At 43.1% G+C, this 115,343-nt stretch carries 121 protein-coding genes and 4 pseudogenes (1 of these 125 running past the window's edge); 17 read left to right on the top strand and 108 right to left on the bottom strand.

Features of this window, described 5'->3' with window-relative positions:
• The 24 genes from ABXS75_13065 to ABXS75_13180 all read right to left on the bottom strand — a co-directional run.
• A protein-coding gene (locus ABXS75_13065) for an ATP-binding protein (GenBank protein ID XCP83998.1) crosses the window boundary here: on the bottom strand, positions 1 to 534 show its start. It extends 870 nt beyond the left edge of the window; the window shows 534 of its 1,404 coding nt (coding positions 1–534); it begins with the start codon at positions 532 to 534; the stop codon falls past the left edge of the window.
• 70 nt (positions 535 to 604) lie between these two features.
• On the bottom strand, positions 605 to 1,075 hold the full coding sequence (locus tag ABXS75_13070; protein XCP83999.1) for a hypothetical protein: 471 nt from the start codon (positions 1,073 to 1,075) through the stop codon (positions 605 to 607).
• A 12-nt stretch (positions 1,076 to 1,087) separates the two neighbouring features.
• The gene (locus ABXS75_13075) at positions 1,088 to 4,210 is read right to left on the bottom strand and encodes a LamG domain-containing protein (GenBank protein XCP84000.1); all 3,123 of its coding nucleotides are present in this window, start codon (positions 4,208 to 4,210) and stop codon (positions 1,088 to 1,090) included.
• 13 nt (positions 4,211 to 4,223) lie between these two features.
• On the bottom strand, positions 4,224 to 5,222 hold the full coding sequence (locus tag ABXS75_13080) for a hypothetical protein (protein ID XCP84001.1): 999 nt from the start codon (positions 5,220 to 5,222) through the stop codon (positions 4,224 to 4,226).
• Positions 5,223 to 5,319: 97 nt separating this feature from the next.
• Positions 5,320 to 5,772, bottom strand: a complete 453-nt coding sequence (locus tag ABXS75_13085) for a hypothetical protein (protein ID XCP84002.1) — start codon at positions 5,770 to 5,772, stop codon at positions 5,320 to 5,322.
• A 245-nt stretch (positions 5,773 to 6,017) separates the two neighbouring features.
• Positions 6,018 to 7,658 carry a phospho-sugar mutase gene (locus ABXS75_13090; protein ID XCP84003.1) on the bottom strand — a complete coding sequence of 547 codons (1,641 nt, stop codon included), beginning with the start codon at positions 7,656 to 7,658 and terminating at the stop codon, positions 6,018 to 6,020.
• Between the two features lie 515 nt (positions 7,659 to 8,173).
• Positions 8,174 to 9,151, bottom strand: a complete 978-nt coding sequence (locus ABXS75_13095) for a type I phosphomannose isomerase catalytic subunit (GenBank protein ID XCP84004.1) — start codon at positions 9,149 to 9,151, stop codon at positions 8,174 to 8,176.
• Positions 9,148 to 10,473 carry a sugar phosphate nucleotidyltransferase gene (locus tag ABXS75_13100; GenBank protein XCP84005.1) on the bottom strand — a complete coding sequence of 442 codons (1,326 nt, stop codon included), beginning with the start codon at positions 10,471 to 10,473 and terminating at the stop codon, positions 9,148 to 9,150. Before ABXS75_13100 ends, ABXS75_13095 begins: the two co-directional genes overlap by 4 nt.
• 30 nt (positions 10,474 to 10,503) lie before the next feature.
• Positions 10,504 to 11,667 carry a DegT/DnrJ/EryC1/StrS family aminotransferase gene (locus ABXS75_13105; protein ID XCP84006.1) on the bottom strand — a complete coding sequence of 388 codons (1,164 nt, stop codon included), beginning with the start codon at positions 11,665 to 11,667 and terminating at the stop codon, positions 10,504 to 10,506.
• Positions 11,668 to 11,704: 37 nt separating this feature from the next.
• Positions 11,705 to 12,646: a GDP-L-fucose synthase gene (locus tag ABXS75_13110; GenBank protein ID XCP84007.1), complete on the bottom strand. Its 942-nt coding sequence runs from the start codon at positions 12,644 to 12,646 to the stop codon at positions 11,705 to 11,707.
• Positions 12,647 to 12,657: 11 nt separating this feature from the next.
• Positions 12,658 to 13,704 (bottom strand): GDP-mannose 4,6-dehydratase, encoded by a 1,047-nt coding sequence (gmd, locus tag ABXS75_13115; protein ID XCP84008.1) that lies wholly within the window; start codon positions 13,702 to 13,704, stop codon positions 12,658 to 12,660.
• Positions 13,705 to 13,897: 193 nt separating this feature from the next.
• Positions 13,898 to 14,860 carry an AraC family transcriptional regulator gene (locus tag ABXS75_13120; GenBank protein XCP84009.1) on the bottom strand — a complete coding sequence of 321 codons (963 nt, stop codon included), beginning with the start codon at positions 14,858 to 14,860 and terminating at the stop codon, positions 13,898 to 13,900.
• A 44-nt stretch (positions 14,861 to 14,904) separates the two neighbouring features.
• On the bottom strand, positions 14,905 to 16,461 hold the full coding sequence (locus tag ABXS75_13125) for a lipid II flippase MurJ (GenBank protein XCP84010.1): 1,557 nt from the start codon (positions 16,459 to 16,461) through the stop codon (positions 14,905 to 14,907).
• 22 nt (positions 16,462 to 16,483) lie between these two features.
• Positions 16,484 to 17,359, bottom strand: a complete 876-nt coding sequence (locus ABXS75_13130) for an alpha-1,2-fucosyltransferase (protein ID XCP84011.1) — start codon at positions 17,357 to 17,359, stop codon at positions 16,484 to 16,486.
• Position 17,360: 1 nt separating this feature from the next.
• The gene (locus ABXS75_13135) at positions 17,361 to 18,629 is read right to left on the bottom strand and encodes an O-antigen ligase family protein (GenBank protein XCP84012.1); all 1,269 of its coding nucleotides are present in this window, start codon (positions 18,627 to 18,629) and stop codon (positions 17,361 to 17,363) included.
• Positions 18,630 to 18,654: 25 nt separating this feature from the next.
• A complete protein-coding gene (locus ABXS75_13140; GenBank protein XCP84013.1) occupies positions 18,655 to 19,815 on the bottom strand; it encodes a glycosyltransferase family 2 protein in 1,161 nt (386 codons plus the stop codon).
• Between the two features lie 80 nt (positions 19,816 to 19,895).
• On the bottom strand, positions 19,896 to 20,051 hold the full coding sequence (locus tag ABXS75_13145) for a glycosyltransferase (GenBank protein XCP84014.1): 156 nt from the start codon (positions 20,049 to 20,051) through the stop codon (positions 19,896 to 19,898).
• A 205-nt stretch (positions 20,052 to 20,256) separates the two neighbouring features.
• A complete protein-coding gene (locus tag ABXS75_13150; protein XCP84015.1) occupies positions 20,257 to 20,922 on the bottom strand; it encodes an acetyltransferase in 666 nt (221 codons plus the stop codon).
• Positions 20,919 to 21,422, bottom strand: a complete 504-nt coding sequence (locus tag ABXS75_13155) for a hypothetical protein (protein XCP84016.1) — start codon at positions 21,420 to 21,422, stop codon at positions 20,919 to 20,921. Before ABXS75_13155 ends, ABXS75_13150 begins: the two co-directional genes overlap by 4 nt.
• Entirely contained in the window at positions 21,419 to 22,066 is a 648-nt protein-coding gene (locus ABXS75_13160) for a sugar transferase (protein XCP84017.1), read from the bottom strand. Before ABXS75_13160 ends, ABXS75_13155 begins: the two co-directional genes overlap by 4 nt.
• A gap of 28 nt (positions 22,067 to 22,094) precedes the next feature.
• Complete coding sequence (locus ABXS75_13165) at positions 22,095 to 23,378, bottom strand: DegT/DnrJ/EryC1/StrS family aminotransferase (protein ID XCP84018.1); 1,284 nt, start codon at positions 23,376 to 23,378, stop codon at positions 22,095 to 22,097.
• Positions 23,338 to 23,718: a transcription termination/antitermination NusG family protein gene (locus tag ABXS75_13170; protein XCP84019.1), complete on the bottom strand. Its 381-nt coding sequence runs from the start codon at positions 23,716 to 23,718 to the stop codon at positions 23,338 to 23,340. The genes ABXS75_13165 and ABXS75_13170 overlap by 41 nt, the downstream gene beginning before the upstream one ends.
• Positions 23,719 to 24,249 carry a transcription termination/antitermination NusG family protein gene (locus ABXS75_13175; GenBank protein ID XCP84020.1) on the bottom strand — a complete coding sequence of 177 codons (531 nt, stop codon included), beginning with the start codon at positions 24,247 to 24,249 and terminating at the stop codon, positions 23,719 to 23,721. It lies immediately after the preceding gene.
• Entirely contained in the window at positions 24,246 to 24,758 is a 513-nt protein-coding gene (locus tag ABXS75_13180) for a transcription termination/antitermination NusG family protein (protein XCP84021.1), read from the bottom strand. Before ABXS75_13180 ends, ABXS75_13175 begins: the two co-directional genes overlap by 4 nt.
• Before the next feature lie 491 nt (positions 24,759 to 25,249).
• On the opposite strand from ABXS75_13180, the gene ABXS75_13185 reads away from it, so the two are divergent.
• Positions 25,250 to 26,050 (top strand): HAD-IIA family hydrolase, encoded by an 801-nt coding sequence (locus ABXS75_13185; GenBank protein XCP84022.1) that lies wholly within the window; start codon positions 25,250 to 25,252, stop codon positions 26,048 to 26,050.
• 53 nt (positions 26,051 to 26,103) lie between these two features.
• Here ABXS75_13185 and ABXS75_13190 read toward each other — a convergent pair whose 3' ends face one another.
• The 3 genes from ABXS75_13190 to ABXS75_13200 form a co-directional block, all read right to left on the bottom strand.
• A complete protein-coding gene (locus tag ABXS75_13190; GenBank protein XCP84023.1) occupies positions 26,104 to 27,081 on the bottom strand; it encodes a LacI family DNA-binding transcriptional regulator in 978 nt (325 codons plus the stop codon).
• Between the two features lie 159 nt (positions 27,082 to 27,240).
• Positions 27,241 to 29,244 (bottom strand): amylosucrase, encoded by a 2,004-nt coding sequence (locus ABXS75_13195; protein ID XCP84024.1) that lies wholly within the window; start codon positions 29,242 to 29,244, stop codon positions 27,241 to 27,243.
• Between the two features lie 150 nt (positions 29,245 to 29,394).
• On the bottom strand, positions 29,395 to 30,627 hold the full coding sequence (locus ABXS75_13200) for a DNA polymerase IV (protein ID XCP84025.1): 1,233 nt from the start codon (positions 30,625 to 30,627) through the stop codon (positions 29,395 to 29,397).
• Positions 30,628 to 30,843: 216 nt separating this feature from the next.
• Between ABXS75_13200 and ABXS75_13205 the strand changes: the two genes are divergently transcribed.
• Together ABXS75_13205 and ABXS75_13210 are read left to right on the top strand one after the other, a co-directional pair.
• Complete coding sequence (locus tag ABXS75_13205; GenBank protein ID XCP84026.1) at positions 30,844 to 31,848, top strand: macro domain-containing protein; 1,005 nt, start codon at positions 30,844 to 30,846, stop codon at positions 31,846 to 31,848.
• A gap of 84 nt (positions 31,849 to 31,932) precedes the next feature.
• Positions 31,933 to 32,586, top strand: a complete 654-nt coding sequence (locus ABXS75_13210) for a vWA domain-containing protein (protein ID XCP84027.1) — start codon at positions 31,933 to 31,935, stop codon at positions 32,584 to 32,586.
• A 95-nt stretch (positions 32,587 to 32,681) separates the two neighbouring features.
• Here the strand turns inward: ABXS75_13210 and ABXS75_13215 are convergent, their stop codons facing one another.
• The 7 genes from ABXS75_13215 to ABXS75_13245 form a co-directional block, all read right to left on the bottom strand.
• Entirely contained in the window at positions 32,682 to 34,022 is a 1,341-nt protein-coding gene (locus tag ABXS75_13215; protein XCP84028.1) for an MATE family efflux transporter, read from the bottom strand.
• A 238-nt stretch (positions 34,023 to 34,260) separates the two neighbouring features.
• Positions 34,261 to 35,166 (bottom strand): HAMP domain-containing sensor histidine kinase, encoded by a 906-nt coding sequence (locus ABXS75_13220; GenBank protein ID XCP84029.1) that lies wholly within the window; start codon positions 35,164 to 35,166, stop codon positions 34,261 to 34,263.
• Positions 35,167 to 35,169: 3 nt separating this feature from the next.
• Positions 35,170 to 36,027: an ABC transporter permease gene (locus tag ABXS75_13225; GenBank protein ID XCP84030.1), complete on the bottom strand. Its 858-nt coding sequence runs from the start codon at positions 36,025 to 36,027 to the stop codon at positions 35,170 to 35,172.
• Entirely contained in the window at positions 36,020 to 36,976 is a 957-nt protein-coding gene (locus ABXS75_13230; GenBank protein XCP84031.1) for an ABC transporter ATP-binding protein, read from the bottom strand. The genes ABXS75_13225 and ABXS75_13230 overlap by 8 nt, the downstream gene beginning before the upstream one ends.
• A gap of 51 nt (positions 36,977 to 37,027) precedes the next feature.
• Complete coding sequence (locus ABXS75_13235) at positions 37,028 to 37,702, bottom strand: response regulator transcription factor (protein ID XCP84032.1); 675 nt, start codon at positions 37,700 to 37,702, stop codon at positions 37,028 to 37,030.
• Positions 37,703 to 37,706: 4 nt separating this feature from the next.
• Positions 37,707 to 39,104 carry a HAMP domain-containing sensor histidine kinase gene (locus tag ABXS75_13240; GenBank protein XCP84033.1) on the bottom strand — a complete coding sequence of 466 codons (1,398 nt, stop codon included), beginning with the start codon at positions 39,102 to 39,104 and terminating at the stop codon, positions 37,707 to 37,709.
• Positions 39,101 to 39,808 carry a response regulator transcription factor gene (locus ABXS75_13245; protein ID XCP84034.1) on the bottom strand — a complete coding sequence of 236 codons (708 nt, stop codon included), beginning with the start codon at positions 39,806 to 39,808 and terminating at the stop codon, positions 39,101 to 39,103. Before ABXS75_13245 ends, ABXS75_13240 begins: the two co-directional genes overlap by 4 nt.
• 197 nt (positions 39,809 to 40,005) lie before the next feature.
• Between ABXS75_13245 and ABXS75_13250 the strand changes: the two genes are divergently transcribed.
• Genes ABXS75_13250 through ABXS75_13265 form a run of 4 tightly spaced genes read left to right on the top strand, consistent with a single transcriptional unit; the run spans position 40,006 to position 42,538 of the window.
• Complete coding sequence (locus tag ABXS75_13250) at positions 40,006 to 40,761, top strand: ABC transporter ATP-binding protein (GenBank protein ID XCP84035.1); 756 nt, start codon at positions 40,006 to 40,008, stop codon at positions 40,759 to 40,761.
• Complete coding sequence (locus ABXS75_13255; GenBank protein ID XCP84036.1) at positions 40,758 to 41,483, top strand: ABC transporter permease; 726 nt, start codon at positions 40,758 to 40,760, stop codon at positions 41,481 to 41,483. The genes ABXS75_13250 and ABXS75_13255 overlap by 4 nt, the downstream gene beginning before the upstream one ends.
• Positions 41,480 to 42,250, top strand: a complete 771-nt coding sequence (locus ABXS75_13260; GenBank protein XCP84037.1) for an ABC transporter permease — start codon at positions 41,480 to 41,482, stop codon at positions 42,248 to 42,250. Before ABXS75_13255 ends, ABXS75_13260 begins: the two co-directional genes overlap by 4 nt.
• Positions 42,251 to 42,256: 6 nt before the next feature.
• Positions 42,257 to 42,538 (top strand): hypothetical protein, encoded by a 282-nt coding sequence (locus ABXS75_13265; GenBank protein ID XCP84038.1) that lies wholly within the window; start codon positions 42,257 to 42,259, stop codon positions 42,536 to 42,538.
• A 12-nt stretch (positions 42,539 to 42,550) separates the two neighbouring features.
• Here ABXS75_13265 and ABXS75_13270 read toward each other — a convergent pair whose 3' ends face one another.
• The 13 genes and pseudogenes from ABXS75_13270 to ABXS75_13330 all read right to left on the bottom strand — a co-directional run bounded on the left by ABXS75_13270 (position 42,551) and on the right by ABXS75_13330 (position 58,124).
• On the bottom strand, positions 42,551 to 45,178 hold the full coding sequence (locus tag ABXS75_13270) for an ABC transporter permease (GenBank protein XCP84039.1): 2,628 nt from the start codon (positions 45,176 to 45,178) through the stop codon (positions 42,551 to 42,553).
• A gap of 17 nt (positions 45,179 to 45,195) precedes the next feature.
• A pseudogene (locus ABXS75_13275) lies at positions 45,196 to 45,414 on the bottom strand (ABC transporter ATP-binding protein).
• A gap of 152 nt (positions 45,415 to 45,566) precedes the next feature.
• Entirely contained in the window at positions 45,567 to 46,583 is a 1,017-nt protein-coding gene (locus ABXS75_13280) for a hypothetical protein (protein XCP84040.1), read from the bottom strand.
• A gap of 26 nt (positions 46,584 to 46,609) precedes the next feature.
• Complete coding sequence (locus ABXS75_13285; protein XCP84041.1) at positions 46,610 to 48,592, bottom strand: hypothetical protein; 1,983 nt, start codon at positions 48,590 to 48,592, stop codon at positions 46,610 to 46,612.
• Entirely contained in the window at positions 48,585 to 49,418 is an 834-nt protein-coding gene (locus tag ABXS75_13290) for a hypothetical protein (protein XCP84042.1), read from the bottom strand. Before ABXS75_13290 ends, ABXS75_13285 begins: the two co-directional genes overlap by 8 nt.
• An 86-nt stretch (positions 49,419 to 49,504) precedes the next feature.
• Positions 49,505 to 49,639 carry a hypothetical protein gene (locus ABXS75_13295; protein XCP84043.1) on the bottom strand — a complete coding sequence of 45 codons (135 nt, stop codon included), beginning with the start codon at positions 49,637 to 49,639 and terminating at the stop codon, positions 49,505 to 49,507.
• Positions 49,632 to 49,772, bottom strand: a complete 141-nt coding sequence (locus tag ABXS75_13300) for a hypothetical protein (GenBank protein ID XCP84044.1) — start codon at positions 49,770 to 49,772, stop codon at positions 49,632 to 49,634. The genes ABXS75_13295 and ABXS75_13300 overlap by 8 nt, the downstream gene beginning before the upstream one ends.
• A 314-nt stretch (positions 49,773 to 50,086) precedes the next feature.
• Positions 50,087 to 52,012 carry a metallophosphoesterase gene (locus ABXS75_13305; protein XCP84045.1) on the bottom strand — a complete coding sequence of 642 codons (1,926 nt, stop codon included), beginning with the start codon at positions 52,010 to 52,012 and terminating at the stop codon, positions 50,087 to 50,089.
• Between the two features lie 111 nt (positions 52,013 to 52,123).
• Positions 52,124 to 53,746: a recombinase family protein gene (locus ABXS75_13310; GenBank protein ID XCP84046.1), complete on the bottom strand. Its 1,623-nt coding sequence runs from the start codon at positions 53,744 to 53,746 to the stop codon at positions 52,124 to 52,126.
• Positions 53,736 to 55,427: a recombinase family protein gene (locus ABXS75_13315; protein XCP84047.1), complete on the bottom strand. Its 1,692-nt coding sequence runs from the start codon at positions 55,425 to 55,427 to the stop codon at positions 53,736 to 53,738. The genes ABXS75_13310 and ABXS75_13315 overlap by 11 nt, the downstream gene beginning before the upstream one ends.
• Positions 55,428 to 55,439: 12 nt before the next feature.
• A complete protein-coding gene (locus ABXS75_13320; protein XCP84048.1) occupies positions 55,440 to 57,095 on the bottom strand; it encodes a recombinase family protein in 1,656 nt (551 codons plus the stop codon).
• A 144-nt stretch (positions 57,096 to 57,239) separates the two neighbouring features.
• Positions 57,240 to 57,515: a DUF6870 family protein gene (locus ABXS75_13325; protein ID XCP84049.1), complete on the bottom strand. Its 276-nt coding sequence runs from the start codon at positions 57,513 to 57,515 to the stop codon at positions 57,240 to 57,242.
• 18 nt (positions 57,516 to 57,533) lie between these two features.
• On the bottom strand, positions 57,534 to 58,124 hold the full coding sequence (locus ABXS75_13330) for a DNA-directed RNA polymerase subunit alpha C-terminal domain-containing protein (protein ID XCP84050.1): 591 nt from the start codon (positions 58,122 to 58,124) through the stop codon (positions 57,534 to 57,536).
• 489 nt (positions 58,125 to 58,613) lie between these two features.
• Here ABXS75_13330 and mobC point away from each other — a divergent pair, with 489 nt between their 5' ends.
• Both mobC and ABXS75_13340 read left to right on the top strand, forming a co-directional pair.
• On the top strand, positions 58,614 to 59,015 hold the full coding sequence (gene mobC, locus ABXS75_13335) for a plasmid mobilization relaxosome protein MobC (GenBank protein XCP84051.1): 402 nt from the start codon (positions 58,614 to 58,616) through the stop codon (positions 59,013 to 59,015).
• A 113-nt stretch (positions 59,016 to 59,128) separates the two neighbouring features.
• Positions 59,129 to 59,311, top strand: coding sequence for a hypothetical protein (locus ABXS75_13340; protein XCP84052.1), 183 nt, complete (start codon positions 59,129 to 59,131; stop codon positions 59,309 to 59,311).
• 42 nt (positions 59,312 to 59,353) lie between these two features.
• Here the strand turns inward: ABXS75_13340 and ABXS75_13345 are convergent, their stop codons facing one another.
• From ABXS75_13345 to ABXS75_13445, 21 genes and pseudogenes are all read right to left on the bottom strand, one after another.
• Complete coding sequence (locus ABXS75_13345) at positions 59,354 to 59,938, bottom strand: GNAT family acetyltransferase (GenBank protein ID XCP84053.1); 585 nt, start codon at positions 59,936 to 59,938, stop codon at positions 59,354 to 59,356.
• Positions 59,935 to 60,120, bottom strand: a complete 186-nt coding sequence (locus ABXS75_13350) for a hypothetical protein (protein ID XCP84054.1) — start codon at positions 60,118 to 60,120, stop codon at positions 59,935 to 59,937. Before ABXS75_13350 ends, ABXS75_13345 begins: the two co-directional genes overlap by 4 nt.
• A 199-nt stretch (positions 60,121 to 60,319) precedes the next feature.
• Positions 60,320 to 61,747: an ISLre2 family transposase gene (locus ABXS75_13355; GenBank protein ID XCP87153.1), complete on the bottom strand. Its 1,428-nt coding sequence runs from the start codon at positions 61,745 to 61,747 to the stop codon at positions 60,320 to 60,322.
• Between the two features lie 148 nt (positions 61,748 to 61,895).
• Positions 61,896 to 62,293: pseudogene (locus tag ABXS75_13360) on the bottom strand (hypothetical protein).
• Positions 62,294 to 62,650: 357 nt separating this feature from the next.
• Positions 62,651 to 62,890, bottom strand: coding sequence for a hypothetical protein (locus ABXS75_13365; GenBank protein XCP84055.1), 240 nt, complete (start codon positions 62,888 to 62,890; stop codon positions 62,651 to 62,653).
• A 190-nt stretch (positions 62,891 to 63,080) separates the two neighbouring features.
• Positions 63,081 to 63,500, bottom strand: coding sequence for a winged helix-turn-helix domain-containing protein (locus tag ABXS75_13370; protein XCP84056.1), 420 nt, complete (start codon positions 63,498 to 63,500; stop codon positions 63,081 to 63,083).
• A 275-nt stretch (positions 63,501 to 63,775) separates the two neighbouring features.
• Positions 63,776 to 64,174, bottom strand: coding sequence for a metal-dependent transcriptional regulator (locus tag ABXS75_13375; protein XCP87154.1), 399 nt, complete (start codon positions 64,172 to 64,174; stop codon positions 63,776 to 63,778).
• A 1-nt stretch (position 64,175) separates the two neighbouring features.
• The gene (locus ABXS75_13380) at positions 64,176 to 65,546 is read right to left on the bottom strand and encodes an MATE family efflux transporter (protein ID XCP84057.1); all 1,371 of its coding nucleotides are present in this window, start codon (positions 65,544 to 65,546) and stop codon (positions 64,176 to 64,178) included.
• A 34-nt stretch (positions 65,547 to 65,580) separates the two neighbouring features.
• A complete protein-coding gene (locus ABXS75_13385) occupies positions 65,581 to 66,762 on the bottom strand; it encodes a cation diffusion facilitator family transporter (protein XCP84058.1) in 1,182 nt (393 codons plus the stop codon).
• Positions 66,763 to 66,828: 66 nt separating this feature from the next.
• Entirely contained in the window at positions 66,829 to 67,398 is a 570-nt protein-coding gene (locus tag ABXS75_13390; protein ID XCP84059.1) for a TetR/AcrR family transcriptional regulator, read from the bottom strand.
• A 168-nt stretch (positions 67,399 to 67,566) separates the two neighbouring features.
• The gene (locus ABXS75_13395; protein XCP84060.1) at positions 67,567 to 67,896 is read right to left on the bottom strand and encodes a winged helix-turn-helix domain-containing protein; all 330 of its coding nucleotides are present in this window, start codon (positions 67,894 to 67,896) and stop codon (positions 67,567 to 67,569) included.
• 234 nt (positions 67,897 to 68,130) lie between these two features.
• On the bottom strand, positions 68,131 to 69,660 hold the full coding sequence (locus tag ABXS75_13400; GenBank protein ID XCP84061.1) for an ABC transporter ATP-binding protein: 1,530 nt from the start codon (positions 69,658 to 69,660) through the stop codon (positions 68,131 to 68,133).
• Positions 69,632 to 71,233: an ABC transporter ATP-binding protein gene (locus ABXS75_13405; protein XCP84062.1), complete on the bottom strand. Its 1,602-nt coding sequence runs from the start codon at positions 71,231 to 71,233 to the stop codon at positions 69,632 to 69,634. Before ABXS75_13405 ends, ABXS75_13400 begins: the two co-directional genes overlap by 29 nt.
• Positions 71,217 to 72,173, bottom strand: coding sequence for a helix-turn-helix domain-containing protein (locus ABXS75_13410; protein XCP84063.1), 957 nt, complete (start codon positions 72,171 to 72,173; stop codon positions 71,217 to 71,219). Before ABXS75_13410 ends, ABXS75_13405 begins: the two co-directional genes overlap by 17 nt.
• A gap of 146 nt (positions 72,174 to 72,319) precedes the next feature.
• Positions 72,320 to 72,433: a helix-turn-helix domain-containing protein gene (locus tag ABXS75_13415; GenBank protein XCP84064.1), complete on the bottom strand. Its 114-nt coding sequence runs from the start codon at positions 72,431 to 72,433 to the stop codon at positions 72,320 to 72,322.
• 13 nt (positions 72,434 to 72,446) lie between these two features.
• Positions 72,447 to 73,175, bottom strand: coding sequence for a biosynthetic peptidoglycan transglycosylase (locus ABXS75_13420; protein XCP84065.1), 729 nt, complete (start codon positions 73,173 to 73,175; stop codon positions 72,447 to 72,449).
• A gap of 206 nt (positions 73,176 to 73,381) precedes the next feature.
• Entirely contained in the window at positions 73,382 to 73,732 is a 351-nt protein-coding gene (locus ABXS75_13425) for a response regulator (GenBank protein XCP84066.1), read from the bottom strand.
• A gap of 34 nt (positions 73,733 to 73,766) precedes the next feature.
• Positions 73,767 to 74,111, bottom strand: a complete 345-nt coding sequence (locus tag ABXS75_13430; GenBank protein XCP84067.1) for a YxeA family protein — start codon at positions 74,109 to 74,111, stop codon at positions 73,767 to 73,769.
• Positions 74,112 to 74,260: 149 nt separating this feature from the next.
• Complete coding sequence (locus ABXS75_13435) at positions 74,261 to 75,043, bottom strand: ABC transporter permease (GenBank protein XCP84068.1); 783 nt, start codon at positions 75,041 to 75,043, stop codon at positions 74,261 to 74,263.
• 4 nt (positions 75,044 to 75,047) lie between these two features.
• Positions 75,048 to 75,851, bottom strand: coding sequence for an ABC transporter permease (locus ABXS75_13440; GenBank protein XCP84069.1), 804 nt, complete (start codon positions 75,849 to 75,851; stop codon positions 75,048 to 75,050).
• Positions 75,844 to 76,767 (bottom strand): ABC transporter ATP-binding protein, encoded by a 924-nt coding sequence (locus tag ABXS75_13445; protein XCP84070.1) that lies wholly within the window; start codon positions 76,765 to 76,767, stop codon positions 75,844 to 75,846. Before ABXS75_13445 ends, ABXS75_13440 begins: the two co-directional genes overlap by 8 nt.
• Before the next feature lie 156 nt (positions 76,768 to 76,923).
• On the opposite strand from ABXS75_13445, the gene ABXS75_13450 reads away from it, so the two are divergent.
• Entirely contained in the window at positions 76,924 to 77,619 is a 696-nt protein-coding gene (locus ABXS75_13450; protein ID XCP84071.1) for a response regulator transcription factor, read from the top strand.
• Positions 77,616 to 78,989, top strand: a complete 1,374-nt coding sequence (locus tag ABXS75_13455; GenBank protein ID XCP84072.1) for a HAMP domain-containing sensor histidine kinase — start codon at positions 77,616 to 77,618, stop codon at positions 78,987 to 78,989. Before ABXS75_13450 ends, ABXS75_13455 begins: the two co-directional genes overlap by 4 nt.
• A gap of 101 nt (positions 78,990 to 79,090) precedes the next feature.
• Here the strand turns inward: ABXS75_13455 and ABXS75_13460 are convergent, their stop codons facing one another.
• The 5 genes from ABXS75_13460 to ABXS75_13480 form a co-directional block, all read right to left on the bottom strand.
• Complete coding sequence (locus tag ABXS75_13460; protein ID XCP84073.1) at positions 79,091 to 79,543, bottom strand: GNAT family N-acetyltransferase; 453 nt, start codon at positions 79,541 to 79,543, stop codon at positions 79,091 to 79,093.
• A 53-nt stretch (positions 79,544 to 79,596) separates the two neighbouring features.
• Entirely contained in the window at positions 79,597 to 79,893 is a 297-nt protein-coding gene (locus tag ABXS75_13465; GenBank protein XCP84074.1) for a DUF1062 domain-containing protein, read from the bottom strand.
• Positions 79,884 to 80,171, bottom strand: coding sequence for a CD3324 family protein (locus ABXS75_13470; GenBank protein ID XCP84075.1), 288 nt, complete (start codon positions 80,169 to 80,171; stop codon positions 79,884 to 79,886). Before ABXS75_13470 ends, ABXS75_13465 begins: the two co-directional genes overlap by 10 nt.
• Before the next feature lie 242 nt (positions 80,172 to 80,413).
• Positions 80,414 to 80,854, bottom strand: coding sequence for a GNAT family N-acetyltransferase (locus tag ABXS75_13475; protein ID XCP84076.1), 441 nt, complete (start codon positions 80,852 to 80,854; stop codon positions 80,414 to 80,416).
• Positions 80,855 to 80,924: 70 nt separating this feature from the next.
• On the bottom strand, positions 80,925 to 81,248 hold the full coding sequence (locus tag ABXS75_13480; GenBank protein XCP84077.1) for an inorganic pyrophosphatase: 324 nt from the start codon (positions 81,246 to 81,248) through the stop codon (positions 80,925 to 80,927).
• 420 nt (positions 81,249 to 81,668) lie between these two features.
• Between ABXS75_13480 and ABXS75_13485 the strand changes: the two genes are divergently transcribed.
• From ABXS75_13485 to ABXS75_13500, 4 genes are all read left to right on the top strand, one after another.
• Positions 81,669 to 82,187, top strand: a complete 519-nt coding sequence (locus ABXS75_13485) for a DUF6431 domain-containing protein (protein ID XCP84078.1) — start codon at positions 81,669 to 81,671, stop codon at positions 82,185 to 82,187.
• Between the two features lie 89 nt (positions 82,188 to 82,276).
• A complete protein-coding gene (locus ABXS75_13490) occupies positions 82,277 to 83,545 on the top strand; it encodes a DDE-type integrase/transposase/recombinase (protein XCP84079.1) in 1,269 nt (422 codons plus the stop codon).
• Entirely contained in the window at positions 83,545 to 84,351 is an 807-nt protein-coding gene (locus ABXS75_13495) for an AAA family ATPase (GenBank protein XCP84080.1), read from the top strand. Before ABXS75_13490 ends, ABXS75_13495 begins: the two co-directional genes overlap by 1 nt.
• A gap of 19 nt (positions 84,352 to 84,370) precedes the next feature.
• Positions 84,371 to 84,685: a DUF6618 family protein gene (locus ABXS75_13500; GenBank protein XCP84081.1), complete on the top strand. Its 315-nt coding sequence runs from the start codon at positions 84,371 to 84,373 to the stop codon at positions 84,683 to 84,685.
• Positions 84,686 to 84,836: 151 nt separating this feature from the next.
• On the opposite strand, the gene ABXS75_13505 is transcribed toward ABXS75_13500, so the two are convergent.
• The 4 genes from ABXS75_13505 to ABXS75_13520 all read right to left on the bottom strand — a co-directional run bounded on the left by ABXS75_13505 (position 84,837) and on the right by ABXS75_13520 (position 88,174).
• Positions 84,837 to 85,979, bottom strand: a complete 1,143-nt coding sequence (locus ABXS75_13505) for a crosslink repair DNA glycosylase YcaQ family protein (protein ID XCP84082.1) — start codon at positions 85,977 to 85,979, stop codon at positions 84,837 to 84,839.
• Positions 85,980 to 86,057: 78 nt separating this feature from the next.
• Entirely contained in the window at positions 86,058 to 86,669 is a 612-nt protein-coding gene (locus tag ABXS75_13510) for a GNAT family N-acetyltransferase (protein ID XCP84083.1), read from the bottom strand.
• A gap of 444 nt (positions 86,670 to 87,113) precedes the next feature.
• Positions 87,114 to 87,719, bottom strand: coding sequence for a transglutaminase family protein (locus tag ABXS75_13515; GenBank protein XCP84084.1), 606 nt, complete (start codon positions 87,717 to 87,719; stop codon positions 87,114 to 87,116).
• A 23-nt stretch (positions 87,720 to 87,742) separates the two neighbouring features.
• Positions 87,743 to 88,174 carry a VOC family protein gene (locus ABXS75_13520; protein XCP84085.1) on the bottom strand — a complete coding sequence of 144 codons (432 nt, stop codon included), beginning with the start codon at positions 88,172 to 88,174 and terminating at the stop codon, positions 87,743 to 87,745.
• Between the two features lie 294 nt (positions 88,175 to 88,468).
• Here ABXS75_13520 and ABXS75_13525 point away from each other — a divergent pair.
• A pseudogene (locus ABXS75_13525) lies at positions 88,469 to 89,632 on the top strand (IS110 family transposase).
• A 51-nt stretch (positions 89,633 to 89,683) separates the two neighbouring features.
• Here ABXS75_13525 and ABXS75_13530 read toward each other — a convergent pair.
• From ABXS75_13530 to ABXS75_13680, 31 genes and pseudogenes are all read right to left on the bottom strand, one after another.
• Positions 89,684 to 90,094, bottom strand: coding sequence for a GNAT family N-acetyltransferase (locus ABXS75_13530; GenBank protein XCP84086.1), 411 nt, complete (start codon positions 90,092 to 90,094; stop codon positions 89,684 to 89,686).
• Between the two features lie 65 nt (positions 90,095 to 90,159).
• Positions 90,160 to 90,642, bottom strand: coding sequence for a GNAT family N-acetyltransferase (locus ABXS75_13535; GenBank protein ID XCP84087.1), 483 nt, complete (start codon positions 90,640 to 90,642; stop codon positions 90,160 to 90,162).
• Between the two features lie 46 nt (positions 90,643 to 90,688).
• Complete coding sequence (locus tag ABXS75_13540) at positions 90,689 to 91,297, bottom strand: GNAT family N-acetyltransferase (GenBank protein ID XCP84088.1); 609 nt, start codon at positions 91,295 to 91,297, stop codon at positions 90,689 to 90,691.
• A gap of 91 nt (positions 91,298 to 91,388) precedes the next feature.
• Positions 91,389 to 92,309, bottom strand: coding sequence for a YafY family protein (locus ABXS75_13545; protein XCP84089.1), 921 nt, complete (start codon positions 92,307 to 92,309; stop codon positions 91,389 to 91,391).
• 62 nt (positions 92,310 to 92,371) lie between these two features.
• Positions 92,372 to 92,986 carry a Type 1 glutamine amidotransferase-like domain-containing protein gene (locus ABXS75_13550; protein XCP84090.1) on the bottom strand — a complete coding sequence of 205 codons (615 nt, stop codon included), beginning with the start codon at positions 92,984 to 92,986 and terminating at the stop codon, positions 92,372 to 92,374.
• Positions 92,949 to 93,236, bottom strand: coding sequence for a hypothetical protein (locus ABXS75_13555; GenBank protein ID XCP84091.1), 288 nt, complete (start codon positions 93,234 to 93,236; stop codon positions 92,949 to 92,951). Before ABXS75_13555 ends, ABXS75_13550 begins: the two co-directional genes overlap by 38 nt.
• A gap of 24 nt (positions 93,237 to 93,260) precedes the next feature.
• Complete coding sequence (locus ABXS75_13560; protein ID XCP84092.1) at positions 93,261 to 93,848, bottom strand: hypothetical protein; 588 nt, start codon at positions 93,846 to 93,848, stop codon at positions 93,261 to 93,263.
• Between the two features lie 123 nt (positions 93,849 to 93,971).
• Positions 93,972 to 94,439 (bottom strand): GNAT family N-acetyltransferase, encoded by a 468-nt coding sequence (locus tag ABXS75_13565; protein XCP84093.1) that lies wholly within the window; start codon positions 94,437 to 94,439, stop codon positions 93,972 to 93,974.
• A gap of 46 nt (positions 94,440 to 94,485) precedes the next feature.
• Positions 94,486 to 95,271: a PHP domain-containing protein gene (locus tag ABXS75_13570; protein XCP84094.1), complete on the bottom strand. Its 786-nt coding sequence runs from the start codon at positions 95,269 to 95,271 to the stop codon at positions 94,486 to 94,488.
• A 135-nt stretch (positions 95,272 to 95,406) separates the two neighbouring features.
• Positions 95,407 to 95,868, bottom strand: coding sequence for an AAA family ATPase (locus ABXS75_13575; GenBank protein ID XCP84095.1), 462 nt, complete (start codon positions 95,866 to 95,868; stop codon positions 95,407 to 95,409).
• Positions 95,869 to 95,885: 17 nt separating this feature from the next.
• The gene (locus ABXS75_13580) at positions 95,886 to 96,659 is read right to left on the bottom strand and encodes a DeoR/GlpR family DNA-binding transcription regulator (protein XCP84096.1); all 774 of its coding nucleotides are present in this window, start codon (positions 96,657 to 96,659) and stop codon (positions 95,886 to 95,888) included.
• A 249-nt stretch (positions 96,660 to 96,908) separates the two neighbouring features.
• Positions 96,909 to 97,328: a hypothetical protein gene (locus tag ABXS75_13585; GenBank protein ID XCP84097.1), complete on the bottom strand. Its 420-nt coding sequence runs from the start codon at positions 97,326 to 97,328 to the stop codon at positions 96,909 to 96,911.
• Between the two features lie 125 nt (positions 97,329 to 97,453).
• Positions 97,454 to 97,933, bottom strand: a complete 480-nt coding sequence (locus tag ABXS75_13590; protein XCP84098.1) for a flavodoxin — start codon at positions 97,931 to 97,933, stop codon at positions 97,454 to 97,456.
• A gap of 212 nt (positions 97,934 to 98,145) precedes the next feature.
• Complete coding sequence (locus ABXS75_13595; protein ID XCP87155.1) at positions 98,146 to 98,343, bottom strand: DUF6050 family protein; 198 nt, start codon at positions 98,341 to 98,343, stop codon at positions 98,146 to 98,148.
• Positions 98,274 to 98,462 carry a hypothetical protein gene (locus ABXS75_13600; GenBank protein ID XCP87214.1) on the bottom strand — a complete coding sequence of 63 codons (189 nt, stop codon included), beginning with the start codon at positions 98,460 to 98,462 and terminating at the stop codon, positions 98,274 to 98,276. Before ABXS75_13600 ends, ABXS75_13595 begins: the two co-directional genes overlap by 70 nt.
• A 294-nt stretch (positions 98,463 to 98,756) precedes the next feature.
• Positions 98,757 to 98,894, bottom strand: a pseudogene (locus ABXS75_13605) (ABC transporter ATP-binding protein).
• 73 nt (positions 98,895 to 98,967) lie between these two features.
• Entirely contained in the window at positions 98,968 to 99,873 is a 906-nt protein-coding gene (locus tag ABXS75_13610) for a HAMP domain-containing sensor histidine kinase (GenBank protein XCP84099.1), read from the bottom strand.
• 1 nt (position 99,874) lies between these two features.
• The gene (locus ABXS75_13615) at positions 99,875 to 100,576 is read right to left on the bottom strand and encodes a response regulator transcription factor (protein ID XCP84100.1); all 702 of its coding nucleotides are present in this window, start codon (positions 100,574 to 100,576) and stop codon (positions 99,875 to 99,877) included.
• A gap of 72 nt (positions 100,577 to 100,648) precedes the next feature.
• On the bottom strand, positions 100,649 to 101,269 hold the full coding sequence (locus tag ABXS75_13620) for a metallophosphoesterase (GenBank protein XCP84101.1): 621 nt from the start codon (positions 101,267 to 101,269) through the stop codon (positions 100,649 to 100,651).
• A 5-nt stretch (positions 101,270 to 101,274) separates the two neighbouring features.
• Positions 101,275 to 103,185, bottom strand: coding sequence for a BMP family ABC transporter substrate-binding protein (locus ABXS75_13625; GenBank protein XCP84102.1), 1,911 nt, complete (start codon positions 103,183 to 103,185; stop codon positions 101,275 to 101,277).
• 372 nt (positions 103,186 to 103,557) lie between these two features.
• A complete protein-coding gene (gene rplT, locus ABXS75_13630; protein ID XCP84103.1) occupies positions 103,558 to 103,914 on the bottom strand; it encodes a 50S ribosomal protein L20 in 357 nt (118 codons plus the stop codon).
• A gap of 32 nt (positions 103,915 to 103,946) precedes the next feature.
• Positions 103,947 to 104,144: a 50S ribosomal protein L35 gene (rpmI, locus tag ABXS75_13635; GenBank protein ID XCP84104.1), complete on the bottom strand. Its 198-nt coding sequence runs from the start codon at positions 104,142 to 104,144 to the stop codon at positions 103,947 to 103,949.
• Positions 104,145 to 104,179: 35 nt separating this feature from the next.
• Positions 104,180 to 104,674 (bottom strand): translation initiation factor IF-3, encoded by a 495-nt coding sequence (gene infC / locus ABXS75_13640; GenBank protein XCP84105.1) that lies wholly within the window; start codon positions 104,672 to 104,674, stop codon positions 104,180 to 104,182.
• Positions 104,675 to 105,039: 365 nt separating this feature from the next.
• Positions 105,040 to 105,906 (bottom strand): DegV family protein, encoded by an 867-nt coding sequence (locus ABXS75_13645; GenBank protein ID XCP84106.1) that lies wholly within the window; start codon positions 105,904 to 105,906, stop codon positions 105,040 to 105,042.
• 83 nt (positions 105,907 to 105,989) lie between these two features.
• The gene (locus ABXS75_13650) at positions 105,990 to 107,348 is read right to left on the bottom strand and encodes an MATE family efflux transporter (GenBank protein ID XCP84107.1); all 1,359 of its coding nucleotides are present in this window, start codon (positions 107,346 to 107,348) and stop codon (positions 105,990 to 105,992) included.
• A gap of 170 nt (positions 107,349 to 107,518) precedes the next feature.
• Positions 107,519 to 108,904, bottom strand: a complete 1,386-nt coding sequence (locus ABXS75_13655) for a spore germination protein (GenBank protein XCP84108.1) — start codon at positions 108,902 to 108,904, stop codon at positions 107,519 to 107,521.
• A 199-nt stretch (positions 108,905 to 109,103) separates the two neighbouring features.
• Complete coding sequence (locus ABXS75_13660) at positions 109,104 to 109,619, bottom strand: deoxyuridine 5'-triphosphate nucleotidohydrolase (GenBank protein XCP84109.1); 516 nt, start codon at positions 109,617 to 109,619, stop codon at positions 109,104 to 109,106.
• Positions 109,594 to 110,100, bottom strand: coding sequence for an anaerobic ribonucleoside-triphosphate reductase activating protein (gene nrdG, locus ABXS75_13665; GenBank protein XCP84110.1), 507 nt, complete (start codon positions 110,098 to 110,100; stop codon positions 109,594 to 109,596). The genes ABXS75_13660 and nrdG overlap by 26 nt, the downstream gene beginning before the upstream one ends.
• Positions 110,100 to 112,232, bottom strand: a complete 2,133-nt coding sequence (gene nrdD, locus ABXS75_13670) for an anaerobic ribonucleoside-triphosphate reductase (GenBank protein ID XCP84111.1) — start codon at positions 112,230 to 112,232, stop codon at positions 110,100 to 110,102. Before nrdD ends, nrdG begins: the two co-directional genes overlap by 1 nt.
• A 262-nt stretch (positions 112,233 to 112,494) precedes the next feature.
• Positions 112,495 to 113,889, bottom strand: a complete 1,395-nt coding sequence (locus ABXS75_13675) for a sodium:alanine symporter family protein (protein XCP84112.1) — start codon at positions 113,887 to 113,889, stop codon at positions 112,495 to 112,497.
• Positions 113,890 to 114,045: 156 nt separating this feature from the next.
• Positions 114,046 to 114,597: a hypothetical protein gene (locus tag ABXS75_13680; GenBank protein XCP84113.1), complete on the bottom strand. Its 552-nt coding sequence runs from the start codon at positions 114,595 to 114,597 to the stop codon at positions 114,046 to 114,048.
• Positions 114,598 to 114,791: 194 nt separating this feature from the next.
• Between ABXS75_13680 and ABXS75_13685 the strand changes: the two genes are divergently transcribed.
• On the top strand, positions 114,792 to 115,139 hold the full coding sequence (locus tag ABXS75_13685; GenBank protein ID XCP84114.1) for a helix-turn-helix transcriptional regulator: 348 nt from the start codon (positions 114,792 to 114,794) through the stop codon (positions 115,137 to 115,139).
• Positions 115,140 to 115,343 lie beyond the last annotated feature (204 nt).

Here is a 115,343-nt window from a genome sequence, read left to right on the forward strand (position 1 = left end):
TAAAAATTTCATACTGGTGCGATAATCAAACGATTTCATATGAAGCTGTCCCGTTCTCCGACCGAAAAGAGGACTCTTTGAGCCAAGTACTTCCTTTTCCATGAAGCCCATATAGCTGCCGCATAAAATGACGAACATCTTACCGTTTTGCAGTCTGTGATCAATCAAATGCTGAAATTCCGACAACAGCGCACGATTCTTTTTTACAAGGTACGGGAACTCATCAATGACTAAAATCAACCTTTCATCCTGTTGGCGATTATCTATATATGTCAAAGCATTTTCCCATGAAGAAAACGGCTCCAATGTGGTTTCCCCATAATGTCCGAAAACCAACGCTGAAAACTTTTCCAGGTTCAATTTGTTAGTACTTTGCTCAGCAGAATAGAAAATCGATGACTTATCTTTACAAAATTCGTTTAACAGTGTGGTTTTTCCAACGCGTCTTCGCCCATACAGTACAAGCATCTGAAAATGGTCGTCAAGATACATTGCATTTAAATTTTCAAGCTCTTTTTCTCTTCCTACAAACATGTTTCTCCTCTAAATCAGAAATAAAAGTTATTTACTTTCAAGTTAATTATTCCACATGTTTTTGCGTATGTCAAGATGTCCTTGAGAGGATCTCCTCCTCAAAAGCCTGGTACACAGGAGAAAGATCCATATCCCTAATACCAATGTTATGTATGTGGATCACCGCATTGCCTCGAACCGCTGATATCGCTCTTGCAGAATTGTCTGCGGCACAATAGGCCACATCGTAGGTTCCTTCCGCAATCTGGTCTGTGACACGGGGCAGAGAATAAGCCGAACAGGCTAACAGATCCTGCATGAGCTGTTTCTTAGCCTCCGTATAAGAAGCACAGTTGATAACCTTTACGGAAATACGGATATCTTTGTCTCCTTCCGCCTGATACACATCTTCATACGACTTTGGATAGGGCATGGCATAACGCACCATATGCAGCAGCCCCTGCCGTGCATCCAGCCGGCAATTGACAGGAATATCCCCCTTGACAACTGCGCTTTTGGCAGGCCATGAAGAAAAACCGTAAGTTTGTTCCCTATTACCCATATATGCCTCCTCCTATTCAACTTGTTTATAAATAAAAAGTCGTTCATTATTAAAATCTGTGTCATACAAGCATCGCCCGACCCCGTCATCGGAGTTTTTTGCAAGATGCTCACGGTAGGATTCCCCACTGGGGATGGCAGAGGGCAGAGTCCCGTCCGGAAACAGGGAAAACTGCATACCCAACGGCAGCTGGGATATCCTGCCATTATCCGAATCCGGATTCGTGCTCCCGTCCACCATCAGGCAAGCATCATAGACTTTGTAAGCATTATTATCTATAACCGAACCCTTTCCCTGCAGCGGTTCCATCATGCAGACCTCATGATAATTAAAACCAGTGTTAAAAGGTATCTTCCATGTTGTAGATCCGATTGCAAGAATCTTATTACATTCAAATCCAAAATCGTCTTTCGTGTCCATCATCCGTTTCTCGCTGAGACTGCATCCAACCGCATTGGCGAAGGTTGCACAAATTGTGGCGCAATCTGTGCAATTTACCACATCGGAATAAGGCATTCCCTGCAGATGTGATAAGAAACGGGTCAGCAGAAAATACCATCCTTTATTTATATAAACTTTCGTATAAAAAGATTTGCCATCCTTGTCATCGTATTTGAGTTTCAGGGACTTATTTATCGTTGTCACAATCTTAGAAGCGACGCCTTCCTTTGTCGTCTCCCCCTTCGCCCATGTGCAGGCATACTCCAGAACCTTTACCCAAGGTTCTTTCTTCTCCAATGGCGCATACGAATCCCATGGCGCGTACGGATCATGCAGAATCCTATAAATCGTATGGGTCGTTTCTGTAATATCTTTCCAATTCCCGCTTCTGTCCTTCTCCTGCCAACAGAGTTCCACCTCTGAAACGCCAACTCCCAAGGAAGCAAGCTTATGGTTAGGGAATGTAAAGCTGACATAATACGGGACAGAGCTTCCGCCGGACATATTCACGTTCACTGTATTGGAATTCCCAAAAAGCTTTTCCTTACTCTTGTCAATACAGCGGATGTCCCTGGAGAATGCATCGTTTACCGTACTTTGGAAAGATGCCTGGACGATTACATTGCCATGGCCGCCACTGAATGCATCAATTCGATAAGCGGCATGGGAACAGTTCCTATTGCTGCTGGTCCATTCCGGCACGGGAACAATATTACGCTTGTTAATTCGCAAAGAAACAGTCGCATCCCCTTGAAGCATATGATGAAACCGAACACTGGACAGCCCGATGTCACAGACTATATCCGCGTATTTTTTCCAATGCATCAACAGCTCCGCTGCCAGGACGCCAATGGCAGTGGCATAATAGACCCAGCTCCCTGCCCAGGACGCCGCGGCCAGAATGCACATCTTGGCAACCATCCAGGCTACCTTCCACCAGCCGAAGCCTGTCAGAATTGCCCGAAGCACATCCACAAGGGCACCGGTGCTCATAAGAAGCTTAAAAACCTGAAAAATCGTTGCCGGGGTGATGGCTTCCGCAAATAAGGTCCGCAACTGAGGATTTTGGCAGAAGCGCAGCAGGATTTCCATGAGCCTGCTGCTTGAACCCCTGACGCTTACACCAAACAGGATGCTTATGACGCCGCCCACGACAAGCAGCACAAGCTCTATATACCACTGTGTCAACGGATCAATATCATTTGCATCCGCCTGGCACATCGTATAGGAAGAAGCTCTGTCATGCGCCACAAAATAGACTGTATCACCAATCCTGTGGGAAGTGACCGTAAAAGCGGCTGGCTCTCCATTCTTTCCGCCAAACGCCTCCTGCCGAAACTGCTCCAGTTGTTCCTGCGTCAAAGGCTCTTCCCAGGCTTCCACCGCCTCACTTATATCACTGATTTGCTGATTCGAAACTGCGGCAAAAACCTCGCCATACCGCAGCTCGTTACGTTCCCCGATAATATTGCAGGTACATGCATTCCCTCCATCCAACAGATGGAAGGAATAGCTGGCAAGAAGCCCCTCCACCTCTGTCTCCGGGGTCTTTTCCGCATATTGCTTTATTTCCTCTGCCGACACCCCTCTCTCCCAGATATCAAGCCGGGAGATGCAGCCGGAAAACCAATTCTGACCGCTAGGATTGTTCTCAACCACCTCCGCCCCGATCCTGAGATGCGGGATTGGCAGCAAAATATGGATCGGATACAGTCCTGTCAGTGTTGCATCCAGCTCTCCGTTCACATACAGCTTCATCGTGTCGACCGAGTACGTGACGGCAATATTTACCCATTGTCTTTCTGCTATCTCAGAAACGGAAGACAAAATCGTATCCTCCCCCGTACCGCTGGCTCTCGCCGCTTTGGCATAATATTTTCCGTCTTCCTCTTCTATATACAGGGACATACCCGCCCAGTCATTGACATCACCGTTGGCGAAAACCGTATAACGCCCCTCTTCTCTGTCCGGCTCCAGGAACACCCATCCCTGTACCGTATAGGAATCATTGCCGCCTCCCGCCGGATTAATATTGTTTTCCCGGTCGATCGTCAGATAAGAGTTGCCATGAAAAAGTGCCCCCTGAGAAACGGCCTGCTGCATGGATGCCTCCGGGATTATGACCGGAAGACCGCCTATGCGCTCCGCTGCGGGAACTTGAGAAAAATCAAAATATGCCGCCAGCTTGTCTTTAAAGTCCTGATTGGAAAGGTCTGTCACCATCATGTATCGGTTTACCTGATCGCTGTCCAAGGCGCAGTTAAAGATTCTCACCTGTCTGACCAGACCGCAGAGGCCCTCCCCGAAAAGGAAGGGTTCACTGTTATCCTGACCGGAACCGTCGATGCTTGCGTAAATATTGGAAACACCATTGATATAAAGGAAAACGGCTGAATTGCTGTAAACAGCGCAAACATGAGTCCACTCACCTGCGACAACAGTACCCTTGCTGGCAGACGCCATCACAGAGGGATAGCCTTCTATATGCAGGAACAGCTTTTCGCCGTCCACACCCATGCTGAAAACGCCCTTTTTGGAAATGATCTGCTTTTTGACAAAGGACTCGCTCGTCCTGATCCAGCCATCTATCGTGAATGGCACTGACCCATCCATTTTTATCCCGATTTCGCTACCGCCTTCCACCGTTTTTTCCCCATCCATCGAAAGCACGACATATTGGTATGTATAATTCAAATCATTCCCTCCTCTATATGTACATCGTTACACAAGAGCCAACCCTCACCAGTCTGCCAGAATTACTGTTACTTTCACAGCACTTCATCAGGGAAGATGTGTTCATGAGGATGTTCTCAGCGGGCTGCGCAAATTGCAGCATATCTTCCCCATCCTCTGCACTGATCCAGAATGAAGTTTCTAAAACCGCATCTGCCGGCCAGACAGTGCCATCAGGGACTTTCGCATATATTTTCACATAACCATCGAAGGAAGCGCGCAGATATGCAGAATCCGTAACCTGCTTTGTATTCTCGTCATTTGGGTCATATACGGCGGACTTGTTCATACCCATCGCGTCATTCACCAAACCATAGATAGTTCCTTTCGGGAGATTCGAAGCCTCTATCAAAATAGACCCTAACCGTGGCTTACTCTCCGGGTTACTGAAATTATATAGGATTTCATAATCATTACTGGTTCCGGAGAATTCCAATGTAAAATTGCGGACCGCCACGCACCGCTCACTGTGTACCCAAGAAATAAAGGCATTGTAGCTGTGAAACACATCCGGCAGCGTCTCATCTGCTGAGTCATTTACAATCCCCACCATGCAAAAATACGGCTGCCTCCCGTCTACCACCAGAACATCGTCCCCCACCGAAATATCGCCATTTTTCTGCGTTGTTACCTTGACATAGCTTTTACCCTTTGGAGTGAATAGCTTATTGTTCTTCCATTTATTTGTATTCATGAAAAGAGAGCAATCTGCGCGGTAAAGCCTGACATAGCCCTCGACACTTTCATCTGTTTCCTGCATGCTCTTAACACGGATATATATCGTGTTTGTTCTGCTTAATTTGTCAATTTTCTGGTTTGGATCTTTATCATAATTGCCGCCAAACTCTTCCTGTGGGTTATCCACAAGTGCGTGGGCAATCATATCTGGCGACGAGCAGTAAGAACCGTGATCCTTTTTGTCGCCTATATCGCTGAGCGATGTCCTTAGCAATAGTTTGTCCTGATAAGCCATACATTTTTCCTCTCTAAAATTTAGTTCCAGATTTTGCTGTTAATCGCATATGTTGCGTTCTTGTTAAGCTCGCTTGAAATTATATGAAATGATTTCCTTATTCCATGTTCTTCAAGCAGAAATTCAAGGATTTGATACGGATAATCTTAATATCAGGCAGAATACCGTCAAGAATAATCTCCAGTGTGATTGCGTAAGACACTGACTTCTTGCCGTCTTTGCCGATAAAGATTTTCAGCTCCAGCCCCTTCAGCCGGAACTTGATTTTGGAAAAATCGATGAGCCCATTGGCAGCGTCGTCTGCTGAGCTGCAAACATCGTTTTTGATAGCCTGCACGACCTGTTCCTCATCGAGCTGTTCCTCTTCGACAAGCTCATTAAAGTCAGCAGTCATTGCGGAAAGCGTGATGCTCTTGGCCGCTTCGATGGCATCCGACGAGAAAAGGATGGTCATGCCCTCGTCTGAAACCCGATATTCGGCAGTCAGAGCAGTACCCATAAACTCAAAATCCAAACTGACTGACATTTGCGGTGCGTTGATTGTATTCATGTTGTTATCCTCCTGCTGGGTTAATGTGGTAAAGTGGTGTGAATTTATACTGAGGTGAGTAGCGTGTTATTGTGGAGTGTTATCTGTTTAGAATCTTGCTTATGATTTATTGTACCTTAAAATGGATACAAAATCAAGAATGTTGGAGAATATTCCAGGGTTCCTTTTAATGCCTTTTTTTATAGACGTAGAATTAAGTCTTTCATACTGAATTTACTTTTTCAATTCACGGCCGCTATCTTCTTTTACATGTACCTCTCTATATCTGCGACAATGAGTCTTTCTGTCTTTCTTGCCTCTATTCTATTCATAGCAGTAACGCTTATATAAACCTTCAATTTAGGCTCAGTACCACTTGGCCGTATTACAACCGAACCATTCTCAAGAATAAACTTTAATACATCTGCCTTCGGCAGATTATCAATACCAACGCTATAATCCAGAGCATTCTCTACTTTCATCCCACCGATTATACCAACTCTCCTACGAAAACCAGACATAATTTCAGCCATCTTCTGCATTCCTGTGGAACCTTCAAATACAAAAGAATGGAGTGTATTAAAGCAGTAACCATAGGTAACATAAATATCATTAAGTTTCTGAAGAAGCGAAATACTATGGGTGCGATAAAATGCAAACATTTCACAAATCATAAAAGCTGCATTTACTGCATCTTTATCTCTGACATATGTTCCAGTAAGATAACCATAAGACTCTTCAAATCCGCAGATATAGTTTTTCTCATCTTTCAATCGGCCAATAACTTCCCCGATAAATTTGAAACCTGTAAGGACGTTGACCGTCTGTACCCCATAATGCTTAGCAATCTTCTCAGCCAAATCCATTGTAACAATAGTTTTTACAAACACAGGATGGTCAGGCATTTTGCCATGTTTCCGTCTCTGAGAACAGATAAAATCCAAGAGAAGTAAACCGACTTCATTACCGGTCAGGAGTCTATAATCTTCTCCGTCTCGAATAGCAATACCGCACCGGTCTGCATCCGGATCAGTTGCAATAAGTAGATCAGCTCCAGTCTTTTTGCAATACTCCAATCCCAACTCCATTGCTTCTCGGATTTCAGGGTTTGGATATGGGCAGGTCGAAAAATTACCATCAGGATTCCTCTGCTCTTCAACAATTGTAATATTGGTAAAACCACTTTCTTTAAGTACTCTTGAAACCGGCTTGAGTCCGGTTCCGTTCAGCGGACTGTAAACAATAGTAACATTCCTATCAATCTCTTCTCCAAAGAGAACCGATTGACCTTTTACCTCTGATATAAAGCCTGTGAGGACTGTATCATCAATATATTTAATCTTTTCATTCTCCAAAGCTCTATCATAACAAATAACATTTACATCAGCGAAGATATCCAGTCTCTTAATCTCTGTCAATATTTCTGCCGCTGCTTCCGTGGTAATCTGGCAACCATCGCATCCATAAACCTTATAGCCATTGTAATTGCTGGGATTGTGGCTAGCCGTTATCATCACACCAGCGGACGCTCCCAAATTCCTAACCGCATAACTCACTGTAGGAACTGGCAACAATTCCGGCCAGATATAAACCTGGATACCTTTTGCAGCAAACACGCCTGCTGCCGTCTTGGCGAATACTTCGCTCTTAATCCGGCTGTCATAACCAATAACCACGCTACCACCCTCAAGATAATTCGCCAAACCCTGACTCGCCTTCGCTACTGTATAAATATTCATACGATTTGTGCCAGCACCGATGATACCACGCAAACCACCTGTGCCAAATGCCAAATCCTGATAAAAAGCATCCTCGATCTGAGCATCATTCATACTTTTCAACTCTTCTATTATCTCATGGTCGACCACATTGTCAAGCCAACGATTGTACTCTTTCTTATAATCCATAATAGTCCCCTGTAATTATATTCGTAACTTCATGCTATCCATTCTGATACTCCTTGTAAGGACACCTGTGACTTTCCACTCACTTGATAACGCTCTGCATATTCTTTAAATCAGGCACTGTAATTGTCACGACTGCTCCTCTTTCTGTCAAAGTAACAATAGTCATAGTGTCTTTTGGAGTATCGTCACGTTCTAGAGCAGCCATATCAATATATTCTACATTGTTACCTTTAAGTCTTAACGCCCGTACAGAAATGAAAATATAAGGAAGCCATTGACCTTTATTTAAAAATACCCCCCTACGTTACTTGCGCTTAGAAAAAGAAATACAATCCTATTCTTGCGACTATCTCTTATCCTTTAAACAGCATCTTCATTAAGTGGGCAAATCATGAATCCACTGTAACCTCATTGTCCAGTAGTTTCATTGACGGCTTGTTAATAAAATCGTAGAACAGAATCTTGTCGGTAAATGCATACATGGTTTGATACAAAAAGTACAAAGTCCATTCCAATTAACAACTCACATTTAGAATTTGCGCCTTACCATGCAACTTAAGTGAGATACTTTCGGCTGGAACAAACATGCAGTCTCCTTTAAAGAAGTTCATCATAAACCCTTCCCCGAAAAGAACACCGCAACCATCCACACAAAGCAAAGCATGAAAAGAGTTTCTTTCTGTCTGAAAAGCTACTAATTTTCTCTCGACCTCTGTATTCAACAATAGTCTTTCCACCTGGAAATACTTACAGCGCGTCAGCAGTTCGGACGCACAACCATTCTTGTATTTAAACACACGCATCGGTTGACGCGGAGAGTTGCTTGCCTCCAACTTCATAACTTCAAGTGCCTTGTCTAAATGCAACGGCCTCTTCTGTCCATCTTTCCCAACTCTGTTATAATCAAAGAGTCGGTAAGTGATATTGCTACTCTCCTGAATTTCTGCAACCAAACATCCCGCGCCAATAGCATGAACGGTTCCTGATTCGATATAAAACAAATCGTCCTTATGGACTGGAACATGATTTAAATAACGTCCGATGCTTCCATTCTCTATCGCACAGCGAACACTGTCCGCATCCATATCCTGATTGAATCCATACACAAGCTCAGATCCCGGTTTTGCAGCAAGAACATACCACATCTCCGTCTTGCCTAAACTATTCTCTATCCTCTCTGCATACTCATCATCAGGATGAACTTGAACGGACAGTTCAGCTTTGGCATCAATTAATTTTATAAGGATTGGCAATTCAGGTTTACCGCCAGTAATCTGTAGTGGATGCGTTCCAAGCCATTCTGGATGCCTCTTCAACACATCGCCTAGTGGTACACCATTGACAAGAGATTGGCCCTCTGGATGTGTACTGCATTCCCAAGTTTCTGCCACTGGTAATCGCGGTATTGCTTTTCCAAAATCATCATTTAACCGACTCCCTCCCCAAAGGTAATCCTTCGAGGCTGGAGTCAGCATTAAAGGTAATCGTCTCATAGTTCATACTTGTGTTTATCAGCTACGGATATGTCGTTACCGAGCTGAACTTCAATAAGTTGTAGCCCTAGTTCACCAGATATAACTGTGTGCTTGCAACCAGCAGCCATTGTAATGACATCTCCGGGTTTTACAATCTGCTCCATTCCATCTACAATCGTACACCCGTCTCCATTAATAACCGTCCACACCTCATCGCGTCTGTCATGACTATGGTAGTTCATCTGATGTCCAGGATTCAGCGTGACCTTAATAGTCATACTGTTTTCTTCCACATCTAACACGCGAAAACTGCCCCAGCTTTTTTCGGCGAACATAATCTGCTGGTCGATTGCATCTACGAAAGGTTTTATAAAACTGCTTTGCTCTTTGTCGGAGACCAGTATGCCTTCAGGACTTGCACTGATTACAACATCATGGAGGCCCATTGCCAAGATTGGTACCGCAAGTTCGTTAATAGCATTAACGTTGGAGCAGGTCTCATTAAACCTTACGTTACCAACAGCTTGTTCTTCCATCGCTTCAGTCAGCGTATTCCATGTGCCGAGATCCTTCCACTCACCACTAAAGCGCAGAACTGCGACATTTTTCTCGTGCTCTACGATAGCGTAGTCGAAACTAATCTTGGTCAGTGTATCATATTTTGCAAAGAGATCTGTATAATCAGTAAAGTCAATGAGCTCATGGGCACGATCAAGAACATACTTCAGTTTATAAGCAAATACCCCTCCATTCCAGAGGCCACCGGCATCGATGTATTTCTGAGCTGTTGCTATATCTGGCTTTTCCTTAAATTCGGACACTTTACTTATCTGGTCGAGCGTAATCGGCATAATATAGCCATATTTTTCGCTTGGATAAGTCGGGTCGATACCCATAAGCATCAGATTTGCTGTTCCAACCTGGGCCAGTTCCCAAAGTTTATGAATCGCCTCAAAGTAGTCCTCATTCACATATGGGTCAACCGGGCAAACCACTACAGCTTCATCTTCTCCAATGCCCTGCACATCGTGGAGAAATGCCGTTGCCAAGGCAATTGCTGGGAATGTGTCTCTTCTGCAAGGTTCCACTGAAATACCTACATTTTGGCCCAACTGGTTGTGAATAGCACTGACCTGCGTCCGGCTTGTAGCAATGATAACAGTGGCATCGGCATCAATACTCTTAATCTGCCGGTAGACTCTTTGTACCATTGACTCATACTGTCCATCAGCTTTCTTGAATATCTTGATAAACTGTTTGCTCCTTATATCATTACTCAGTGGCCACAAGCGCTTCCCAGACCCGCCAGATAGCAGGATGATATTTAATTTGCTTCTCATTCCATTCCTTCCTCCAGTGAATACGGAAAATTACACGTTTACTGATTTCAGCACATCAATCAGAAAGTTGATATTCTCGTTCATCTCGATAGAATGATTGCCCACAAAGAATCCATTTTCATGGATATAGTCCGCATTCTTCAACTCACCACTAATGCTATAATCTATGAATTGCAACGCCCTCTGACGTGCAAAGTTACCTGCAACAATAGGACGAACCTCAATCTCATTTGCCCTTAACGCGTCAGTAAAGGCATCCCTCTTTCCCTTGATTTCCTCCGGTAGAATGATAGCAAATCCAAACCAAGACGCAACACCGACTTCCTGCTGGGTAAAGAACGATGTTTCAGCCACAATTCTCTCCTTGAACAGTTTTGCATTTTCTCTGCGTTGCTCGATAAAGAGATCAAGTTTCTTCAGCTGCTCAATGCCCGTAGTGGCCTCAATCTCCAGCGGCCTTACATTAAAACCCGGCATTATAAAGTTAAAGCTTTCGTAGAAAGGATCCCCAAGTTTCTTATAAATTGACGAAGCATCCGGCAAATGGCGCGTCCAACCATGAGATCGAATAGAGAGCATATAATGATAAAGTTCTTCATCATCCGTGACATTCACGCCACCTTCCATTGTGCAGAGATGGTGAGAAAAATATGTAGAGAAAGAACCGATAAGGCCATATGTGCCAGCGTACTTACCGTTAAAGATTGCTCCCATGGACTCGCAGTTATCCTCTAACATGATAAGATTGTACTTATCACAAATCTTCTGAATCCTGTCAAACTCATTCGGATTCCCCAGCAAATTAACCAACATCACAGCCTTGGTTGCTGGGGTGATTGCTGCTTCAAGAACATCTACATCCACATTAAGCGTACCAAGATTGATATCTACAAAACGAAGTTTGAAACCCATCTGGGAAATTGGAAAGTATGTAGTGCTCCACGACACCGCCGTTACCAGTACCTCATCACCACGATTCAAACGGCCAGAATAAAGGAGGGAGGCCATTGTCAGTAAGTTTGCAGATGAGCCAGAATTGGACATCACCGCATATTTGGCACCAAACTTCTCTGCAAAGTCCTTCTCATATTGTTTTACATAAGTTCCCATTGTAAAGCAACGAGAATCAATAACCTTATGAGCAGCATCAATTTCCTTAGCGTCCCAAGTATCATTAGAAAGACTATATTTCATGTATTTCTCCTTCTCTGCCTTCTACAGCAGTTCATATTTACTGCTCAGACGGCAGTATCACATCCAAAAAGTATTTGTAGGTCTTCTCAAGCCCTTCCTGAAGGCTCGTTTTCGCAGTCCATCCGGCTTTCGCCAGCTTTGAAACATTCATCAACTTCTGTGGCATCCCATCAGGTTTGCTGGTATCAAATTCAAGATCAGCATGATATTCTTCTACATCCATAATCATCTCAACCAATTCTTTAATGCTTACATCAAATCCAGTTCCTACATTAAAGAACTCGTTCCCAGAATAGTTGTTAAGCATATAGAAACAGGCATCCGCCAAATCATCCACGAACATCAACTCTCGCCTTGCTACACCTGTTCCCCACATCGGGATTGACTTTGCCCCGCTCATCTTAGCCTCATGAACCTTCCGAATCAGAGCAGCCACGACATGGGATCTTGTCGGACTGAAGTTATCACCGTATCCATAAATGTTACAGGGCATGACGGAAATGAAGTCTGTGCCATACTGTATGTTATAATACTGACACATCTTCAGACCAGCAATCTTCGCAATCGCGTAGCCTTCATTAGTCGGCTCCAGCTTGCCATCCATAAGGTACTCCTCTTTCATCGGCTGAGGTGAAAGACGTGGATAAATACAAGATGATGCCAGAAAAAGGAGTTTCTTTACCCCATAAACACGAGAACATTCGATGATATTATTCTGGATACAAAGGTTATCATAGAGAAACTCTGCAGGATTCTGAATATTGGCCATGATACCACCGACCTTTGCAGCGGCAAGCACTACATACTCTGGCTTCTCCTGTTCAAAATAATCTCTCACCAATCCCTGCTCACGCATGTCTAATTCACGGGAGCGCAGGCCTATGATATTCTCATAACCCTCTACCCGGAACTTGCGTTCAATTGCTGATCCGACCTGTCCGCCACGACCGGCGATAAATATTTTGCTATCCTTATTCATTTCACCAATCCTCACACATTCGCATCAACTAATGCTCTTTCTCTCTTGGCCAACTTACGGTCGTGCTCTGCCATAAGCGCGACGAGCTGTTCGTAAGATGTCTTCTGCGGCTCCCATCCAAGAACTGTCTTTGCCTTGGTAGGATTTCCCCAAAGGTTAACCACATCAGTCGGGCGGAACCAGGCAGGATTTACGCATACCAGCATCTTACCAGTAACTTTGTCATAGCCCTTTTCTTCCAGACCTTCACCACGCCATTCGATTTCCATGCCATTAGTTCTAAAAGCTTTCTCCGTAAAATCACGAACAGTGTGCTGTTCTCCAGTGGCAATCACGAAATCATCCGGTTCACCCTGCTGAAGAATCAGCCACATGCATTCCACGTAATCCTTGGCATAGCCCCAGTCACGTAGAGAATCCATGTTTCCAAGTTCCAAATGATCTTGTAAACCTTCAGCAATACGTCCAGCTGCCAGGGTAATCTTTCTTGTCACAAAATTCTCACCACGCCGTTCAGATTCGTGGTTGAAAAGAATGCCATTACACGCAAACATTCCATAAGCCTCTCGATACTCTTTCGTAATCCAGAAGCCGTACTGTTTTGCCACAGCATAAGGACTGTATGGGTGGAACGGAGTGTTTTCGTTCTGCGGCACTTCCTCAACTTTGCCATACAGTTCGCTGGTGCTCGCTTGGTATATTTTTGTAGATTTAACAAGACCAAGAATGCGGACAGCTTCAAGAATACGCAGTACGCCAATTGCATCTACGTCCCCAGAGTACTCCGGCACATCAAAGCTCATCTGCACATGGCTCTGTGCTGCGAGGTTGTAAATCTCATCTGGCTTTACCTCGTTAATAATCCGAATTAAAGAAGAACTATCACTCAAATCACCATCATGAAGAATTATCTTATTGAGTATATGTTCGATACGCCCCATATTCGTGATTGACACCCTTCTGTAAATGCCATGTACCTCGTATCCTTTTTGAAGCAGGAATTCGGCAAGATATGATCCATCCTGACCAGTGATTCCTGTAATCAATGCTTTTTTCATCGGTTTACCTCCAGTGGGTTATATTAACTTACAGTAACCGTCTTGCCGCGCAGATTGCATTGGCAAGACACACTTAATAGTTTATCGTTAGCTCTGAAAAACTTGAATTCACTTATCCGCCTTCCACTTGCACAAATGAATCTTTGATGAATCAACGGAAACAAAAATAGGGCAAGATTCAAAAAGGCAAAACTCACCACTTCTCCCTATAAAAGGTAGGAGAAACTCCTTCAATATCCTTAAAAACACGCGAGAAATAATAAAGCGCACCAAATCCACACTCAATACCTATTTCTTCTGCCGTCTTGTTTGTTGTTCTGAGAAGCTGCTTCGCATGCGTGATTCGAACAACCTGAAGATATTCTTTTATGGACATCCCAAATTGCTCCTTGAACACTCGAGTCAAATAATTCTTACTAATATAAAACTCTCTGCTGAGGTCATCCAAAGTAATTTTCTCAGAATAGTGATTATCCAGATATTCCTTCACCGGCATAACAGATTGTTTCGACTGTGCTTTTCGATCCTGTTCTTTTTTGTGCCATGACTCCGCCATAAGCAGTGTCAGGAGCGCAGAAAGTCTCTCATTTATTCTCATATCCCGGATGTAATCATTGCTAGAAGCTATTTGGAAGATAGAGTCTAAAACTTTGGAAAATTGAGAAATGTCGTTCGGTTTGAAGACTGCCCGCCCCCCTCGTTCCAAATACTTATCGTATATCAGCGAAAGAGACGGTCCGAAGAAGTGGCACCACTGAAGCGTCCAAAAATTTGCTATTGATGTCTCGTGCGAGAACGGCTTATGACAATCAATAAATACACATTCCCCAGCACTGATGTGATAAGTTTTATGCTTATAGGTAACTTTACCTTCTCCATCTAGAACAGCGAAAAATAGGAACGATGCTAGGTCATCATGACTCGATATATGTGGCTTAAGAGCTGTAAGAGTCCCAATCTCCTGAAGATGAAAAAGCGATGCTCTGGCAAACGGGGAAGGCGTATAAAGAATACGGTTAGAACTGACGATGGCGCTGTCGTCATTGGTGAAAATATTGTCCATGACAGCCTCTCCTTTCTCTTTCTTGGCTATGCATTCTTCACTACCTTCTTGGAATTTGCCAACAACATCTTCTTGGAAAGCATTCCTTGTCAAACTCCCCCATAATAGCAAAAACCACTAACCAACAATAAGCTGTTCTACTTTCTAATCCTATTTTTTATCCAGGGAATAATAACCTTTTTCACCACAAGCTCTTTTGTAGCAACAGAAACTCCCAAGTACACTATAACCATTGTCATTCCTACAATTAGCAATCGTAGAAACGAATTATAATTTTCAAGTATTGACAACAAAATCTTTCCCGTAATAATAGTTACAAATATAGCAACCAATATTTTCGCCAAATCTGTTGCCCCCTTTTTCTTGATTGGGAACTCCTCAAGATGTTTCTTTATCGTAAACAAAGATAGTAGAGCAACCAAAGCCATTGATACGCTTGTGGCAACCGCTACACCAGCGATGCCAATAATTCTTGATAAAACTATACTTCCTATCAGATTTATAATAACTCCGATAATACTATTAATCATTGGAGTAAGAGTATCCTGATAAGCATAATGCGCTTTTATCAGTACTTCTCGATTAGCCATAAAAACAAAGCCAAATGAATAACATGTTGCAATTGAGGCAACTAATGCTGTACTATTGGAATCGAAGTTCCCTCTTTCAAAGAATAGTTTAATAAGATCATAACCCTCAACAAAATACAGAGCAGCAATCAATCCCGTCAGCAGTGTCATCGCACAAATTATAAATTGCAATCTATCTTTTATCACATTACGTTCAAAATTGCTTGCTACACTTTTTGTAAGCGTTGTTAATAATACTGTACCGATTGAAGTAACAATAACGGCATTTACAAGATCACTACTAATTACTTGTCCATAATATAAAGCCGAAACACTACCAGCAGGCAATGCCGAAGCAACTATTTTGTCTACCAGATGTCCTAAATCAACAATAGAGTTTCCAACAACTAAAGGCCCAAATCTCTTCATCATATGACAAAACTCAGGATTTTTGAATGGATTCCCAATAAAAACTCCCGTTTTAGAAACAACCAAAGAAAGCATATAAATAGTGTGCGCAACATAGCCAAAAAGGAAGCCATATAATAAAGAGCGCAAGCCTAAAAAATGTCGAAAAAACACTATACTGATTATGATGAATACACTGAAAAATAAGCTACATAATTTAGCCGGAAGAAACCGTTTATGCGCATCTAAGTAACCTTGGGCAACTCCTGATAAAGATGTAAAAAGCATCACTGGACATAAGGCAATCACAAAAAATCTAAGTTCTCGCTTCTGTGATGCAGTATATGAAATTCCAATTAAATTACAAATATTCGATGAGATTAGGACATTAATACCCACAAGAATTAACCCAACCATCCCGAAGAAAAAAAAACTTTCTTTTATCAGTTGTTTTGCTCGTCCTTTATTCCCTTCCTCATCAAGCTTTATATATCTTGTTAGAACTGTTGGTGCCACTGATGTACCCATAATTTGACCAAACATTGAAGTATATCCATCAGCAGCAAAATATATATCTGTCGTCGCATTGGCCCCAAAAGCCCACGCAATGACTGCTTGTTTTACAAATCCAAGTGCTTTTCCAATTAACACAACAAAGCTAATTGCTATGCTATTTTTAATAACACCTGTTTCTCCTTGTTTATTTTCACTTCGCATAATTCTATTAGCCCCTTTTGGGTTAAATCCTAATCCACCTGTTTGGTACAATATCAATAGGTTTCTTATCAAAAAACCATTTTTGAGGCGCAATCACAATCTTCCCATCATATTCATGAAGTCTTGCGCCCCACCAATGATATGTGCTATTAATAATGATTGAATGTTTGCAATAAGACATAAGAATCAAATCTTCAAAATCATCAACCACGTCTTCTTTCTCCCTGAAAGTAATACTTCGTTTTCCAAAATCGATATGGTTCTTTACCCATTCGATATCGTTTGAAAAAATATAATAAACTGGGTATTCTACTCGCTCATCAATGTATTTCATGGCAGTTTCAAAATAATCTTGCCCAAATGATCCAAAATGACCGGACCTTTGAGAGTAGTCTCCTCTTCTAATTCCGATAAAAACGGACTGCTCTGTTGATATTTTGTTTAAAGTTGTTTGTGTTTTATTGCTTAACTGATTAAGTGGCTGAAACTCATTTTTCAGTTTTTCAATAATCGGATCTACATTCCTCCAGGATTGCCAATATCCATCAAAATATGAGTAACTTTTCACATCATCAACAGGTACATATGCCCTATTTTTTTCAAAGTAGTAATTACGATTGAACACCCCCTCTAGTGCAATAGAATAACGGTATTTTGTACCCATCGGATTGCCTGTATGTCTAAAAAGGCAAAGTCGCTCAATTTCCTCTTTTGCAGCCTCTTGTAAGGTTAGTTTGTATTGTAATAATCTACACTGTCTTATTGAATCTGCGATAGTTGATTGGAAGTAGGATGTATCTATTTTCACTTCATCGTTTGTGTGTTCATGCAATAAACACGCGAATGCATATTGAAACATCTGATTTCCTAAACCGCCTTTTAGTTTTACAATTTTCATTTCAAAATACTCCTATCGTAGATGTCGTATTATCTTCTAATACTGTCATTTTTGAAAGATTCTTTCTACTCCCTAAAACAATTATCATTTCAGCAAAAAAAATTGCCATTTTTGTATCAAGAATATTTCCGCTAAATTGTGCACCAATAAAATAAACTATAAACCCAAGCGAAAAACTCATAGAATATATATTTCGTATTCCAATCTTTTTTAGGTTCATAACCATTATAAAGAGTATAAATAAAAATAATGAGAACCCAATCAGACCTTGCTCTCCAAGCATCTCAAAAAAAACATTATGCGCATATGGCTGAGGACTATAAGAATTCAGTGTATCATAATACATATAACGTGCCCCTTTGCCAAAAACCGGGCTTTGAATAAAATAATCTACAGACATATTAAGTAGTCTATAACGAGCAGCAACTGACGTTAATTCATTTTGATTAGAATGGAGTATTGCAACCCCTCTGTTAAATGCCGTCGAAAAGCCCGGAATACTATCCGCGAAATTATAGTACAACAATAAACCTGCAACCGTGACAAGTCCTAGCTGCACTATTTTTTTAGGAATCTCATTTAATTTCTTGTTCTGTAATATGTATAACAAATACTCCAATGGAACAATAATAATGATTGATATAATCGCTCCTTTAGATCCCGTCATAATTGCTAATATCAAACCAGAAATAATACCCACTACATGAATACGCTTTTTTTCAAAAACATATTTTGAAAAAGACAAGGTTTGGAAGAGCATTGCAAATTTATAAAAGCCATTAGGTCCTCCAAAAACTGCCAAACGTCCTCCAACTAAAATAACCTTTCCCACTCCTATAATCATGAGTACAGAAACAAACACATAAGTTATTTTCAGGAACAGCCCATATTGATCATCACATAGATAACACTTACATAGCAATACAAGCATGAGCCATGTTATCAAGTTAGGCATTAAATAAGCTTCCATCGTCTCAAGATTAGCCGTAATATTCCGTACAACTATGTACAGATAAAATAAAGATACTATATCAAAAGCCTGCACCTTAATTATGATTCTTTTACGAAAAGTTAGAAGCAATGCTACAAACACCAACAAATACATTGCGGAAGCGGTTACATGGATGGAGATTCCAATCATTGAAAGTGTAGCCTCACCAACATAACAGGCAAGCGTTAAGTAGAATATTGGATTTGTGACCGTTGACACTTTTATGTTCATCCTAGCCCCCTTATTTTTCTTATGGTATAAACTCACTTCTTCGTTCATTTTCTCGTTTCATTGAATTCCATCTTCACCTTGTACTTTCAGCTTTCTCCCACACAGGCTTTGACTTACCTATTACAATATTTATAACACCCTTCCATTGTGCCATAATTGTCATGCAGTAATAGGAAATAATCTTCACTAAACGATTACCGCTCTTTGTAAACCACCCGATTATAGCAATTAGATAGAACAGAATCTGAAGTCCCAATACTATCTTCCAAAATGTACTGCCAACTGCCAGTGGAATGTTGATTACCAACACCAACATATGCATCAACCATAAAAGATAACGACAAGTCCGGTGTCCAAAATAGAAGTACGAGAACCAACGATGCGAAAAGATGTTCAGCACTCTGATGTCTGGCATTATCCCTCGAAGAATTATTCGATTCATCCGAACTTTTCTCTTATACTCATCTTCGTTGATTTCCCCAGCTTTCTCATAAGCCACTGCGTCAGGATTATAAATCGCTCTCTTTTTTTCAAGCGCAAAAATGATGGGAAAACTGGAATCATGACACTCGATAGGTGGAATCTTTTCGTAGTCTTTGTTTCTCACAGCATATATCGCTCCATTACCAGCTGTAATGGTCTGAAACTTACTCTCAATATTCCTACACATTAGATCAAGCTTCCAATAGAAACCTTCCGAGTTCGCGGTCTTGTTACCTTCTGTGTTCATATACTTTAACTGGCCAGACACATAAGCGATGTCATTAGAGGTAAATGATGCTACAAGTTCTCTCACAGCATCGGGCTCAAGCATTGCATTTGCATCGGTCATCACAAGAATATCCGTATTACAGAATTCCTGTGTTTCATTCTGAGCATTTGTCTTCCCTAAATGATTAACTGATTTATGTATTCGAATTCTTCTCTCCGGATGTTCAACAATGAAAGCCTCAACAATTTCATTAGTTCTATCCGTAGAGAAATCAGAGGCAATCAAGAATTCCAACTTATCTGCCGGATAATCCGTTTCAATTAAGTTCTGTAATTTCTCCGCAATAACCTTTTCTTCATTATGCGCAACAGCCATAATGCTCACTGTCGGCTCATAAGTATAATCTTTCTTGTTTTCTTTTTTGAATATTTTATCAAGCACAATAAGAGAGGTCGGATAACCAATCATAGCCCAAAATATTACAAATACTGCTACCCACCAAATAATCTTTAGAACTAACATAACATATACCCTTCCTAATTTCATATATTGTTATCTGATACGCTTTTTAACTCTTTTAAGACTGAACTTGTACATCACAATTACCAGTTTTTCAAAAGATTATCATTCTGAAAGGTTGTACCTAAACCAGTAATATTCGTAGCACAAGAAATACCAGACATTCTACAGGCAAAGAATCCATAGATATTGGGCTTGATAGTATATGCAATAACAAAATCAGGTTTTTCAGACTTCAATAGTTTTTATTATTGAAATACAGTTTTATATCTGTTTTTGGATTAATATGACGCCTATCTATCCGAGTATCAACAAATTTACATCTTATTCTTTCAATTACTCCGAAATCAACTCATAGCGGAATTGATATAGTCCTACATCATTATCCGCCCATATTAAATTTTTCATTTTCAACGCCACCATTAATAATCGCTAAAATCTAAATTACTCAATGTACTTTATTGGTTTTGCCGGGCTTCCCACGGCAACACACCTATCCGGAATATCCTTAACAACTACTGCCCCTGCCCCCACAATGCTACCTGTACCAATTTTCTTACCCTGTATAACCTGCATACCTGTACCAATTTCACTACACTCACCGATTTCAACATTTCCAGAAACATTGACACTCGGATAGATGGTAACAAAATCGTGTATAATATCATCATGACCAAGCGTGCAATCCAGATTGATAATGACGTGATTCCCGATTTTAATATCCACAGTAATGATTGTTCCTGCACAAATAATGCAGCCCGCACCAATTTCCACTCTTTTTGAGATAATCACGCTTGGGTCAATTACTGTGGCAAACTGAACTTTTCCTGCCAGTTTCTCAATAATGACTTTTCTAACCCTGGCAGATCCAACTGCACAAACAGCAAATATATCTTTACTTTCCGCTTCGCTCAGTAGCTGCTCACAACCACCTATAATCGGATATTCCCCTTCATATGCCCCCCACAAAGAGCTGTTATCATCAATAAATCCTTTGAGTTTCCAGGTAGGTCTGATCTCGTTAATTCTCTCAACCAACCAGGCCACCTCTCTACCGAATCCACCTGCACCAATGATATATAAATCTTTTCGCACTACTTCTTCCATCATGCTGCCCTCCTATGCACTCTTAATGCAGGGAACATAATGGAATGTTCCATTTTTACTTGTCTGGAGGAATGCCCCCCGAACTGTTCCTTTCTCATTCTCTTACCCTTAGCGGGGATGCCTACATATGTCCCCGGCTCACTTATATCTACAATAACCACAGCACCTGCGCCCACCATACAATCCCCACAAACACTCACATTATTACTTACCGTTGCACCTGCTCCAATCCATGTGTTATCTCCAATTCTTACCGTACCAGCAACATATGCACCTACCGAGACATGAACATAATCACCAATCATACAATCGTGATCTACGGATGCACAGGTATTAATAATACAGCCTTTTCCAATTTGGGTTCCTGGATTAATGACAGCACCCGCCATTACCACCGTACCAACTCCCATATCCACAGATTTCGCGACCACAGCATCCGCAATATCTGCTACCACTTTTCCGTGGCCGCTTGCTCCGATAATCACCAATTTTCTCATCATCATATCCTTACATTATCGCCCAATTCAGCTTGTGTCCCCATGAATTCTTCCATGGTGACCGAAGTCCCTGAACTAATACCATCTCGTTTCAGCACGGTCCTTATTGTCTGGAATATAATTTCCCAATCACCAAAGAATGTGACATTATCCACATATTTAACATCCCAATCAAACTTTTCTTCCCAGCTGATGGCATTTCGGCCATGCACTTGTGCCAATCCAGTAAAGCCGGGACGCACCTCATGTCTTCTCGACTGATGTTCATTGTAGCGTTCCAGATATCTACATAGAAGTGGTCTTGGACCCACCACGCTCATATCGCCTTTCAGTATATTAATCAGTTCCGGAAGTTCATCCAGGGACGTAGCACGCAGTGTTTTTCCAAACTTGTTCAAACGCACTTCATCCGGCAAAAGATCACCATTTTCATCTTTTTCATCTGTCATAGTTCTGAACTTATACAGCTTAAATTTTTTCCCATCTTTCCCCGGACGCTCCTGCATAAATAGAACAGGTGATCCCAATTTGAATCGGACCAAACCTGCTGTTATCAGCATTACAGGACTAAGTATGATTGTAGCCGCTAACGCACACAGGAAATCCTGCGGCCGCTTTATGTACTTTTCATAAATACTTTTTCTATGCATACCGCATTTTCTCCTCTATCACAATTTCTCACTCAAAACATCTTCCGATTATTTCAATAATCTGCTCCTGCTGTTCTTTAGTCATCTTATTATCGCTTGGCAAACACAAACCTCTATCAAAGATATCAGCACCAACATCCTCGACACCACCAGCAATATAAGCGTTCGTTCCAGCTCTGCCATTACCAGTTTCAGTAACAAAAGCATTCATTCTATACATCGGCTGCATATGCATCGGCTTCCAGATTGGTCTTCCCTCTGCATTAATACTGCTGATTGCCTCCAGGATCTCTGTTGGACAACTCTTCCCCCTCTCCGGGATATACATTGCTTCATTGTCACTGCGTACCTGCTTACACATAGCATCTCTATCAATAATCATTGCACTCAGCCAGTAATTGGGGTCTGCCTTATCCTCCTCAAACGGATTCATCTTTACCGGCAGATCCTTAAACCCATCCTTATATCTTTCCCAGATTGCTTTCTTCTGAGCGATGTGCTCCTCCAGATACGAATACTGTCCACGCACCACACCGGCAATCACATTACTCATGCGGTAGTTATAACCGACTTCCTCATGTTGATACCATGCAGCATTCTCACGGGCCTGTGTAGACCACTTACGCGATTTATTTGCATCCTCTATGTTATTAGTTAAAAGGCATCCTCCTGAGCTGCCGGTGATAATTTTGTTCCCATTATAAGAAACCGCTGCATAATCCCCGAAACTTCCCGTTTGCCTTCCCTTATATGTCGCACCCATAGACTCCGCTGCATCCTCAATCATCAAAGCCCCATGTTTATGACAAACCTCCAATAATTCATCTACCTTGCCCGGAAAACCATACAGGTGCGCCACTATAACAAGTTTTACTTCCGGATAAATCTCAAAAGCCTTTTCCAAAGCAACCGGATCCATATTCCAGGTATCACGTTCTGTATCGATAAACACCGGAATACCACCTTCATACACGACGGGATTCAGCGTCGCAGCAAAAGTCATGTCAGAGCAGAATACTCGTTTCCCTTCTACTGCACCATGTCCGATGTCCGGCTTACCATACATTTTCTCACCTGCCAGCTTCACACAAAGATGGAGGGCCGCGGTACAACAAGACAGAGCAACCGCATACTTCACTTCTGCTTTTTCAGCCGCAATACGCTCTACTTCATTGATGTTAGACCCTACCGTGGACATCCAGTTTGTCTCATATGCCTCAGTTATGTATCTTAATTCTTCCCCATGCATCGTCGGGCTGGCTAACCACACCTTAGACTTGAATGGTTTCAAATCTTCTTTTCTGGTAAACATGATTTTTATGTTCCTCTTTTCTTCCCCTATAACTTCTTAAGTAAGAAGCCTCTTTAAAAAGGTTCCCGTCTTCCTTAAGCTGTTTAATGACTCCCCACAAGCACCCTTTCCGGAATTTCAGGAAATCATCAAACTCTTTCTGCTCCAGCTCAGATCTCACGAACACATACCCGGGAAACATCAGTTTTACCGCAATTCCTTTAGAGTCCCGTCGATAGTACTCCATCATCGGCAGAAATGCGTGGACTCCTTCATTTTGAAGCATCGTACATATCTGGCTCTGCTTCTCAATCTGGACAAACAAAATGTACCAATTCTTTCCTGTCACTTTTGCTCCCACTTACTCCGGATCTCCTTCAACACGAATTCCAAACAGCACATCTTCCCTGCGGTTGAAAAGTTCCACCTCCGCCGTCACATACCGGTGTCGGAGCCTCTGTCTGCGAATCTGCCCCACATACTCCTTCAATACACCCTCTGCATTTCTCACCTGGCCGTCCGCATCAACCTCAACCGTCGAAAGTCCCATATCGCGCTCCAGCTCTCTACCGCAGATACTCTGCAGGAACCGCAGATCCTCCGGCTCCACTGCCGCGATCTCCGCCTTGCCGCTTTCGACAAGCTGTGGAAATTCTCTGGATCTCTGCAACATTTCTCTCAGTTCCTTGGAACATTCAGTCTTGATAAACACATAGCCCGGAAACATTTCCTTACGGCTGACCAGATATTCACCCTTCACACGAAACAACTGCTGCTTCCTCAAAATCCGGCATTTTGCCCAAAAGTGATGGTCTATCTTCCTATTTAAAAGAGAAACGGCCTCTTCTTCTCTTCCCGGAATCGTGCGCATTACATACCATTTCGCAGTCATTCTATCTTCTCCGTAATTTCAAGTCCGACCTGCACAGGACCTTTCCCCGCCAGCATCGGTGTTTTCAGAAATGCAGTCCTCTTATGACGATCAATTCTGGTGATCAGATTCTCCCGCCCCGTAAGCGGCCCCTCGGTTACCAGCGTCTCTCCGCTGCGGATCACGCCTTTGGACATAGCCACATGATGCTGCCTGCCGCAGAACGTTTTCAGGAACTTCTGCTCCTCTGGAAGTACCACTCGCAAAGAACCTGCTGCGTCCCACTCTTCCTCTGTCATCCGCAGATAACATTCCCTTGCTTCCTGAATACTCTGAATCTCATCGCTCTCCAGAAAAATGTAGCCGGGAAACAGGTTATTCTTTTCATGATGCCAGTCTCCCAGATAGCGCCTCATGCGATCATACGTAAAGATAAAAGCGTTCGACAAAACTTTCCCGTCCACACTTTCCTTATATTTCTGCAAGACCATCTCTTCACTTTTTGGGGGACAATGAAGCAAATACCACATAAAAAATCCTCCAATTTTTCTTAGAGTAACTAGCTCTATGAAAAAGGAGGTGCTTTCGTATATAATTTCACAAGTTTTCGAGGGAATTTTAATGAAAAAATATATTTTCAGTCGTTTCTTGTAGAAAAAATAGAATTCACATTACGAAAAAGACAAGAATAGTAATTGATTTTTGCAGAATGCTTTTTCGAAATCTGCCAAACATACAAGATATAGATAAAAACAGGACAGAAATACAGAAAATGGAGAAAAAAGGCTATTTACATTTCGGGATATTAATAGTATAATACATGTGTTTGTAAATGATTGATGTCATAGAGCTAGTTACTCTTAGAAAATTTTTGTTAATTTTCTAATCTATTTTTTCTTTAAATACCCCTAAATTTAACACAAATTTGATAGAAGTACATATTTTCCACTGTTATACTATAAAATAACAGCATTCCTATAACATTTACACACATTAATAAAATGAAACAGGAGAATCACATATGAACACAATAAATTTTAATGAAAAAACAGGCTTTATCTGCGACATGGACGGCGTGATCTACCACGGCAACCAGATTCTTCCAGGAGTCACCGAATTCATCCAGTGGCTTCAGGAGGAGAAAAAGGAATATTTGTTTCTTACGAATAACAGCGGCTATACGCCAAGAGAGTTGAAACAGAAACTGGCCCGCATGGGGCTTGATGTGTCAGAGGAGCATTTCTACACCAGTGCTCTGGCGACGGCGGCGTTTTTAAAAGAGCAGTCTCCCGGCTGTTCTGTATTTGCCATCGGCGAGGCAGGGCTCTTTAACGCCCTTTATGATGCAGGCATTACCATGAATGATGTGAACCCGGACTATGTCGTCATCGGCGAGGGAAAGGCCTACTCTCTTGACACGCTCACGAAAGCGACCAATCTGGTTCTTGGCGGGGCCAAACTAATCGGGGCCAATTCCGATGTGTCCGGTCCTATCGAAAATGGAATCGCTCCCGCCTGTGGGGCACTCATCTCCCCGATTGAGATGGCGACCGGTACCCGGGCATACTTTTGCGGGAAACCGAATCCGCTGATGATGCGCACCGGACTCCGGCTCTTAAACTGCCACTCCGGCGATGCAGTCATGGTCGGGGATCGAATGGATACCGACGTAATATCCGGGCTGGAAAGTGGTATGTCCACGGTACTTGTGTTGTCCGGAGTCTCCACCATGGAAACAGTAATAACCTATGCCTATCGCCCATCTATTGTACTGAATGGGGTAGGGGATATCGTAGAACAGGCACGATCAACTAAAGCCTAGCTAAAGGGTGTCTTCATATCTGGTATTTTCCACCTGTTTTAGTGCCTCTTTCTTCATTCCGCCCAATTCACAATAGAATACCCCATTCTTATTTCATTTTCCCCGGCCTGCCCTTTTTTCAAAATTTCCAGCATCATCTGTGCTGCCGCATAGCCGCTCTCTTCGTAAAAATAATGTACCGTAGGAAGCATCGGTGAAATAACTTTTGCAAGATCAGAATCTCCATGCCCTGTCACCAGCATCTGTCCCGGGACATCGATCTGCATATCACGGGCGCAGCGAAGTGCCCCTGCTGCCATCTCATCTGACGCACAAATGATGGCGTCCAGCCTGCCGCACCGTTCCAGCAGTTCTTTTGTCTTCTCATACCCGGAATCTATCGTAAAATCTGCAATCACATAATTGTCCTTAAGTTCCGGTAAGCCGGCCTCCCGCACCGCATCAGAGTATCCCCGGAAACGTGCTGCCCCCGCCGCTTTGTCCTCATGAAACGCGCTGATATATCCCAGTCTTTGGCATCCTCTCCTAAGGACCAGCCGGGTCATATCATATATAGCGTGGTAATCATCATGGAAGACATGGGGGTATCCTTCCAGCCTCTGTCCCACGATCACGATGGGAATCGCCATCTTTTTCAGAACCGACTTATGTTTTTTTGTTAACACTGTAGCCGCCAGAATAACGCCGTCCACCTGTTTCTCATCAAACACCGATAAATATTCCAGTTCCTTTTTAGGGCTGCTCTGCGTGTCGGCCAGAAGAAGCCGATACCCCTCCGCTTCCAGGCCGGAGAGGATACCCGCCACCACACTTCCCATCGAAGTGGACGCAATTTTCGGCAGAATCACGCCAATCATCTTTGTCTTCTTCGTCCGCAGGGTCTGCGCCTGCACCGAAGGGTGATAACCGGTCTCCTCTACGACCCGCCGAATGGCCACCTTTTTTCCCTCTGAAATATATCCGTGATTAAAATACCGCGAAACAGTAGCACTTGAAACTCCCGCCCGCTTTGCAATCTCCGCTATATTCATATCCTTTTACCCTGTTATATGCATACCCTTTTTCTCCGCAATATGCATATCTTTCTACTCTGTTACATGCCCTTCTGCTCCGCTATATGCATATCACTCTTCTCATATTTCCAACGCCCACAATTTTTCTCCAAGCGTATTCGCCTATACATTTTATAATCAGGCAATCTTTTTCAAATAATAGAACCCATACGCCGGGACATTAACCCCCCTTGCCGGCATTTCCACCCCGGAGATCAAATCCTTATACACACCGTCCGTCTCATTAATCCATGCCGTCTTATCAAACTCACTAAAATTAAAGATTCCAATTAATTTTTCACCCTCAAAATATCTTCCGATACATAGCACGCTGGGATCCCAGGTCTCGATCGTCCACATATCCGCATTTGCCATAAATACTTTTTCATTCTTGCGGATCGTCTCCAACTGGTTCAGGCGCGCGAACATCTTTCCTTCCACGGTATCCGGATCATCAATCTGTGCGGCCAGGTTCCATTTCATCGCGCCACGGTGAATGTATCTGGAATCGTCTGCCTTGAGCGGATCTTCTTTATATGTGTAATCATTTACCTGACCGATTTCATCGCCGCTGTACAGCACCGGAATTCCGGACTGCATGAACATATAGGCGTGAAGCATCACGTCAAGCTGGATTGCTTTCTCCATCGCCACCGGATCCTGCTCGAAACCTGCTTTCTCGATCCCGCACAGGGAAGCGGTCGTTCCGCAGAAACGTGCGTCTCCGCTAACCGGGTCTGCATTATAAAGTTCTCCGCGGCTGTTGCTGTTTCCGGCATATCCCAGGAAGTAATCGTTCAAATATTTCTTGTGCGGACGTTCTTCCATACCATCTTCTTTAAGCGAAGCATAATCCAGTCCCCAGCCAATATCATCATGACAGCGCAAATAGTTCAGGAACACGTAATCCTTCGGCAAATGACTCACGATATCAAGCTGTTTCTTAAGGAGCTTCACCTCTCTTGTAGCTACCGTATGCCAGGTGGTCGCCATCGTCGTCACATTATACAGCATGTGGCACTCCGGTTTTTCCACGGTTCCGAAATAGGGAACGACCTTCTCCGGCTCCATAACGACCTCGCCCAAAAGAAGCACGCCCGGACACACGATCTCGCAGATCATTCGCATCATACGCACGATCGTGTGAACCTGCGGAAGATTTCTGCACTGTGTATTCAGTTCCTTCCAAATATATGGAACGGCGTCAATACGGATAATATCCACGCCCTTATTCGCAAGAAACAGGAAATTGTACATCATTTCATTGAATACCCGCGGGTTTTTGTAGTTCAAATCCCACTGGTACGGATAGAATGAGGTCATTACAAAATGTCCTGCGTCCGGAAGCCATGTGAAATTCCCCGGCGCCGTCGTCGGAAATACCTGCGGAACCGTCTTCTCATACATGGCCGGAATCGAATAATTGTCATAGAAGAAATACCGGCTCATGTATTCTCCTTCGCCCTTGCGGGCCCTTCTTGCCCACTCATGGTCTTCGGAAGTATGGTTCATGACAAAATCCATGCAGACGCTCATATTTTTCTTATGGCATGCCGCTGTCAGGCTTTCCAAATCCTCCATCGTTCCCAGATTCTCTTTTACTTTTCTGAAATCGGAAACGGCGTATCCTCCGTCTGATTTACCGTCTGTTGTATCCAGGAACGGCATCAGATGGATATAGTTTACATTATTCTTCTCCAGATAATCCAGTTTAGACTCCACGCCCTTCATGTTTCCGGCAAAGTTGTCAATATAGAACATCATGCCTAACAGGTCGTTCTTTCTGTACCAATCCGGATCTTCCTCACGCTTCTGGTCCGAAGCCTTCAGATCCTGATTACGCTCGCCGTAAAAACGATACAGATTATCGCACAGCTCAGCGAACATAGAGTCATTTCCATATAATTCTGTGTAGAGCCATTTCAATTCGTCAAAATGTCTGTCGAATCTCTTCTTATAGATCTCATTTTCCTTAGCTAAATCAATCTCTACTGCACTTTCTGCCACAGTCTCTTCCGGCTCTGCCGCCTTCTCAACCACTCCCGCAGCCACAGCCACCTTCTTCTCAGCGCTCCTTGCCACTTTCGTCTTCGCATTCTTCGCCGCTTTTCTTGTACCTTGTTTTCTTGATTTTCTAGCCATTTTTCAGCCCTCTCCCAATGTGTAATCGATTTCATATAATTCCAAATAAATAGTACCATATCTTTCTCAAAACAGCAATTTCATATTCAAAAAATTTTCCACAAATTTTTCGCCCTCTTATTATTCAAACTGCGAAAAACAATAGTCGTTTTATTCATCTTCCTTCCTGGCTCCCATTTTCGGCGCCCCGCGGGAAATAGAATCCTCCCCGTATTTCTTTCGTATTTCTTCCATCGCCTTTCCAAGCCTCCGGTGCTTTTCCGCTTTCTTCTGTGCCTGGATTTCTTCCGGCGTCGGAAGGTCAAACAAACTGAGCTGCTGAGGTTCTCCTGCGTCTACCAATTTAGAAGTGCGGACCCCCAGCAGGCGGATCGGCTCCCGATTCCACAACTCATCAAATAATTCGCACGCCGCTTCATATAAAACATCATCTTTATTCGAAGCCCGAACGAGCTGTTTCTGGTGGGATGCCGTCTGGAAGGTGCTGTATTTGATTTCCGTACTCACCATATACGCCATCTGCCCGGCCTTTCTGAGCCTTCTTCCCACACTTTTGGAGAGCGTAAGGAGCACCCTTCTGGCCTCCTCTGCCGTCACCACGTCTTTGGGCAGAGTCGTGGAATTCCCGATTCCTTTTGCCGCCGCTTCTTCCGGCTGCACCAAAGAATCGTCGATTCCATTTGCAAATTCCCACAGCATACGTCCATGGCTCTTAAGGTGTAACTCCAGAAGCTTCGGATCCGTCTGAGCCAGATCGCCGATCGTGTGGATTTCCAGCTTCTTAAGTGTCTCTACGCTGGAATGCCCCGCCATAAAAAGCTCCCACACCGGGAGCGGCCACATTTTCTGCCTGATCTCCTCCGGAAATAAAGTATGTACCCGATTGGGTTTCTCAAAATCCGACGCCATCTTCGCCAGAAGTTTATTGCTGGATATCCCAATATTAACGGTAAAGCCAAATTGTTCGTACACCCTGTCCTTGATTTCAAATGCGGCCGAGACAGGGGACGGATATTTCCTCGCAATTCCGGTAAAATCCATATAGCATTCGTCCACACTGACCTGTTCGATTTCCGTGGTATAGGTATGCAGAAAATCCATGAGTTTCCGGCTGTATTCCCGGTACATAGCATGATTCGGCGGTTCCATATGAAGCCCCGGACATTTTCGCATGGCGTTCACCACCGGCTCTCCGGTGTGGATTCCGAACTTCTTAGCCGGGATAGATTTTGCCAGCACGACGCCATGCCGGGACTTTTTGTCCCCGCCTATGATCGCCGGTATGGTCCTTATATCAAGCTCGGCCCCATTTGCGAGCTGCTCCACCGCAGTCCAGCTCAGGAACGCGGAATTGACATCTATATGGAAAATGATTCGACGCATCGAATTCCTCCTTTACCTCGGTATTGCCTGACGCCTCAAGAAAATAGATCCCTCACTAGCGCTATTCTACCAAATGGAGCGTTTTTGTCAATAACCTTCTAAGCTTTCAGCTCTCCGATGTAGAATGAAATCTTGTATACCGAATTTACTTTTTCTCGTTGCTTTATTGATAGCAACCCTGTAAAATCAATATAAGAAAAACATGGAGGTTACGTTATGCCATTTACCATCGTCCGCCAGGACATTACCAAACTAAATGTAGACGCCATCGTGAATGCAGCGAATACTGATCTGCAAATGGGCGGTGGTGTCTGTGGTGCGATATTTAAAGCTGCCGGTGCCAGAAGGCTTCAGGCTGCCTGCAACAAGGTCGCCCCCATCGAAACCGGCGGCGCGGCCATCACACCCGGATTCGCACTGCCTGCTAAATATGTTATCCACGCAGCCGGCCCAATCTATCGCCATTGGAGTAAGGAGCAGAATAAACTCCTGCTTCGCTCTGCCTATATGGAATCCTTAAAGCTTGCTAAGGCATATGATTGTGAGAGTATCGCCTTCCCTCTCATCTCAAGCGGTATCTACGGATACCCGAAGGTCGAGGCTCTTGAGGTGGCGTCGTTAGCGATCCAGGACTTCCTTATAGACCATGACATGGATATTTATCTCGCTGTCTTTGACAAATCCGCCTTCCTCATCAGCCAAACCTTGATGGCCGAAGTGGAAAGCTACATTGATGAACACTACGTGGAAACCCACTATGTCACACGCAATCTTCGTTTGGACATGGCGACGACCGCAGGGGAAATAAACGCGCCCACGCTTGATCTTGACGCCCTGCCAATGATGGCGAAGGACCCATTCGATGACCTTATCGGCCATCTGGACGAGCCATTTTCCGACACACTTCTGAAGCTGATCGATGCAAAAGGAAAAACCGACGTGGAAGTCTACAAGAAGGCAAACATTGACCGCAAGCTGTTCTCCAGGATCCGTTCGGTGAAGGGATACACGCCAAAGAAATCTACGATTCTCTCACTGGCGATTGCTCTGGAGCTCTCCCTTTCAGAGACGGACGATCTGCTGGCCCGCGCCGGATATACCCTCTCCCACGCCAGCAAATTCGATGTGATTGTGGAATATTTCATCATCAACGGGAAATACAATATTTTTGATATCAATGAAGTGCTGTTCAAATATGACCAGCCACTGCTGAATGCGTAAAGATTTTTGTCGCTTTCAAAGCGACCTTAGCGCCTCCTGTTTTTTGTATGATAAGATCATCAAAAGACAGGAGGTCATTTTCATATGAATAAGAATTTTACTGAACTCGTATTTATTCTGGACAGGAGCGGTTCCATGTCCGGGCTTGAGAAGGATACTATCGGCGGTTTTAATTCCATGCTGGCCAATCAGAAAGGGCTTGGCGGCGAATGCCGGATCACCACAGTCCTATTTGACAACCATTATACCCTGCTCCATGACCGCATCGACATCCGGGCTGTTTCCCCCATGACGGAGAAGGAGTATTTCGTAGGCGGGTCTACCGCTCTTTTGGATGCCATCGGAATTACGATTGACAAACTCATTCGTGTGCAAAAGAATACGGCAGAGGAATATCGCGCCGGCAAAGTCATATTTGTCATCATCACGGACGGCGAGGAGAATTCCAGCAGAGAGTATTCCTCCGACAAAGTCAAAGCGATGATTGAACACGAAAAAGAAAAATATGGATGGGAATTTGTTTTCCTGGGCGCGAACATTGATGCTGTTCAAACGGCAGAGCACTTTGGCATCAGCGCAGACCGGGCCGCCAATTATGTACCGGACGCCGTCGGGACAACGCTGAACTTCCAAGTGATGTCGGCGGCTGTCGCTGAGTTCCGCCAGAAGAGCACCATCTCCGACGAGCACTTTGAAAATATCCGGAAAGATATGCGGAAACGGGGCAGGCGAAGATAGTTGGAGCTATGCCGGAGACAGCGCTGAATCTGTTTACAAGCGCCAACCACCGAAAGTCCTTATTTTTTTGTTCCTGCTTCCCTTGTACCGTGCATTTACTTCCTCTGCGTTGTGTCCTTACGTCTCTTGCGCAGGATAGTCTTCCTATTATAGATTACATATCCCGCACAGGCCGCAAGAACCTCAGTGACCGGGTACGTCAGCCATATCCCAGTCATGCCCCACAGCTCCGACATCAAAAATGCTATTGGCACAAGCAGGACTATTGCTCTTAACAGTGACAAAATATGCGCCGGCAGCGCTCTTTCCGTCGAAGTGAAAAATATGGCAATTGCCGTATTATATCCGGCAAAAACGGAGGACAAAAAATACAGCCTCAATCCGTTCACGGCCAGATTTTGCATCTGGATATTCTGTTCTCCGTTGAAAACACTGGTAATTCCATCGGCAAACAGGAAGATGAACAGATACATGATCCCCGACAAGATCACTATCGTAATATTGGAATACTTCATACCAAGCTGAATCTGGCCGCTCTCTCCCTTCCCGTATGAATCGCTGATCAGCGGCTGGATTCCCTGGGAAACGCCGGTATATACGGATGCCACCACCAGGGATATATTGGCGATCACGCCATACGCTGCGACCCCAACATTTCCCTCTATCTTCAATATTAAAATGTTGAACACGATCATCGCCGTCCCCGAAGCGACCTGTCCGATCAAAGAAGGAAATCCCAGCGCCAGATTGGATCTGATGATCTCCGGATTAAACCTGGCCCGGATAATACGAAGCGTTTTATCCGGCTTTTTCCAATGCCGGGATAGAACAGCCATACTAATGACGGGTGATAATCCCGTCGCAAAGACGGCTCCAAACATACCCATATGCATTGGGAAGATAAAAATATAATCCAGCGCAATATTAGAAAAGCTACCTACCAGCATGGCTGCGGAGGACAACATCGGACTTCTGTCATTGCGCACAAAACATAATAGTATATTATTCATGATAAACGCCGGAGCAAAGAGGCAAAGCCATTTTAAATAGACAGATGTCATTGCCAGTGTCTCGCTGTCCGCCCCTAGAAGGATTGCAAGCGGCTGCGAGAAACGGAGACCGGCCAGAGCAAACAATACTCCCAAAAACAGCCCTAAATACACGGAATTCATGAAAATCTCGTCAATCCTTCTGCGGTTACTGTCATTTCTGCAAATGGAGAATCTGGTCCCGCCGCCCATGCCAATCATCAGACCTGTTCCATGTATAAAATTATACGCCGGAATCGCCAGGTTCAGCGCGGTAAGTCCCCTCATACCCAGACCCTTTGCTATAAAAAAGGTATCTGCAAGTATATAACATGACACACCCAGTGTGCCAAGTACTCCAAAAAATGCATATTTCATAAATTGTTTGCGGTATAAATGTTGCTCCATTTTTCCTCCTTTTTTCGTTCCAGGTGCTCTTTTGTGCCGCAGTCGCTCGCGGAAATAAAACAGCGCCAGCTCTCCCTGTCTTCTAAGGCCTTACGATAGGGAGCCTGACGCTTTCATCTTTACCCGGCGGCAAAGAAATCTCTTCTATAGTATTGTGAATTCTTTATACATTGCAAATAATACCATAACACAAAAAAATTAGCAAGCAATACAATACTATTTGATTTCAACTAATTTATTACCTACCCATTTCAAAAGGAAACTTTATTTCCACATAGAACTCCTTCCCCACCAATCCCGCACGAATCGTCCCACCCATTCGTACCGCCAGCTCTTTCGCAATAGAAAGTCCAAGACCTGTTGAATTCCTGCTTCGTGCCGGATCTGCCTTATAAAAGCGTTCAAATACCTGAGATACATCAATTTCTTCCGGATTCCTGGTCTGATTGCTTATTTTTAGAACTGCCTGCTCCTCTTTGCCAAAAAGTTCAATTCGAATCTGCTGTTCTCCGTGATCCAGGCCATTCTTGATGACATTCTGAATCAGGCGTTTTAATCCCTGGTCATTTCCTTCTATATAGAAAGGCGTATCAGCAATCCGAATCTCCGGCTCAATCCCCCATTTCAACCATTCGTCATAATAAGAAAAAACCGTCTCTTTCAAAATACGATTCAGGCAGCATCTGGACAATTCCATTTGATAAGACTCATTTTTCAGTTTTGTAAACATGAATAATTCTTCAAGCATCGCTTTCAGACTCTGGATCCTTTCCTGGATAATTCCCAAATACCTCTTCTGCTCTCCTGGATCCTCACAGGTTTCCAGCAGCTGAAAATAACCGTCCAACGACGTAAGCGGCGTTCTGATATCATGGGACAGATTCGTATAAGTGTCCGCAATCACCCGCTCTTTTTCCAGATATTTTTTTCTTTCCGCCCTTCTCATCGCCAAAAACGTATTGAGAATATCCATAAGTTTCCCGATTCCGCCTACTTTAATCTCTCCCGTCACGAGCATGTTGCTGTCATTTTTCATCAGAAACGCCAACTGGCGGCAGATGTCCTTCACCTGCCGCTGATATTTCCACAAAGCCATCGCCTGTAAAATAATAATAAAACACAAGATTCCCAGCACTATATACATATATTATATATCCCTTTTCTTAAAAATCAGGCTGCAAAGTGCAAGCAGGCCAATCCCGAATACCGTCGCTACACATAGGGCACCGGCACATTCTTTGCCGCCGGGCGCCATGGATAGCAAACTGATCTTGCCCGTTAATGTGTACTGAATCGTCTGAAACTCCTTGCTTCCCAACTGCTGCAAGCATTTATCGATTGCACTGTACAGCACAACCATGATATTCATGCTCAGGCAGACCACAATTACCATGCTGACCACATTATTGCGAAGTACGACCGCAATAGTCATACAAAGAATCACAAATGCGATATGCAGTAATAGCTGTATCCCGAAATATATCAGAAAATCACCCACATTTCCCCATAGCAGTTCTCTAAAAAAGATCCGCATTCCTACGGCAAGTGCGCCCACAAACAGCAGCATGGACAGTATCGTAAATACCACCAGCGCCACTGCTTTAGACATAATCAGCAGTCCCCTGTTTCTGACCTGCCCTCCAATATTCTTAATATAACCACTGCTTATATCCGCCGTCGAAAACATCACTGCGAAAATCGCCAAAAACAACGCTATAAATTTTGCCTGTGCATTGGCGTAGAAAATATCAAACAAGGTGAGCTTTTCTCCGGGCTCTACCGGAATTTCCACACTCATTCCCAGGTTGACAGGCTCCGTCTCCTGTCCTGACTGCCCCGATTGCTCCGCCTGCCCTTCCTGCTTGTTCTCCACCGTTACAATATCATAGTCTGTTTTTGACAGATAGGTCGTTACAATCACCATGACAGCCATAACGATCCAGATTACATAAAGACTTTTTGTACGGAACATACGATACAGGTCCATTCTCAGCATATTAAGCATGACTTGCACCTCCTGTCAGATTCAGATAATAGGTCTCCAGTTCCTCGCTGGTCACAGCGATTCCCCGAATCGGAATTCCGGCTCTTGCAAGCTCCATATTCAGCGTAGTGCTTTCATTTAACCGCTCATAAATGTGAATATGCTCCTTATCCACCACCTTATACTCGCTAAATCCCATTCGATCCAGCACCGGAACCACTTCCCCCGGCCTATCAACCGTAAGCTCGATTCTTTCCCCACAGCGCCGCATCAGCTCTTCCTGCGTCACTTCCTGCAAAAGACTTCCATTATGAATAATACCGTAATCCGTTGCGAGCTTGGAAAGCTCCTCCAAAATATGGCTGGAAATCAGGATTGTCATATTTCGCTCCTTCTGCAATTTCTGGATCGTATCCCTCACTTCTGCGATTCCCTGCGGATCCAGCCCGTTAATCGGCTCATCCAGTACCAGAAGGTCCGGTTCTCCGACAAGGGCAAGACCGATTCCCAGCCTTTGCTTCATTCCCAGAGAATAATGCTTCGTTTTCTTCTTTCCCACATCAGAAAGACCGACCGTTTCCAGAATCTCCTCGACATACCCGGGGGTATGGATTCCGAGCAGCCTGCATTTGATATTCAGATTGTCATATGCGTTCATATTTCCGTACAATCCGGGGGCTTCGATCAGACAGCCCACTCTGGAACGTATCTGCCTCAGTTCCTTTCCTTTGTACCCGAACATTTCGATTTCACCCTCTGTCGGCTTTGCCAGCCCACTGATCATTTTCAGGCACGTCGTCTTCCCGGCGCCATTTCTGCCGATAAAGCCGTAAATTGCTCCCCGCTTTATGTGAAGGTCCACATGATCTACCGCTTTATGGTGTCCGTACCTTTTCGTAAGTCCTTTTGTACTCAATAATATCTCACTCAATACTGTGTCATCTCCTTTTTTCTTATCTGCTGTTATCATACCGAAGAAGTCCTAATAAGTCGCAAATAAAAAGTAAAAAAAGAGTAAAGATTACGTGTGAAGACGGTAGCCGATTCCCCATACGGTCTCAATATATTCTTCCTCAGTGACCGCCTTGATCTTCTTACGGATATTACTGATATGAACATCCAGGGTCTTCGTCTCGCCCATATAGGGTTCTTTCCAGGCATACTCGAAGATATCTTCCTTGCTAAATACCTGCTTCTGGTGTTTAAGAAGCAGCTCCAGAATCGCAAATTCCTGTTTTGTGATCTTCGGGAGGACTTCCTGTCCGATACGAACCTGAAAAGTATCCCTGTTCAGTGTGAGATCACGGAATGACAAAATATGTTCCTCTGGCTCCTTGGACGCATGGCGAAGCTGAACCTGAATCCGCGCAAGTACCTCCTGAATCTCAAATGGTTTTGTGATATAATCATCTGCGCCACTTGTAAGAAGAGTTACCTTTTCATCCAGCCCATCTTTCGCAGTCAGCACAATAACCGGAATGCTGCCCTTTTCCCGGATTTGAGTTAAGACCTCTTTCCCTGAAATCCCGGGCAGCATCAGGTCCAGGAGAACCAGCGCGTATGCATTCATTTTCAAAAGCAGCCCGGCCTCCGTACCGGAAAATGCCTGGTCGCAGGAGTAGCCTGACTTCGTCAAGGCTTCCTTTAATAGGTTGTTGATATTTGTGTCGTCCTCTACTATCAGTATATTTTTCAATGTTCTATCCTCGTCCTTTCTCCAAACTGATCTGCACCCGGAAGCCTCCCTCTCTTCCCTGTCCAAAGCAAACGCTTCCACGATGAACCTCCACAATCTGTTTTACAATCAGCAGCCCCAGACCATGCCTCTGCTTATTCATGCTTCCCTGATTCATCAAATAGTGCGGCTTATTCTGAATCTCCTCCAGTTTTTCTTCCGTCACACCAACTCCATCATCTTCTATATAAATATGAGCCTTCTGCTCATCCTCTTTCAATTCCACAAAAATCCTGCACCCCTTAGGATTGTGTATCCGGGCATTTAAAATAAGATTATTCACTGCCCTTCGAATCAGCTCCTTGTCCCCCTCTATCATGCACGCCTCCAAATCCTTTGACGTGTTCCATTCTATCGGATATTTTCCTTCCAGATCTGCATTGATAAAATCCACGACCACTCTTCGCACGACCGCGACCAGGTTAAACATTTCCCGCCTTATGCTCTGCATATGATACTCCAGTTTCGATGCAAGATTCAGATCATTCACAAGATTTTTCATGCGGATACTCTGCTGACGGATTACCCCGGCTTTTCTGCGGTTCTCTTCGGATAGCGACAGGTCCTCCTCCAGCTGCCCCGCGTAGCCCATCACCATGGAAAGCGGCGTCCGTATATCATGGGACACCCCGGCGATCCAATTTGTCCGGGCCATTTCCTTTTTCTGTAATTCCCTCTCCTGAATCCGCAGCCTTTCCGACACCCGGTTAATGGCAGTGGCCAGATCCGACAGAAGTCCCTTTTCCCTGATATAGACCGCCTCCCCCTCCGGCAACGCCTCAATTCCGCCCACGATTGGCTTAACCTGACGTAACACTCCGGAGGTCGCTATGAGGTAAATCGAAATGATGCAAAGTAAGTTCACCACCAGGAAAACCAAAACCTTCTTCGGGGTATTTACAATGCCATGATAATCCCAGGTAGGATACATCAGCTTCCAGTATCTGTCCTTTGGATATCCTAAAACCAGCAAATCCTCTCCACGCGCTGCAGTCGTAGTCGGATAGTCTGCAATATACCCCCGGGTATACCAGGAAATCTCCGCCGCCGAATAGTGAAGCGGTACTTCCTTCGGAAGATCGTCACTGTTCCAGATTACGTTTCCCGTGCCGTCTTCGATCAGAATTGCCCACGCCTGTCTTTCCTTAAGTATGCTCCGTCCTTCGTCTGTCAGGGAAAATCCGTCTGCTTCAGACCCTGTAAGCTGCTCCGCCACTTCCCCGGCCGCCTTCCAGCCGCCCGCATTGCTTTTATCGCGGTAGGTCAGTCCGACTAGCAGCACAATATTTATAACCACCAGCCCGATCAGGGACAACATCAAAATCAGGATAAACCGCCGAATTAATTTGAATGTACTTTTCATACCCTCTCCTCCAGGACCAGCTTGTATCCAAGCCCTTTGACCGTCAGAAGCGACTCCGGTTTTGACGGATTTGCTTCAATCTTCTCCCGGATCCTCCGGATATGTGCCATCAAAGAGTTCTCATATCCATATGGATTATCTCCCCATGCAGCCTCGCACAACTGATCGATCGTCACAATCCTTCCCGCGTTCCGGTAGAGCGCCATCAAAATATCATGCTCCTTCGCCGTCAATGAAATCTCCTCTCCATTCTTTGTCACCTGTGCCCGCGCAAAATCAATCCGGCTGGCAGATAACTGCACCACCGGATTCTCATTCTTGTAACACCGGCGCAGGATTGCTCCCAGACGAAGCGTCAGTTCTCTCGGGAGAAACGGTTTCACCATATAATCGTCTGCGCCCATGCCAAGCCCCTGGAATTTGTCCTCTTCTTCGCCCCGGGCGGTCAGGAACAACACCGGTATATCCGTAAATTCCCGCAGCTTTGCCAGCAGGCCGAAACCATCGGAGTCCGGCAGCATCACGTCCAGGATGGCAAAATCCGGTTTCCACTCCTTCCCGGCCGCAAGCGCCTCCGCTACGCTTAACGCCGTCCTTATATTCCGATATCCGTCCTGCTCTAAAATGGAGCGCACCATGAGGAGCAGCTCCGCTTCATCGTCAACCAGGAGAATCTTTTTGTTTTTTAGATAGTCGTAATCCATGTCACCAGGCCTCCTCTATAAAAGAATACCACATACCGCAAAGCAAAATCCACAAATTCGCCAAATGTAAGGTAAATGTAAGGCAGCCGGAAGGTTCCCGCAAGGTTCACGTTCTATACTTAAATCAGCTAAAGCGAAAGGCCGCCCCCGGCCTGCCTCTTTGCACAAACCAAACAAAAAGAAAGGAAACTTTAGACATGAATATCATTGAGACAAGGAATCTGACCAAGACATACGGAACCTTCACCGCCGTTTCCCATCTGGATCTCCATATCCGAAAAGGCAGCGTATACGGTTTCCTCGGGCCGAACGGAGCCGGTAAATCTACTACCATGAAGATGTTCCTGGGCCTCACAAAGCCTACGGAGGGCCGCTTTCTGATCGACCACAAAAAATATCCCCAGGACCGGGTCGCCATATTAAAGGAAATCGGTTCCTTCATCGAGGCCCCCGCCTTCTACGGCAATCTGACCGGCGAGGAGAATCTGGACATTATCCGGAAGATCCTCGGGCTCCCCAAAAGCAGTGTAGATGATGCGCTGGAGCTGGTCGCTCTGACAGAGTTCAGGCGTCGTCTGGCAAGAAATTATTCCCTCGGCATGAAGCAGCGTCTCGGCCTCGCCGGCGCCCTGATTGGACGCCCGCCTATCCTGATCCTGGACGAACCGACAAACGGCCTGGACCCTGTAGGAATCCACGAAATCCGAACGCTTATCAAATCGCTTCCTCAGAAATATGATTGCACCGTACTGGTCTCCTCCCATCTGCTCCCGGAGGTGGAACTGATGGCAGATGATATCGGTATCCTGAATCACGGACGCCTTCTCTTTGAAGGCACCATGGAGGAGCTAAAGACGACGGCCCACCACGCCGGATTTCCCACGGATAACCTGGAGGATACCTTCCTCGCCATGATCGACGAGGATAATCAGAAGCGGGGTGCCATCAGATGATACTAAGATTAGAATTTAGCAAACTAAGAAGAACCGGATATGTCCCGGCCTTCCTTGCCGGAGGGCTTCTGGCCTCTGCTTTTCCCATCGCAAACATGGCATTCCGGCAGGAAATGTATCTTCATCTGCCCCAGGATCCGCTTACCATTCTGACCGATGCAAACTGGCAAATGATGGCGATGCTGAATATCCTGCTTGCAGTCTGCGGCGCCTGCATCATGTACCACACGGAATACGCCAATAACGGTGTGCAGAAGATGAACGTCCTCCCGGTCCGCCCCGAGACCATTTTCCTGGGAAAATGTATCACCGCCTTCATTTTCAGCGCCGTCATGATCCTGCTGGAGACGGCGGCATTTACCGGGTGTGCACTATACTGGTTCCCCGGCTATGAACCGGACTTTACGAAGCTGGCGGGGTACGCCGGATTCGCATTCCTTATGATGCTGCCGACCATTCTGCTGATGCTGCTCATCGCTTCCGCCTGCCAAAACATGTGGCTCTCGCTGGGAATCGGCGTTGTGCTGGTATTTTTATGTTCCATCTTGCCACAGGACAATTCCATTCTTCCCCTATGCCCGTTCAGCTCGCCCTACCAGACACTCCCCTCGGTGCAGGAAAAAGGAAAAACCATATGGTTTCTTACCGCATGCGGCATCGAGACTCTGTTCCTTGGAACGATAGCGCTCATATTACAAAGAATCAGGAGGTATTTTTCATGAATTACTTTTCACTCGTCGGCGTCGAACTGAAAAAAATCCGGCGCTCTAAAATAGCATGGATTCTGATCGTACCCGTATTCCTAATGTGGCTTCCAAGCGTCCTGAACGCATCTATGAATTTCGACGTCCGGGATATTCCGATCAAGCCGGAAAACAACTTTTTTATCCAGGGATTCATGGGAATGGTATGGTTCATGATTCCTGCCACCCTGGTCATCTGCACGGTACTTCTGACCCAAACGGAGCGAAGCGGAAATGGAATCCTGAAAATGCTCTCCCTCCCGGTAAGCACCGCAAAGCTCTGCCTTGCCAAATTCACGGTCATTCTTCTTCTGGCTGCCGCGCAGATGGTCATAAGCATCGGGGCTTATTATCTTTGCGCCACTATAGCTTCCCGAATGCAGGATTACGCCTTCGCGCTGGAGCCGCTTTATGTATGCCGCGTAGTAGCCGGGCTCTATCTTGCGGCGCTTCCCATGGCCGCTGTGTTCTGGCTCATCGCCACCTTGATCCAGACGCCCATATTTTCCGCCGGAATCGGGCTTGCCTCCATCGTCCCCTCCGTGCTGGTGATCAATACGAAACTATGGCCCGCCTATCCTATGTCCTACCCCTTTTATGTGCTGATGACAGAATACGGCAAAGCCGCAGCCGGATTTTACGAGGCCCGGATCAAGTGGCTTCCCTGGATACCCGTGGCCGCTGCTATCACTGTATTAAGTCTCATACTCTCATGTATGAAATTTGGTTACGCTGAAAGGAGATAACTCACGATGAAAAAGAAACTGAATATGATACTTTGTACGATCATGCTATTTGTTCCCTGGACAATCCTGCCCCTCCGCACCTTCGACTGGGCGCTCAAAACGCCCGTGGCCCAGATCATGATTTCCTGCTATGCCGCATTTATGATTTTTTCAGGGGTATTCACGCTTCTCGTCTATCGCAAAGATGATACGAAAAGTAAATGGCTGCAGCTCTGCACTGTCGTCAATGGAATTTACGCAGTGGGCGGAGCTGCCGCCTTCTTCCTGATGTTCCCGAACCTGCTTTAATAAGAAAAGATGCTACATTCCAATCTCACGGATCACATTCGATTTCACGATCCTTCTCGCGGGGACCAGAACCGCACAGACTGCGATCAAAAGGTTCAACAGCATGACCATCGCCATGATGCCGTTCGGGACCCGCGCCGTAAAGTGCAAAAACTGTACCACATGAGCCATATAATAATCCATAAACCTCCGAAGCGCCATATGATAAATCAGGAAAATAAACACATCTGCCAGCAGTCCATACAGAAGCCCCGTTCTCAGTATCATCTTATAAAATCCGATATCCGTTATCCCCATCGCACGGATAATTCCATACTCCCACCTGCGGGAAAGTATCGAATAATTCATGCTATTCATGATATGAAACAAACTGATCACCAGCAGTATCACTGCGATTCCGGTGAAAAACAACTGCTGCTGGCGCAGATACTGCTTCTGCGTATGGATTGCAGTGGTATAGTCCTTAAGGACCGCCTTAGGTACGTCCCCGATCTTTTCCAGCAATTTCCCGCTCACCTGGTCCGTCTCGGCTGCCTCTGCCGGAGAAGCATTGACAAAGCTGTAATCTTCGAGTCCATATAAACTGCTCATCTGCCGGTTCGTCATGATAACACTTGGCATATTACTCCAAGAGTTCCGATTTAGATAGTTCTCCTCCTTGGCCAGAGCCCGACTCACGATTGCCGCGATCTCAAACTCTCCGGTAATGTACTCCTCCTCAGAACTTTGAAATTTAAGGACTTCTTCCGAACAGTTCCGTTCTCTGGGGACTCTCAAAGTGACCAGATCGCCGACATGTTTTCCGTAAAAATTATAATTTCCCTGACCATCTTGATTGGCCACTGCTATGATTTTATTTCCTTCTCCCAGCTCGACCGGATCAATCTCCCCCTCGATCACAAATTCCTGCAGTTGCTCCATAAGCCCGTCATCATAACCGTAGACATCATACTTGATCCCATAGGCCCCATCTTCCTTTTCTACGCAAATACCTCCAAAATGCTGCTGGAAATACGCATCTTTATTCGGCTCCTCAAAATATTCTTTCCATTCCAGTTCTTCCTTGCCAATCACAAGCTCCCCCAAAAGGTATTTCGTCGCATAGACCTGTGATAATTCAGGCATACTCTTGATTTCGTCCACTACCGCCTCCGGAATCGTATCCGCCAGAACATTCGATTTGACGGAAATCTTATACTCCGATCCCAGCCCATCATCTGACTTCAGCGACATTTCCGCATGAATCTTCAGATTCTCCACCATATAAGTGGTACAGAGGAAAATGCACCCTCCTATCGACAAAGAAAGCAGAATTCCAACCACCTTCTTCTTGTTGGAAAACATAAATTTTCTTACCACGACATTGATCAGGCTCACGTTTCGCAGGCTGTAAATCCTTCTCTTTCTTTTTACAAAAGAAGTATCTCCGCCCATGACCTCACGGATCGACTGTTTCCGCATGGAACGCACCACGGCAATCCCGACGACAAAGAGCGCCGCAAGCAGGAAAATGAATCCAATGCCCACCGCATTCCAGGCCACACAAAACACATCGCTTCCCGCGCCGTTTCCAGCAAATATCTGCTCTGCCTCAGACAGCCGGGTTCCCTCTCCGGCTGTTCCTGCCGAAAAAATGTGGCTCAGCTGCCCATAAAACAGACTTAAAATTCCATTTCCCAGCAGGCACCCCACCGGATAGCCGGCAAGAAATAATAACCACAATTCTAAAATCAGCGTCCCGCAAATTCGCTCTTCACTGATTCCAAGCGTCTGCATCACCGCATACTCCGCCGTTCTTTTTGAAACGGAAATGTGAAAAATGCTGTAAATGATAAACAGACTAAACCCGCAAAGAAGCAGGAGCATGCCGTTAAAAGCCAGATTATATTCACTTTGTAATTTCAATACAATATAGGTAAAATTCCCATTCTCGTTCGTCAGCGCAAACTTTATAATCTCTGCGATGCCATCCGGCTGTTCGCCGCCAAGATACTCAGTGACCTCATCATTTGCCGTAACAGCGTCACCGGAAATTCTGTATTTCTGCTGGAAAGCATCTAACTGCCTGTATAATTTTTCTTTTTCATCAAACCGCAAAAATAAAAACGGCTGACTCCCCCGTCCCTTGAAATCCTTTCCCACAAAGATCTCCATTTCGTCAGAGTTCAAAGCCCAGGCACTTTTTATAATTCCTGTCAGGAGATAGTCTTTTCCATTTATCTGCACCGTATCGCCGACACTTCCGGAAAATCCAAGATTCCCTAGCGTGTAGTAGTCTGCCGCAATCTCATTTTCCCCTGTGGGATAGGTTCCTTCCGTCACCTCGCGGTGCGTCATTTCGCGGTATGATTCATCGGCTTCTACAAAGGAAATCGGATAAGGCTCCACTGCCATATCCCTGATCTCCATTCTCCCGCATTGTTCGATACAAAATCCCGCCTCCTTTTCACCGCTTTGTACCGACTTTAAAAGCTCTGGTCCTGCATCAATATAGTAATGCCAGTCCCCATATATGGCCTTATTGTTTTCCAGATTGCTCCTCTGGCTTGAGTACATCAGTGAACTGACTCCGGATAACAGGGCGGCTGTTAAAATGATGCTTGCCAGAATCGCAAATGTCTGGCTTTTATAATACCTCATATATTTACACGCCAGTTTTAGCATACGCCGTCACCGTCCTTTCCCGGAAACAGACGTATTCCCTGTGATACCATTCCGTCTTCAATATGAATGATCCTGTCGCAGATCTGCGCGATGGCCTCATTATGAGTGACCATCAATATGGTCTGGTTGTATTTCCGGCAGCTCGCCCTCAGAAGGCCAATCACCTCGATCGTGGTGGCGGAGTCCAGATTTCCCGTAGGCTCGTCTGCTAATGTCAAGTAAAGACTAAAAAAATTTGTGAAAAACAAAACTATTGACACTATCAAAATAATTATACGTTATCAAAAAATTTACGATTAGAAACTACTATGACGATAAAATGAGCTACTGACACTATGCCAGTAGCTCGTTTTATTTTTAGGTATTATAAAGCTATTAAAGTAATTAAACCATCACAGTACTTTTCAAACTGATATATTAGTTCTCCTATATCACAAAAATCATTGTCAATAGTATCGGGAACCGCTTCTTGAAGAGTAAGTAATTCGCAAATTCTTTCTTTAATCTTTTTTGCATATAACAATATCTCATTCATATCTTCATATAAATGATCCGTATTATCTACATACCTTACCAACTCTATTTCAAAAAAATTTAAGTACTTTTCAAAATACTCAATTCCATGAATAATCCTTTTTAATCTATTTTGTTCAGCAGGCTCTCTTCCTTTGTAATTAAAAGCCAAAAATCCACGGCTATGTAGATGATCCATCTCATTTATTTTTTTTACTAATTCAGTATCTCCACCCATTTTTCTACGAAATTGACTATGGAGTCTTCCAACTACAAGATTTCTATTATCTAATTGCAATAGCTCACTGTAACCCTTCCACAGTTCTTTTGTATCAATAAAATATTCTCTTAAAATGCGAATATCCTGCGGTTCACTCGTCCTTTTCATAAAAATATATATCTGATTAAAAAGCAATGGGCAAAACACTTTTGGACAAATACACGAAACATACGCATATACTTTAAAATAATTTCTTTTTGATTTTATGGTTGTATTATGCTCTATTGTAGCATCTTCATTGGCATATAATATAAGCAGAGCATAGTACAACCATAAAACGTTTGGCGCAGTCTCAAAATCATAACCAGGAGTAGTTTTAATCATTTTCACCTTTAAGCTTAGATTCTCAACTATTCTATCACTACATTCCTCTCCATTAAGTGGACTATCCACGAGAAGAACAAATAAGTCTTTAGTTTTATAATTACCTTTGTTGAACTGCCCTAATTTATTTTCAAGGATCTCTAAGCACATCTGTATAATAGCAAATTCCTGCTCATCTAATGCCAAGCACTTTTTATTGGTATCCTCATAACATTTATTGATATATATTTTTTCAAATTCTTCTAACAGTTCTTTAATCTCCATGAGCAATTTCTTTCGAAACCTTCCATTTATAGTATTTTTTCACAATAATATAATGTCTCACCATTTGTCCTTTTTTTCAGAAATTCAAATAGACTCTTCTTAAAATTTATTTTATCATTATTACATGCATCTTGTAAATGTCCAAACAAAATAAATTGCTCTATTTGCTCTCCTAGATACCCTAAATATTTAAATTCCTTATCTTCACAATATTCTTGAATATCAAACGCATCATATATGTCATCTTTAAGCCCACAATATTTTTCAAAATCCTTTTTATTAAAAGGGATATTCCATAGAGAATAATTTGCTTCAGCTATCTCCATCAGTATATCATACAAGAATTCTGCAATCACTTTATCAAACATTCTATTGTACAAATTCTGAAAATATACAAGCAAGACATATGTATGCGCTATACATTTATATGACTGCTCTCCTGATCTCCAATACATATTAATTCCATTAAGATTATCATTAACATCATAATCATATAAGAAATCAATCGTAGCAGCGCCTAAATTATATTGATACATTAAGCCCAAAATAATATCATCGTTGCTAATTTTTTTTTCTCTCAAAAATTCTTTTATCGTTGAAAATTTTAATCCTCTCACAAAACTGTCTTGTTGTAATTTATAAACATTTTCCTCATCATATCTGTTATTATACTTAAAATATTTCGCTAAGGTATCAATCACAGGAAGACAATCCTTTTCTATACAACATTTTTTCATGCTTTCATAAGCTTCTTCCAACCCAAATAAAAGTTTTCCTTCCATCTCTTGATCTATCTTATTCTTTTTACGATTGTTTAAGTTCCTAATTTCACACTTTTCAATCTTGTTTAATACATCATCTTTATCCAGAATTTGTTCCATTATTTTTAAGTAATTTATTATTTCAGTTCCAAAACTAAACTTAGCATTTGTATAATCGATATCATATTCTTCCCTTCTTATCCCCTGCTCTGCAAATAATCTCATAGAAGATAAATATCCTACATTAAAAATAAGATATTTAAGCATAGAAATTAATCCACTTTGATTCTTTGTATCTCCCATAAAAATACTAAATAATTTATCTGCCTTCTCACCATAAATTATCCTTAAACTTTTTCTGATAAATTCTTTATTAATACTTGTATTTTCACAATCGAAAAACACCATAGGAGTAAGTTTGCAATCTTCTGTAAAAGTATTTTTTGAAATAATAAAGCAATAATGAATAATAGCATTCTCATTTTCACTTGACCGAACATAATATGAAAAAAACTGATGTAAGGTTTCCTGTCTACGGCTATTAAGTTCTATACAATTTAAAGAGCATAATTTTTCTGGATTGTCTATGGTAAAAGTAGGTAAGTATGAAACATAAGGCATGTTTACGCTCCATATAGATTTCATAATCAAATCTGAAATCCTTTTCCACTGGAATTCATCTTTACAAATAATATGCCCTTGTACAACTTTACTTTGTTCAATTAAATTGTTTTCTTTTTTTCTTTCTTTCCGACTTTTAGCCCCAATTTCAAAAAAAGATTCATAAAATTGTTCATCAAAAATACTCTCAGAAACTTCTTTATTTCTAAGATAATTTTCAATAATATCATTAATTTGCTTAGTACTAACATCCTGCTTCTTTCCCTGATTAGTGTTTTTAGCAAATACATAAAATTTTAGTTCTTTAGCATATGGCTTGATTTCTCTATTTATTCTCATTGAAGTTCTTCCATGTATAAATACATCATCAAGAATAAGAACAGTTTTATTTTTCATTTTTTTTGAATATAACGGTATTGCTGTATCTGTTATTTTTATGCAAGGTTCATATGAAGAAAAATCAAATAATGGCATACAAACTTTATATAAAACATAACATTTTTTTGAAACAAAGATCTTAAAGTCATATTGACTTTCTTCAACCTTTTTCCAAAAATTCATGAGCTCGCAGAAGACATCATCACGCAAAACGCTCACTAATTTATTCCTATAACTCGTTTTATCCATTATTTAATCTTCCTTTTCGTATCGATTTACTTTCTAAACCTATGGGCTTTATTTCTGAATTATTCGTATCATATATCTTTTTCTCAAACAATATTATTCGTGGCTCGGGATGTATGAAATTGTCAAAAAATCTCCAATTTGCAACCACTAAATAAGATATATACATCTTGAAATTGTGAGGTTTTTCAAAAATACTAGCAGCACTTAAATTATCGTAATGCTCTATTTTTCTTGCTGTTGGAGGAATCATCAAAATCGAATATTTTTCTTTTCCTCTATGCTCACTACAAAGTTTATAATCAAAACGTTTTTCTTCCTTAGGAATATAGATAATTCTATAACTATTCATCTCTATTATCAGCTCTTTTATGGCTAAATAATCTATTTTCTTTTTGGGTGTTCTTTTGATGACTATGGAAATGTCATAATAATGGTAATCTTCTTCTCCAATTTCTATAATTTCATTATTTTTTGTGATTTTTCCACACTCTAAAACGGTATAATCATCAATATTATCGGGTTTCTCATCTAAAAGTTCAATACAGACATTATCCAAATCACATTTTCGGTCATCAAAATAGTTTTTTATTCCAATTAGGCTACCTATTGCTGCTACTACTGATGTTCCAAATATAATTTTAAGTATATTGGGAATCTGAAAATTAGTTTCTGGATGCCCCTCGCTATTTACTTCATTATTTTGCTCGATTTGCTCAGATTCTGTTTTTTGTTGTTCTGCATAAATACCTTGCCCACTAAATAAAAACAAAAAAAGAATACTCAGCCACACAAAAAAGTGAAGAAGTTTTCTCCCTCTTCGCTGCATAACCTTCCTCCCCAAAACATAATACGTCTATAATAGTATACTATGTAATGTAAATATTTACAAGCAAAAAATACTGTAGTTCAAACTTATAATGCAAAATACCCAAAAGCACTACCGACGCTACGCTTCAGTGCCGGTTCTCTTAAAAACAAAGAAATATTTTCAAGTTCTTTCAGCTGTACAACATCCACCTTTGCCTGCATCGCTATCTCTTTACTCAATTTCAGTGATCTTCTTTTCTGCCGCTTCAATCTCTACATCACAGGCTTGCTTTACAGCCAGATACTGATTCCGGTGAACCTCCTTCATGATATACCATTCATAGCAATCCTGCTTTTCTGTTTTCTTTTGCAAAATCCTCTGCCGGAGCTGACCGATTTCCTGTTCCAGCTTTGTAGCGTCCTCCTATTGATCGCTGTTATCACGCTTTGCAATACAATATTTTTCTCTCCGCCAGTTTCCCGACCTATTTTATGGTTTTCAGCACAACGGCGTTGATTCTGTCAACTTCATATACCCGGCAGTCATAGATGTTTTCATCTGCTAATGTCAAGTATGGACTTAAAAATCCTCCGGATTTTTTCCAGAGGATTTAAGAAATCTAAAATATCATCCATATTCACAGATACATTGAAGCAGCTTCGATGCTTTTATTATTCCATATTCCATTAGTTTTTCTTTTCAGCTTTCTCATAAATAAAGCCAAATTTTAGATTTAATTTTTTCACAGAAAATGGAGTATATTCTGGTTCCATAATAACTTTCATTTTTGCTTTTTCGCTATCAATAACAAAATAACTACGAAAATCTTCGTATGCTTTAAACAAAATCTGTCGTGAATCACCCTCTCTAAATGTATCTACTTTATACTTCACATCTTCTATATCCACATGGTATTTTCCAGCTATGATTAATACCCTTCCTATATCAAACTTAACCCCAAAAAGCTCACATTCGTAAAGGCCTTCATATATCAAACAGAACGCATTTTCAACCTTTGCTTTTTCATAAAATTTCTGTATCTCTTCTAACTTGTCAAAATTTGATATAACATTCTTACCCAACGGAATCTTCTCGGTATAGCCGGCCTCAATCAGCTCATTTAACACCTCAATTTGTGCATAATCTCTCTCATAGATGTTGTCCGGTCTGTAAAATTTAATATCAAAGAATTTTTCGACTTTTTCAATTTTTCTAAGCATTTCAAGAGAATCATTATCCATCTCGATTGTTCCCTTTAATCTTGACCCTGAAATAATCTTTACACCTGATTCACTTTCAATGTAAAATTCAGTACTATGTTCATCAGTCATATTTTTTACCATAAAGTCAAAATATTCTTCTCGTTCTATCATTGCCCGAACGTTTCGTTCCATTTTGGGAGCTAACATTACAGGAACATTTGTTGTACCTCCGTTCATCGGTCCTTCGCAACAAATATCTAAATAGCGCAATACTTCTTTTCGATTATCTAATCTGACATATGGTACACCGTCTTTTATATAACTATAAACTGATACTCTTTTAAGCGGTATTTCATATTTTTTATCATCTGATTTGAGGACAAATTTGCACTCTTCTTTGATTTCACCTAAAGCTGGTAGCTCACATAATTTTTTGATTTCTGTAGGCTCTTTTTCTATATCATATGATTTCCATCCGTTTTGATATGTAAAAGGATTTATAAATATTTCCTTTTGATTGTCTGCAATACCCAATATTGAAAAAGCATTAGGATGCGTGTCATTATAATAAGCTGCACCAGCAGTTAACATCATACCTCCACCTAATTGACGCTGAAACACGGGTTTCCCTCCGGTTTCCGTATGTCCACATAAAATTAAATCAACCTTTTTTCTAAGTAAATTGAGCGTTGCTGGTCTGCCATCATATTCGCATATTTCATTTGGATGTAAAAATCGCTCAGCATGATGAAACAATGCGATAGTGTAATGTACATCTGTTCCTGGTATTATTCCATACCGCATAAGTTCTTGAATTTGTCTCTGCCCAATCCACATTTTATCTTCTGAGATTTCTGGTATGAAAGATAGTAAAGCTGTATTAAAAGCAACAAATCTTATTACATTTCCCGATGAAAATTTCACATCTTTATACCCTACACTATAGCTATATTCAATTTTATTACCGCAAGGATATGCAAACGGTTCAACGCCCAATTTTTCACAAAACTTGTCATATTCATAAATAGGCGGTTCCATTTCATGCACATGGCTAAAATCATAAATCTCATCAATCGCTTGTATCGTTTTGTCCGTGTAATTCATATTGGTACTCGCATACGCACGGTTTACATCATGATTACCCACACAGAAAGTAATATCTTTTCCTGTTAAACCTGTCGCCTGTAACAATTTTGAGAACCATATTAATGCTTCATCATATTCTTTTTTCTTTCCATGCCAAGCAATGTCTCCGGTTACAACAATATGTTCCGGTTTAAACGCCTTCAAATCCGTTACGCATTCGATCAACTCATCCAAAATTTGATCTTTTTTATTAAATTCCTCTTTTATTCTATAACATTCATAATTTCTACCAAAATGTATATCTGACAAATGTAAAATATTCATAGACGATCTCCCCATTAACTGGTTTAAGTTTTAGTTTGATTATATCTTATTTCTTTATAACTGAAAACAGAAAAAGTGCCGGACACCATAAAAAGTTGTCCGACACTCATCTCAACCGTTCAATATACAGTTTTTGAAATTCCAGATAATCTCATACCGGTCATCCCGGTATATTCTCACTTCCTTTATCATCGCCTCAACCATTTCCTTCGTCAGCGCCGATTCTCTTGCAAACAGGGAAATATTTTCAAGTTCTTTCAACTGCTCGTCATCCACCTCTGCCTGCATTGCCATCTCTTTACTCAATTCAGCGATCTTCTTCTCTGCCGCTTCAATCTCTGCATCACAGGCTTGCTTTACAGCCAGATACTGATTCCGGTCAGCCTCCTCCATGATATACCGTTCATAACAGTCCTGCTTTTCTGTTTTCTTTTGTAAAATCCTCTGCCGGAGCTGGCCGATTCCCCGTTCCAGCTTTGCAGCAGCCTCCTTTTGACCACTGTTATCACGCTTTACGATACAATATTTTTTCTCCGCCAGTTCCCCGATCTGTTTTATGGCTTTCAGCACAGCGGCGTTTATCTTGTCAACTTCATACACCCGGCAGTCACAGGTGTTTTCATCCACCGGCACATCCGCATGTCTGGTTGTTTGGCAATAAAAGATATCCGGCAAGCTTCTCCGGTATTCATAGTGCATAGTCCGGTTACAGTATCCGCATACGCAAAAGCCACTCAAAACAGTTCTTCTGAGCCGATACTGATCGTCTTTCTTATTTCGTTTCCCCTTCATTATGCGGCACTGCTCAAACGCCTGCTCAAATTCTTTCTCTGTCACAATCGCCTCATGGCAGTCCGGCACAATGACCTGTTCTTCCACTTCATTCTTTTTTGTGTGGGTGCCGCATGGCGCTGTCTTGCTCCGTTTGAAATTGACACATGCTCCCGTATATACCTGGTTCTTTAAAATTCCCCACACCATGTTATACTGCCAGCAGATCACCGTTGTGTTTTTCCGCACCATCATCCGCTTGCCTTTATATTTTTTCTCTGTCAGCGTTCCCGGTGTCGGTATCTCCGACTGGTTGAGCATCTTCACGATCTCCGGTATGGTATGTCCCGACAGCGCCATATCGAAAATGAACCGCACAATCTTTGCCCCTTCCAGCTCGATCTCAAGCTGGTTCTTTCTCTCCTTAGACCGCACATACCCAATCGGTGCCCTTCCTAAATACTCCCCCTTTCTGGCCTTTGATTTCTTTGCTGCCGTTATCTTTTTAGACAGGTCTTTACTGTATAAATCGTAAAGGAAGTTCTTGAACACAACATCCCAGTCTCCGGCAGTTCCCTCTTTTGCGTCACTGTCATAGTGATCGTTGACCGAAATAAATCGCACACCCAGGAACGGGAAAATCTGTTCCAGATACTCCCCTGCATCCAGAAAATTTCTGGCAAACCGTGAAAAATCCTTTACCATGATACACTGGATTTTTCCCCTCTTTACTTCCTCCATCATTTTCCGGAAAGCAGGGCGGTTGAAATTAGTACCGGAATAGCCATCATCCACAAATTCAATCACATCATATCCGGACAAATCCTGCCGGTTGCTGTATGTATAACAGAGCAGGTCACGCTGATGGCTGACACTGGCACTTTCATCCATTTCTCCATTCGCCTTAAACAAATCCTCCTGGGATAGCCGGATATAAAATGCCAAAACCTGTTTATACTTCATCTTCTTCCATCTCCTTCAAAAAAGTCTGACAAGTGTCTGTAAATTTGAAAACCACTTCGATATGCTTATCCTCAAAAACTTTGATTTCCTGTACAAGTGCTTCCAGCATCACACGGTCGAGCTTTTTCTTTCTGGAAAATTTTTTAAACACCGCCGCCGTTTCCTCTGTTTTTGAGAGAAAGGTATCTATCTGCAGTTTCTGTCCCATTGCTTTTTCAATTTCATTCTGAAGAATATTTTCCTGTTCCAGATAATCTGCCCTCATTTCCCGGTACTCTGTCTCATTTAATATTCCTTCACAGAAATTTTCATACAGGCTTTCACGCAGTCTGGAAACTCTGGTTTTTCTTTTTGTCAGTTCTGCAATCCTGCTTCTGCTGCTCTCATAAACACTTTCAATCCCACCGTCATTACTTCCACACTTTACTTTGTGTGCCATATCTGCCATCACCTGAATCTGTAATTTTATCTGTGCAAGCACAGCGTCATGCAGTACGGTTTCCTTAATCGTATGGATACTGCACTCCCTGCGGTCTGTCTCCTTGTACCTCCCGCAGCGGAATACTCTGGTTACTATCCCTGTCTTTTGAGATACCAATTTTCCTAGCTGCATGGAACCGCCACAGTCCCCGCATTTTAGAATGCCACGATAAATATTCTCATAAGGTCTTACATTTTTATGACTTTCCCGGTATTTCTTTTGGGAGGCTTCATTGATCTCCTGCACCTTGTCAAAGACTTCCTGTGTTACAAGAGGTTCGTGCATATACTCCATGATCTTCCACTCCGACCTTTCTGCCTCTTTTCTTTTTCTCTGCCCTTTATATAACGCCTTTGGTTCTTTGCCATGAACCAGATGCCCCAGATAAACCGGATTGGAAAGGCAGTCTGAAATTCCGGTGGAAAACCAGTATTCGCTGACCTTTTGTTTCGAGTTTCCCGCTTCCTGCTGTGCTTTCCTCTGGCTCGGCGTTACCGCATGGATTTCATCCAGATGTCTGCGTATCGCTTCGTAACTGTATCCTTTTAAACGAAGCTCGAACATCAGCTTCACATAGGGAGCCGTTACCGGATCAGGAACCAGTGTCAGGTCACCTTTATTTAACCGCATATACCCATAGCACAGCCGCCCCGGAAGAAATTCCCCCTTATCCATCCTCGCATGGATACTGGTACAGATTTTCTGGGACAGGTCTTTAGCATACAGCTCGTTAATCATATTTTTTAACGGAACCGTCATGGTGCGCTCATCCGTGCTGCTGTGCAGGCTGTCATACCCGTCCGTCACCGCAATGAAGCGGACTCCCATAAAAGGAAATATGTTCTCCAGATATTCACCTGCTTCCAGATAATCCCTGCCGAACCTGGAAAGGTCTTTTACCACGATGCAGTTTATTTTTCCTGCCTTGATATCCTCCAGCATCCGGTTAAATTCCGGTCGTTCAAAGGTTGTCCCCTTTTTCCCATTGTCAACATAGGTGTCTGCCAGTCGCAGTTCCGGCTGTCCGTCCACAAACCGGTTGCAGATGCTCAGCTGGTTTTCAATGGAATCTCCTTCATCCTGCTTGCCGCTGTTTACCAGAGAAAGCCTCCCGTAAATGCCGCAGAGATAAATGCTATCCTCTGGATTTGCCAATGGCGCTATCATAGCCGTTTCCTGTTTTCTGCTCTTTCTTGCCATCGTACATCCCTCCTACTGTGCCAGCGCAAGCTCCGGCATTTCTGAACTACTTTGGTAATTCCCTATCTTTGCCAGAAGCATGGCCATCTCGTCTGCGTACCGGAACATAACTTCCATTTTCCCTTCTTCATAGACCATGACCCTATCCACCAGTGTAGTAACCATCTGCCGGTTCAGCTCCGGCACATTCCGGTATTTCTTAAATTCCTGAATCCAAAGGTTACTGCTCCGGTTACCCTCTACGGTTTCTTTCCGTTCATGCTCCAGCCGTTCCAGCGCCTGTTCCTTTTCTGAAATGCGCTTTGAGAAACTGCCACGGTATTCCTGGTACTCCTTTTCATCAATAATGCCATCGCTCAGATCTTCATACAGCTTCATTTTCATCCGCCTGTACTTTTGTATTTCCTGCTGCAGCTGTTCCATCTGTGCGTCATAATTAAAAACTGTCCTCTGATGCTCCGGCAGCGTGTCAATATACGTCAGAAACTCATCCATCCGGCAGACGGTCTCTATCTGGTCCTGTATGACACGGAACACCCTGTCCGTCAGTTTCTTTTCACTGACCGAGTGGCTGGAACATCCCTTTTTGTGCTTGTTTGTGGAGCAAACATAATAAAAATATTTTCTTCCGCCAGATGGCACGGCCTTCCTTACCATGCTGTTCTTACAATCCCCGCAGAACAGATAACCGGAAAACAGATACAGCTCCTTTTGTTCCGGCGCTGTCCTCGTATCCCGTTTTAATAATTCCTGTACGGTCTGAAAATCACGGAACCCAATGATCGCTTCATGAGTGCCTTCTACCCTGATCCATTCCTCCGGCTTTTTTGCTATCTGTGTTTTGACCTTATAGTTTGGAGTGCTTGTCTTTCCCTGTGCCATAACACCAGTATAAGCCTCCTCTGTCAGAATCCGGTTAATGGCATTGACCGACCAGAGGGCAACCGGATGAATCTTGAAACTGGTGGAATATTTCAGCCCGATGGATTTTTTATACTCCAACGGGGACAGGACACCATTATCATTCAGAAAATCCGCAATCCTCTGCTGGTTGCTTCCCTGCAGCTTCATCCGGAATATCGTCTGCACGACCCCGGCGGCATACTCATCCACCTCAAGCCTGTTCTTATCTTCCTGGGATTTCTGGTATCCATAGATTGCAAAGGCGCTGATACATTCCCCTTTCTTTCTCTTGATATCCAGCTGGCTTCTGATCTTCACGGAAATATCCCGGCAATAAGCGTCGTTTACCAGATTTTTAAAGGGGAGCATCAGGGAATCTGACTCATCCTTTTTCCCTTCACTGTCATAGTTGTCATTGATAGAAATGAAACGGACACCCATAAACGGAAAGATACGCTCAATGTATTTCCCTACTTCAATATAGTTTCTTCCGAAACGGGATAAATCTTTGACGATCACGCAGTCAATCTTCTCTGCCTTGATATCCTCCATCATCCGCAAGAAGCCGGGGCGGTCAAAGTTCGTCCCCGAATAACCATCGTCATCATACTCTGCAACGATCTCAATATCGCTGTGTGATTTACCATAGTCCTTAATGAGTTCCGTCTGGTTGATGATACTGTTGCTTACCTCACCTCTGCCATCATCCTGTGACAGTCTTTTATAAGCACCAGCACGATAAGTTTTATCTTTCTTTTTTGCCATAAAAAAACCTCCTGTGATTGAGACATAGGATTACCCTCAATCATAGGAGTTCTACTCATTGTTAGTTTTAAATTTTTGACCTGCATCCAAGTTACCATAACTCCACGCATTTTTCAAGAGGGTATTGCGATAAAAATATTCTTTTTACAGATTCCGCACATATTCTTCCAGACGCTCCTCCAAGGTTACGTCCGTATCCATAAAGCTGACCTTTACCACCACGCCATCATACAGATAGCAGTATGGATTTTTGATCTGCTCGATAAAACTCAAAATGCGTTCTTCCCGGCTCATGGCCGGATCAAGTTTCACGGTACTTCTCTCCACCAGGGTATTCTTATCCACAGTCCTGATATCCGTCTGTGCCATTCTTTTTAATCTCTCCGCAAGCGTTTCCTGCTCTGTTTGCTTCTTTGCCATCGTACCAGCTCCTTTCACTTACCCCTTCCTGCGAGGGCCGGAAAACAAGCTGTCACAATAATTTGTATCAGGAAGTTTTTTGAGATGTTCCAATACTGCCCACTCCTGTTCCGTAAGGCAAAGTTTTTCTGCTTCATGCCGATCTATCACAAAAGGGCGGCATCCCGGATACTCCGTATCTACGATTCCCAATTTCAGCAGATTATCCACAATCTCCTTCGCTCCCTTTCTCCCAAGATTCCTGCACTCCTTATGCCAATCTTCTTTTAGCATCATCCGCAGCAGTTCATGAATGGTGCCAATGCCATGCCGCTTTAAACAATTATATGGTCTTATGGATAGCTGCAAAATTTCAATATCCTGGTCTAAGATTCTATCGCCGGCAACCGGCAGTCTCCCCTTTTTCTTTTCCATTGTCCTACGGACATGTTCCAAAATAGAGGCTTCATGTGCGGCAAATCCTTCCCTGATATATGCCGTCCTCGCCGGATGCCGCAGCTTCCGCAATGCTCTGTTTATGATCTGCTGTATCCGGCTGCCTGTCAGTTCAAATGCCGCACCGATTTCCGAATAGCTCATTCCTTTTACATAACGGTATTCCAAAACCATCTGCTCCCGTTACGTCAGCTGTCCTAAAACATATTCCAGCCCTTTCATCTGATCGTCCGATAAAATCTGCCCCACCGGAATATCCCTCAGCAAATTCAGTGGATAATCTGCCCGTTTCCTCATTCCTTTTTCTCCTCTCCTGTCTGGTTCTCTGCTCCCTATAAGCGCCATTTCTTTCACTTACCCTTTCCGCCGGCGGCTGAAAATCAAGCTGTCCTATTCATTTTTGTGTGCGGCTTGTTTTTGTGTTTTTCCCGATAGGGATATATAAGAGGGATTTTCTTTTCCAGGGCAAGATTCGCCTATGTTATACAAAAACCCATTTCATGGATTTTCGCATACCTGGCATATCTTGATGGGGATTCCGGTTCCCCATTCCCTCGGTGGACGCACAATAAAATTGTGCTGTTTGGCTTCCACGAAACTCGTGGTCGCAGCGTCATACAGCGTATGCCGGATATGCTGACGCATATGGAAAAAGGAGAGATTATGGCAAGACCAAAGAAAGAAAAAGAACTGGCCCGCTCCCATCTGATTGCTTTCCGCCTGACAGATGTGGAGTATGACCTTGTGACCAGAATGGCAAAGGAAGCCGGCCTTAGTGCTTCCGCCTATATCCGGAAACTGTTGCTGGACGGAAAGGTAAACATTACCTATGAAGTGGTTGCCGATGTGCCGGAGCTTCAGAAGCTGGCCGCAGAGTTTGGGAAAATCGGGAGCAACCTAAACCAGATCGCACGGTATTTCCACATGGGCGGTATCCGTTCCAAAGCAATGCAGGACGAAATACACGAATGTATCTCACAGCTATTTGAAATGCGGAAAGAGATTGCAGAAATGGCAGGTGATTATCATGGCAGTGTTGAAACATATCGCAAGCAAAAACGCTGATTACAGTCAGATCATGGATTATATTCCGCCAGGAACACCAGGCGGAACTTGAACTTTACGAATCTGCGGTCAAATTTTTCAAAGAGAAAAATGCCGATGGGAAAATCCCGTCTATGAAATCATTAAAAGCTGAAAAAGAAAAACTGACCATCCAGCGGTCAGCGCAGTATGAAACCTATCAATATTTTAAAGAATACCAAAAAGAATTGCGGACGGTCTGCTCCAATGTAGATTCCATTCTCAGGCAAAAAAACAACCTTGAGCCATTGATTACCCAATCACAAGACCGCTCATAAAAAGAAATCCCATCCATGCAGCACCGGATGGGATTTTCCCTTTTAAATAATTTTCATCAGCTGGATATACTTAACAGAATCCCTTACAGAATATCTGTCTCCAAATATCTGGTAGCGGTTCTCCTTATTCTGGTAGAATGACAACAGCTTAGGCTTGTCCTCACACTCAAGATATACAACTCCGCCGCCGATCTGCCGCTGAATTTCTTTTAGAGTGACTATCGTCATATCCATCAATTCATTTCCTGTGAGTGCCGCCGACTCCTCATACTGATAATTTTTCCCAAACTGGGCAACCAAAAAAGCGGATAACATGTAAGAGTCCGTTGCCTCGTCCAGACGAGCATGACGCTGGATTTTTCTTCTCACAGTTCCTGTCAGTCCTGTATCTAGCAGTTGTACTGCCTTATGGGTCAATGTGAAGATTCCCACGATTCTGCTTTCCCCGTCAACCACCAAATATGTAATAGACATCTTGCGTTTGGCAAACTCTATTGCGTTTTTTCTTACAAATTCCTCAATTTCATGATTCTTCGGACAAGAGAAATCGGAGAGAATGAGCTGCAATTCCTCCTCTCCGATTGCGTTTATCATATCCAGAATATTTACCGATGTAAAATTACTCACTTTTTCTGAACCCTCTTTGCCATCAGTCTGCGAATCGCTTCTATATCAGTGAGTGGCGGCTTGACAGGTGTAGTCGGCTTCCATTCAGGATCAAGGCTTGACGCTTCAAGTGCATCAATAAACTTCTCTGCTTTTTTCGGATCGCTGATCACGATATTTGTAAAAATGCTCGACGTAGCCATAATCGCACCTCCTTCTTGTGTTAATGGCACTTCCTTTTGTAGTCCCGCAAGCATAGCTACCTGCTCATCTTTATTATACGCAAAATGCCGCAGAAAATCAACTGTTTTGGAGGAACAGAAAAATCCCAGTTTCTGTCAAGTAAACATTGGCAAATTTTTTCATACATGATTTACCATACTTTTGTCAGGCTAGTTCCGCTTAATATCCTGCCATTGCCAAAAGTTTTTTCCTATCCCCACGGATTCTCCCTTCCAGCCCGACCATATGACCCATGGCCGGATAGGCATACCCTTTTCCATCTTTCTTGGGCGCTTTCGCTGACATCAGGATCTCCCCGTACAGTTCTTCTACCTGTTCTTCTTCAAATACCGGCCTCCTCAGCTTCTCTGTCACTTCGTATAATTTTCCGCTACATTTCTTCGCAAGTATCTTTGCCAGATGGTTCCCTCCACGTTTGCTCCAGCTGGTATGGTTGTGCTTCATTCTGCGGGCTATTATGCTCCACACATGGTTCTCCATCGTCCCCATATTCCGATACTCCAGACCTTCCGGATGTTCCGGAAGCTCAAGTCCCTGTGACTGGTACGGTAAAAGTCCCTCTCGGTTGTTCTCATAATACTGGATTAGTTTTTCTGCGTCCTCTATCTCTCTTTTTTCCCACAGACTGTTCCTGTATGTTTCAAGATAATGAAAAAGCTCTTCCGTCTTTTCTTCTTCCAGCAGTTCCATGATGTCCTGCACGGCCTTACCATTATGGATATTTTCTTTTACTGCCTTATTCCGGTGGAATGGATCCAGCTGGAAGCACGTACTTTTATCCTTTACTTTCCTGATCCACGATGCCCCATCCGCATTCAGGATCCTCTGGCTCACTTCATCCAGGTTGTATTTCTCTGCTATGGCAGCTTCCCTGTATGCATGGAACTCTTTCGCCTTTGCAAATCCTGCAGTCACTACCTTCTCCGGAAGAATATACCGGTCTTTTCCTGTTTTCTTCCAACCGTCGTACGCGATCGCCACTTTCATCTCTGCCTTATTCTGTCCCTCTTTCTTCCAGTCTTTTCCCTGCAGGCTGATATAGATTCCATCCGCTTCCTCAAACAGCACCGGCACTTCTTTTTCTCCATGTATCCGGCCTTCTTTGTGGGATTCAACAAGCTCCTTCTCTTCCTCACAGACCTTCTCTCCAAGTGCCTGGATCACGTTCCATACCCCCATTGCGCTAATGCTCTGCCCGGTCATTTCACTTACCTTTTCTGCACACGCACGGTAGGACAGCTCTGTTATCCCCTTTACCAGAAGCTCCGCCATATTTCTTGAGACCAGCCCGACATTCTCCAGTTCCAGCATTTCATCCAGCAGATATACAAAGCGCCGGGTCCCATCTTCCTCCGTCACCTCATAAACCACCCTGTTATATGTCACTTCTCCATACACTGTTTTCACCGTAGTCTGGCGGGTGCCTTTATGTCTGTATCTGCTTTTGTCCCTTTCCTCCATCAGCATCCGATCATACCGCTCCAGAAACTCGCTAGTGAATTGACGTCCGATCTCACAGATCCATGAATAAATATTTTTCTCCAACTCCTTGAAAGTTACGCCGTTTTCCTTTATCATTAATTTCATCATACAGACTCCTTTTGTTTTTTCTCGACAATTAAACAATAAGCTAAATCTGTATGATTTGGAAGAGGTTTTTGCCTCTTCCTTTTATTTTTGCCAATGATAATTATACTCTAAGAAAATCCCATTTCTGCCGGTTTTCCATATTTTTTCAATTTTGATTTTTGCACTTTTCCTCTGTCTTTATTTCCTCAATCCTTTTTGGGTCAAGAAAATGTGTCGCATATGCCTTTTCTATTTCTGCTTTTCCACTTTTACTGAACCGCAGCGGATATACCGGCTTGTTCCCCATCTCTTATAATAGCAAAATGACGGCTTCAATCCGTTTTTGTCAGCATAACACCGTATCTGTTTCATAAGGAAAGAGAGTTGGCGGAGATTACAGTGACAAACAGCTTCCAGATATGGGATTTTCCCAAATCTCCATTCCTCATATTTCTGCTTTTGCAGGATTCCCACATCCATCAGGACATCCACTGGTGCGGCATACCTTCTTTTCCTGCAATGCTGATAAACAGAATATTCTTTCATCCCATCCTCCATCCACATCTGTTCCGCCTGATAGATTGATTGAGTCTCACTATACTCAGTATGATTTCTATCAGTCTTATTAGCGTGTCCTTTTGACATGTCTAGACCTGTCATTTCTACATTTCCAGACATGTTGTTTTGACACTTCTGGAAATGTCCTTTTAACATCTCTGGCAATACACATTTGTGGATGAATATCTTGTCCGGCTTTCCCTGTCCCTGGCGCACCCCGGTAATCAGGCCAATGCCCCGCTTATCATCTAGCGTGGGCAGCGCTGCCCCGCTTTTTTATTCCGCAGGCTAGCGCCTCCATGATGCTCTCCACCGTACTGCAATGACACCGCCAATAAGACATACCAAAAGAAATGACCCATTCTAAGAATTGAATGAGTCATTTTCTATTTGCCTGATCAGATTTTCCACCTTTTCACTCGCCCGGATCACGCCTGTCCCCTGCAGAATCTGGAAAGCGTCATGCATCCCCTGCAGATACGCTTCCTGCTGTTCCTCAAAAGCGGCTCTTTCTGCCTGCTCCATATACTTCTCCAGATAATCTTTGTCAGAGGCCGGCATCCGTTCTTTCAATTTTTCGTATCCGGTACGAAGATTGCTCAAATTTTCTTTTTCTCTTTTACTGCCGGCAAGATGTACCAGCGTCTCCCTGCCTACGTCCTCACATCTTAAGTTCTGCAGAAAAACACCAGTTTTTCCGTTACTTCATTTCCCATTTCCAAATCCTCCTTTGTTTGAACTATAGCTCTGTTTTATAAAATAAGCAGAGACTGCATATTTCATACATCCCTGCTTATCCTATCTTCTCATTAAATTTGTAGCCTACGCCCCAGACTGTCTGAATGTAAATTGGATTGGACTGGTCCGGCTCGATCTTCTTACGGATTTTGTTGATATAAGCAGTAATATTCCGGTCATCTGCCACATAATATTCTCCCCATATCCTATCATAAATCTGCTCTTTACTAAACACCTGTCCCTGGTTTCTGGCAAGAAATTCCAGAATATCAAACTCCTTACTCGTCATGGTGATTTCGTCTCCATCACAAAACACCTGCCGTTTCGATGGAATAATCTGGAGGCTTCCACACACAATATCCATTGTCCGGTAAGCTGCCTTATTCAGTTTATACCCGTACTGGTTGGCAAGCTTCATAAGTTCTTCGCAAAATCCCTCCTGGACTTTTTCCATCATAATAAATAGTACATCCACTTTTGCATTTCCTTCCTGTTGCTCTTTTGAATAGCGAACTTATGGTCACTTTCTTTATCTTCTATCAATACATTTCAAGTATCCATTATTTATTACTGCTGGTTTCTTTCTTTTCTGCCATTATAAACTACCGAGCTATGAACGACCTATAAATGAGTTATGAACCGTCTATAATTTTAAAAAGTTTTCGACAAAAGATGACAAATTTATGACCCGGTGCTGTAATCTATCCTCCATGAAAACTTTCTATTTTTTGGAGGATAGATGTTCCCGATTCAACCGTCACAACATTTACCATATTGCACACCTCTGACTCCATTTGCAGCTTCTCTTAACCTCAGAAAACTTTCTTCACTGATGCAATGTTCAATCATACAAGCATCCGCTTCGGCCTGTACTGGATCAACACCAACTTCTATCAAATATGATGTAAAGAACTGATGCTTCTCATAGATACTTTCTGCTACCACTTTGCCCTGATCGGTCAAATGGAGATATCCATCCCCGTCCACAGAAAGGAAACCGCCTTCCCGCAGAATTTTTACCGCATGGCTGATACTTGGTTTAGAAAATCCCATATGACGTGCAAGATCAACAGAGCGCACCATTCCTTTCTTTTTTTGCATGATGAGAACAGCTTCCAGGTAATCCTCCGATGATCTCCCTAATTTCAGATCAAGCCACCTCCTGTTGAGATATAGAAATCCTATCTGCTAAAGTATGATTTATCTTTATAGCAAAAATAACTGTGATGATCGTTGTTAACAAGTCTGCCATAGGCTGTACCCATATCACGCCAGTTAGATCAAACAGCCGGGGCAATGCGATAACCAGAGGGAAAAAGAAAATACCCTGTCTGCTCAAGCTGAGTACACTTCCCACTAAACTTTTGCCAATAGCAAGATACAGTGTCGCATACACCATTTGGAACCCAAAAGTTATAAACAATACTGCATTCAACCTGAGTGCCTTTTCTGCTAAATCAATCATTTGCGCATCCGTTCCAAAAAGTGAAACAATCGGATTTGCAAATACAACAAGTATCACGGCCGCAATTGCCCCAAATACTGTCAACCAAATCATGCAGAGCTGAATAGATTTTTTCAATCTGTCAAACTTCTTTGCACCATAGTTATATCCTGCAAACGGCTGAAAGCCTTTCAAAAATCCGAAAACAACATAGGTTACTACAGTCATAATACGGGTAACAGCTCCCATGGCTGCTACCGCATAATCGCCATAAGGTTTTGATGCAGTATTGATTGTTCCCATTGCTGCACTCGCAAGAAGCTGGAACAAAAGTACAGGAATACCTATTTTCAAAACTTCTGCATAAATAGTCTTTGAAGGTGCTATGTTCTTAACTGAAAATCTCAATACACCTTTCTTTTTTACGATGTACCCGATATAAATTGTCATATTGATACACAACGAGATAACCGTTGCGATAGCTGCTCCCTCAATGCCTAACTCCATACCATAAATCATGATAGGATCTAAAATCACATTAGCGATACTTCCCGTAAGCATGGCGATCATCGTGAACTTAGTAGCTCCCTGTGCTGTAAGCAGGTTGTTCATCATAACAGTAAATACATTGATGATTGAGCCGGTTACATAGATTTTTGCATAGGCCCTTGCGTAAGGTAAAATAGTTTCTGTTGAACCTAACGAAATAAGCACAGGGTCAAGAAAAGCCATAATGCCTATGATGATAATTGCTCCCACAAGAAGTCCAGAAAAAAGTGCAGTGGAAGCTGTTTTATTTGCCTGGTCGTTATCTCCCTTTCCAAGCAGCCGGGATATGTATGATGAAGCTCCTGCGCCAAACATCATACCCAGACCTATGATAATTTGCACGATTGGGAACACAACGGATACCGCTCCCATCTGGCTCATTCCCAGACCTCCTACAAAATACGCATCAATAGCGTTGTATAGTGCGGAGATCAGCATACCAACCATCGTCGGTATCCCCAGTTTAAGTAATGCAGAAGCAACGCCTGCTTCTTCTAATAAATAAATTCGATTTGACTTTTCTGCCATTTGAGTATCCTCCTTAAAGTTAAAATAATGTATATTACCGGTGCAGGCTGAAACGCTCACGCCGTATAATACCTTTGATAATGACATGGTATCCTGGATTTTCAGACTCAATCTTTTCTATAATATCTTTACGAATTTCTTCTTCTCTCTTTTGCAATTCGGCTGGGTAGACCATGTCGAAAGCCACATGAATGCAAGGGCCACTATCAATCAGTCTAAAGTTATCAATCGTAATCTCATCACTGTGCCTGCTTATCACATCGTATATTTGCTCTGTAAGGTTCTGTGTTAATACTTCATCCTCCAGAAGATAGTCAATCTGTATAAAGCAATCACAATGAAACTTTTGGTACAGTTCATAAGATAATTGGCTGACACTTGTGTAAAGCAGTTCACTATCCTTCCTATGTCCTTCCGCACGCATAGAAACCACAAAATACCCAAATCCATAATCGTGCAGCATCAGATTATGGACTGTAACGATTTCCGGATGTGACCTGACCATCTGCAGGATCGTATCTTTTGTACCTGCATCTGCGGCTTTTCCCATAATGCGCCCTAACACTTCCCACAAACTTTTCACTCCTGCAAAGATAATGAATACAGACACCACAACACCGTAATAACCATCAATCCCCAAATGAGTAAAATGAGATATAACCGTTGAAACCAAAACTGCGATAGTTGCAACAGAGTCGCTGATACAATCAGCGGCAGTTGCTTTCAGTGTTTCCGAATCAGTAATCTTTGCAAATTGCTTATTGTAGTAGTACATATAAACCTTGACCAGAATAGAAAGCACCAACACAATTACTACGGCAGCACTAAATACTGGCTCTTGTGGATTTGTAATCGCCCTGACCGAAGTTCCTGCCAGTTTTATTCCCATAAGCAGGACAGCAATAGATGCAAAAATCCCCATGATCCACTCAATTCTCCCATGTCCAAAAGGATGCGTATTCCCCCCGCCGTATCTTGCAATCTGAAATCCCAGAAGTGACACCAGATTCGTTCCCACATCTGACAGGTTGTTAAACCCGTCTGCTGAAATAGCAACTGAATGACTGAATAACCCGATTGCTATTTTTGCCGTACAAAGAAGCAAATTTAGCAGAATGCCGACAATACTTGACAATGTGGCATAGGCTTTCTTTACACTCGGATTTGATACATCATCTTTGTTCTTAACAAACAATCGTATAAATAGTGACATCATATAAAATTCCCCCTTTTTATAATTGAACAAAAATTCAATATTGTCCAATAAAAAATGGGAACCGATCTAAAGACCGATTCCCGACAAATACATTTTTGATAACTTTTGTAATATCATAACTGCCCATTCCTTTCCCTGGTAATGATACATAATCTGCATCAAACCATCTACGAAATTATTTGCAATGATATGGATAAAAACAGTGTCGATGGTATCATCGTTTCTGTGTTTTACCAAATGATCTTCTATATCCTGAACAAAACGCTCTTTCTCATGTTCATATATTGTCCCATCACTTTTGTCAATCAGGATAATAAATTCTTTCCGATGTTCAAAAAGATTAAGCAAACATTCAATCTCTGCTTTACTCAATCCATAGATTTCTGTATCCCTATGTTTGTTTGTATTCTCTTCGCCAGAGGTCAATACCCGTTCCCAATCATACAAAACAGGGCGGAGGACGGCATCAAAGAGAGCTTCCTTATTCTTGTAATAAGAGTAAATAAGACCAGTAGGGATTTTCGCTTTCTCTGCAATGTTTCGCATGGCAGACGATTTATATCCCCTACCATAAAATTCTTCTAAAGCCGCCTTTAGAATCTTTTCTCTTATTTCTTCCTTCAATACCTGCGCCATTTTGCTCTCCAATCTTGAATCTTCGTTCAATTATAGCGTATCACTTCTACTTTGTCAAGTCTTATTGCAAGGTATTGAAAAAGCAGAGGTCAGTCCTATATTCCTTGACCGCCTCTGCAGTTATTCCTAATCTGTCTTACAAACTGATTGCCCGCTCTATTTATCTAATTATATATTGCACTTTCCCACAAACCGATACCCTCTCCCAACCATCGTCTGGATCAAATCCGGGTTCTTCAGCTTTCTCCTGAGCTGGCAGATCACGTTATAGACCGCATGCTCACACCCTGCCACGCTCTCCTTCCAAACAGTTTCATAGATCTGTTCCGGCGAAAGCACCCAACCCGGATACTGTGCCAACAGAAAGAGGACATCAAATTCTTTTGGATACAGACTGATTTTTGCTCCAGACAGTAAAACCGTACAGCACTGTGGATCAATGGTAAGGTTGCCCCGTTGGATAACAGGTTGGCGTTCTATAAATGTTTGTGAAGTCATTCGTATCCACCTCCCTTCCTAATCCCCTAACTCTATCCTATCTGCTTCTTCCTGTGTAATTAAATAAACGGACAGGCATTGGGAAATCCGCCAATACCGCACACTCATAATCGCCTGATAAGAAAGCAGTATTGTCAGTTATTTTTTTCATCCTATCTGGATACACCGGCTTGCCACATCAAACAAAATCGTATCATGTGTAATCAAAATCACCGTTTTCTTTGTTTCCTGCAGTTATTTCTTCAAAACACGGACGCTCTCCTGATCCAGATGATTGGAAGGTTCATCCAGAATCAGAACTTCGGAATCTTTCAGCAATGTGCGGACCAACGATATCTTCTGCTTTTCACCACCGGAAAAGCTGGTATCTTCTTCCATCCTCCGGCCGGCAAGATGCCAGATTCCAAACTCCCGCATCAGACGATCCATTTTTTCTTCCCCCGCCTTGTTATTGCCCATAAGGATATTTTCCCGAACTGTTTCGTGGAACAAAAATGGCGTCTGCGGCGCACAGGCAATCAGCTTTCTCCAATCCGTCTTATTAATGACGCGAAAATCATGACCTGATATCTCGATCCTGCCCTCATAGCTTTCCAATGAAGTGCAGAGAATTTTCATCCAGGTAGATTTTCCCCTACCATTCTCCCCGCAGATCCGGATCTTTTCTCCTGTCATGATTTCAAAATTCAAATTTTCAAAAACTTTTTTCCCAGGATAAGAAAAACCAATCTTCTCTCCCGAAATACCAGAAAAGTGCTTCACCGGTTCCCCTCCTGTTATTTCTTCATCCTGATAAAACCCACATACCCGTTCTGCCGCGTTCTTCAGTAACGGATAATTCTGAATGATCTCCACGAGATCATTTAAAAACCCCTGAGCAACCGTAAGATAGATAAACAAAGAGGCAAATTCACCTGGAGTTACGCTTCCTCCAGCCACCATCACGGCACCTGCCAAAAGAAGCAGTACCATAGTCATCTGGTTCGTCAGTTCCTGCGCCTGCTCCGAAGACACCTTACAGGCAATCTGATGAACCGCACTTTTATGATAATATTCCCAGAACAGCTCCTCAACGCGGCTTCTGGCTCCCTGCCAGATCTCCCACATTTTTATTATGTATGGCATGCTTACAATATCCGCCTCATAATCTCTACGCTTTGCCTGATAAATCTTTTCCTGTCTGTCATATTCAGCCAGCTTTTCTTTAAAGAAAAAAAGTACGATAAGTTTTGCTGCCGCTATGGCAAACATCAATCCTGCCATTCCCCAGCTGATTTTTCCGACATAATACAGAAAATATCCCAGGCAAAAAGGCAGGGAAATAGCTTTCCCCAAAAGCCTTACCCACTGAATACGCAGAAGGTTCGGCGCATATTCCAGTTCATACTGAATCCTGCCGCTGCCTGATGACATTCCTTTCTCAATTTTTTTATTCAGGTAATGCCCAAAAATAACCTGATCGTGGCGCAGTGATTCTTTAAACATCACGAAATCTGAAAGCATTCCTGTAAACGGTACGGCAAATGCTACGAAAAACAGACACAGGAACAGAGCTGCCGCATGTTTTTTCCCCATGGAAAAGTTTAACTCAAAAGCTGAATCTGCAAATTTTCCCAGCGTATCCGCAGTAACCACACCAAGGGTTCCAGTCAGGATCGCCGTAAATACATTCATCAGCAGGGGAATCCTCATTGCATATGCACATTCCCGGATCACTTTCTGCATGACTGTTCTCTTAATCCTGTAATTCTTTCTTCTCATCATATATCTGTCCATTCTCAATTCTGATCATACGATCCGCCGCATCACGAAACAAAGGATCATGACTGACCAGAACCGTTCCTTTTCTCTCTCTGATTAATTCAAAAAGTGTCTCTCTGCCTTTTTTGTCAAGGTTATTGGATGGTTCATCCAGCAGCAGCCAGACCGGCTCCATAGCAAAGCCAATTGACAGAAATACTTTTTTTCTTTCTCCGCCAGAAAGGTCACAAATCGCTTTGCCGCTCCTGATTTCTTCTGTCAAACCAAACCTTTCAGCAATCCGGACAATCTTTTCCTGTTTCTCTTTTCCAAACATCTTAAACAAAGCATCCGCATCATAATGGTACTGGGGATCATGCTGCAGAATGTAAAACAGAATATCCGGATTTATCTCCGAAAAAACTGTTTTTCCTTTCATACAGATTTCACCATCATCCGGAAGAATAAGCCCGGCCAGCAAGTTCAGCAAAGTTGTCTTTCCTGCGCCATTGTTTCCTATTAACAGATAATTTTTGTCAGGCTCAAACTGGTAATAGATACTGTTCAATATCTCTTTGTCCCCACAGCAACAGGATACACGCTCCATCCGTATTCCCTTTGTTTTATAATGGCTCACCTGGCTCTTCTGCTTCTCATCCTGACAGATCCACTTTCTGATCCGTTTTTCTGCATTCTCTGATACCGCCATTTGGGGAAGTGCTTCAAATATACCCTGGACTGAACGGAAAAAACCTTTGGAGAGATAAACTGCCTGAACTGCAAGATCAGTCGAACAATAACCTGCTATAACGTAAAATCCAATCAACGCATAAGTTCCAAACTGTAAAATATGATCCATCAACCGATACATGGATCTCTGTGCCGCTGCAGCAGCATCCGCCTTTCTCCCAATCAACACATATTTTCTATGATAATCGGACAGTTTCTGCTGCCACCATGCTTTTAAATCGTACAGTTTTATTGTCTCAAAACCTTCTGTTGCCTCAACCACATGATTTGTGATCTCAGCTTCTATTTCCTCGCATTTCTCATAGCTGATCTGCATATACTTCTTTACGATCATCGGAGGAAGTAGCTGGGTCAATGAAATAACAGCCAGAGATACGGCCACGGCCGGACTTTGGATTAACAAAAATAAAAAGTATCCGACTGCCTCCATCGCTCCAGAAACAATGCCTGGATACAATTCGATATATCTTCCAGTCACCTTATCCATATCGCTGGTAATGTTTTCGATTAACTCTCCATAATCAGTTCTGAACAACTGATCGGTCGTATTTTCCAGAAAGCTTTCCAGAAAATGAATTTTGGAGCAATGCACCGCGCGCGTCGCTTTTTTCTGCAGATCAATATTTGCTGCAAATTGGAAAAGGGCATATAACACCACCAAAATTATCAGGATAAATGAATACCGGACAACCCCTTCTACGTTTCCAGAAGTTGCCTGGCGGACTACCATTGCCAACATCTGTGCATTAAGAAAAGCCGCAGGTATGGACAGGGTCTTTATCACAATATTTTCGTAACATACCCGCTTTGAATCCATCCAGAAAATACTTTTATTCTTCTGATTCATAATCTTCTTTCTCTTTAGCTATTAGTCCATCTTTTTCTGCGCTTCTCTGCGCCATGTCAGCTTCAACATCGAACCCTTTCCGACGGAGTTTTTCCGCAATTTCCCCATACAGTTCACACGCTTTTCCATAATCTCCTGTTTTCTCATACAACATTGCCTTACTATATAATTCATCGAAGAAAAAGGTTCCTATTTCCCCTGCCTTATCATAGCACCGGATTGCTTCATCATATTTTTTGAGTTTCTCGCAAACCTCTCCGCCATTAATATACAGCGTCCAGGCATCAGGAAATTTTTCGATTGCCTGCAAAAAGCAGTCATACGCTTCCTGAATTTTTCCCGCACAAATATATGCATCAAGCAGCAGATCCATCTCCTGGGAATTTTCAGGCTCTGCGTCTACCCGTGCTTTCTGCTGAAGAATTGCTTCTTCCCCTTTCCCCAGCGTAGAAAGTAACGATATCCGGCAGGCACAGGCTCTGTAAAAGGAATGTTCATCCAAATCAGGGCCTCCATTCAGAATGCTGTCATACCACTTCATTGCTTCATTTTGGCAGTATTCAAGCATCCACTGATGAATGTTCGCATAATTCCACTTATCTTCTATTGAAAGTGTTCCTTCATTTATGAGCTTTTTATACTCATAAAGGCAGTTCATAAAATCATCTGGTTTTCTTGTCTTTTCATAGACAGCCGCCAGGCGTTGCGCATAATTATCATAGGCTGCCGGATTCTTTTTATAAAAATCATCAATCGTTACCCCATAAATCCTTGCTAAAGCCGGAAGTGATAAAACATCCGGTAAAGTTGTCCCACATTCCCATCTTGAAACTGTCTGCGTATTAACATTTAAAATATCAGCTACCTGTTCCTGCGTAAAATTTTTTGCAAGACGAAATTTTTTCAGATTCTCGCAAAGCACTGTTCGGTTTATATCCATTACCTTAAAATCTCCTGTTTGAAAATTTTTGTCCTATTATACTCCAAAAAAGAATGGAAAATAAGGTCTTATTTCGTGATTGCTATCTTAAAATCTGTATAGTCAATAGCCACATCTGTTTCCAGATGCCTGCTACCAACTCTTATTCACCCCACAAACCGATACCCTCTCCCAACCATCGTCCGGATCAAATCCGGGGTCTTCAGCTTTCTCCTAAGCTGGCAGATCACATTATAGACTACATGCTTACACCCGGCCATACCCCTCCCTTTTCTAACTTGCCGATACTATTCTGTCCGCTTCTTCCTGTGTGATTATTTTGTTTCTTACCATGCTTCGCAGCACTTGCTCTACTCTCTGTAAAGCCAGTTCCTTATTTTCATCCAAAGAATAAACGGACGGGGCATTGGGAAGTCCTGCCAATACCGCACATTCATAATCGCTTAATTCGGAGGGTTCTTTTCCAAAATATCCTACAGCAGCCTGACGGATACCGTAACATCCGTTTCCAAAATAAACCGTATTGGCGTATAGCCCAAAAATTTCTTCTTTCGTATATTGGGATTCCAGCTCCAGTGCCGCAAACACCTCCGCTGCTTTCCGTTCCAGCTTTTTCCCCTGTGTAAAAAGCATATTTTTTGCAAGCTGCTGTGTGATCGTACTTCCACCCTCCACAAAAGACATCTCTCTGAGATCCGTCCATACGGCTCTCCCGATTGCGATCAGGTCAATGCCAGGATGACGGTTGAACCTGTGGTCTTCCACGGATATTGTGGCATCAATATAAAACTGCGGCAGTTCAGAATAGGGAGTAAAACCTTCCATGCTGTGAATCTCTTCCACTCTCTCACGAATGGACTTTTCCTTCACTGCCTTATCATACATCCGGTATCCCTTCACACCATAAAAAGCACAGGATACAAATAGCAGGCAAAGCAGAATGAAAAACAGACTAATAAATATCTTTCTGACAGGATGTTTCTTTCTTCGTTTTTTCCTCATAGGCATCCAACCTTCTCCAATTTCCTGACTGTACAATCTGCAAATAACCACACAATGCCAATAGCAGCAAACAGCATACACAATAGGCTGATAAAAACGAACAGGATTGCCACCCCTGCCATTTTCTTTATTCTCTGAATAGTTTCTCCCCAAATACAAATATCCGTCTCACTTTTCATATTTCACGCTCAAATCTTATCATTTTGCTACTCATAATTTATTATGTTTCTAATGGTTATTAGCAGATCGGGATCAGTCTTGTTACAGAATATTCCGCCATAAAACCTTACGCTACGAATCACAAATGAATCCTCTGTCCCGGACATTAAAATGAACGGGATTTTCTTCCCACTTCTGTGAAGCCGCTTTAAAAGCTCTAATCCGGTACCATCCGGCATATTGTAATCTGAACAGATTAAATCAACTGCTATATTTTCGAGAATCTTCAGAGACTCATTCACACCACCCGCCTCATATATCTCAAACTGGCCCCTTAAAGCATGCGATAAAATCTCTAAAAACGTAACGTTGTCCTCTACAATCAATATCTTCTTCAACAGTTACACTCCCCTGTTAACAATAACTAAAACATCATTCTGAATAAACAGTCTGTACAGCAGATGGAAGTTCCGTATATTCCACTTCCTCCCAGTTTACAACTCCACGGATTGGCGCCGTTTTCAAGCATAAGTAGGCCTCATCTCTAAGAATTTTACTTGTTTCAAAAGTAACATCCCGCTTCTTGCCATTTTCATCATAAGCTGTCAGTGTGTAGGAATAATTCATCGCACCGTGCGGGTCAATTTCTTTTACCTTTGTGTTATCAATTTGTGTATAATAATTAGTTCCGCCAGTTCCTGCATAAATGGCGATACCTATACAGAGGACGATTAAAACCGCCATCCCAACACCAATCAATACCTTCTTTTTGTTCATCTTATCCCTCCTTAAATTGCTCCATTTTTACTATCTGCTGCCAGCTTAAAACAAATCAGCATAACTGCTATGCCAATACATACCCATATTTTTTTCATAGACACTCACCTCGCTTGCTTTTGTGTTTTCTTTCCTTTTATTCAACCAGATTACCAGCCTCTTTTTCGCTCTGCTTTTTTGGGCATTCTTTTTGCTTTTGCATTGGGAAGTTTTTCCAGACGTGTAAAAGCATTTAACAACACCACGGAGCACAGCATCATAAGAATTAACACGATGACTGCGGGAAAAACCTGATAAGAAACACTGTCATATTCCGCACCGCAATACGGATCAATCAGAATCATTGCGGCCTTGATCGGGAACCAGTTCAGCAGGGAGCCCTCAAAGGTTGCAAAGTAACCATATACGAACGCAACTGCCACACCGATCAGACTGCTGCCAAAAAGAAACGTATTGGCAATAATGAGCGGAAGCACCGAAAGGTAAACCAAAAGATTTGCAGCGATAATCCGCCCCGTTGCAATCATGATGCTGCAGGCAGTCATGCCGGGAAATTGCAGGAGCAGATTCATAATAACAGTAAGCATAGCATTGATAAGGCTGAACGCTATGGAGAGGAAAAAAAGAATCTCAAATTTCCCAATCAGCAGCTTTTTATAAGTAACAGGAACCGTTAAAATTGATTTCAGTGTATCATCCGTTGTTTCCCTCGAAATGATAAAAGAGGCCGTCAGCATCATTACCACAGGGAAAAAATAAGTACAGTTCTGCTGAATCACCTGATGGACAAAATAGCCAAAATCCCAACCGACAGAGGTGCTGGCCGTCGAGTAGAAATAACTCATAAATACAGAGAGAAACATCATAGCGGCTCCGGCCTTAATTACAGAATACCGTTTTATTTTCCAAAATTCAGTTATAAGATTATCCATTTCATCACCTCGTCCATTTTTTATAAAAGCGCAGCATGAGCAGTAGCGAAAGAACCAGCGTTATCCCCAGTACAACGAATGCCCAGATGTCGGAGGGAAACAATAAATAAGCTGCTTCTGAAAGATGTCTGTCTGCCATACGTCCTAACATTTTTTTGCTGCTCCAGTTCATCAAACATAATGTCGGGAACAGATTGATTATCTTTACAAGTGATAAATTTGTTTCAACGATTGATAAAACACCCCAATTCAAAATCGCATAGAAAAACGAAAGCAGCGTGGAAATCAAATAGGATTTGTTGAAATAAATAATGAATACGATGACAGGCAATGTAGCAATTGTAATACCAATTCCAAAAATAAAACTGAATGCCAGCTTGAATCCAATATCATAAATGATTCCCGCATTTAAAATCCATGTAAAGAAAGTCATAAACGTAAAGTTGCAGAGTGTGTAGAAAAGCCCATAGAACAATACGACAGATAATTTTGCCGCAATCAGCCGCGATGTGGTAACCGGAATCACACACAGATTTTTAAAAGTATCATTATCCCTCTCCATAAAGAACAGTATGGAGGCCAGAATACCCAGCAGGCAAGGCTCCAAAAAAACCAGGCCGTAGCCAAGCATCATCGTATAAGATAAATCGAACCGCCCTTTTAAAAATTCCACACTCGTATCATTCCCCATTCCCATTTTAGAAGTGTATACCACAATAAGAGGGAACATCAGAGACAGCAAAACGATAAAAGGCACAATCTTTTTGCGCTTCAGTTTTGCAAATTCACCGGCTATCAGGTTAAGCAATTCCTTCACCCCCTGTTACCTTTTTAAAATAGTCCTCAAGCGTATCCTCACAAAGGTGCGCTTCGGAGACTTCCAGACCATTTTCCACAAAACAACGGGTAATAGAAGCAACCGGCAGATTTACCGCCATGAGCTGGATATTATTCTTATCCTTGATTTTGAAAATCCGTGTCTGGAACACAGTCTCCAGCAGATGGGCGGCCTGCCTGCTGTCCGATACTGTAAAGTGTATATAGTGCCGGTTTTTCTGTTCCAGTTCAGCAAGACTTTCTTCCTCCAGCAGCTTGCCGTGGTCAATGATTCCAATATCGTCCGCCAGCAAAGAAATTTCTGAAAGAATATGGCTGGAAATCAGAATGGTCTTTCCGCTGACATCGCACAATTCCCGGATAAAAGAACGCACCTCTGCAATGCCGATAGGGTCAAGGCCGTTTATCGGCTCATCCAGAATCAATACTGCCGGATTATGCATAACTGCCAGGGCAATCGCCAGCCGCTGTTTCATACCAAGGGAATATTGTGAAAAAAGTTTTTTATCCCGATACGGCAGATTCACAAGCTCTAAGGCTCCCTTTATATAATTCCCGTCATCCAGTCCCCGCAATTTTGCAAAAATTTTAAGGTTTTCTGTAGCCGTAAGATTTGGATAAAATCCCGGAGATTCAATCAGGCTGCCAATACGGGGGAGAATCTTCTTTTCATTTCCCTGTATCTGCCTCCCAAAAATCCTTACTTCACCGGATGTCGGTGCAGTCAGCCCCAAAAGCATCCGCATCGTTGTGGTTTTTCCGGCGCCATTTCTCCCAAGCAGTCCATAAATACGCCCTTTCCTAACGTGAATGTTTAACTCAGATACACTTTCCTGGTCCCCATATTTTTTTGTCAGGTTCCGGGTTTCAATGATGTAATCGCTCATAATGTTTGTACCTCCTTTTTGATTCGCAATCAGCATAACATACCATTCTTGAGGGTATCTTGAGGGAACCTTGAGTTTACCTTGAGATTTCAGAACCTGAATAGGATTTTTCTAATATTTGAGTTATAATAAGGAATACAAAAAAGGAGGTGCCCTATGAAAAACAAAAGCATTCTTATCGTTGATGATGAATCTGATCTTCTGGAAATGCTGCAGTCTATTTTTGAACGTGCCGGATATACAAAAATTGCCACTGCATCTTCTGGGAAAGAAGCACTGGGTATATTTCGGAACCATCAGCCTGATATGATAATCCTTGATGTAATGATGCCCGGGATGGACGGATTTACGGTCCTTAAGGAAATCCGCAGAATAAGCACTGTTCCTGTGCTGATGCTTACAGCCCGCGGGGAAGCTGATGATAAGTTTTCGGGATTTGAAAATGGTGCGGATGATTATCTGGTAAAACCTTTCCTGCCCAAAGAACTCCTCCTCCGTGTACAGGCAATCTTAAACCGATCCTATCCGGAAAAGGAAAGAATCGTATATCTGGACGCATCCACTGTTGATCTGGATAAAGCGGAAGTTCAGCGCGGCAATGAAATATTTTCATTGACCGCAAAAGAGTTCCTGTTGTTTGAAAAACTATTTGAAAATGCCGGAAGGATCGTAACCACAGGCTCCCTTTGCGAAACAGTCTGCGGAGAATTTTGGGAAGGTTATGAAAATACACTGGTAACACATATCCGGCATTTAAGAGAAAAGATAGAGGGCAATCCTTCGAAGCCTGTTTCACTTTTAAATGTAAAAGGGCTTGGATATTGCCTTCACCTTAAGGAGGACAAACGATGAAACAGGTAGATAGTTTTTTTCGGCGCTATATCCTTTCTACCCTGGGGATTTTAATATTGTTTCTTGTTGTCAATGTCGTGCTGGTCGGTCTGTTTCTTCTCACTGCACATTTGAATGGCGTGAAAGATCCCGTTTTCCCCATAGAGCATTTCGCCTCTTTGATCGAAAAAAAAGACGATATCATAGCAGCCGATTCTGAAGTACAGGATATTTTGACACAGACAGATACATGGGCCATGCTTTTAGATGAAAATGGGACTGTAATCTGGCAAAACAGTTTGCCAAAAGGACTCCCTCTTGAATATTCCGCAACGGATATCGCAATATTCAGTAAATGGTATCTTGATGACTATCCTGTGAAAGTCTGGAAACATCCCGACGGGCTATTAGTCATCGGCTTTCAGCCCGGCACAAGGGTCCATTACTATTTTTCAATGAAAGCGGACTATCTTTATGCTGCGATTTTAGGTATTATCTGTGCCCTGATCATTAACATCTGTGTAATGGTCATTCTGTTCATACGAAATACCAGAAAAGTCGAAGTAGCCATGAGACCGATTATGGATGGAATCCATAAACTTTCCCAGGGGAAGGCATTCCATCTGGAAGAGAAAGGAGGGCTTGCAGAAATCAATGCAGGGCTGAACCATGCCGGAGCCTATCTTATAAAAAAAGATAATACACGGGCTGAGTGGATTCGCGGAATATCCCATGATATCCGGACGCCTCTTTCTATCATTTTAGGTTACTCCAGCGAAATTGAAGATACCCCTGACTTACCTGCGGCAACAAGAAGGCAGGCTGGTATCATCCGGAAACAGAGTGAGAAACTCCGTTCACTGGTTGCAGACCTGAATTTAACAACAAAACTGGAATATTCCATGCAGCCGATCCACATACAGGCTTTGAATCCGTTTGAGCTTGCCCGACAGGTCATAAGTGAATTTTTCAATAGCGGGCTGTCAAAAATGTATGGATTGAATTATTCTGAAGCAGATTCTGATACAGTAAAACCTATATATGGAGATGTTTCTCTACTCAACCGGATGCTCCACAATCTGATACAGAATAGCATTACACATAACCCAAAAGGCTGTCAGATATCTGTTTCTGCCAAAATAGACAACGGAACCTGTATATTCTGCGTCACGGACTCCGGCTGTGGAATAAAAGAATCTTATCTGTCGCTGCTAAATAACGATACCAGCATCCCAAGTTCACAGGAAGAAACGGACGAAGCCGAGCATGGATTAGGGCTTAAAATAGTGCGGCAGATTGTAAAAGTGCATCAAGGAGCAATCCAATTTTCAAATGTCTTACCACATGGCTTAAAAGTCGAAATCCATTTACCAGAAAAACTCAATAAATAACTGCAAAAATGTCCCAGAGTAGCTCAATGCTGCTCTGAGACATCCCTCTTATCCCAACAAATCCCAATATCCAGATCACATAATTTTGTTCCTTTATAATTTTATCTATGAATATACATTCTTGTTTTTTCTTCTTCTCCATCACCTTGAACCATACATAAAAATTCCCAACCATAACGTTCATAGAATGATGTATGATCTGTAATCAAATAAACAGGTGTTATTCCCTTATTTTTCATATCTTCTACAACAAGCCTTAGCAACTGCCCTGCTATCTCCATATTCCGATATTCTTTCTCTGTATATACCGCACAAACATTAGGGGCAAGATCTTTTCTGTCATGGAAATCATTCTCAACCACTCCCAAACCAGCAATTATTTTATCCTCATCTAAACAAAGATACCAGCCATACTCCGTTAAACCTTTCAGATAAGCTTCCATACACTCAAAATATGCTTCTCGTGGCACACCCCATTTACTATGAAACCATGTAGCTGCAGCATCCATAAGAGCTGGCTCATCTATCAGCTTAATATATCTATATTCTTTCATTATGTCTCCTTTATTACAACAATAAGCCAGACGCATTTATCTGGCTTACTATCTCACTTAAATTCAGCATGATTTCTTTTTAAAAACGCTATATCATTTCCATATTTATAAGCAAGTTCAGAATCGTTTTCAAAGAAGCGCTTATACTCATCCGATATGATTTTTGCAGACTTTTTCCTTTCATAAACAGCAAGATTCCATGAATGCTTACATTTTGTGCATCTGTATATGAGCCATACATCAACACGGCTCCCATTGGCATTCACTCTAAATTTACCTGTATTTATGAATACTTGCTTTTTTCCACACCCCCCGCAGCGGTGATATACTTTTATTGTATCTATTCGCATCTTCTTGAATCTGTCGTATCATTACTCGTTCTTAAGATTCTTTGGATGCTCTTTTGGGATAAGGAATACTCTTCTGCAAGGCCTGCTATGGAAACTCCACTCATATGTTTTTGACGTATTTCATCGTTTCTTGACTCATAATACTGCTTTGTTTTGGTCTGGCTACCCCAATCCTTTTTCTCTCTACATGGAATGTATATGCTTTTTCCACTGACATATTGCTGAATAGTTTCTATTAATTCGTGTGGCAGAATCTCCTCTGCCCTAACATAGCCCATTACAATCCTCCTAATATCTTTTCCGGGGATTCATCTGAGCTTAACTATTCTTTTATTTTAAGCTCAGACTACTGAGCAATAACATATCTTCTTCTCATATATAAGCCACTCCTTTCTGCGTTCTCTGTCATATGATACATATATCATACGGTCTTTGCAACCTCATTTTTATTTATAAACAACCTTGTCCTACACAAAGCTAAAATATCTATTTTGTTCAATTCTATAGGATAGACTTTGCACTACATATCTAACCATTGAATAAAAGCTGTTTTATCTGTACAGTTATATCCTGCATTTTTATAAAATTCTAACGTCTTTTGTTCTTTTGAACCTGTAAGCAGCATCATCTTGTAGCAATTATTATTTTCAGCTATGGTTTTTGCATAATTTAAGCATTCCGTGGCATAACCATGCCCTCTATAGTCTGCATGAGTAACAACATTTTCCACAAACGCATACGGACGTATGTTTCTTGTTAAGTTTGGAATAATCACACAAACGCACGAAGAAACAATCTTTCCGTCGATAGCCTTCACAATAAGATGATGATTTTTATCTGCTATAATTTGATTCCAAATGACCGATAAATGTTCTGACTGTTCCGGAACATTCTCTTCATGCAAATACAAATATAAATTCAACACTTCCAGCAAATCTTCCTGGTTCGCTTCACGAATCATTCTTATCACCTCAACTCATTTATCTCCGTCATAAAATATTTAATCCATAAATTTCATTATAACGAAATTATTACATTCTGATTTCCGACTTAAAATACTGTTCCTGAAACTTTATCTGCTCCATGATTTCCTTCTCACTAAAAGAAAGATTTTCAGGTGCAACCACCCATTTTTCTTCAACATCATCCAACCGATGTACAATCGCAATAATCTTTCCTGTAAATTCTTTAACAGCTTCATTTACACCAATGATATAAGCATCCTGCTCCTCACCATCCGGAGCCATAATGCCTTCGATATATCCGTAGTTAACAGGATAATACAGGTCTTTATGTTCTGGATGATAACTTCCAAGCGGTCTGTCAACGATGACTTTTACAATCTCTCCAATCATTCCAGCCTCCTTTTCTGCAAAAACGTTCAAACCGTCTGATGCGTCTATCCACATCGCGCTGCAGTGCCTTTGTCAGATGTCAGCCAGCAAATTAAAGTTCCTGTCTCCTGCACAAATACAGCAAATTAAAATCTCAACATTTAATTATTATCTATGTCAGCGTGCAGTAAAAAACAGCACACTTTTATCTTGACCATCCTGCTCTATTCCAGTATAGTTTTTATGGAACAAAAAAGAGAAAGAACAGCCCCTCCTACAGTTCGTTCTTTCTCTCATACACCAGCATACCTGCCATATACGGGATCATGTCCCACTCATGAGGCTTTGGCATCACTGACATTTATTATGATAAGAAATAATTCCCTGTTTTGCAAGTTAATTCGTATAAAATCTTCATCAAAAAAGCTTTTTGACTCCTTCATGGACGGTTTCCGGCCTGAACTACAGACCTGCCCCTGTTGTGGGGCAAAGGGAGCTTGTTCCGTCCATGCCTATTATGAACGTTCCCTGGCTGATTTCGTTGGTGGAAAGCCTGTCTGGCACAGCCTCTGTATCCTGCGCCTTGTCTGTTCCTGCGGCCATACCCATGCCATCCTTCCGGATTTCATCATCCCTTATTCCTCCTACGGCCTTTTCTTTATCCTCCGTGTCCTGGCGGAATATTTCCTTCGGCTTGCTTCCGTAGAAAAAATCTGCGCACGCTTCTGTATTAACCAAAACCAGCTCTACCATTGGCTTTCCCTGTTCAAAAAGCAGAAGGAAGAGTGGCTGGGCCTTCTCTCTTCCAGGGAGTCCTCCGGCCTCTCTTTCCTGAAAGGCCTTTTTCGGATGCCCGCTTATTCCGGCTTTGCATCCGGTTTTGTCCGCCGCTTCTCTGTCTCCTTCCTCCAGTCCCACAGAAATCCGGCGGCTTACTGCCAACAGCAGTTCGGCCCCTGAACCGTTTCCCAGACACCACATAACACAGGGATGGTCTCCAGGCTGTTCTTCCTATATGCTGATAGAAAACAGTAAAGGAGGATTTTTTTATGCATTACAACACCAAAAACTTTTCAGACGCATCTGCTATGGCACAGTTCCGGCTCGCACTCATTGCACCGGTCATCCATGGCCTTTATCCGGATGCGTCCAGAAACGCCTATTACCAGCGGGTAACGGAAAAACCCCTCACCCTGCCTGACGGCTCTGTATTCCAGTACAGCCCCAAGACCCTCAGCAAGTGGGCCTCTCTTTACCAGAATGGCGGCATTGACGCGCTCATGCCCCGGGAACGTTCCGACAAAGGCTCCACACGCGCCTTGCCGGACACGGCCATTGAAGAGATCTACCGGCTGAAAGAGGCTTTCCCACGCTTAAACGCAACCCAGATCCACCGCCATCTTGTGGAGGAAGCTTTTATCCCCGCCTCTGTCAGCGTCTGCGCCGTCCAGCGCTTCGTGAAAAAGCATGACCTGAAGTCGGCGCGCAATCCATCTATGAGGGACAGGAAAGCTTTTGAGGAAGATGCCTTTGGGAAAATGTGGCAGGCGGATACCTGTTACCTCCCTTATATCACGGAAGGCGGGCAGCGCAGGAGGGTTTACTGCATTATGATCATTGATGACCACTCGCGTTTCCTGGTGGGCGGCGGCCTTTTTTATAACGATAACGCCTATAACTTCCAGAAAGTTTTAAAAAACGCAGTTGCCTCCCACGGCATTCCGGCGAAACTCTATGTCGACAATGGCTGCAGCTACTCAAATGAACAGCTCTCCCTGATCTGCGGCTCCATCGGCACGGTCCTCCTTCATACAAAAGTGCGGGACGGCGCCAGCAAGGCCAAGATCGAACGCCAGTTCAGGACATTCAAGGAGACCTGGCTTTATACGCTGGACATGGATTCCATCACGTCCCTGGCACAGTTCAATTCCCTCCTGCGGGACTATATCCGCACCTACAATACTTCCATGCATTCCGGCATCGGCTGTACCCCCATGGAACGTTACCAGAAGACGCGCTGTGCCATACAGATGCCAAAGTCCAGGGAATGGCTGGAGGAATGTTTCTTAAACCGCATCAACAGGAAGGTGAATAAGGATTCCACTGTCTCCATCGACAAGGTCTCCTATGACGTCCCCATGCAGTTCATCTCATCCAAAGTTGAGATCCGCTTCCTTCCCGACGATATGTCCTCTGCCTACATCCTTTATGAGGGGGAGCATTATCCCATCCGGCCGACAGATAAAAATGAAAACTGCAGGACAAAACGTAACAACACCCCTTCTATTGATTATTCAAAGATAGGAGGTGCCTGCTGATGTTCCGCACTTACTATGGGCTGGCCTTCAACCCTTTTGACAAACAGATGGCCTCTGAGAAGGACCGTTTCCTCTCGAAAGACATCTCGGAGATGCTCTCACGGCTGGACTACCTCAAGGATACCAGGGGCATCGGGCTGTTCACCGCACGCCCCGGCATGGGCAAGTCCTTCGCACTGCGCTGTTTTGCCAAAAGCCTGAACCCGAATCTTTACCACATGGAGTATCTCTGCCTCTCTACCGTCAGTGTCATGGAGTTCTACCGCCAGTTCTGTTCTACGCTTGGTATAGAACCCAAAGGCGGCAAACCCGGCATGTTCCGGGCGATCCAGGAGCAGGTCCTCTATCTCTACCGTGAAAAGAAGCAGCCCCTCCTCCTTGCCATCGATGAGGCACAGTATCTCTCTACCGGCATTCTGGAGGATATCAAGATGCTCATGAATTACGGCTATGATTCCCTCAACTGCTTTACTCTCATACTCTGTGGGGAGCCCCATCTGAACAATACGCTCAAAAAGCCCGTCCATGAGGCACTGCGGCAGCGTGTTACCGTCCACTATAACTTCTCCGGGCTCTCCGATTCGGAAGTCGGGCAGTATGTCCTCCACAAGATCGCCTGTGCTGGCGGAGCTTCCTCCATTATTGACCATGCAGCCCTGTGTGCTGTCCACAGCCACTCCCAGGGCAGTCCCAGGCTTGTTGATAACCTGATGACCAACGCGCTGACACTTGGGGCACAGATGGAAAAGAAGGTCATTGATACAGAGGTCATCCTGGCTTCCGTCAGCAGCCAGAACCTCGGCTAAGGAAGGAGGGGTACTGTTTATGGAATACACCTGTATTCTCAGGCACGGTTCACGGAAAGAATGCTGGACTGGAAAACTTACGCTGCTGCGGAAACTTCCCGGCCAGTACGAAGCAGAAATCAGCGGGAGAGGGACTTACTTCCACATCCTTGCCGGGCGGCATAAATATGGGAATTACCTGTGCATCCCCAACCATGATATCGGGTGCGAATTATCTGATTTCTCCGATATCTTCTGGAACGAAGAAAGGCTCCGCAGTCTGATGCGGAAGGTAGACGCAGTAACCGTGGCCACCGCCCTGGTGTATCTGCCTGCCCTGGCTGATAATATTTGAAAGATTACGAATTTTACATGGGCTGTGGATCCCACAATGGATTCCACAGCTCTTTGTATTTCAGAGCAGTCTCCCTGTTGCCAACAGCGTGCCGCGTTTTTGATAGAAGAATGCATTTGCAGGTTGCACTGCGCAGTCAACGGGATAAAAATCAGAAAAATAATTCGCCGTTTATGTCTCCTTCAATTTGCCGTCCAACAGTCAGACGCAAGTCCGGCTCATACCAGATATTTTTTAGTTCCAGCTTTCCCTGCTTTTTATCATAAGCCATTTCTATCCTGCCTGCAAATCTGTCTCCATAGAGAATCGGCAAAACATAATAACCATATTTACGCTGCTGCTTCGGCGTATAGATTTCCCATTTATAAGAAAAATCAAAAACTGCTCCTATAAGCTTCCTGTCCCAGATCAGATTATCCAGCGGTGCAATAAATTCACAGCGCTTTTTCATCGGGGGATTTTTCAATATAAATTCTGCAAGTCCTGCATCCTCCCTGCGGCAATACAACGGCTCCCCAATCTCTTCCACTTTTACTTCAATAATCTTCTCTTCTTTTAACAGCATCTCGAATATAGCATTTCTCTGTGCAGCCTTAAGTCCCTGTATACCCAGCCATGCGTCAGAAGCATGGTTCCACAAAAGTCCCACCGAACCAATGCGCTCTGACACCAGCCATTTTCTATAATCAAAATCCGAAAGATAAGGCTCTGGTTGATTCAAAAATTCTGCCGGAATGCATTTTTCAATCAGATCATAATATTTCAATGTTCCGCTCTTATGATGGATTCCCAGTTCTCCGACAAAATACATATGTTCCAACGCCGCTCTCGACAGCTTGGTATCACTCCAATACCAGGAAACCTTTCCCGCTATGTCCAAATCTGCGCTGCACAGTGGTCCCCGCCGTGCAATTTCCTCACGCACCCGTTCCTGTACCTCCAAAATTTCTGTATGGCTTCTCTCCCAGCTTCGGTGAGCCTGCCGCTCCCGGCCAAAATATTTCCAGTTTTCTATTGGAAGAATCGCGAGATTTTTATCAAAATAATCCACCAGTTTCCGGTCAATATATAAAAGCTCATAAAGCATCGTCTTTTGATAGTCTTTGATTCTGGACTGCAAAACCAGATCCGCATTTCTGCCACAGACATCCACCGGATCAAACTGAATGCATCCTGCCTGCCGGATAAAAGAAAGGATTCCTTCTTTTCCAACAAATTTGTAATCCCCCAGCAAGCCATGCTTTAATAACAAAAACTGCCGCGCCTGTTTTTTCGTAAAATAAATTCTGTCCATTTGCCCTCCCACCGCTAATACAGAAAACGGCAGAACCCGTCATCATACTGTAGCAACAGAATTAATCCATAATGTTTCCTATTTCTTATTAAGAACCCAATAGTATTTATACTGAGTGCCATCATGTCCGGTCAGCGCCTGATCTGATTCTTCAAACCCCAGTACCGCCAATGCCTGAATACGTTCTTTTGCGGTTGGAACTGCTTTCGTTGCCAGCATCCGGCAGGAAAACATGTCAAACGCCGGAGTGCCTATCTGTTGTAAAATTTCCTTTATCACATCTGCTTTTTCATAATCACTTCGCAGATCCAGACGCAGCAGCCCGCAGTCTGTGAAATAATCCTCAGCATCCCTGTGGAATAATTCAACCGTTCCTATAACTTCTTCCTCTTTATGGCTGAAAATACTCCATCTCACAAATCCTCTTCTTTCATACTCCCAAAGCCAGTAGCTGACTGCCTCCCTCATCCTTTCCAGGGATGTATAATGGAAGTCATCCCCACCGCAATTATCACTGTTGAAAAAAGGAACCGCCTTCTCTTCCGAATAAACCTTCAGCAAATCTTCCGCATCACTTTCTGCGACCAGACGTAAGCAGTATTTTCCATCGTCAAAAACCGGGCAATCCTGATACACATCCCCACAGCTTCTGTCCTTCTTGCGGACAGCGCGCACCTCACAGTTCTCCATTCGCAATTTCCATCATCTGCTTTACCGTCTACTCTGGCATCATGTGGGAAACATCTATTTTTTCTGTATCTATCTTCCAGTACAGACCAACCTTGCGATACTTCTTGGAATTACATCCTACGTCCGGATATTGGCATCCACATCCTTCTGTAACTGTTTTCTTAATTCCTCCGAACTGCACACCAGCGAAATATTATGTATCAGGCATCCACTTGTTTTCAGCTTCGATAATATTTCATCTATGATTCCCTGCTCATAACCTAGCAGAAGATAACATTTTCATATTCCGGACAGCAGATAAAATTATTCAAAAGAAAAGTAGTGCTCTCCAGAACAACCTTTTTCGTCTCTAGAGTCACCTAAAAAGGATGCATGTCCCAACACCAATCCCCATCTAGCAAAACGCTGTTACCCAGTTTTTGTTTTAGCCCGATCAACTGGAAGTTAGCAAATTCTTTCGGGCAGCAAATGCAGATACATATATAATGCATCTGTACTATTTTCAAGAATATCCACTGTCTTTGGTAACGGTTCAGCATACACGGTATTATAATCTATCTCGTCATACTCCTTCCGAATGGAGAAAGCCAAACATTCATCATCAATAGAAAAGTCTGCTTGTATACCATCTTTGTTTCCTCTTGCATCTATACGAATCCATTTATCAATGGATTTTAGATAAATGGCATTTAGGGCATGGATACAATATCCAGTCTCTGGCGTATCGCCTAATGTAAGCCTTTGATAGCATATTCCAGAAGGAATACCATTGGCTCTTAATAGTGCAGCCAATAGGTTAGCTTTTGCCCAACAAATACCAACACCCTCTCTTAATACATCTGAGGCCGTTACCGTAACTCTTCTATCCTGGACATCCCATGAATGCTTAATTTCATCTCTAACAAAATAGTAAGTGGCCTTTGCCAGCTCGATTTCACACCCGTTGGATTCTTTTAGTTCCATGGCTTTTCTTTGTACACCTGGTTCATCCCCATCAATATAGTGCGAAAAGGCAAGGTAACTGTTCATATCATCTTGAATGGTCAACATATAACACACCTGCAAATTGGTACTTAAAATTGCAACATACCTTTTTCATCATACTTAAAATCAGGTCCCCAAGCAACTTCCCAGTAATATCCGTCCAAATCTTTGAAATATGCATGATAACCACCCCAAAATACATCCTGAGGTTCTTTTACAATTGTTCCTCCTGCTTTTCTGGCTAATTCAATTATTTTATCGACTTCATCCTTGTTTTCCACATTATACGCTAATGTAATGCCACCAAATCCGTCTCCAATTTTGGGCGGATTATCTTCATTTATATCTTTCACCAACAAATCCAAAGGAAACAATTCAAATTTTGTTCCTGGCGTATCGAAAAAGCATACATATGGATTGTCTTCTCTGCAATCCGTTTTATAACCTAAACCATCCCTGTAAAATTTTATTGCTTTCTCCATACTTTTTACGCCCAAACATATACAAGTTATTTTATTCATTTAAATCTCCATTCCGCCGCCAAGTCGGCGGCACAAATAGTAATGAAAGCCTTCAACCCCTCCACATTTCTGATAAAATAATTCTTAAGAAGCTACACTACAAAGCACGGGGAGGTGAGTCGTAAAGACTTTCTTTGTTTTAGACAGCATTTAAATCAGTGTAAGTTCCATCTTTCAAGCACAAATAAGTGGCTCGCAAGACCGTACAGTAAGAATTGTTTTAACTTCTCTGTTAAATGTGTGGTGGAACAGTCAATGGCTTCTTATCATTTTAATTTGAAAGGAGTTTTGACCATGAAAGTTGTTTATCAAACCTGTTGTGGTGTCCATGTACACAAATCTTTTCTCGTTGCCACAATCATTAAAACTACTTCCGGAGTCGAACCTTCTTATCACAAGAAGCGTTTCTCCACCTTCAACAATTCTATCCTGCAATTCAAAGAATGGTTGATTGAAAACCAATGCCGTGATGTTTGTATGGAATCCACTGGAAAATACTGGGTTCCTGTATTTAACCTTTTGGAAGACGAAATCAACGTCACCATCGCTAATCCCAAATGGGTAAAAGCTGTCAAAGGTAATAAGGACGATACTAAGGATTCCAAATGGATTGGGGATTTGTTTCGGTTAGGTCTGGTTCCCGGAAGTTATATCCCTTGTAAACCGATTCGTATCCTGCGTGAATTCACAAGATACCGTTACAAGCTGACTTCCTGCCGTTCCAGTGAAAAGAACAGATATCAGAATGCGCTTACTGTTTGTAATGTCGCATTAGATTCGGTTGTTTCTGATATCTTTGGGAAATCAGCCACTTCTGTTATTGATTACCTAATCGAGCAATCCGACAATTCCATCAACCACGAAGAAATAGCTTCCAGACTGCTTCGCTCCCTGAAGAAGAAGTCTGACCGTGTCATTGAATCCATCGAAGGGTACCAGATGACTGATTCCCAAAAATATCGTATGCGCCTCGTCCGCGCACATATGGATTATATCACATCTACAATAAATGATATAGACACTATGACTGATTCTTTGATTGCACCCTATGAAAATGCTGTCCAGTTACTGTGTACCATTCCAGGTGTTGACCGTAATAGTGCTGTCACGATTATCTCTGAAATTGGTACCGATATGGCTCAGTTTTCTAATTCCAAACGTTTATGCTGCTGGGCAGGATTAACACCTGGCAACAATGAATCCGCTGACAAGAAGAAATCTGTCAGAATAACACGTGCCGGTGTCTACCTCAAACCTGCATTAGTACAAGTTGCTCATGCAGCCGTGAAATCTGATAAATCTTCTTACTACAAAACCAAATATGAACGAATCACAAAACGCCGTGGCAAGAAAAGAGCCATCATTGCCATCGCCCGGATGCTCCTGACTGCTGTCTACCAGATGCTGTCTACTGGCGAAGCGTGGAATCCGACCGATTTATTCAAAATAGATATGCCCGAACCTACTTTCTTTCACAGTAGTACCTCCCGTAAAATTTTTATAAGTTCTTTACTCTTCATTACGAATAGCAAACACATATCTTCCGTCAATATATTCAAACCCATTTTGTCTATAATATATTACAAGTTTTTCGTTTTCTGCAATCAGAATAATGTATAAATATTTGCTATATTTCTCCTTAATTCTACGTAGCAGTTCTCTGCCAATTCCACGACCCTGATATAAAGGATTTACGCATAAGTAATGAATATATGCGGTTAGTTCGCCATCATCAATAGCATTAATAAGTCCCACTAAATATCCGCCGTCCCATGCGGTAAAAACTGTCTCGCAGTTATCAAGTGCCTTTTTCACACGCTCTGGATAATTAGCAGACAACCAGCCAACGGATTGAAATATCTCTTTTATATCATTTGCTGAAAACACTCTTTTATCGGTATATATAATTTTCATTCCCATCACCTGCCTGATATGTACAATTCCATAGAATAGACTACCCTTACATATACAAAAATTGTTGAATTTTATTTCATCGCTTTCTGCATTTTATATTGACCCTCCAGCCTATTTTTAGGATTATCAATTTTAATAATATGAAAACCGCACTTATTGACATAGAAATTATGATTTCTGCTTGAAAAAATAGGCGTTTCAGTATTCCAAGTCTTTGTATCAGGATATAATTTTTCAATCATATTCCACACTTTTGTGCCTAATCCTTGATTTTCATAAACCGGATCAATAAAGATATTCCCTAAGAAATTGTTATTATCTTGATTTATCCAAAGAATCACCCCGCCAATTAACTGTTCATTCAAGAAAATGCAATATGAAGAAGCATTTTTATGCAATCCCCATTTTCTCAAAAAATTACCATTATCATATCCATCAGGTCCACCTTTTTCCTCATCAAGATGTATTTTTGTATCTTCATCAAAAGCCCGCTCCATTATTTTTGTTAATTCGTTTATATGCAATTCCTCTAGTCTAATGAGTTCCGGTTCCATATCCATCTTCCTTTCTGTTCGGTCAATTATCCGGATTAGTAGTTTCCTATTTCTTATTGAGAACCCAATAGTATTTATACTGACTGCCATCATGTCCGGTCAGAGCCTGATCTGATTCTTCAAACCCCAGTACCGCCAATGCCTGAATACGTTCTTTTGCGGTTGGAACTGCTTTCGTTGCCAGCATCCGGCAGGAAAACATGTCAAACGCCGGAGTGCCTATCTGTTGTAAAATTTCCTTTATCACATCTGCTTTTTCATAATCACTTCGCAGATCCAGACGCAGCAGCCCGCAGTCTGTGAAATAATCCTCAGCATCCCTGTGGAATAATTCAACCGTTCCTATGACTTCTTCCTCTTTATGGCTGAAAATACTCCATCTCACAAACCCTCTTCTTTCATACTCCCAAAGCCAGTAGCTGACTGCCTCCCTCATCCTTTCCAGGGATGTATAATGGAAGTCATCCCCACCGCAATTATCACTGTTGAAAAAAGGAACCGCCTTCCCGTCCGAATAAACCTTCAGCAAATCCTCCGCATCACTTTCTGCGACCAGACGTAAGCAGTAATTTCCATCGTCAAAAACCGGACAATCCTGATACACATCCTCAAAAGTTCCCTGATCTCCAGGCAACGCTTTTACAAATTCACTCATCTTATGATCCTCTCTTTTTTACCTTCCGCCATACGCGCAGAATACTCCATGTGCCATAGAACATCTCCATCATACCATACTTCTGCGACAGCTATATGTCGTAATTAGATAAAAATTTTTGAGCAGTCTCGATCAGTTCATTTCGGCAGGCTTCCGGAGAAATGACTTCCACACGGTTTCCCATACTCAAAAGCAGGGCTTTCCACGAGCGTTCTCCAGGCGGAACCTGAATCCATATTCTTGATTTTTCCTCCGACCGTTCTTCTATTTGGCTGTCCGGAAAGTACTCTTCCATCAAGCACGTATCTTTCTTATCAAACGCTACCTCCAGTGTAATACAAGTTTCACCATATGCCCTGTCTGACTGCTCCATAAGCTCCTTTACCGCCGGATGCTTTCTGTCAGACTTTCCCGATGTAATTTGAGGCTTGCGGATTCGTGCAACTTTAAAGGTACGATACGCCTCCTGTGGAACAGACCATGCAAATAAATACCAGGAATACCATTTATACTGGATAGCAAGAGGTTCAACCAACCGCTGTGTTTCTTTTCCCTGCGCATCCCTGTAGAAAAATTCAACCAGTGCCTTTGTCTCAATTGCCCGTTTCAGCATCTGATTCACCTTTTGCACCTGTTGATTCTCCCTGGCGATTCCAAAATCAAAAAAGATACTCTGCTCCTGATCCCTGTCCAGAAGTACATGATACTTTTCAATTAAACCTGCCAGCGTTTCATTTGCATATGAGGTTGCCAGGCTTTCCAGTGCCTGCTGAATCAACTGCTGTTCTTCCTGATGGATATTACAGTTTCTAACCTTATATGACGGCAAAATGGAATATCCCCCGCTCTTTCCCTGGTTAGAATATACAGGAATCCCTGCTTCTGCAATGCTGACCATATCTCTCTGTATAGTTCGGACAGAAACATGGAACCGTTCCCCCAGATCTCTGGCGGAAACATTCTCATGATTCAAAAGATAAATAACAATTTCCAACAGTCTGTCTATTTTCATTTGAACAGCCCTCCCTAATGATACCGATTCGCAGTTTTTGTTTTAGCCCAATCAACTGGAAGTTAGTAAACAACTTCTTGATGTTCTCCGTGAATGAATACAACTTGACCATCGGCCAATTCAATCACCCCATTCTTAGGCACTTCTCCACAAGAATTTCCCTTTTCAGCGTGTGGAATCAATGGATTTGTTAAATACCCTAGTCCATCAGCAAAATTTCCAGCAGCGACCATGCTGCCCGCGCTGATTCCGAGATATACCAAGCCGCACTCTACCGCCTGCTTAAGCGGCTCCGAAAACCCGGTTCTATTTATTTCTTGCAAAAGTGCTGCGGCATTTCCTCCACAAAAAACAATGATATCATACTGGACAAGTTCCTCCGCGCTCATCAAACGAATCTGTGCGGGTATGTTGTTAACATAGCTTGAATATGTCCTTTCATATCCGTCGGAAAGCAGAAGCGCCAAATCATACAGAAGGATATTATTGAGTGGAATTCCCATGCTCATAAGTCGTTCCATGCATATAATAATTCCTTCCCTTGCACCATCATTTTCCACTGCGGCAGATGGTACAAAAATCACTTTTGTGTTTTTGGGTTCTTTATCGATACACTCCCAAAGTAATTTCGCGGTCTTATTATTTAAGCCACTGGAGCTCAAAAAAAGGTTTCTCATTTCTTTTCTCCCTCTTCTTTTTTCTTATCATATCAGTAAATATGACTGCTGTCTTTCTTTCATCTGGCGAATGGACTCTCATATCAGGAGAATGCACGGCGCCCTTCCGAATTTCTTCATCAGTTAGGTCTTTCCCGCCTCCCATTCCTCCAAAAGCCTCATTGCAAACCGCTTTATGTTTCCTGATGTAAGGAGTTTCTCTATTTCTTTTATGTCCATTTCTATTTCCTTCCTGTGCATCAAATTCCAAATTTTACTTTTCTACTGCAAATATTTACCTTAAGTCATTTGCAAAAACCCATGAATAGAACAATTTTTTTGGTGGTTTTATATATTCATAGTCAAGCTGGATTGGTGTAGTCTCAACAATATTTATGGCTTGTTCAAGTACTTCGCTGATTGATTTACCAGCAACATCAATTTCTACTTCATTGATAAGAGGGCTTCGCTTAATATTTTTTTCGTTCATTTTTTTCTGCAGTTCAAAATCTATAAGACCATTATTAGGGCGATTTCTCATTTGCTCTTGAATTTGATGCAAATCACTGCATATAAGCTTTATCGTTACAAAGTCTGTTCCTTTAAATACAACAGGAATATCCGCTGTTCTCAAATCGTCGATGTCAGAAGCAATAATATTTTTATAGCCTAGCCTATGAAAGCAAAACAACATCGCCACCTGATTTTCCCAACAGGTAAGTTCTTCAAGTTCCCCGGTCATTGGCTCAGAACCATCCCGTGATATAAATTCGGGTATCATATGCTGTTCTATACAAGTGGTTTTATAATGCCTAAGCAATCCGTCAGCTAACGTAGTTTTTCCTATTCCGCTTGCTCCAGTGATAAAAATAAAATCTTTCATTCCCAAGTCTCCATAAAATCAAAGTTATCCTTACAATTTCCGAATCACGTTAAATCCAGCTTCTATTAAATCATCTTTTGAAAGTTCCATTTCCAGCTTTCATAGACCTCCAAAAGCTGAAATTTACCGATACTTTTCCAATCTCAATAAACCTTCTTTGTCAGGTACTCGAATGTGGTTTTTATAATCATATCCCATCTTTCTATAAAAAGGCGTTCCCGTAATAGATGCCGGAATCTCGATTCTTTTTGATCTCAAAAAATATTCATCCCGTTCAAGTGTTTCAATAATTTTTCTTCCAATTCCTTTTCCTTGATATTCAGGCAAAACAAAAATGGTGAACAGGCTGCTTTCATCTTCCTTGTCCCAGTAGGGTCCGATTGCCCCGCAACCAACGATTTTATGTTGGTCGCACACGACATAAAAATGTGTCCACTTTGCACGCTCCAATATATTATGAGGCTGTAAAATCTTCACTTCATTTTCAATGTATTCGAAGGAATAATCTTTTATATTCGTTGTCCTAAGAGTTGTTACAATTAATGCAGAAACTTCGTCTGCATCCGTATCTTGAAATTTCCGTATGTTCACAAGTATACCCCCCTAAATTCCAGCTTGTATTGCTAACTTTTTACTACTAATCAGCAAGTAACTCTTCCATTTCACGTATTAGCCTGCCAACATTTTGCGGAACATGTGCGTCCGAAGCTGTTAATATCCGTACATAATTCTTTTGCATAGCTTTTAACATTTCTTTGTTCATCCCCAACCTGGAATCACAATAATTGATTGCCAGACCACTGCTTTCCTCAATGTACATATGATTTTCTTTTAATGCAGCTGCAAGTTCATTATATTCTACGTCATAGTTATTAACTGGATATGCGCCAAAACACTGCAAAGAATTCGGATGTGCCAACCCGGTGAACAGCTTACTTTTCACTAATGTACGCATTAAATTATAATAACGCTGATATAATGAATTCAAATCATAATCTTCTTTCTTCCATGGTTGCTTCATATGGCTGAATGCCCATCCATCAATAAAATGAATCGAACCAACAAGGAAATCAAAAGGATACGTTCCCTTAATTCTTTTTATATCCTCTTCATGCCCTGGAGAATAACAAACCTCTAATCCAAATTTTATCCTGATTGGAAACTGCTCTTTCTTCATATTTTCTATGAAATCCGTATATTCTTTCAATGGTCGTGCTGCTTCAAGTTTTTTTCTATACCATTGATTTTGATATGCATTGTAATGTGACATTTCATCATACAGACTCTGACATTCTTTAAAAATATGAGTGTGTTCCAGAAAATATATTTCATCAATATCCCTCACTAAAGCATATCGTATAAATTCCTGTATCCACTCAACACAATATTTCCCTTTTTCTAAATGAACATGAGCATCAACCATGCATGATTTCCTCCCTGCAATCCACGATTTGCTGCAACAACTTTTCTTTATCAATCCGGGTAAAATCCGTTGTATCCAAAATAATGTGTGGGCCATTTGCTACAAAACTGTCCATACCCCTATTAACAATTCCATTTACAAAGCTTTCATACGGAATCGATGCCACAAAATTATTTTGTATTTTTCAGGATAGCAATCATTTACAATATGCCCCCGATGCCTGTCCGGACTATCATTTCTTTTTAAAAAGCGTTGATATATTTTCTCATAATCTCCTGTTAAAGTAACAGTAATCGCTTTATATGAATATTTTTCAAGAATTGCAACTAATCCCTCTTTTGATACATTTTCAAAATTGTTTTCTAAAATAAAGGATTGTCCCCTTTTCATGAGCTGTTCAGCCATATAATACATGATATTCATGCCCGCAATACCTAACATAACCTTTTCTTCTCTTGAACGAAATCCAATCGTATCATACAGCAATTCTTTAATTTTATCTTTTGAAATAACTGGTAAGCCTAAATACTCTGCTAAAACTTCCGCCATTGTACTCTTTCCCGCAGCCGGAATTCCTGTAACCAATATACAATACATATGCAGGATCTCCTATTCTATAAATTTACCACTTGGACTTTTATACCAATATCCTCTGCTTGTACCAAAAAATCTTCTGACACCCTTTCATCTGTTATTAACAAATCATAATCCTCTATTTTGCACACAGAATGAATGGAATTCCACCCTATTTTTTTAGAAGGATATAGCCCAATATTCATTTTACTATTTTCCATAACAGCTTTTCCAAAGTCAACTCCGGAACTACTGTGTATAGAAGCTCCAAACTCTATTGAAAGAGCCGAGTGGGACAAAAACGATTTATCAATCTGAATATTCTTTACCATTTGGATTGTATAAAAATCGTGGCAATGGCCACGGTGAGACATTTCCCCTCCCAGGAGGATAACTGAAATACTTTCCTTTTTTCTCAGGTTATCTGCAATCGTAACCGAATTTGTCAAAACTGTTATCTCTAATTCATCCGGCAGATTTAAAGCCATATAATATCCAACAGAGGAAGTGGTAATATATATTACATCATGTTCTTTAATATATTTTATTGCACACTTTGCTACTGCCATATAATCTTCTCTAATCTCTGGCAGATCTTTCGGATTATACATTTTTTCCGGATAGACTCTTTTTGGATCTATCGTAATAGCTCCTCCATGTGTTCTCTGTAACACCCCTTTTTTCTCTAACAACCTCAAATCTCTTCTGGCACAATCTGCTGATATATGATATAGCTCCTGAATTTCGGACACCATAATTCTTCCAGTCTCATTGACTCTCTTTACAATATCCTTTTGCCTTTCTTCCATAAACATAATTCTTTCTACCACCGCTCATTTATGCTTATTTACATTTGTTTATTCTTGTTTATGTTTTATTATACACAATTTCTTTGAGTATGCAATACCCTTTTTCAATATTTTCAAGCCGACAACTCAGCGATTGCCCTCCTAGCAGCTACCTGGCTTTCTTTCCTAATTACTTTTTCTAAAGCACTATCCATACCATATCTTCATGAAAAAGCACCCGCCAGTCATCATCAACACTGACAGATGCTCTCACCCTTAATACACCTCATCAAAATACCCAATGAATACGGTCATCCGCAACAGCCGGTCCTTAATCGAAAACGTCACATTCTCCGCCCGTTCTGCAATTTCTTTTAGCAGCGTCAGTGCCTCCCTGTCACAGAACTCAAAATGCGACTGATACAGGTCTATGGTAGCCTGCCATTTCTGGTAATCCACCTCGCCCCGCACCTTTCCGCCAAACTGCCGCACATAGGCATCACATTCTCCAAGCAGGTACTCATAATCCGCTTTCTCCTTTGGGACCACACTCTTTGGGATTTTATCCATTTCTTCTTTGTACGCCTGGAAGAACCCAATATCCTTCAATGCGTCTAAAAAGTCCTGACTCTTTGCCTTCTCACTTCTCTTCCGGAATTCCTCGCCGTAATCTTTCTCGTACACTTCATTTTCCATGCTTCGCGCCCTTTCCTGTAGAACAATTTACCACTACGGGTAGGATGTTACCATAGATTTCTTATTATTTGTTGTCCTGAAAGATAACTTTATGGGTCTATATTGATAAGTTTGTTTATCTGATCTTAGATACCAAATTCCTCTGCCCAAGCCTTGAGTTCTTCCGCACTGGCATCCGCAGGGAACCGCTTTCCTTCTTTCAGCTCTGCTCCCGGACAGGAACCCGCCAGTTCCTTATTTGTGTTCCCCATGCCACTGCTGCCGGAAGTAGCCAAGAGAATGATCATCTTTCCAGTCAGGTCATACTGCTCCATAAACGAGTTTACGATGGTCGGGGCGACATACCACCAAATAGGGAAGGCTGTGAAAATCACCTGGTACTGCTCCATGTTCTCCACTTTGTTTGCCACCGCCGGCCGGAAAGATTTGTCATTCATTTCCACACTGCTGCGGCTCTTTTTATCCATCCAGTTTAAGTCTGCTTCTGTATAAGGAACCTCCGGCTGAATCTCATGCAAATCTGCTCCGATTGCCTTTGCAAGCCGTTCTGCCAGTTTCGCAGTTACCCCACTGGCGCTGAAATATACCACTAATACCTTGCTCATAATTAATACCCCACCTTTCCTGAACATCATTTTTTTATCGCTGTGTTTTATCATAGAATATCATAAATTTTCAGAAAATTCACCCTTTCGTTTTTTGAGTAGGGTAATCGTTAAATTTGCACCCTCCAGGCATCAGAGGGTGCATTGTATCAATTTATGGTACGCAAGCCAGTGAGAGGGTGCGCCAATGAATATTTCATTTAACTCTCTACTTATTTTAACAAGCTCACAAAATACTTTACTAAAACATACACAGCACGAAGTATGTACCATACGACTACTACCTCACCGATCAGGCAGCCTACTATTATATTCATTGCCCAGACACCAACAGTTCCGCCTATATCGAAATTCTTAGGTAATAACCAGATGCACATTCTATGAATACCAAAAGGCATACCAACCACCATCCATATCTTCCACAACTCGGTCTGTTCCAAAGATACACAGAATGATATGCAACCCACGCCCATACCGCCAGAAGCAGCATCGGTAATATTGTTTTCTTCATAAGCTCCTTACCCATCATTCAATCTCCTCCCCTTTTCCTTCTTATCATTGAGTATCAATTCCTTCAGATACTTTCCTTTATCTGGCTGCTGTTCAAACCACTCTCTAGCCTCAGTATCCGCTAAACTAAATTGCAATGTAAACTTTCTAACTTTGTGTCTATAAGCCCTTCTTTTCTTTTTTTCAATCTCTCAGCTTCTGTTAATGTAACTTTCCTCATTATACCGCACCCCTTCCAAGTTTTAAAGTCAGTCCATCACTGACAGGATCTCCTTTCCAACTACTTAAAACCATGTTCTTTTTCGGTCAAAAAACCGGAGCCGGACGTCCCGACGATCGCAATAAACTCCCCCTCTTTTACCTGAATGCTGATATCCTTCAGGGCTTTCACCTGATTTTCTTTTGCGCCGTATATTTTCTCCACATGGCGTAATTCCAGTATATTACTCACTCATTACCACTCCCTTACTGTTGATACCAACAGTATATCCAGCGAATCTTGCATTTTCTTTACAGCGCAGCAATCAGTTCTTACAGTTTTGTAAGAACACGGAAAAACAGCTTCCTTCCCCATAGACAGACCTCACGGTCATATATCCCTTTTCCTTCTCCAGAATCAGGTTGGACAGATAAAGCCCGATGCCGGAGCCTTCTATATGCCCCACCTCCGGGCTTCTGTAGAATCTTTGAAAGATCCGGTTCGTCTCTTCCTCATGAATACCGCACCCATTATCTATGATCTGAATCTCCGTATATATTTCATAGGGGCATATCTTCATTTGTATCGTTCCGCCCCGCTTTGTGTACTTGACCGCATTTTCCAGAAGATTTACCAGTACCTCCGCCGTCCATTTCCGGTTGTGATACAAAGGCCTGTCTTCCCCTTCCTCCAAAACAAACGTGATTTCTTTCTTTTCGATTTTATCATATACGGTATCGATCGCATCTAAAATCGTTCTTTTGATCAGGAGGTCCTCCGCCTCAAACTCAATCACGCCCTGTTCCAGCTTTACCATCTTGGCAAGAGAGCCTATGATCCAGTCCAGTTTTTCGATCTGTCTCCTGATTTTTTCCGTAGCCTCAGCCTTTTGGGCTTCGTCCAGTTCCCGGCTGCTCAAAATATCTGTATAGACAGACAGGTTAGCCAGCGGTGTTTTGAGTTGATGAGTCATATTGGAAACAAGGCTTTTTACCTGCTCCTTCTCTTCTCTTGCGTTTTCAATCTGCTTTCCCAGAATCTCCTGAATTCGATGAACCTTATTTACCAGAGCAGAAAGTTCCCCTTCCCGGACATCAGAATACTCGATTTTTTCCTGGCTCAATACGCAATCCAATAAATGGTCTATAGTACGGTACGTCTTTCTTCTGTCATAAATACTATAACCAATGGCCAGCCCTAATAGTGCCAGAAGTACCAAATTCACTGCCATCTTACTCTTCCTTCCAAATATATCCGATTCCATGAACGGTCTTAATATACCTGGGATCAGACGCGTCATGCTCTATCTTCGCCCTTAATCTGCTGATGTTGACCGCGACCGTATTGCTATCCACATATTTTCCGTCGCTGTCCCAGATATGTTCTAGAATCTGTTCCTTGGATAACACATGGTTTTTATTCTCAATCAGGTAAAGAAGCATCCGGTACTCCAGCTTACTAAGTAAAATCTCATCAGTGTTCTTATATACCTTACAGGTGTCCTGATATATAGACACATTTCCGGAAATTAATCTTGCCATCTTAGCCCTGTCCCCAGACTCAAGACATGACTGGAAATGCAAAGTCCGCTTGACTCTCGCTTTTAGCACGCCCAGCGAAAATGGTTTTGACAGATAATCATTCGCCCCTAAGTCCAATGCCTTGATCTCGTCCATTTCCGTATCACGGGCGGTCAGCATAATGATGGGAACGGTACTGAACCCACGCACCTTGCGGCATAGCTCAAATCCGTTCCCGTCCGGCAGGTTGCAGTCCAGAAGAACTATATCGTATATACCCTTTTGAATCTCCAGAAGGCCTTCTCTTTTGGTTCCGGTATCGAATACCTCGTACCCATCACCGGCAAATGAAAAGTGCAGGCCTTCCCGCAAATCTGCGTCATCCTCAATAATCAGCATCTTTTTTTCTGCCATATGCTCAATTACTCCTTTTATACTCTTTTAAATCCACAGACGCATCTTCCTTAGCAATTCCTGCCACGCTTCCTACCAGATATGCTCCTTGATATTCTCATCCTCATATTCAAAAATACAACGTTCAAACCCATTGATAATATGGGTATCCTGATATTTGTCATAACGCTTATGCTTCCTTCCATAGGACATATGGACATGTCCGTGCAGGAAAAATCTTGGGTGATATTTTTCCATCAATTCCACGAATACCTGGAATCCCTGATGCGGAAGGTCTCTGCCGTCATTAATCTGATATGCCGGTGCATGTGTCACCAAAATATCAAATCCACGTCTTCTTAGCAGTTGGAACCAGAGCTTATGCACGCGTCGGCGCATCCCCCATTCCGTGTACTGATATGGTCCCTCGCGATAACGCATGGAGCCGCCCAAACCTAATATCCGAATCCCTTCGTGCACATAAATCTTATCATCAATGCAGATACACCCTTCCGGCGGCGTCTGCTGATATTTTGCGTCGTGGTTTCCATGTACATAGAGTACTGGAACAGATGCAAACGTCGCCAGAAATGACAGGTAATTCGGATCCAGATCTCCACAGGAAATAATAAGATCCACTCCTTCTATCTTACTTTTTTCAAAATAATCCCATAGATATGCCGATTCTTCATCGGCAATCACAAGTATTTTCATAACAATTACTGGCCTTTCTTCTCAATACCCTGCTGTGAGACGACCGCTTTCGCCTGTTCCTGCAGTTCTTCCTTCTTTGGTATTGACCCGATTATATTTTCAGCCAGCCAATCCATAGTCACGATTTCCTCCGGACTTAGCTCCCGATTCGGATCATCCTGCACCACGCCATTTTGTGAATATAGGATTCCTGAAAACGGATTAAATTCTCCGATACTGATCGTCTTTTTCAGCAGATCCACCAAACGCTTGGTACCGATCGGCAGGTTCTGAGAACAGATGACATCTACCACATCGGAGGACATTCCCCACCAGTAATTAATCGCCTTTTTGGATGAAGATTTGTCGTCATATTTCCAGGTTCCGTCCATGATCGTGCGGATCAATCGTTCATAAAATCTACCCCAATGGCAGACCGGCATGGCGAGATTGCACGGAATATCGCCATTCAAATGGTAGATTCCGAAATATCTGGAGCCTTCCTCCGGAATCACCATATCCTTTCCTGAGATGCAGGAAGCCCCTGTCCTGCGGATATTTTCCCAGATATCCTGATCCTTTTTACTGCTCCAGTCCAGATACACCTCCGCCCGCGGATTCACCATCTTAGCTCCCAGCGCAAATGCGTTAATGTTCGCTATGGTTCCGTAGATTGGATAGTCCGCCTGATAGAACAGACGGTTATTCTCTGCCATCGCCCCGGCAATGGCCCCCATCAGGAATTTGGCTTCATGGAGTCTTGCATAATAGGTACGGATATAACGGTGAGACGTATTGACTGAACAGTTGAGTATCCGCACCTCCGGGTTGGCGATTGCCGCCTTCACGCTCGCCTGTACAAAAGCCGGTGATGTAGTGAAAACCAAATTGCAGCCCTCCGCAATCGCCTGAGCAATGCGCTCGTCCACATTATCCAGCGTAGTCTCGTTGTAGCATACTGTGCTGACTTCCTCCGGGAAGGTCTGATCAAGCTGCATCCTTCCCAATTCATGCCCATAAGTCCAGGCAGAGGATCCCGGCGTCTTCTCGTAAATGAAGGCAATTTTAAGTTTCGGTGAACTAAGTGGCAGCAATCGACTGAGAAGCGGCTTCTTCTCGCTGACGGGATCCATCTTAAGGTCCACCTCATCCTCTTCCTCCAAAAGTTTGAACTCTTCCCAGCTCTTTGCAATCAGTTCTTTCAGCTCGCTGGTCGTCTTCTCACCGATTACATCATAGCCATACAACGTAATAAATGCCAAAAATGCGTCTCCGATCGTAATTGACAGCTTTTCTCCGCCCTTTGCCTTATACTCTGCCGCAAACCGGGAATAAAGAGAGCTGAAATCCAGCTGTTCATCATGGCTCCATACCTCTTTTTCGCCTTTTCCCACTGCCTCCTGAAGCTTTGCAAAGCTCCCTTCATGTGTAAACCAGATATAATTCACTTTCGACAGTTCATAGAAATCCAGGAATTCAAAATAAATTTTATTTTCCTTTTCTTCTGTGCGCCTCGGAATAATTCTCGTCACAATTCCCGGAATAGATACCACCCCAAAATACTTCATGACGCTTACTCTTTTATTGCCTTCCTCCACATAGAACTTATTCATATACTCGTATGCTTTGATCGGCTCACGAATTCCTTCATTTATATGGCTGGTACTTAAATTGGCCCATTTGCTTGCAAATTCTGTATTATCGCGGAGAATCGGCATAAAATTCCCGGCAAATGCATTGCTCCTTCCGGCATGGCGCGTTCCCACAATCTGATCTGCCGGAATCTGTACCAGTCCGAGCGGCACCTCGGAATAGCTTCCCCTGGACGGGAGAATGTCGTCCAACACCTCCAGCGTTGGCTTCACACCGCTGAGCATTCTTGCCTGATAATCTTTTTTTCCTGATTTATATGCTTTTGAATAATCTTCCATTGTCATTGGATTTTCCACCTTTCCGGTCCATAACCCCTGTTCATTACCATACTTCGTAATTTATTTTTTATTCTTTCCTATAGAAATATATCATTTTTTTCCATCTGTCAAACGTTTTTTAACAAATTGAATTCATATCATCATAATTCCATGTTATCCACAAAAAATTCATTTCTTTCTACCAGAACTTCGGCATATTTTTCTGCTGTTTTCTATTTTGCTGTCCACTCCAGCCACCTGCGCTCTGGATAAATAGCACATACCGAGATGAACGTCCACTGGACGTTCACTTAGGTATGCTTGGCAACGAAAAAACCCTGCAGACTTCCTCCGCAGGGCTTCCCTCTTCTCTCTCAAGCTATAGCTTACCGTCTCACCTTATGCAAGTGCTTTCTTAGCAACTTCTGCAACTGCTGTAAATCCAGCAGCATCATTGACTGCCATCTCTGCCAGCATCTTTCTGTTCATATCAACACCGGCAACTTTCAGTCCATGCATCAGCTTGCTGTAAGATAAGCCATTCATTCTTGCAGCAGCGTTGATACGTGCGATCCAGAGCTGACGCATCTGACGCTTTCTCTGCTTTCTTCCTGCATATGCGGAAGTAAGTGCTCTCATAACAGACTGTTTTGCAATTCTGTACTGTTTGGAGCGTGCTCCTCTGTATCCTTTAGCCAGTTTTAATGTTCTATTATGTTTCTTTTTAGCGTTCATGCCGCCTTTTACTCTTGCCATTACTTAATCCTCCTTCTATCCTGAAACATATCTTAAAGATATGGTAATACCTTCTTCATGTTCTTTACGTTTGTTGCATCTGTAATAACAGACTGTCTGAGATTTCTTTTTCTCTTGGTAGATTTCTTAGTTAAGATATGGCTCTTGTAAGCTTTGTTTCTTTTCAGCTTTCCTGTTGCAGTTTTTTTGAAGCGTTTTGCAGCCGCTCTATTTGTTTTAATTTTTGGCATGGTATATTTCCTCCTTCATAATAAATTGTTTATTTTTAACGTTTTTCAGTTAAAACCATACTCAGGCTTCTGCCTTCCAGCTTAGCCGGTTTTTCCACTACAGCAACATCTTTGAGCATATCTGCAAAATCGTCCAGAATGTGCTTGCTCTGCTGCATATGGGCCATCTCTCTTCCTCTGAACCGCAGGGATACCTTTACTTTATTACCCTTGGTAAGGAATTTCCTTGCATTATTCATCTTCGTGTTCAGATCATTCGTATCGATATTCGGTGAAAGACGCACTTCCTTAATCTCGACAGTCCTTTGTTTCTTCTTAGCTTCCTTTTCTTTCCTTGTCTGCTCGTATCTGAATTTCCCGTAATCAATAATCTTACATACGGGCGGCTTCGCTGTCGGAGCAATCTTGACCAAATCAAGTTCCGCCTCCTGCGCCAGTTTCATTGCCTCTCGCGCGGACATAATTCCTAACTGTTCCCCACTCTCACTAACCACGCGTACTTCCTTGTCGCGGATTTGTTCGTTGATCATTAAATCGCTAATTGTAGTGCACCTCCATCATAAAAAAATAGTGAATAGCTGCAAGACTATCCACTCCTCATTGCACAAAACACCCAAATATGGTATTCTGTTTTCAATATCAAACCGTTAGTCGCCCGATTGCGCTAAGGTGAGAGTGGATACTCTTCTTTGTTTATCGCTTTACGCAAATTCTAATTTAACACAGTTTTGACACATTGTCAACCTGTTTTTTCCTGGTTTTTACCGCAAATTGTCCGAACCAAATTGTTTGAAAAAATCATTACCGCCCAAAAAGAGAGGGCTGCACCTCTTTCATCTCCTTCCATTTTAATGTGAGTATATCTTGTGAAAGAAATACAGTCCTGTCAAATTCTTTATCTCTTCTCCCCCATACAGAACACAGCCACAACTCCCGGCCCCGTATGGCTTCCGATCACCGTTCCGATACAATGAATCAGGATATTGTGAATCCCCATCTTCTCCCGGACCAGTTCGGCCACATATTCGGCATCTTCCTCACAGTCGCCGTGCGTGATCATCACGATATCATTGTCCCAGCCTCTCGACTGTTCGACCGCCATATCCACAATATGGTTCAGGGATTTCTTCCTTCCCCGTTCTTTCCCAATCACCTTCAACTCTCCGTTATCGTCCATATGAATGATTGGCTTGATCTTCACCATAGTTCCCAGAACCGCACTGGCTTTGGACACTCTTCCGCCTCTATGGAGGTGATACAGGTCATCTATGGTAACATTATGACAGATATGGAGTTTATTCTCCTCCACCCACTTCGCGACTTCCTCAATCGTCTTTCCTGCCCGCTTCAGCTGTACCGCTTTATATACCAAAAGGCCTTCTCCCAAGCACGCGCAAAGGGAATCTATCGCGATCACCCTGCGCCCGGGGTATTCCTCCGAAAGTTCTTCTGCCGCAATCCGTACACTGTTATAAGTTCCACTGAGTCCCGAAGAAAACACGATATACAGCACATCTTTCCCGTCCTCAAGATACGGCCGTATCGCCTCCCTCGCCTGCTCCGGCGTGATCTGTGAGGTGGTCGGCATGGCCCCTGCCCGAATCCTCTCAAAAAACTCATGACCGGAAAGTCCGTTCATATCCTCATAAGTCACTCCATCCAAAATATACGTCAAAGGAATATAGGGAACCTCAAGTTCCCCGACCAGATACTCCTTTGGCAGGTCCACTGTGCTGTCCGTCATGATTACATATTCACTCATATGCCACTACCTCCTTATTCGCTGTCGCCTCATGAATTTCTTATTACTCTCCTGACATTCCCATAAATTCTATCAACTATATACTATTTCCCCCAATTTTTCAAAATCCGCTTCATAGTAATCACAAACAGCACCGCTGTTGTAGTTACGGAAAGAATATCCGCCACCGGCTCCGCATAATACACGCCCATAACGCCAAAGAATCTCGGCAGGATCAGAGCCAACGGAATCAGCAGGATCACCTTTCTCAAAAGAGCGATAAAAAGGGACACCTTCGCCTGCCCCAGCGCAATAAAAGTGGACTGGCAGGCCATCTGGATTCCGAACACCGTCATTCCCAGGAAATAGACCGGCATTACCCGGTTGGTGATCGCAAGCAATTCCTTCTGATTGGTAAAAAGTGAACTGAATATCTGCGGAAATGAGATCGCAGTCCCACACATCACGATGGTGATCGTCAGGCAGATCGCCAGCATTCTTTTGAACGTCCCCAGCACCCGTTCTTTATTTCCGGCTCCATAATTATAACTTATGATCGGCTGCATTCCCTGATTCATGCCCTGCACCGGCACGGATACCAGCTGCATGACACTGGTCAGAATCGACATGGAACCAACATACAGATCTCCTCCATAGCTTTTCAGACTGCTGTTCAGAGTAATGAGCACCAGACTCTCCGTACTTTGCATAATGAACGGGGATACGCCGAGCGCTGCTATTTTCCCGATCATTTCCCGGTCATACCGGATCAGGTTCCTGCGAATCCGAACCACACTCTTTTCCGAAGTAAGAAAATGCACCACCCAGGCAGCACTCATGGCCTGCGAGATAATGGTGGCAAGCGCCGCCCCTCTCACGCCCATGTGAAGTCCAAATATGAAAATCGGGTCCAGCACTATATTGGTCACCGCACCGATCAAAACGGACAGCATCGCCACCTTCGCATTCCCCTGCCCGCTGATGAACGTGTTAAGTCCCAGCGCAAGCTGCACGAACAACGTACCTATCAGATAAATCGTTATGTACTGCCTGGCATAGGTAATGGTATTCTCCGTCGCGCCAAATGCATAGAGCACCGGCGTCTTGATCAGCATAAATATCGTGGTCAAAGCGATGGAAAAACTGATCAAAAGAGCCGTGCTGGTTCCCAGAATCCGTTCCGCCCTCCCGTAATCCTTCCTTCCAAGCTCTATAGACGCCAGCGGTGCCCCGCCCATTCCGGCAAATGCACTGAACGCCGAGATCAGCATGATGATCGGAAATGTGACGCCCACTCCCGTAAGCGCCATATCCCCATATCCGGATATATGCCCGATATACATTCGATCCACAATATTATAAAGAACATTAATAAGCTGAGCCGCCACAGCCGGAAGCGCCAGGCTTATGATCAGCCGCCCCAGCGGTTCCGTCCCCAGCCGTTCATCTTGTTTCTTCTCCATGTCAACACACTCCCATTCTGTAAACCTTTTCTCCTAATCATAATACTTTTTCCCTTTTTCGGCAAGCCGGCAGGCTTTATCTTTATACTTTTTTAAGATTCACCCGCCGCCCTGCCGCTACCCAAATGCACAATATTCCCGTCGCTTTTCCTACCCATTTTTCACTTTTTCTATTCGCTTTTCCCACCATTCCCGCTCTTATCCAGCGTCACATTCAAATAGCTCCGTCCGGAAAGGGTCTTATTCACGCAGATACACCACACGACCACCACGCAGCCGATAACAAACCCGATCCAGTCAAAGAGAGCGGTAAGGACAAGGAGCAATAACCGCATGAATTTCAGCGCATATCCTAACTCAAAATTGGGCTGCGTATAATTTGCGACCGAAACGAAGGCCATGTAAAGCATTACTTCCGAGTTGAACCAGCCAGACTTGACCGAGAACTCTCCCATAACGATACCAGCGATCACACTCAGAGGCGTACTCAGCATACTGGGCGTATTCAAAGCCGCCAGCCGAAGCCCGTCAATGGCCAGCTCCAGGATCAGAATCTGGAAAATAAGCGGAATGTTGACGGTATCCTCCACTACCACAAATTCAAAGATTTCCGGCACCCACTCGGGATTCTGCATGAACAGAAGGAACAAAGGCACGAAAAACACCGTGAGAATCGTGATGATCGCCCGCGAAAATTTCAGATAGTAGTTGGTGATCGGCGGAAAATAATGGTCATTCGCCTCCTCGATCATGTCAAAGATAGAGGTCGGAAGGATCATAGTCGAAGGGGAATTGTCCACCAGAATCACCACTTTTCCTTCCAGAAGACAGGCAGATGCGGTATCCGGCCGCTCCGTGAATTTGAACTTGGGAAACGGATTGTACCATTTTCGCTTATAAAGCCCCTCCGCCAGACTCTGCTGATTCATACGCAGATCGTCCACCTTGATCTCTTCCAGCTTTCGCCGGAGCACCGACAGCATTTCCTGATTTACCCGATCCTCCATATAGCAGATCGCCACATCGGTCCGGGAGCTCTTCCCCACCTCTGTCATTTCCATAATCAGATGCTCATCACGTATCCTGCGTCGTATCAGCGCCGTGTTAAAGACGATCGTCTCCACAAATCCGTCCCTGGACCCCCGAAGAGACTTGTCCTTTTCCGGCTCGTCCACTCCTCTTGCCGGATATGTCCGACAGTCGATCGCGATACATACCTCAAATCCGTCGATGAACAGGCAGGTCACGCCCGAGAGCAGGTTCTTTATGATCTCATCAAAATCTCCCAGAATATCCACCTCCACATAGGGAAGGAACTGCTCTGCAAATGTCGTGGCATCTTCCGGCATCTCCTCTTTGGTAATTCCAAAAAAGGAATCCATGATCTTCAGCATGCTCTCGTCTTTCGTAAATCCGTCAATAAAGAAAAATGTACTCTTCTTTCCGCCGATCATGATATTTCTCTGCACAATATCAAAGCTCTCCTTAACCGGCAGTACCCGGCAGATATCCTGCACATTGTCATCAAGTCTTTTGCTTACTGTCTTCTTCTCCATATAAAAATTCCTCCGTCCGACATGGATTTAAGCCGCCAGCCAAAGGATTTCTGCCTTCGCGCTGCTACTTAGCGACCGTATTTACTACACAGTAATACGGTTATCATGTCCGAAAACGGAGGAAATATGTATGTTTTATAACGAGAAACGTCCAAAGACTGTTCCCGTAACTCTAATTTGCAACACCTGAAAAATGCACCTATTTCGTGGTACTTCCAAAGCCGCCGTTTCTTACGCTCTTCACATCATCATCCACGGTGATCCCATATTCCACGAAAATTCCCTGCATGAATCCGGTTCCTTTGGGGATTTCCAGAGTCTTCCCCTCATTCGTATCGTTCGTCAGCTTCGCAAAAATATGACCTTCATTATCCGAATAAAAGTAGTCGCTGTCAATGATCCCTACCGTATTATTTAATTGCAGGCGGTATTTGAAGCCAAGTCCGCTTCTGGGATAGCATTTCAGCACCCAGTTCTCCTCCATCTCTACCCGGATTCCGGTTGGAATCTTGATTGTCTTACCCGGCTCAAGCACAAAGGTATCCGGTGCAAAGAAATCATATCCTGCACTTCCGGAAGTGGCGCGTCTGGGAAGGCAGATCTCCTCATACAGGCTTCGTATCTTCTCCTCTGACTGATCCGCCCCGAACGTATCCTTCCAGCCCATAGCAAATTGTTCAATGCTCACCTTATGAAACTTCGCAATCCTCTTCATGTAACCTGACTTCTCCTTCTCTTAATGTCCTTTTCACATCGATCACCCGCTGGTTCGAGCTTCCCTTCCAGTGCAGGTTCTGGTCCTTCTTATCCACCTCGAACTCGCCGTCCACCAGCACGTCCAGATATTTGACGACCTCCAGATGGCGTATCTCCTCCCAGGTATATCCTGTATAGAGCCAGATCGTCTTATTCGGGAACTTCGCCCGAATCTCTTTTGCAAGCTCTGTCACATCATACGCATTCGCAATGTGGAGCGGATCGCCGCCGCTGAATGTGATTCCGCTGATATAATCCTTTTCCAGCTCTTCAAACACCTCGTTTTTTGCCGCCGTATCAAAGGGCAGTCCTCCATTCGGGTCCCAGGTGATTGGGTTATGGCAGTCCTTACAGCAATGACTGCAGCCCGCCACCCAGAGGACGACCCGAAGGCCGTCCCCGTTGAGCATATCATCTTTCGTTATATTGTGATACCGCATTACATACTTTTCCTTTCCGCTATTTCCTCCATCTTGGCGTCATTCAGCCTGGTATCCCCCTTCACTCTGGAATAGGACAGATACCCATTCATTCTGTCGATCTTGGTCAGATTGCTGCTTCCGCACACCGGGCAGACGTCCATGGCAAGCTCCTCATGACCACAGTCGTCACAGTAGGCCAAAGACAGATTGACGCCCTCATAAAAGCCCATATCCATCGCACGTCTTACCAGAGACTTGATCGCCTCCACATTATAGTTGATTGGATATTTGACGTACTGAATCTTGCCGCCGTTACTTAAATCCCAGAAACGATTCTCCAGATTCTGCTTCTGGATCGGGGTGATGTCCTCCGTCACATGACAGTGGAAACTATTGCTTACATAGGCACGGTCGGATACATTTTCCACGATTCCGTATTTTTTGCGGAACTGCTGTACCTGCACACCGCAGAGATTCTCAGCCGGCGTTCCGTAAATTGCATACAGATGGCCGTCTTCTTCCTTAAACTGGGCAATCTTTTTATTGATATATTCCAGGGTCTGAAGCGCGAATTCTCCGTCTTCCACCAGGGATTTCTTGTTATATAACTGCTGTAATTCATTCAGAGCCGTGATTCCAAAGGACGCGGTAGCCGACTTAAGCAGCGGTTTGATCTTCTCATTCAGTTTCAAATGTCCACCATAGAAGCCGCCTTCACAGTACGCCAGCGGATTAGTGGAGGCCCGCATCTCTCCCAGATACTCATAGGTCCGGATATGGAGCCGGCGGATCAGTTCCAGGTAATAATCCAATACCTCAAAGAAATCCCTGCTCTCCTGACGTGACTTGGCCAGGATCATCGGCAGATGGAGACTTACCGCACCGATATTGAACCGTCCCACGAACACAGGCTTGTCCTCGGAATCCGCCGGGTTCATACCGCCTCTCTCATACCAGGGTGATAAAAATGCACGGCAGCCCATAGGACTTATGATCTTGCCATACTGCTTATACATGCTTGCCACATAGCCCTTTCCGGTAAGGCTCAGCCAATCCGGATACATGGTCTTTCTGGAGCATTCGATTCCTGCCTCGAACAGATCCTCTGCCGGAGCTCCCGGTCCGTGCAGCTTCTCATCGTACAGGAACACGATCTTCGGGAACAGGACCGGCTTCTTGTGCCCGGCTTTCCCCTGACCGTTCTTCCGCACCTCCAGCATGGTTTTTGTGACCAGTTTTCCGTACTTACTGATATTCGTTCCGCTCGTCACGGTGATGAACGGATAGTCTCCACGGCTTGATGAAACGGAGTTGAACTTGTACTCCCAGCCCTGGAAGCCCTGCTCCATCTCTTTCTCCAGATCCTTCCATGCAACTTCCTCAGCCTTCTCCTTAGAAAGTCCCAGCTCCTGATATTTTTGAAGCAGTTTCTTGTGTGATTTCTCCGCATAAGGCTCCAGGATCTCGTCTACGCTCGGCACGGTAAATCCACCGTACTGCTGACTCGCTGCACTCAGCACGATGTCTCCAATCACGTCAAAGGCCGTATCCAGCGTCTTCGGCTCGTTGTACCACAGATTTCCCATCTCAAATCCGCCGGTCAGCACGTTCTTCACATCGAACAGACAGCAGTTCATGGTATCCCGCCTTGCTGACATATCATGAATATAAATATAGCCTTCCCGGATCGCCTGAAGTTCTTCCACCGTCAGGAAAAACTTTTTGTACAGCTCCTTATTCAGCTCATTAAAGATCAGACTCCTCTTGGTAGAGACAAGGGCGCTGTCCGTATTACTGTTCTCTTTATCCCCGATATACATGATGGACTGGCTCTTGCGATACACTTCGTCCAGCATATGCACGAAATCCTGCTTATAATTCCGGTAATCCCGGTAGCTCTTCGCCACGATAGGATTCACCTTCTCCAGCGCACCCTCCACCACATTGTGCATCTCGGCGATCTGAATCTGCGTCTTTCCCAGCTCCTTCACCTTCTCTTCCACAAACTGGCAGATAAACTTCAAATCTTCCTCTGTAAACGTAATTAAGGCACGATAAGCCGATTTATTGACCGCAACTACTACCTTCTGCACATTGAACTCTTCCTTGGTGCCGTCTTTTTTGATCACTCTGACATCTTTTAAATCCATTTTTATTCTCCTTTCCCCGACATTCTATATCTTGTGTTTTTGTTAATATGTTTTCACAACATCGTGTGCGTTTTTCCTATCCATCTTATCATTTTCTCATTCTTTCGTCAATAGAGAAAACAGCGTACTCCGGCGCATGAAACCTCAAACCCCCAGAAAATACGCTGTTTATGACTCTAAAAAAATTTTTACGGGACCCGCTTTCTCTTTCCGGAAAACAGGCCCCGTTTTCGTAGTTCATCTGTCTTATTTTTCAAGATTTCTATTTTTTTATGACCGGAATCGGTGTCTCGTCTCTGGCATCCAGATTACCTATATACTTCCTCGTCTCGCGCACGATCACCGGCGACAATGCCAGCACGGCGATCAGGTTCGGAACCGCCATCAACGCATTTAAGGTATCTGCGATCAGCCATACCAGATTCAGGGAGACAATCGGTGCGATCACTGCCACCGCCACATAGAGCAGCCGGTACGGAATCAGCGCATGTCTTCCACCGAAATATTCCACGCACCGTTCGCCGTAATAAGCCCAGCCAAGCACGGTAGAATATGCAAAGGAGATAATACCTACTACCAGGATCACCGGCCCTAAAACCGGAATCTGCCGAAACGCAAGGGTCGTCAGCACGCCGCCATCGGTAATCTCATTGGCGTTGATCGCCGGATTCTTCATGATCGTGGAAACCAGGACCAGTCCGGTCATCAGACATACCACAACGGTATCCCAGAACGTTCCCGTAGAAGATACCAGGGCCTGGCGGACCGGATTCCTCGTCTGGGCCGCTGCTGCCGCGATCGGTGCGGAACCCATACCGGATTCATTGGAAAACAGTCCCCTTGCAATACCGAAACGCATCGCCAGCATAATCCCGCTTCCCACAAGCCCGCCTGCCGCTGCTCCCGGCGTAAACGCCAGAGTGCAGATCGTCACCAGAGCGGGTATGATAAAGTCGTAATTCATACAAAGAATGATGACGCACCCCAGCACATAGAACGCTGCCATGAACGGCACCAGCCTCTCACACACATTCGCAATCGCCTTGATTCCCCCGAAAATAACCAGCGCCGTCGCGGCAGCGACCACAACGCCGACAATCCACGGAGCAATCCCCAGATTCTCTTTACATACGGTAGCGATTGCATTCACCTGCGTCGCACAGCCGATTCCAAACGACGCAAACGCCGCAAAAAACGCGAACAACAGTGCCAGTATTCTGCCAATCTTCTTATACTTCAATCCATATTCCAACGCGTACATGGCGCCGCCCTGCATACGGCCGTCCTCCGTCTTCACACGGTACTTTACCGCAATCAGAGATTCGCTGTACTTTGTCGCAATTCCAAAAACACCGGTGAGCCAGCACCAAAGGACCGCTCCCGGGCCGCCCAGCGCCACAGCCGTACCGACACCGATAATATTTCCCGTGCCGATCGTCGACGCCAGCGCCGTAGTCAGAGCGCCGAACTGGCTTACCTCGCCTTCCGCCTCCGGATCTTTGGCGACCGAAAGACGGATACCAGTAAAAATCTTCCTCTGAATAATCCCCGTCCGAAACGTCAGAAACACATGCGTCCCGAGGAGAAGGAAGATCATCGGCCAGCCCCACACCACATCATTGATTGCTTTCACCACACTATTTACCACATCATACATATGTAATAACCCTCCTACTACTCATTTCTAAAATGCAGGTTCCAAAAAAACGAACATTTCTACCATTTTATACAATTTTTTTCGGATTATCAATATAAATGTGCGGTTTATTCGAAATTTTTCTATTATTATATATTTCCGTAAAACTTTCGGTCCCTATTGTACAAACACGAAATATCTATCGCACTTAATGTCATGAAAATAGCATTCTTCTTTTGTTATGATGAGTTCATAGATATCGTCCCCCATCTTTGTATCATTGAGACAGTTCCGATAATAGTAAATCCCTTCCTGATGCGCCTTCACCTTCTCCATGATATCCTCTACGACCTGGCCAATCTTCATACCTTCCACTCTTGACGGGGTCCATCTCCGGAGCATTCCGCGCACCTGGCTCTTATTCAGCTTTACTTTGACCGCCCCATAGAAGCGTCTCGGAAATACCTCATCTTTGTCCAGTCCGCACATATCGACCACCTTGTCAAAAAGTTCCGCATGCTTGCGGTAATCCATTCCCATCTCCAGATACGCCTGAATCTGAATCAACGCCCCGGTCAAATATTCTTCCAGCGGATTACACGCATAATAATCAAGAATCTGCTCAATACTCAATAGTAACGTCTTCTCACGCGGAACTCCCAGCCTCGCCCCCATACTCGTCGCCAGTTTTGCCGCCTCGATCTCTGCTCTGTACTGTTCCATATCCATATCCAGTTCCTCCTTTTTTTATTTGCTCCATTTTATTCTGATACTTTTCGTCTTAACCCGTCCTCTGGAAACGCAGAACGACATGATACTGCTTTTATCATATCAACAATTGTGTGTTTTTGTAAATACAACTTGCACTATATGCCATTCTATTTTGTTTTTTTAATGCTACACTAAATAAGAGAGGTGTACTTATGGAAAATCAGCAAAATTTTTTTGGAGACCGTGTGAAACAAGCGCGCAAAAATGCCGGGCTCACACAGGCTGAACTGGCAGAAAAAGTGAATATGGACGTTACTACCATCAGCAGAATCGAGAACGGCGCGCAATTTACGCCCTTTCCCAGTATGTTGAATTTTTCCAAAGCTCTTAATGTGCATTTTGACTATTTAATCTGCGACTATCTGGAAGCGGGGCCCGATCTTAGCAATCCGCTGGATTCGAAGATTTTGGATATCATATCACCTCTGCCCGATAATTACAAGTTATTTATTCTGAAAGAGATTCAAAATCTCATTCAGCACTTCCCTACCGGAGAATAATATACTCCCTTTCCATATCAATAGTACCTAATAACTCTATTGTAGTGGAAAGGGAATTTTTTTGATGATTTATTTAACACTTAAAAATGCAACCGCCTTCACGCGGGCTATGCATAATCGCACGAAGTATGTTTTATTCCATATGAAAATGCCATGTATCTTCGTGCGAAGCAAAAAAAGAACTGCCTATGCAGTTCTTATAAG

It is taken from the genome of Roseburia hominis, assembly GCA_040702975.1.
Lineage (GTDB): Bacteria > Bacillota > Clostridia > Lachnospirales > Lachnospiraceae > Allocoprococcus > Allocoprococcus hominis_A.

Bases quoted from the DNA above. Each gene is read 5' to 3' on its own strand.
- ABXS75_13395 (XCP84060.1), bottom strand. From the start codon at position 67,896: ATGACTTCACAAACATTTATAGAACGCCAACCTGTTATCCAACGGGGC.
- ABXS75_13580 (XCP84096.1), bottom strand. From the start codon at position 96,659: ATGTTTATGGAAGAAAGGCAAAAGGATATTGTAAAGAGAGTCAATGAG.
- rpmI (XCP84104.1), bottom strand. From the start codon at position 104,144: ATGCCAAAAATTAAAACAAATAGAGCGGCTGCAAAACGCTTCAAAAAA.
- ABXS75_13190 (XCP84023.1), bottom strand. From the start codon at position 27,081: ATGAATATAGCGGAGATTGCAAAGCGGGCGGGAGTTTCAAGTGCTACT.
- ABXS75_13085 (XCP84002.1), bottom strand. From the start codon at position 5,772: ATGAATACAATCAACGCACCGCAAATGTCAGTCAGTTTGGATTTTGAG.
- ABXS75_13100 (XCP84005.1), bottom strand. From the start codon at position 10,473: ATGAGAAGCAAATTAAATATCATCCTGCTATCTGGCGGGTCTGGGAAG.
- ABXS75_13560 (XCP84092.1), bottom strand. From the start codon at position 93,848: ATGAAAGATTTTATTTTTATCACTGGAGCAAGCGGAATAGGAAAAACT.
- ABXS75_13480 (XCP84077.1), bottom strand. From the start codon at position 81,248: ATGATTGGAGAGATTGTAAAAGTCATCGTTGACAGACCGCTTGGAAGT.
- ABXS75_13465 (XCP84074.1), bottom strand. From the start codon at position 79,893: ATGCGAATAGATACAATAAAAGTATATCACCGCTGCGGGGGGTGTGGA.
- ABXS75_13135 (XCP84012.1), bottom strand. From the start codon at position 18,629: ATGAACGAAGAAGTGAGTTTATACCATAAGAAAAATAAGGGGGCTAGG.
- ABXS75_13340 (XCP84052.1), top strand. From the start codon at position 59,129: ATGAAATCATTAAAAGCTGAAAAAGAAAAACTGACCATCCAGCGGTCA.
- ABXS75_13195 (XCP84024.1), bottom strand. From the start codon at position 29,244: ATGGCTAGAAAATCAAGAAAACAAGGTACAAGAAAAGCGGCGAAGAAT.
- ABXS75_13620 (XCP84101.1), bottom strand. From the start codon at position 101,269: ATGAAAATACTTGTGATTGCCGATGAAGAATCGGCATATCTATGGGAT.
- ABXS75_13110 (XCP84007.1), bottom strand. From the start codon at position 12,646: ATGAATAAGGATAGCAAAATATTTATCGCCGGTCGTGGCGGACAGGTC.
- ABXS75_13650 (XCP84107.1), bottom strand. From the start codon at position 107,348: ATGGAGAAGAAACAAGATGAACGGCTGGGGACGGAACCGCTGGGGCGG.
- ABXS75_13250 (XCP84035.1), top strand. From the start codon at position 40,006: ATGAATATCATTGAGACAAGGAATCTGACCAAGACATACGGAACCTTC.
- ABXS75_13265 (XCP84038.1), top strand. From the start codon at position 42,257: ATGAAAAAGAAACTGAATATGATACTTTGTACGATCATGCTATTTGTT.
- ABXS75_13675 (XCP84112.1), bottom strand. From the start codon at position 113,889: ATGTATGATGTGGTAAATAGTGTGGTGAAAGCAATCAATGATGTGGTG.
- mobC (XCP84051.1), top strand. From the start codon at position 58,614: ATGGCAAGACCAAAGAAAGAAAAAGAACTGGCCCGCTCCCATCTGATT.
- ABXS75_13280 (XCP84040.1), bottom strand. From the start codon at position 46,583: ATGGAGATTAAAGAACTGTTAGAAGAATTTGAAAAAATATATATCAAT.
- ABXS75_13510 (XCP84083.1), bottom strand. From the start codon at position 86,669: ATGGAGAACTGTGAGGTGCGCGCTGTCCGCAAGAAGGACAGAAGCTGT.
- ABXS75_13445 (XCP84070.1), bottom strand. From the start codon at position 76,767: ATGAGCGATTACATCATTGAAACCCGGAACCTGACAAAAAAATATGGG.
- ABXS75_13315 (XCP84047.1), bottom strand. From the start codon at position 55,427: ATGGCAAGAAAGAGCAGAAAACAGGAAACGGCTATGATAGCGCCATTG.
- ABXS75_13130 (XCP84011.1), bottom strand. From the start codon at position 17,359: ATGAAAATTGTAAAACTAAAAGGCGGTTTAGGAAATCAGATGTTTCAA.
- ABXS75_13260 (XCP84037.1), top strand. From the start codon at position 41,480: ATGAATTACTTTTCACTCGTCGGCGTCGAACTGAAAAAAATCCGGCGC.
- ABXS75_13490 (XCP84079.1), top strand. From the start codon at position 82,277: ATGCATTACAACACCAAAAACTTTTCAGACGCATCTGCTATGGCACAG.
- ABXS75_13330 (XCP84050.1), bottom strand. From the start codon at position 58,124: ATGGTTTTGGAATACCGTTATGTAAAAGGAATGAGCTATTCGGAAATC.
- ABXS75_13570 (XCP84094.1), bottom strand. From the start codon at position 95,271: ATGGTTGATGCTCATGTTCATTTAGAAAAAGGGAAATATTGTGTTGAG.
- ABXS75_13450 (XCP84071.1), top strand. From the start codon at position 76,924: ATGAAAAACAAAAGCATTCTTATCGTTGATGATGAATCTGATCTTCTG.
- ABXS75_13290 (XCP84042.1), bottom strand. From the start codon at position 49,418: ATGCAGCGAAGAGGGAGAAAACTTCTTCACTTTTTTGTGTGGCTGAGT.
- ABXS75_13530 (XCP84086.1), bottom strand. From the start codon at position 90,094: ATGGGAATGAAAATTATATATACCGATAAAAGAGTGTTTTCAGCAAAT.
- ABXS75_13185 (XCP84022.1), top strand. From the start codon at position 25,250: ATGAACACAATAAATTTTAATGAAAAAACAGGCTTTATCTGCGACATG.
- ABXS75_13205 (XCP84026.1), top strand. From the start codon at position 30,844: ATGCCATTTACCATCGTCCGCCAGGACATTACCAAACTAAATGTAGAC.
- ABXS75_13125 (XCP84010.1), bottom strand. From the start codon at position 16,461: ATGCGAAGTGAAAATAAACAAGGAGAAACAGGTGTTATTAAAAATAGC.
- infC (XCP84105.1), bottom strand. From the start codon at position 104,674: ATGATCAACGAACAAATCCGCGACAAGGAAGTACGCGTGGTTAGTGAG.
- ABXS75_13615 (XCP84100.1), bottom strand. From the start codon at position 100,576: ATGGCAGAAAAAAAGATGCTGATTATTGAGGATGACGCAGATTTGCGG.
- ABXS75_13420 (XCP84065.1), bottom strand. From the start codon at position 73,175: ATGAGGAAAAAACGAAGAAAGAAACATCCTGTCAGAAAGATATTTATT.
- ABXS75_13435 (XCP84068.1), bottom strand. From the start codon at position 75,043: ATGGATAATCTTATAACTGAATTTTGGAAAATAAAACGGTATTCTGTA.
- ABXS75_13405 (XCP84062.1), bottom strand. From the start codon at position 71,233: ATGAATCAGAAGAATAAAAGTATTTTCTGGATGGATTCAAAGCGGGTA.
- ABXS75_13380 (XCP84057.1), bottom strand. From the start codon at position 65,546: ATGGCAGAAAAGTCAAATCGAATTTATTTATTAGAAGAAGCAGGCGTT.
- ABXS75_13460 (XCP84073.1), bottom strand. From the start codon at position 79,543: ATGAAAGAATATAGATATATTAAGCTGATAGATGAGCCAGCTCTTATG.
- ABXS75_13255 (XCP84036.1), top strand. From the start codon at position 40,758: ATGATACTAAGATTAGAATTTAGCAAACTAAGAAGAACCGGATATGTC.
- ABXS75_13410 (XCP84063.1), bottom strand. From the start codon at position 72,173: ATGGATATAAACCGAACAGTGCTTTGCGAGAATCTGAAAAAATTTCGT.
- ABXS75_13430 (XCP84067.1), bottom strand. From the start codon at position 74,111: ATGAACAAAAAGAAGGTATTGATTGGTGTTGGGATGGCGGTTTTAATC.
- ABXS75_13625 (XCP84102.1), bottom strand. From the start codon at position 103,185: ATGACAATGGAAGATTATTCAAAAGCATATAAATCAGGAAAAAAAGAT.
- ABXS75_13390 (XCP84059.1), bottom strand. From the start codon at position 67,398: ATGGCGCAGGTATTGAAGGAAGAAATAAGAGAAAAGATTCTAAAGGCG.
- ABXS75_13535 (XCP84087.1), bottom strand. From the start codon at position 90,642: ATGGAACCGGAACTCATTAGACTAGAGGAATTGCATATAAACGAATTA.
- ABXS75_13095 (XCP84004.1), bottom strand. From the start codon at position 9,151: ATGAGACGATTACCTTTAATGCTGACTCCAGCCTCGAAGGATTACCTT.
- nrdG (XCP84110.1), bottom strand. From the start codon at position 110,100: ATGCGGTATCACAATATAACGAAAGATGATATGCTCAACGGGGACGGC.
- ABXS75_13660 (XCP84109.1), bottom strand. From the start codon at position 109,619: ATGAAGAGGATTGCGAAGTTTCATAAGGTGAGCATTGAACAATTTGCT.
- ABXS75_13550 (XCP84090.1), bottom strand. From the start codon at position 92,986: ATGAGAAACCTTTTTTTGAGCTCCAGTGGCTTAAATAATAAGACCGCG.
- ABXS75_13475 (XCP84076.1), bottom strand. From the start codon at position 80,854: ATGATTCGTGAAGCGAACCAGGAAGATTTGCTGGAAGTGTTGAATTTA.
- ABXS75_13285 (XCP84041.1), bottom strand. From the start codon at position 48,592: ATGGATAAAACGAGTTATAGGAATAAATTAGTGAGCGTTTTGCGTGAT.
- ABXS75_13220 (XCP84029.1), bottom strand. From the start codon at position 35,166: ATGTATATAGTGCTGGGAATCTTGTGTTTTATTATTATTTTACAGGCG.
- ABXS75_13175 (XCP84020.1), bottom strand. From the start codon at position 24,249: ATGACTGCGAAATGGTATGTAATGCGCACGATTCCGGGAAGAGAAGAA.
- ABXS75_13645 (XCP84106.1), bottom strand. From the start codon at position 105,906: ATGAGTGAATATGTAATCATGACGGACAGCACAGTGGACCTGCCAAAG.
- ABXS75_13320 (XCP84048.1), bottom strand. From the start codon at position 57,095: ATGGCAAAAAAGAAAGATAAAACTTATCGTGCTGGTGCTTATAAAAGA.
- ABXS75_13520 (XCP84085.1), bottom strand. From the start codon at position 88,174: ATGAATAAAATAACTTGTATATGTTTGGGCGTAAAAAGTATGGAGAAA.
- ABXS75_13685 (XCP84114.1), top strand. From the start codon at position 114,792: ATGGAAAATCAGCAAAATTTTTTTGGAGACCGTGTGAAACAAGCGCGC.
- ABXS75_13215 (XCP84028.1), bottom strand. From the start codon at position 34,022: ATGGAGCAACATTTATACCGCAAACAATTTATGAAATATGCATTTTTT.
- ABXS75_13140 (XCP84013.1), bottom strand. From the start codon at position 19,815: ATGTTAGTTCTAAAGATTATTTGGTGGGTAGCAGTATTTGTAATATTT.
- ABXS75_13400 (XCP84061.1), bottom strand. From the start codon at position 69,660: ATGATGAGAAGAAAGAATTACAGGATTAAGAGAACAGTCATGCAGAAA.
- ABXS75_13210 (XCP84027.1), top strand. From the start codon at position 31,933: ATGAATAAGAATTTTACTGAACTCGTATTTATTCTGGACAGGAGCGGT.
- ABXS75_13540 (XCP84088.1), bottom strand. From the start codon at position 91,297: ATGAGTGAATTTGTAAAAGCGTTGCCTGGAGATCAGGGAACTTTTGAG.
- gmd (XCP84008.1), bottom strand. From the start codon at position 13,704: ATGAAAAAAGCATTGATTACAGGAATCACTGGTCAGGATGGATCATAT.
- ABXS75_13680 (XCP84113.1), bottom strand. From the start codon at position 114,597: ATGGATATGGAACAGTACAGAGCAGAGATCGAGGCGGCAAAACTGGCG.
- ABXS75_13470 (XCP84075.1), bottom strand. From the start codon at position 80,171: ATGGGCTATGTTAGGGCAGAGGAGATTCTGCCACACGAATTAATAGAA.
- ABXS75_13495 (XCP84080.1), top strand. From the start codon at position 83,545: ATGTTCCGCACTTACTATGGGCTGGCCTTCAACCCTTTTGACAAACAG.
- ABXS75_13245 (XCP84034.1), bottom strand. From the start codon at position 39,808: ATGGATTACGACTATCTAAAAAACAAAAAGATTCTCCTGGTTGACGAT.
- ABXS75_13655 (XCP84108.1), bottom strand. From the start codon at position 108,904: ATGGAGAAGAAGACAGTAAGCAAAAGACTTGATGACAATGTGCAGGAT.
- ABXS75_13090 (XCP84003.1), bottom strand. From the start codon at position 7,658: ATGGATTATAAGAAAGAGTACAATCGTTGGCTTGACAATGTGGTCGAC.
- ABXS75_13150 (XCP84015.1), bottom strand. From the start codon at position 20,922: ATGATGGAAGAAGTAGTGCGAAAAGATTTATATATCATTGGTGCAGGT.
- ABXS75_13590 (XCP84098.1), bottom strand. From the start codon at position 97,933: ATGAGCAAGGTATTAGTGGTATATTTCAGCGCCAGTGGGGTAACTGCG.
- rplT (XCP84103.1), bottom strand. From the start codon at position 103,914: ATGGCAAGAGTAAAAGGCGGCATGAACGCTAAAAAGAAACATAATAGA.
- ABXS75_13385 (XCP84058.1), bottom strand. From the start codon at position 66,762: ATGATGTCACTATTTATACGATTGTTTGTTAAGAACAAAGATGATGTA.
- ABXS75_13595 (XCP87155.1), bottom strand. From the start codon at position 98,343: ATGGTGGTTGGTATGCCTTTTGGTATTCATAGAATGTGCATCTGGTTA.
- ABXS75_13180 (XCP84021.1), bottom strand. From the start codon at position 24,758: ATGTGGTATTTGCTTCATTGTCCCCCAAAAAGTGAAGAGATGGTCTTG.
- ABXS75_13600 (XCP87214.1), bottom strand. From the start codon at position 98,462: ATGATGGGTAAGGAGCTTATGAAGAAAACAATATTACCGATGCTGCTT.
- ABXS75_13080 (XCP84001.1), bottom strand. From the start codon at position 5,222: ATGGCTTATCAGGACAAACTATTGCTAAGGACATCGCTCAGCGATATA.
- ABXS75_13515 (XCP84084.1), bottom strand. From the start codon at position 87,719: ATGTTGACCATTCAAGATGATATGAACAGTTACCTTGCCTTTTCGCAC.
- ABXS75_13505 (XCP84082.1), bottom strand. From the start codon at position 85,979: ATGGACAGAATTTATTTTACGAAAAAACAGGCGCGGCAGTTTTTGTTA.
- ABXS75_13500 (XCP84081.1), top strand. From the start codon at position 84,371: ATGGAATACACCTGTATTCTCAGGCACGGTTCACGGAAAGAATGCTGG.
- ABXS75_13305 (XCP84045.1), bottom strand. From the start codon at position 52,012: ATGAATATTTTACATTTGTCAGATATACATTTTGGTAGAAATTATGAA.
- ABXS75_13610 (XCP84099.1), bottom strand. From the start codon at position 99,873: ATGGCAGTGAATTTGGTACTTCTGGCACTATTAGGGCTGGCCATTGGT.
- ABXS75_13160 (XCP84017.1), bottom strand. From the start codon at position 22,066: ATGCATAGAAAAAGTATTTATGAAAAGTACATAAAGCGGCCGCAGGAT.
- ABXS75_13105 (XCP84006.1), bottom strand. From the start codon at position 11,667: ATGAAATATAGTCTTTCTAATGATACTTGGGACGCTAAGGAAATTGAT.
- ABXS75_13585 (XCP84097.1), bottom strand. From the start codon at position 97,328: ATGGAAAATGAAGTGTACGAGAAAGATTACGGCGAGGAATTCCGGAAG.
- ABXS75_13230 (XCP84031.1), bottom strand. From the start codon at position 36,976: ATGATAACAGCAGATAAGAAAAAAGGAGATGACACAGTATTGAGTGAG.
- ABXS75_13575 (XCP84095.1), bottom strand. From the start codon at position 95,868: ATGTATTGTATATTGGTTACAGGAATTCCGGCTGCGGGAAAGAGTACA.
- ABXS75_13165 (XCP84018.1), bottom strand. From the start codon at position 23,378: ATGTTTACCAGAAAAGAAGATTTGAAACCATTCAAGTCTAAGGTGTGG.
- ABXS75_13200 (XCP84025.1), bottom strand. From the start codon at position 30,627: ATGCGTCGAATCATTTTCCATATAGATGTCAATTCCGCGTTCCTGAGC.
- ABXS75_13355 (XCP87153.1), bottom strand. From the start codon at position 61,747: ATGAAATTAATGATAAAGGAAAACGGCGTAACTTTCAAGGAGTTGGAG.
- ABXS75_13455 (XCP84072.1), top strand. From the start codon at position 77,616: ATGAAACAGGTAGATAGTTTTTTTCGGCGCTATATCCTTTCTACCCTG.
- ABXS75_13240 (XCP84033.1), bottom strand. From the start codon at position 39,104: ATGAAAAGTACATTCAAATTAATTCGGCGGTTTATCCTGATTTTGATG.
- ABXS75_13545 (XCP84089.1), bottom strand. From the start codon at position 92,309: ATGAAAATAGACAGACTGTTGGAAATTGTTATTTATCTTTTGAATCAT.
- ABXS75_13155 (XCP84016.1), bottom strand. From the start codon at position 21,422: ATGATGATGAGAAAATTGGTGATTATCGGAGCAAGCGGCCACGGAAAA.
- nrdD (XCP84111.1), bottom strand. From the start codon at position 112,232: ATGGATTTAAAAGATGTCAGAGTGATCAAAAAAGACGGCACCAAGGAA.
- ABXS75_13485 (XCP84078.1), top strand. From the start codon at position 81,669: ATGGACGGTTTCCGGCCTGAACTACAGACCTGCCCCTGTTGTGGGGCA.
- ABXS75_13415 (XCP84064.1), bottom strand. From the start codon at position 72,433: ATGGCCGGGTGTAAGCATGTAGTCTATAATGTGATCTGCCAGCTTAGG.
- ABXS75_13310 (XCP84046.1), bottom strand. From the start codon at position 53,746: ATGAAGTATAAACAGGTTTTGGCATTTTATATCCGGCTATCCCAGGAG.
- ABXS75_13270 (XCP84039.1), bottom strand. From the start codon at position 45,178: ATGAGGTATTATAAAAGCCAGACATTTGCGATTCTGGCAAGCATCATT.
- ABXS75_13350 (XCP84054.1), bottom strand. From the start codon at position 60,120: ATGGCTACGTCGAGCATTTTTACAAATATCGTGATCAGCGATCCGAAA.
- ABXS75_13225 (XCP84030.1), bottom strand. From the start codon at position 36,027: ATGCTTAATATGCTGAGAATGGACCTGTATCGTATGTTCCGTACAAAA.
- ABXS75_13325 (XCP84049.1), bottom strand. From the start codon at position 57,515: ATGGCAAAGAAGCAAACAGAGCAGGAAACGCTTGCGGAGAGATTAAAA.
- ABXS75_13070 (XCP83999.1), bottom strand. From the start codon at position 1,075: ATGGGTAATAGGGAACAAACTTACGGTTTTTCTTCATGGCCTGCCAAA.